Source organism: Tardiphaga sp. 813_E8_N1_3, from assembly GCF_051811025.1.
Lineage (GTDB): Bacteria > Pseudomonadota > Alphaproteobacteria > Rhizobiales > Xanthobacteraceae > Tardiphaga.
Window position 1 is genome coordinate 57,672 of record NZ_JBPWQE010000001.1, and the last position, 114,934, is coordinate 172,605.

The 114,934-nt window shown below is 61.9% G+C and carries 103 protein-coding genes (1 of these 103 running past the window's edge); 71 read left to right on the plus strand and 32 right to left on the minus strand.

Annotated features, from left to right (window positions below; genetic code table 11):
- Positions 1 to 14: 14 nt before the first annotated feature.
- Complete coding sequence (locus AB8A33_RS00270; RefSeq protein ID WP_439090916.1) at positions 15 to 407, plus strand: nitrile hydratase accessory protein; 393 nt, start codon at positions 15 to 17, stop codon at positions 405 to 407.
- Positions 408 to 418: 11 nt separating this feature from the next.
- On the opposite strand, the gene AB8A33_RS00275 is transcribed toward AB8A33_RS00270, so the two are convergent.
- A complete protein-coding gene (locus AB8A33_RS00275) occupies positions 419 to 1,588 on the minus strand; it encodes a serine hydrolase domain-containing protein (protein ID WP_439095815.1) in 1,170 nt (389 codons plus the stop codon).
- 193 nt (positions 1,589 to 1,781) lie between these two features.
- The gene (locus AB8A33_RS00280) at positions 1,782 to 1,979 is read right to left on the minus strand and encodes a hypothetical protein (protein ID WP_149529929.1); all 198 of its coding nucleotides are present in this window, start codon (positions 1,977 to 1,979) and stop codon (positions 1,782 to 1,784) included.
- 1,054 nt (positions 1,980 to 3,033) lie between these two features.
- Between AB8A33_RS00280 and AB8A33_RS00285 the strand changes: the two genes are divergently transcribed.
- Together AB8A33_RS00285 and AB8A33_RS00290 are read left to right on the plus strand one after the other, a co-directional pair.
- Positions 3,034 to 3,537 (plus strand): hypothetical protein, encoded by a 504-nt coding sequence (locus AB8A33_RS00285; RefSeq protein ID WP_439090918.1) that lies wholly within the window; start codon positions 3,034 to 3,036, stop codon positions 3,535 to 3,537.
- Between the two features lie 26 nt (positions 3,538 to 3,563).
- Positions 3,564 to 3,896, plus strand: coding sequence for a GYD domain-containing protein (locus AB8A33_RS00290; protein ID WP_439090919.1), 333 nt, complete (start codon positions 3,564 to 3,566; stop codon positions 3,894 to 3,896).
- 22 nt (positions 3,897 to 3,918) lie between these two features.
- Here AB8A33_RS00290 and recQ read toward each other — a convergent pair whose 3' ends face one another.
- Positions 3,919 to 5,814, minus strand: coding sequence for a DNA helicase RecQ (gene recQ, locus AB8A33_RS00295; protein WP_439090921.1), 1,896 nt, complete (start codon positions 5,812 to 5,814; stop codon positions 3,919 to 3,921).
- 215 nt (positions 5,815 to 6,029) lie between these two features.
- Between recQ and AB8A33_RS00300 the strand changes: the two genes are divergently transcribed.
- The 3 genes from AB8A33_RS00300 (at position 6,030) to AB8A33_RS00310 (ending at position 7,637) form a co-directional block, all read left to right on the plus strand.
- Complete coding sequence (locus AB8A33_RS00300) at positions 6,030 to 6,353, plus strand: hypothetical protein (RefSeq protein ID WP_439090923.1); 324 nt, start codon at positions 6,030 to 6,032, stop codon at positions 6,351 to 6,353.
- 120 nt (positions 6,354 to 6,473) lie between these two features.
- Complete coding sequence (locus tag AB8A33_RS00305; protein WP_089267869.1) at positions 6,474 to 6,818, plus strand: RidA family protein; 345 nt, start codon at positions 6,474 to 6,476, stop codon at positions 6,816 to 6,818.
- A 3-nt stretch (positions 6,819 to 6,821) separates the two neighbouring features.
- Positions 6,822 to 7,637: a 3-keto-5-aminohexanoate cleavage protein gene (locus AB8A33_RS00310; RefSeq protein ID WP_439090925.1), complete on the plus strand. Its 816-nt coding sequence runs from the start codon at positions 6,822 to 6,824 to the stop codon at positions 7,635 to 7,637.
- Here AB8A33_RS00310 and ilvD read toward each other — a convergent pair.
- Together ilvD and AB8A33_RS00320 are read right to left on the minus strand one after the other, a co-directional pair.
- Positions 7,634 to 9,328 (minus strand): dihydroxy-acid dehydratase, encoded by a 1,695-nt coding sequence (gene ilvD / locus AB8A33_RS00315; protein ID WP_439090927.1) that lies wholly within the window; start codon positions 9,326 to 9,328, stop codon positions 7,634 to 7,636. The genes AB8A33_RS00310 and ilvD overlap by 4 nt on opposite strands.
- A gap of 101 nt (positions 9,329 to 9,429) precedes the next feature.
- A complete protein-coding gene (locus tag AB8A33_RS00320; RefSeq protein ID WP_439090928.1) occupies positions 9,430 to 10,416 on the minus strand; it encodes an ABC transporter substrate-binding protein in 987 nt (328 codons plus the stop codon).
- Positions 10,417 to 10,660: 244 nt separating this feature from the next.
- Between AB8A33_RS00320 and AB8A33_RS00325 the strand changes: the two genes are divergently transcribed.
- Genes AB8A33_RS00325 through AB8A33_RS00335 form a run of 3 tightly spaced genes read left to right on the plus strand, consistent with a single transcriptional unit; the run spans position 10,661 to position 13,073 of the window.
- Positions 10,661 to 11,557 carry an NAD(P)-dependent oxidoreductase gene (locus AB8A33_RS00325; protein WP_439090930.1) on the plus strand — a complete coding sequence of 299 codons (897 nt, stop codon included), beginning with the start codon at positions 10,661 to 10,663 and terminating at the stop codon, positions 11,555 to 11,557.
- A gap of 10 nt (positions 11,558 to 11,567) precedes the next feature.
- Complete coding sequence (gene denD / locus AB8A33_RS00330) at positions 11,568 to 12,536, plus strand: D-erythronate dehydrogenase (protein ID WP_439090932.1); 969 nt, start codon at positions 11,568 to 11,570, stop codon at positions 12,534 to 12,536.
- Between the two features lie 15 nt (positions 12,537 to 12,551).
- On the plus strand, positions 12,552 to 13,073 hold the full coding sequence (locus tag AB8A33_RS00335; protein WP_439090934.1) for an NUDIX hydrolase: 522 nt from the start codon (positions 12,552 to 12,554) through the stop codon (positions 13,071 to 13,073).
- A 35-nt stretch (positions 13,074 to 13,108) separates the two neighbouring features.
- Here the strand turns inward: AB8A33_RS00335 and AB8A33_RS00340 are convergent, their stop codons facing one another.
- Together AB8A33_RS00340 and AB8A33_RS00345 are read right to left on the minus strand one after the other, a co-directional pair.
- Complete coding sequence (locus tag AB8A33_RS00340) at positions 13,109 to 13,474, minus strand: glyoxalase superfamily protein (RefSeq protein WP_439090936.1); 366 nt, start codon at positions 13,472 to 13,474, stop codon at positions 13,109 to 13,111.
- A 67-nt stretch (positions 13,475 to 13,541) separates the two neighbouring features.
- On the minus strand, positions 13,542 to 14,612 hold the full coding sequence (locus tag AB8A33_RS00345; protein ID WP_439095816.1) for a methyl-accepting chemotaxis protein: 1,071 nt from the start codon (positions 14,610 to 14,612) through the stop codon (positions 13,542 to 13,544).
- A 327-nt stretch (positions 14,613 to 14,939) separates the two neighbouring features.
- Here AB8A33_RS00345 and AB8A33_RS00350 point away from each other — a divergent pair, with 327 nt between their 5' ends.
- The 6 genes from AB8A33_RS00350 to AB8A33_RS00375 all read left to right on the plus strand — a co-directional run bounded on the left by AB8A33_RS00350 (position 14,940) and on the right by AB8A33_RS00375 (position 19,523).
- Entirely contained in the window at positions 14,940 to 15,254 is a 315-nt protein-coding gene (locus tag AB8A33_RS00350; RefSeq protein WP_439090938.1) for a hypothetical protein, read from the plus strand.
- Between the two features lie 118 nt (positions 15,255 to 15,372).
- Positions 15,373 to 15,573, plus strand: a complete 201-nt coding sequence (locus AB8A33_RS00355) for a hypothetical protein (RefSeq protein WP_092148693.1) — start codon at positions 15,373 to 15,375, stop codon at positions 15,571 to 15,573.
- 32 nt (positions 15,574 to 15,605) lie between these two features.
- Positions 15,606 to 15,902: a DUF3303 family protein gene (locus AB8A33_RS00360; protein ID WP_439090940.1), complete on the plus strand. Its 297-nt coding sequence runs from the start codon at positions 15,606 to 15,608 to the stop codon at positions 15,900 to 15,902.
- Between the two features lie 123 nt (positions 15,903 to 16,025).
- Positions 16,026 to 17,897 carry a molecular chaperone HtpG gene (gene htpG, locus AB8A33_RS00365; protein WP_439090942.1) on the plus strand — a complete coding sequence of 624 codons (1,872 nt, stop codon included), beginning with the start codon at positions 16,026 to 16,028 and terminating at the stop codon, positions 17,895 to 17,897.
- Positions 17,898 to 17,959: 62 nt separating this feature from the next.
- Positions 17,960 to 18,181 (plus strand): hypothetical protein, encoded by a 222-nt coding sequence (locus AB8A33_RS00370; protein ID WP_068729600.1) that lies wholly within the window; start codon positions 17,960 to 17,962, stop codon positions 18,179 to 18,181.
- A 148-nt stretch (positions 18,182 to 18,329) separates the two neighbouring features.
- Entirely contained in the window at positions 18,330 to 19,523 is a 1,194-nt protein-coding gene (locus AB8A33_RS00375) for an ABC transporter substrate-binding protein (protein ID WP_439090944.1), read from the plus strand.
- Between the two features lie 68 nt (positions 19,524 to 19,591).
- On the opposite strand, the gene AB8A33_RS00380 is transcribed toward AB8A33_RS00375, so the two are convergent.
- The 4 genes from AB8A33_RS00380 to AB8A33_RS00395 are packed head-to-tail and all read right to left on the minus strand — an operon-like array spanning position 19,592 to position 25,042.
- Positions 19,592 to 20,677: a lipocalin-like domain-containing protein gene (locus tag AB8A33_RS00380; protein ID WP_439090946.1), complete on the minus strand. Its 1,086-nt coding sequence runs from the start codon at positions 20,675 to 20,677 to the stop codon at positions 19,592 to 19,594.
- Positions 20,667 to 23,129 (minus strand): FtsX-like permease family protein, encoded by a 2,463-nt coding sequence (locus tag AB8A33_RS00385; protein WP_439090948.1) that lies wholly within the window; start codon positions 23,127 to 23,129, stop codon positions 20,667 to 20,669. Before AB8A33_RS00385 ends, AB8A33_RS00380 begins: the two co-directional genes overlap by 11 nt.
- On the minus strand, positions 23,126 to 23,779 hold the full coding sequence (locus tag AB8A33_RS00390; RefSeq protein WP_439090950.1) for an ABC transporter ATP-binding protein: 654 nt from the start codon (positions 23,777 to 23,779) through the stop codon (positions 23,126 to 23,128). The genes AB8A33_RS00385 and AB8A33_RS00390 overlap by 4 nt, the downstream gene beginning before the upstream one ends.
- Before the next feature lie 48 nt (positions 23,780 to 23,827).
- Positions 23,828 to 25,042, minus strand: a complete 1,215-nt coding sequence (locus AB8A33_RS00395) for an MFS transporter (RefSeq protein WP_439090952.1) — start codon at positions 25,040 to 25,042, stop codon at positions 23,828 to 23,830.
- Between the two features lie 175 nt (positions 25,043 to 25,217).
- Between AB8A33_RS00395 and AB8A33_RS00400 the strand changes: the two genes are divergently transcribed.
- From AB8A33_RS00400 to AB8A33_RS00460, 13 genes are all read left to right on the plus strand, one after another.
- The gene (locus AB8A33_RS00400; protein WP_439090954.1) at positions 25,218 to 26,471 is read left to right on the plus strand and encodes a hypothetical protein; all 1,254 of its coding nucleotides are present in this window, start codon (positions 25,218 to 25,220) and stop codon (positions 26,469 to 26,471) included.
- Positions 26,472 to 26,575: 104 nt separating this feature from the next.
- Positions 26,576 to 27,286 (plus strand): Crp/Fnr family transcriptional regulator, encoded by a 711-nt coding sequence (locus tag AB8A33_RS00405; protein WP_439090956.1) that lies wholly within the window; start codon positions 26,576 to 26,578, stop codon positions 27,284 to 27,286.
- Between the two features lie 133 nt (positions 27,287 to 27,419).
- Complete coding sequence (ccoN, locus tag AB8A33_RS00410; protein ID WP_439095817.1) at positions 27,420 to 29,051, plus strand: cytochrome-c oxidase, cbb3-type subunit I; 1,632 nt, start codon at positions 27,420 to 27,422, stop codon at positions 29,049 to 29,051.
- A gap of 9 nt (positions 29,052 to 29,060) precedes the next feature.
- Positions 29,061 to 29,795 carry a cytochrome-c oxidase, cbb3-type subunit II gene (gene ccoO, locus AB8A33_RS00415; RefSeq protein ID WP_439090958.1) on the plus strand — a complete coding sequence of 245 codons (735 nt, stop codon included), beginning with the start codon at positions 29,061 to 29,063 and terminating at the stop codon, positions 29,793 to 29,795.
- Positions 29,796 to 29,807: 12 nt separating this feature from the next.
- Positions 29,808 to 29,972, plus strand: a complete 165-nt coding sequence (locus AB8A33_RS00420) for a cbb3-type cytochrome oxidase subunit 3 (RefSeq protein ID WP_068729582.1) — start codon at positions 29,808 to 29,810, stop codon at positions 29,970 to 29,972.
- Between the two features lie 7 nt (positions 29,973 to 29,979).
- Entirely contained in the window at positions 29,980 to 30,855 is an 876-nt protein-coding gene (ccoP, locus tag AB8A33_RS00425; protein WP_439090960.1) for a cytochrome-c oxidase, cbb3-type subunit III, read from the plus strand.
- 100 nt (positions 30,856 to 30,955) lie between these two features.
- A complete protein-coding gene (gene ccoG / locus AB8A33_RS00430; protein ID WP_439090962.1) occupies positions 30,956 to 32,404 on the plus strand; it encodes a cytochrome c oxidase accessory protein CcoG in 1,449 nt (482 codons plus the stop codon).
- An 11-nt stretch (positions 32,405 to 32,415) separates the two neighbouring features.
- Entirely contained in the window at positions 32,416 to 32,916 is a 501-nt protein-coding gene (locus AB8A33_RS00435; protein ID WP_439090963.1) for a FixH family protein, read from the plus strand.
- 8 nt (positions 32,917 to 32,924) lie between these two features.
- A complete protein-coding gene (ccoS, locus tag AB8A33_RS00440; RefSeq protein ID WP_439090964.1) occupies positions 32,925 to 33,095 on the plus strand; it encodes a cbb3-type cytochrome oxidase assembly protein CcoS in 171 nt (56 codons plus the stop codon).
- A 203-nt stretch (positions 33,096 to 33,298) separates the two neighbouring features.
- Positions 33,299 to 34,882: a GMC family oxidoreductase gene (locus AB8A33_RS00445; RefSeq protein ID WP_439090965.1), complete on the plus strand. Its 1,584-nt coding sequence runs from the start codon at positions 33,299 to 33,301 to the stop codon at positions 34,880 to 34,882.
- Positions 34,883 to 34,926: 44 nt separating this feature from the next.
- Complete coding sequence (locus AB8A33_RS00450; protein WP_439090966.1) at positions 34,927 to 36,090, plus strand: M20 family metallopeptidase; 1,164 nt, start codon at positions 34,927 to 34,929, stop codon at positions 36,088 to 36,090.
- A gap of 83 nt (positions 36,091 to 36,173) precedes the next feature.
- Complete coding sequence (locus tag AB8A33_RS00455) at positions 36,174 to 37,895, plus strand: FAD-binding protein (RefSeq protein ID WP_439090967.1); 1,722 nt, start codon at positions 36,174 to 36,176, stop codon at positions 37,893 to 37,895.
- Positions 37,892 to 38,227, plus strand: coding sequence for a 2Fe-2S iron-sulfur cluster-binding protein (locus AB8A33_RS00460; protein ID WP_439090968.1), 336 nt, complete (start codon positions 37,892 to 37,894; stop codon positions 38,225 to 38,227). The genes AB8A33_RS00455 and AB8A33_RS00460 overlap by 4 nt, the downstream gene beginning before the upstream one ends.
- Positions 38,228 to 38,305: 78 nt before the next feature.
- Here AB8A33_RS00460 and AB8A33_RS00465 read toward each other — a convergent pair whose 3' ends face one another.
- Positions 38,306 to 38,749: a MarR family winged helix-turn-helix transcriptional regulator gene (locus tag AB8A33_RS00465; protein ID WP_439095818.1), complete on the minus strand. Its 444-nt coding sequence runs from the start codon at positions 38,747 to 38,749 to the stop codon at positions 38,306 to 38,308.
- A gap of 210 nt (positions 38,750 to 38,959) precedes the next feature.
- Between AB8A33_RS00465 and AB8A33_RS00470 the strand changes: the two genes are divergently transcribed.
- The 11 genes from AB8A33_RS00470 to AB8A33_RS00520 all read left to right on the plus strand — a co-directional run bounded on the left by AB8A33_RS00470 (position 38,960) and on the right by AB8A33_RS00520 (position 51,127).
- Complete coding sequence (locus AB8A33_RS00470) at positions 38,960 to 40,237, plus strand: amidohydrolase/deacetylase family metallohydrolase (protein ID WP_439090969.1); 1,278 nt, start codon at positions 38,960 to 38,962, stop codon at positions 40,235 to 40,237.
- Between the two features lie 39 nt (positions 40,238 to 40,276).
- The gene (locus tag AB8A33_RS00475; RefSeq protein ID WP_439090970.1) at positions 40,277 to 42,658 is read left to right on the plus strand and encodes a xanthine dehydrogenase family protein molybdopterin-binding subunit; all 2,382 of its coding nucleotides are present in this window, start codon (positions 40,277 to 40,279) and stop codon (positions 42,656 to 42,658) included.
- Entirely contained in the window at positions 42,655 to 43,491 is an 837-nt protein-coding gene (locus tag AB8A33_RS00480) for an FAD binding domain-containing protein (protein ID WP_439090971.1), read from the plus strand. Before AB8A33_RS00475 ends, AB8A33_RS00480 begins: the two co-directional genes overlap by 4 nt.
- On the plus strand, positions 43,488 to 44,690 hold the full coding sequence (locus tag AB8A33_RS00485) for a xanthine dehydrogenase family Fe-S subunit (protein WP_439090972.1): 1,203 nt from the start codon (positions 43,488 to 43,490) through the stop codon (positions 44,688 to 44,690). Before AB8A33_RS00480 ends, AB8A33_RS00485 begins: the two co-directional genes overlap by 4 nt.
- 79 nt (positions 44,691 to 44,769) lie before the next feature.
- Positions 44,770 to 45,924 (plus strand): ABC transporter substrate-binding protein, encoded by a 1,155-nt coding sequence (locus AB8A33_RS00490; protein ID WP_439090973.1) that lies wholly within the window; start codon positions 44,770 to 44,772, stop codon positions 45,922 to 45,924.
- A gap of 72 nt (positions 45,925 to 45,996) precedes the next feature.
- Entirely contained in the window at positions 45,997 to 46,869 is an 873-nt protein-coding gene (locus tag AB8A33_RS00495) for a branched-chain amino acid ABC transporter permease (protein WP_439090974.1), read from the plus strand.
- Positions 46,866 to 47,912, plus strand: a complete 1,047-nt coding sequence (locus AB8A33_RS00500; RefSeq protein WP_439090975.1) for a branched-chain amino acid ABC transporter permease — start codon at positions 46,866 to 46,868, stop codon at positions 47,910 to 47,912. The genes AB8A33_RS00495 and AB8A33_RS00500 overlap by 4 nt, the downstream gene beginning before the upstream one ends.
- Positions 47,912 to 48,724 (plus strand): ABC transporter ATP-binding protein, encoded by an 813-nt coding sequence (locus AB8A33_RS00505; RefSeq protein WP_439090976.1) that lies wholly within the window; start codon positions 47,912 to 47,914, stop codon positions 48,722 to 48,724. The genes AB8A33_RS00500 and AB8A33_RS00505 overlap by 1 nt, the downstream gene beginning before the upstream one ends.
- Entirely contained in the window at positions 48,717 to 49,421 is a 705-nt protein-coding gene (locus tag AB8A33_RS00510) for an ABC transporter ATP-binding protein (RefSeq protein WP_439090977.1), read from the plus strand. The genes AB8A33_RS00505 and AB8A33_RS00510 overlap by 8 nt, the downstream gene beginning before the upstream one ends.
- A complete protein-coding gene (locus AB8A33_RS00515) occupies positions 49,411 to 49,755 on the plus strand; it encodes a Rieske (2Fe-2S) protein (RefSeq protein ID WP_439090978.1) in 345 nt (114 codons plus the stop codon). The genes AB8A33_RS00510 and AB8A33_RS00515 overlap by 11 nt, the downstream gene beginning before the upstream one ends.
- 229 nt (positions 49,756 to 49,984) lie before the next feature.
- Complete coding sequence (locus AB8A33_RS00520; RefSeq protein ID WP_439090979.1) at positions 49,985 to 51,127, plus strand: alpha/beta hydrolase family protein; 1,143 nt, start codon at positions 49,985 to 49,987, stop codon at positions 51,125 to 51,127.
- 44 nt (positions 51,128 to 51,171) lie between these two features.
- Here the strand turns inward: AB8A33_RS00520 and AB8A33_RS00525 are convergent, their stop codons facing one another.
- Positions 51,172 to 51,645: a MarR family winged helix-turn-helix transcriptional regulator gene (locus AB8A33_RS00525; RefSeq protein WP_439090980.1), complete on the minus strand. Its 474-nt coding sequence runs from the start codon at positions 51,643 to 51,645 to the stop codon at positions 51,172 to 51,174.
- Positions 51,646 to 52,065: 420 nt separating this feature from the next.
- Here AB8A33_RS00525 and AB8A33_RS00530 point away from each other — a divergent pair, with 420 nt between their 5' ends.
- The 9 genes from AB8A33_RS00530 to AB8A33_RS00570 all read left to right on the plus strand — a co-directional run bounded on the left by AB8A33_RS00530 (position 52,066) and on the right by AB8A33_RS00570 (position 63,874).
- Positions 52,066 to 53,598, plus strand: coding sequence for a porin (locus tag AB8A33_RS00530; protein ID WP_439090981.1), 1,533 nt, complete (start codon positions 52,066 to 52,068; stop codon positions 53,596 to 53,598).
- Positions 53,599 to 53,789: 191 nt separating this feature from the next.
- Positions 53,790 to 55,787, plus strand: coding sequence for an O-linked N-acetylglucosamine transferase family protein (locus AB8A33_RS00535; RefSeq protein ID WP_439090982.1), 1,998 nt, complete (start codon positions 53,790 to 53,792; stop codon positions 55,785 to 55,787).
- Positions 55,788 to 56,259: 472 nt separating this feature from the next.
- Positions 56,260 to 56,466 carry a hypothetical protein gene (locus AB8A33_RS00540; RefSeq protein ID WP_068729538.1) on the plus strand — a complete coding sequence of 69 codons (207 nt, stop codon included), beginning with the start codon at positions 56,260 to 56,262 and terminating at the stop codon, positions 56,464 to 56,466.
- A gap of 277 nt (positions 56,467 to 56,743) precedes the next feature.
- Positions 56,744 to 57,643, plus strand: a complete 900-nt coding sequence (locus AB8A33_RS00545) for a LysR family transcriptional regulator (RefSeq protein ID WP_149529976.1) — start codon at positions 56,744 to 56,746, stop codon at positions 57,641 to 57,643.
- Positions 57,644 to 57,821: 178 nt separating this feature from the next.
- Positions 57,822 to 58,313 carry a formate dehydrogenase subunit gamma gene (locus AB8A33_RS00550; protein WP_089267785.1) on the plus strand — a complete coding sequence of 164 codons (492 nt, stop codon included), beginning with the start codon at positions 57,822 to 57,824 and terminating at the stop codon, positions 58,311 to 58,313.
- Entirely contained in the window at positions 58,310 to 59,881 is a 1,572-nt protein-coding gene (locus tag AB8A33_RS00555) for a formate dehydrogenase beta subunit (RefSeq protein ID WP_439090983.1), read from the plus strand. Before AB8A33_RS00550 ends, AB8A33_RS00555 begins: the two co-directional genes overlap by 4 nt.
- A gap of 11 nt (positions 59,882 to 59,892) precedes the next feature.
- Positions 59,893 to 62,802 (plus strand): formate dehydrogenase subunit alpha, encoded by a 2,910-nt coding sequence (gene fdhF, locus AB8A33_RS00560; RefSeq protein WP_439090984.1) that lies wholly within the window; start codon positions 59,893 to 59,895, stop codon positions 62,800 to 62,802.
- Positions 62,803 to 62,817: 15 nt separating this feature from the next.
- Positions 62,818 to 63,675: a formate dehydrogenase accessory sulfurtransferase FdhD gene (gene fdhD / locus AB8A33_RS00565; protein ID WP_439090985.1), complete on the plus strand. Its 858-nt coding sequence runs from the start codon at positions 62,818 to 62,820 to the stop codon at positions 63,673 to 63,675.
- Positions 63,647 to 63,874, plus strand: a complete 228-nt coding sequence (locus tag AB8A33_RS00570; RefSeq protein ID WP_068729526.1) for a formate dehydrogenase subunit delta — start codon at positions 63,647 to 63,649, stop codon at positions 63,872 to 63,874. Before fdhD ends, AB8A33_RS00570 begins: the two co-directional genes overlap by 29 nt.
- Before the next feature lie 170 nt (positions 63,875 to 64,044).
- Here AB8A33_RS00570 and AB8A33_RS00575 read toward each other — a convergent pair whose 3' ends face one another.
- Positions 64,045 to 64,317, minus strand: coding sequence for a BolA family protein (locus tag AB8A33_RS00575; RefSeq protein WP_439090986.1), 273 nt, complete (start codon positions 64,315 to 64,317; stop codon positions 64,045 to 64,047).
- A gap of 137 nt (positions 64,318 to 64,454) precedes the next feature.
- Between AB8A33_RS00575 and AB8A33_RS00580 the strand changes: the two genes are divergently transcribed.
- From AB8A33_RS00580 to AB8A33_RS00590, 3 genes are all read left to right on the plus strand, one after another.
- Positions 64,455 to 65,108: a J domain-containing protein gene (locus AB8A33_RS00580; RefSeq protein WP_439090987.1), complete on the plus strand. Its 654-nt coding sequence runs from the start codon at positions 64,455 to 64,457 to the stop codon at positions 65,106 to 65,108.
- Positions 65,109 to 65,521: 413 nt separating this feature from the next.
- Positions 65,522 to 67,021, plus strand: coding sequence for a L,D-transpeptidase family protein (locus AB8A33_RS00585; protein ID WP_439090988.1), 1,500 nt, complete (start codon positions 65,522 to 65,524; stop codon positions 67,019 to 67,021).
- 183 nt (positions 67,022 to 67,204) lie between these two features.
- Positions 67,205 to 67,582: an endonuclease domain-containing protein gene (locus AB8A33_RS00590; RefSeq protein WP_439090989.1), complete on the plus strand. Its 378-nt coding sequence runs from the start codon at positions 67,205 to 67,207 to the stop codon at positions 67,580 to 67,582.
- A 201-nt stretch (positions 67,583 to 67,783) separates the two neighbouring features.
- Here the strand turns inward: AB8A33_RS00590 and secA are convergent, their stop codons facing one another.
- The gene (gene secA / locus AB8A33_RS00595) at positions 67,784 to 70,630 is read right to left on the minus strand and encodes a preprotein translocase subunit SecA (RefSeq protein ID WP_439090990.1); all 2,847 of its coding nucleotides are present in this window, start codon (positions 70,628 to 70,630) and stop codon (positions 67,784 to 67,786) included.
- Positions 70,631 to 70,998: 368 nt separating this feature from the next.
- Here secA and AB8A33_RS00600 point away from each other — a divergent pair, with 368 nt between their 5' ends.
- Entirely contained in the window at positions 70,999 to 71,937 is a 939-nt protein-coding gene (locus tag AB8A33_RS00600; protein ID WP_439090991.1) for a peptidylprolyl isomerase, read from the plus strand.
- A 112-nt stretch (positions 71,938 to 72,049) separates the two neighbouring features.
- Here the strand turns inward: AB8A33_RS00600 and AB8A33_RS00605 are convergent, their stop codons facing one another.
- Entirely contained in the window at positions 72,050 to 72,856 is an 807-nt protein-coding gene (locus AB8A33_RS00605; RefSeq protein ID WP_439090992.1) for an SDR family NAD(P)-dependent oxidoreductase, read from the minus strand.
- Between the two features lie 122 nt (positions 72,857 to 72,978).
- On the opposite strand from AB8A33_RS00605, the gene AB8A33_RS00610 reads away from it, so the two are divergent.
- Positions 72,979 to 73,923 carry a GlxA family transcriptional regulator gene (locus AB8A33_RS00610; RefSeq protein ID WP_439090993.1) on the plus strand — a complete coding sequence of 315 codons (945 nt, stop codon included), beginning with the start codon at positions 72,979 to 72,981 and terminating at the stop codon, positions 73,921 to 73,923.
- Between the two features lie 12 nt (positions 73,924 to 73,935).
- Here AB8A33_RS00610 and AB8A33_RS00615 read toward each other — a convergent pair whose 3' ends face one another.
- Complete coding sequence (locus AB8A33_RS00615) at positions 73,936 to 74,898, minus strand: acetyl-CoA carboxylase carboxyltransferase subunit alpha (protein WP_439090994.1); 963 nt, start codon at positions 74,896 to 74,898, stop codon at positions 73,936 to 73,938.
- Between the two features lie 139 nt (positions 74,899 to 75,037).
- Entirely contained in the window at positions 75,038 to 75,688 is a 651-nt protein-coding gene (locus tag AB8A33_RS00620; RefSeq protein ID WP_439090995.1) for a DedA family protein, read from the minus strand.
- 301 nt (positions 75,689 to 75,989) lie between these two features.
- Between AB8A33_RS00620 and cobS the strand changes: the two genes are divergently transcribed.
- The 4 genes from cobS to AB8A33_RS00640 are packed head-to-tail and all read left to right on the plus strand — an operon-like array spanning position 75,990 to position 80,430.
- The gene (gene cobS / locus AB8A33_RS00625; RefSeq protein WP_439090996.1) at positions 75,990 to 76,997 is read left to right on the plus strand and encodes a cobaltochelatase subunit CobS; all 1,008 of its coding nucleotides are present in this window, start codon (positions 75,990 to 75,992) and stop codon (positions 76,995 to 76,997) included.
- A gap of 4 nt (positions 76,998 to 77,001) precedes the next feature.
- Positions 77,002 to 77,415: a GNAT family N-acetyltransferase gene (locus AB8A33_RS00630; protein WP_439090997.1), complete on the plus strand. Its 414-nt coding sequence runs from the start codon at positions 77,002 to 77,004 to the stop codon at positions 77,413 to 77,415.
- Positions 77,416 to 77,424: 9 nt separating this feature from the next.
- Positions 77,425 to 79,326: a cobaltochelatase subunit CobT gene (gene cobT, locus AB8A33_RS00635; RefSeq protein ID WP_439090998.1), complete on the plus strand. Its 1,902-nt coding sequence runs from the start codon at positions 77,425 to 77,427 to the stop codon at positions 79,324 to 79,326.
- Between the two features lie 51 nt (positions 79,327 to 79,377).
- Complete coding sequence (locus tag AB8A33_RS00640) at positions 79,378 to 80,430, plus strand: esterase-like activity of phytase family protein (RefSeq protein WP_439090999.1); 1,053 nt, start codon at positions 79,378 to 79,380, stop codon at positions 80,428 to 80,430.
- Positions 80,431 to 80,434: 4 nt separating this feature from the next.
- Here the strand turns inward: AB8A33_RS00640 and AB8A33_RS00645 are convergent, their stop codons facing one another.
- The 3 genes from AB8A33_RS00645 to AB8A33_RS00655 all read right to left on the minus strand — a co-directional run bounded on the left by AB8A33_RS00645 (position 80,435) and on the right by AB8A33_RS00655 (position 85,769).
- Positions 80,435 to 83,164: a bifunctional diguanylate cyclase/phosphodiesterase gene (locus AB8A33_RS00645; RefSeq protein ID WP_439091000.1), complete on the minus strand. Its 2,730-nt coding sequence runs from the start codon at positions 83,162 to 83,164 to the stop codon at positions 80,435 to 80,437.
- A gap of 125 nt (positions 83,165 to 83,289) precedes the next feature.
- Entirely contained in the window at positions 83,290 to 84,780 is a 1,491-nt protein-coding gene (locus AB8A33_RS00650; RefSeq protein WP_439091001.1) for a diguanylate cyclase, read from the minus strand.
- 239 nt (positions 84,781 to 85,019) lie between these two features.
- Entirely contained in the window at positions 85,020 to 85,769 is a 750-nt protein-coding gene (locus tag AB8A33_RS00655) for an SDR family NAD(P)-dependent oxidoreductase (protein WP_439091002.1), read from the minus strand.
- 361 nt (positions 85,770 to 86,130) lie between these two features.
- Here AB8A33_RS00655 and AB8A33_RS00660 point away from each other — a divergent pair, with 361 nt between their 5' ends.
- Both AB8A33_RS00660 and AB8A33_RS00665 read left to right on the plus strand, forming a co-directional pair.
- Positions 86,131 to 87,069 carry an AraC family transcriptional regulator gene (locus AB8A33_RS00660; RefSeq protein ID WP_439091003.1) on the plus strand — a complete coding sequence of 313 codons (939 nt, stop codon included), beginning with the start codon at positions 86,131 to 86,133 and terminating at the stop codon, positions 87,067 to 87,069.
- 163 nt (positions 87,070 to 87,232) lie between these two features.
- Positions 87,233 to 87,880 (plus strand): HAD-IA family hydrolase, encoded by a 648-nt coding sequence (locus AB8A33_RS00665; protein WP_439091004.1) that lies wholly within the window; start codon positions 87,233 to 87,235, stop codon positions 87,878 to 87,880.
- Between the two features lie 250 nt (positions 87,881 to 88,130).
- On the opposite strand, the gene AB8A33_RS00670 is transcribed toward AB8A33_RS00665, so the two are convergent.
- The 4 genes from AB8A33_RS00670 to AB8A33_RS00685 all read right to left on the minus strand — a co-directional run bounded on the left by AB8A33_RS00670 (position 88,131) and on the right by AB8A33_RS00685 (position 93,357).
- Positions 88,131 to 88,463 carry a PepSY domain-containing protein gene (locus AB8A33_RS00670; RefSeq protein ID WP_439091005.1) on the minus strand — a complete coding sequence of 111 codons (333 nt, stop codon included), beginning with the start codon at positions 88,461 to 88,463 and terminating at the stop codon, positions 88,131 to 88,133.
- Between the two features lie 113 nt (positions 88,464 to 88,576).
- Positions 88,577 to 92,530 (minus strand): ATP-binding protein, encoded by a 3,954-nt coding sequence (locus AB8A33_RS00675; RefSeq protein ID WP_439091006.1) that lies wholly within the window; start codon positions 92,528 to 92,530, stop codon positions 88,577 to 88,579.
- Between the two features lie 167 nt (positions 92,531 to 92,697).
- Entirely contained in the window at positions 92,698 to 93,000 is a 303-nt protein-coding gene (gene rpmB, locus AB8A33_RS00680) for a 50S ribosomal protein L28 (protein ID WP_089267758.1), read from the minus strand.
- 117 nt (positions 93,001 to 93,117) lie between these two features.
- Positions 93,118 to 93,357, minus strand: a complete 240-nt coding sequence (locus AB8A33_RS00685; RefSeq protein ID WP_439091007.1) for a hypothetical protein — start codon at positions 93,355 to 93,357, stop codon at positions 93,118 to 93,120.
- A gap of 76 nt (positions 93,358 to 93,433) precedes the next feature.
- Here AB8A33_RS00685 and AB8A33_RS00690 point away from each other — a divergent pair, with 76 nt between their 5' ends.
- The 5 genes from AB8A33_RS00690 to AB8A33_RS00710 all read left to right on the plus strand — a co-directional run bounded on the left by AB8A33_RS00690 (position 93,434) and on the right by AB8A33_RS00710 (position 100,352).
- Entirely contained in the window at positions 93,434 to 94,342 is a 909-nt protein-coding gene (locus AB8A33_RS00690; RefSeq protein ID WP_439091008.1) for a DUF3108 domain-containing protein, read from the plus strand.
- A gap of 423 nt (positions 94,343 to 94,765) precedes the next feature.
- Positions 94,766 to 98,221, plus strand: coding sequence for a helicase-related protein (locus AB8A33_RS00695; protein ID WP_439091009.1), 3,456 nt, complete (start codon positions 94,766 to 94,768; stop codon positions 98,219 to 98,221).
- A 48-nt stretch (positions 98,222 to 98,269) separates the two neighbouring features.
- Entirely contained in the window at positions 98,270 to 98,539 is a 270-nt protein-coding gene (locus AB8A33_RS00700; protein ID WP_439091010.1) for an RNA-binding S4 domain-containing protein, read from the plus strand.
- A 151-nt stretch (positions 98,540 to 98,690) separates the two neighbouring features.
- Entirely contained in the window at positions 98,691 to 99,029 is a 339-nt protein-coding gene (gene fdxA, locus AB8A33_RS00705; protein WP_439091011.1) for a ferredoxin FdxA, read from the plus strand.
- Positions 99,030 to 99,224: 195 nt separating this feature from the next.
- Positions 99,225 to 100,352 (plus strand): CarD family transcriptional regulator, encoded by a 1,128-nt coding sequence (locus AB8A33_RS00710; RefSeq protein WP_439091012.1) that lies wholly within the window; start codon positions 99,225 to 99,227, stop codon positions 100,350 to 100,352.
- A gap of 83 nt (positions 100,353 to 100,435) precedes the next feature.
- Here AB8A33_RS00710 and AB8A33_RS00715 read toward each other — a convergent pair whose 3' ends face one another.
- Positions 100,436 to 101,899, minus strand: coding sequence for a M48 family metalloprotease (locus tag AB8A33_RS00715; protein ID WP_439091013.1), 1,464 nt, complete (start codon positions 101,897 to 101,899; stop codon positions 100,436 to 100,438).
- A gap of 101 nt (positions 101,900 to 102,000) precedes the next feature.
- Positions 102,001 to 102,999, minus strand: coding sequence for a thermonuclease family protein (locus tag AB8A33_RS00720; RefSeq protein WP_439091014.1), 999 nt, complete (start codon positions 102,997 to 102,999; stop codon positions 102,001 to 102,003).
- Between AB8A33_RS00720 and AB8A33_RS00725 the strand changes: the two genes are divergently transcribed.
- The 4 genes from AB8A33_RS00725 (at position 102,986) to AB8A33_RS00740 (ending at position 108,032) form a co-directional block, all read left to right on the plus strand.
- Positions 102,986 to 104,191 carry an ABC transporter substrate-binding protein gene (locus tag AB8A33_RS00725; RefSeq protein ID WP_439091015.1) on the plus strand — a complete coding sequence of 402 codons (1,206 nt, stop codon included), beginning with the start codon at positions 102,986 to 102,988 and terminating at the stop codon, positions 104,189 to 104,191. The genes AB8A33_RS00720 and AB8A33_RS00725 overlap by 14 nt on opposite strands.
- A gap of 52 nt (positions 104,192 to 104,243) precedes the next feature.
- On the plus strand, positions 104,244 to 105,032 hold the full coding sequence (locus AB8A33_RS00730; RefSeq protein WP_439091016.1) for an enoyl-CoA hydratase: 789 nt from the start codon (positions 104,244 to 104,246) through the stop codon (positions 105,030 to 105,032).
- The gene (locus tag AB8A33_RS00735) at positions 105,029 to 105,796 is read left to right on the plus strand and encodes a hypothetical protein (RefSeq protein WP_439091017.1); all 768 of its coding nucleotides are present in this window, start codon (positions 105,029 to 105,031) and stop codon (positions 105,794 to 105,796) included. Before AB8A33_RS00730 ends, AB8A33_RS00735 begins: the two co-directional genes overlap by 4 nt.
- A gap of 109 nt (positions 105,797 to 105,905) precedes the next feature.
- Positions 105,906 to 108,032: an acetate--CoA ligase family protein gene (locus tag AB8A33_RS00740; RefSeq protein WP_439091018.1), complete on the plus strand. Its 2,127-nt coding sequence runs from the start codon at positions 105,906 to 105,908 to the stop codon at positions 108,030 to 108,032.
- Between the two features lie 77 nt (positions 108,033 to 108,109).
- On the opposite strand, the gene AB8A33_RS00745 is transcribed toward AB8A33_RS00740, so the two are convergent.
- Genes AB8A33_RS00745 through AB8A33_RS00755 form a run of 3 tightly spaced genes read right to left on the minus strand, consistent with a single transcriptional unit; the run spans position 108,110 to position 111,194 of the window.
- Positions 108,110 to 108,916 carry an enoyl-CoA hydratase/isomerase family protein gene (locus AB8A33_RS00745; protein WP_439091019.1) on the minus strand — a complete coding sequence of 269 codons (807 nt, stop codon included), beginning with the start codon at positions 108,914 to 108,916 and terminating at the stop codon, positions 108,110 to 108,112.
- 25 nt (positions 108,917 to 108,941) lie between these two features.
- Complete coding sequence (locus AB8A33_RS00750; RefSeq protein ID WP_439091020.1) at positions 108,942 to 110,102, minus strand: acyl-CoA dehydrogenase family protein; 1,161 nt, start codon at positions 110,100 to 110,102, stop codon at positions 108,942 to 108,944.
- Between the two features lie 27 nt (positions 110,103 to 110,129).
- A complete protein-coding gene (locus tag AB8A33_RS00755; RefSeq protein WP_439091021.1) occupies positions 110,130 to 111,194 on the minus strand; it encodes an acyl-CoA dehydrogenase family protein in 1,065 nt (354 codons plus the stop codon).
- Between the two features lie 257 nt (positions 111,195 to 111,451).
- Here AB8A33_RS00755 and AB8A33_RS00760 point away from each other — a divergent pair, with 257 nt between their 5' ends.
- Positions 111,452 to 112,237, plus strand: coding sequence for an SDR family NAD(P)-dependent oxidoreductase (locus tag AB8A33_RS00760; protein WP_439091022.1), 786 nt, complete (start codon positions 111,452 to 111,454; stop codon positions 112,235 to 112,237).
- 71 nt (positions 112,238 to 112,308) lie between these two features.
- On the opposite strand, the gene AB8A33_RS00765 is transcribed toward AB8A33_RS00760, so the two are convergent.
- Both AB8A33_RS00765 and AB8A33_RS00770 read right to left on the minus strand, forming a co-directional pair.
- Positions 112,309 to 112,578, minus strand: a complete 270-nt coding sequence (locus AB8A33_RS00765) for a GlsB/YeaQ/YmgE family stress response membrane protein (protein WP_439091023.1) — start codon at positions 112,576 to 112,578, stop codon at positions 112,309 to 112,311.
- 29 nt (positions 112,579 to 112,607) lie between these two features.
- Complete coding sequence (locus AB8A33_RS00770; protein ID WP_439091024.1) at positions 112,608 to 113,237, minus strand: YidB family protein; 630 nt, start codon at positions 113,235 to 113,237, stop codon at positions 112,608 to 112,610.
- Between the two features lie 133 nt (positions 113,238 to 113,370).
- On the opposite strand from AB8A33_RS00770, the gene AB8A33_RS00775 reads away from it, so the two are divergent.
- Both AB8A33_RS00775 and AB8A33_RS00780 read left to right on the plus strand, forming a co-directional pair.
- A complete protein-coding gene (locus AB8A33_RS00775; protein WP_439091025.1) occupies positions 113,371 to 114,372 on the plus strand; it encodes a 2-dehydropantoate 2-reductase in 1,002 nt (333 codons plus the stop codon).
- Between the two features lie 488 nt (positions 114,373 to 114,860).
- Positions 114,861 to 114,934 carry the beginning of a hypothetical protein gene (locus AB8A33_RS00780; protein WP_246664137.1) on the plus strand. Its footprint extends 184 nt past the window's final position, so 74 of the gene's 258 nt are visible here — the first part of the coding sequence; the start codon lies at positions 114,861 to 114,863; the stop codon falls past the right edge of the window.

Sequence of the window (114,934 nt, forward strand, 5' to 3'; positions counted from 1 at the left end):
TGTGAGCGCGCGTGATGACGACCAATACCCAGGCTGCAACCCGTGCGACGGTCGAAATCCCGAGCATCCCCTGTGACGCCGAAGGGCCGGTGTTTCGCGAGCCGTGGGAGGCCCAGGCCTTCGCCATGGCCGTGACGCTGCATGAGCGCGGCGTGTTCACCTGGACGGAATGGGCTGCGGCTCTGGCTGCCGAAATCAAGCGCGCCCAGGCGGGCGGCGATGCCGACACCGGCGAGACCTATTACCGCCACTGGCTGGCGACGCTGGAAAACCTGATCGCCGAGAAGGGTGTGACAACGGCGGATGCGCTGCATCGTTACCGCGATGCCTGGGACCACGCCGCCGATCGCACGCCGCATGGCCAGCCGATCGAACTGACCCCGGCGGATTTCGCGCATCACGACTAGCGCTTACGTGGTCAAGCCAGCGCCTTCACCAGCGCGTTGAAGAATGCATTGTCCGCCACCGCCGGGTTCACCATCGTCGGTGGCTTCGACCGCGCGCTCAGCACCGCACAAATCACGCGGTGCTTGGGATTGATATAGATCAGTTGCCCGAAGATCCCGCGTGCGGTGAAAGCGCCGTCATCGAGCGAGCCGTCCGCGCCCGGCACGATCCACCACATATAGCCGTAGTCGACGCGCTGGCCGTTGATCTCACGCGCGGCGCCGGCCGCGCGCATCCAGCCTTCCGGCAGCACGCGTTCTCCATCAATCACGCCGTCATCGAGAATGAAACGGCCGAAGCGTGCATAGTCGCGCAGGGTGGCAAACATCCCGCTGCCGGCGACTTCCAGTCCGCCCGGCGCTTCCAGCCACCAGCATCCATCGGCTTCCATGCCGAGCTTCGACCAGATCTTCTCCGAGAGATAATCGCTCAGCCATTTGCCGGTGGCCGCCTTCACCAGCGCGCCGACCACATGGGTGTCACCGGTCGAGTAGCACCATTGCGTGCCGGGCGCCGCGGCGCGCGGACGCTCCGCCATGTAGCGCATGATGGCGCCGGGCTCCTGTCCGACCTGCAATTCGAGCATCTTGCGGCGTTCGGACTGTGCGTCGGTCTGATCGTCGCTCCAGCGCACACCTGACGTCATCTGCATCAGCGTCTTCACGCTGACATCCTCATAGGCGGTGCCGGAAAATTCGGGAAGATAAGTCACCAGCGGATCGTCGACGCTTTTGATGTACCCGTCCTGGATGGCAGCGCCGATCAGTGTGGTGCTGAAGGATTTCGCCATCGACATCGACAGCCAGCGTGTCGATGCTTCGATACCGAGATCGTAATGTTCGAGCAGAACCTTGTCGTCCTTCATCACCAGAATTCCGGCGACGCGGTTGCGCGAAACATAGTCGTAGATGTCGTAACTCGCGCCATTGGAGACGATCGGAAAGTCAGGCAGCGTGTGCTTGCTATAGGTCAGCGGGCGCACCGGCGCGCCTGCCTTGATGGTGCGTGTCGCGAAATTCATCTCGGGCGTGATGAAGGTCCGTAGATGGTCGATGGGCATCGACTTGCCGGCATAGGAACGGACAATCGCGTCGGTTGCGATACGGTTGGCTTCGCCCGCACCAGGCGTCACATCTGTCACAGTCAACGATCTGTCCTTCTTCGGGCGCGTCGATGCGCCCGAGGATTTACTATGGCAGGGCAGAGGGGCTGTCGAGGGTGCGAAGGTTGAAACGCGCGGTGCGCCGGGATCACCGGCGCATGCCATTCATCCCGGGATCACCGGCACATCACGCTGATTTAGGTCAAACCGGTCCGGGGTCCTGATGCGACAATCAGCGAACCGCCGTCGTGTTCGAACTTGTGAGCGCGGTCGGCTGGCCGGCCTTGATGACGCGCGCCGTCTGGGTGCTGTCGCTGGTGCCCGTGCGGGCGGCGATGCCGAAACCTGCAACCGCGATGCCGGCAACCAGGGCGACAACGACGATCTTCAGATGCGTGCTGCGGTCTGCGCTGTGGATCGAGTGGTTCATGGCGGCCTCCTGCCGTCTACGCGGCTACTTGTTGCATGGAGGTGTAATCCCGGCCGGTTTCCAGCCGATGGCGTCCGTGTGGAAAATTGTTTCGTGGGTGCAGAGATTTGTTTCGTCGCGTAACCGGATACTTACGGATACAGCGGTTTTTGTTCGTTGGCGGTATTCGCGTCACCCGTATTGTTCGATGCCGGGGGAGCCCGATCCGCGCTCGTCATTCCGGGGCGCGGCCGGCACTTGCCGGACGCGAACCCGGAATCTCGTAGTGTTTTGCGCTGATCAGAGACTCCCATGCTGAGATTTCGGGTTCGCCTGCGCGAAGGCGCGCAGCCGCCCCGGAATGGCAGTGTGGGGCGGCAAGACAGTGCCAAAACATATTTTCCTATCCTCCATTGACAATATCCCTTTCTTGATTATATTCCCCTTCGTCCGGCCCCGATGAGAGGGGCGAGCGCGATCGTCACGTTCGCGGGGCTGGGTGCGGTGGACGCCGGAGATGCGGCGTTACGCGGTTTGGGGGTGACGTCTGTCTTCGGGCAGGACGAATCTGCGCCAGCACTGCCACTGGCAAGGAGACGGCCGACCTTGGGATGGAAAGACTCTCTGGACAGTGTGACGGACGACCAAAGTCAAAACGTGTCCGGCTTATTCGCTTGAGGCTCCCTTCCCATCGCCTTGGGACTTTAATTCGGTGATCGGATCGTTCGCTGAGGCAAAGTGCAAGCAAGCCGACAAAACACCGCAGGCGGAACGCTGGGCAATCGCTCGTGCTTTCCGAAAGTCCTGATGCATTACCCTTGCGGAAGACCGCATCGGCATCAGGCCCAAGGGTGCAACGGGCACCCGGCGTTCCGCACTCCCTCTTTTCGGAGGGGGTCGAAGGAATGCTCATAGCTCGGACGCGCAAGCGCCGCGAGAATGCGAACGCGTGTTTTCGCATCATCACCGAAGCAGGTACCGCCACCCCACTCGATTTAGGTAAGCACTCCTGCTTGTTATTGCGGAGGGCGGACCGCAAAACTCCTCGAAGGGCTCATGGGCAGACGAGGATCATATGATCATCAAGCCCAGCGCATCGTGGCATACTCGCTCGACCCTCAGCAGGTTGGCGCACATTCTTGAACGGACCGGACTCGCTTTGCTTGGCGCTGCCTGCGGGTTGTTCGTTGCCGAGGTCGGCCGCTTCATCGAGGTCATTGGTTCGGGTGAAGTCGTGTTCGCCATGATCATTTACGGGGCTACCGGTTTCTATCTTGGGATCGATCTGCCCCAGGTTCCTGCCGATTACCGCATGCATCTGCCGCTATGGCGCGGGCTGGGCAACAGCGCGGATATGGTGGAGCTGCTCACTGCCGCCGGTACCTTCATCACATCGGTGACCGCGATCACGTCAGTCTCCAGTATCATCCTGGGTGAAACCGTGGGCACCAGGACGGCTTCTATCATCTGCTTGAGCTGGGCAATCGGCGCCACCATGCAGATCGCTGCCGGTATCATCGCGCGAATAGAGTTAGGCCGTGCCGTGAAAATGGCGAAGCTCGCGCTCTTCTCCCGGTGAAAGGTCAGGACTGACGGAGGTCGAACATGCCGCTCTATATGTATCAGGCTGCCTACACGCCGGAATCATGGGCCGCGCAAATCAAGAATCCGCAGAACCGCGTTGAATCCGTTGGACGGCAGACGACGGAGGCCGTCGGAGGACAATTGATCGGTGGCTGGTATTGCCTGGGCGAATATGACGTGATGCTGATCGCCGATGTACCGGATATCGAGAGCATGGCAGCCATCGCCGTCGCGATTGCGGCGGGTGGCGCCATCAAGTCCAGCCAGACGACTGCATTGATGACCGGGGCGGAACTTGTGGCGGCCCTGAAGAAATCGGAGTCCGTCATCAAGGGTTACAAGCCCGCCCGATAGACATCGGTGGCTTCGATCGCCGCTATCGTCCCGGTGTCGCATTCACCAAAGCGAGGATCTCGTCGCCGTAATGCTCCAGCTTCTTGTCGCCGATCCCCGGGATTTCGCGGAGCTGGTCGAGCGTGGTGGGATGTTCGCTGGCGATGCCATCGATGGTGGCGTCGTGCAGCACGACATAGGCCGGGACGTTGCGCTTCTTCGCGACTTCGGAACGCCAGGCGCGCAGTACGGCGAGCAGATCGGGATTGGCGTTGTCGCTGCGCGGCGCCGCAAGGTCGCCGCGGCGGGATTTGCTGCGCGGGGCACGGCCGGTACCGCCGGTTTCCTCGCGGAACATCAGCTCGATCTCGCCCTTGAGCACGCCCCGCGCTTCTTCGGTGAGCTTCAGCGCATTGAAACTGTCTGCATCCGCATAGAGAAAGCCGCGCGCCACGAGCTGTCGCATCACGGCGCGCCATTGTTTCTCGGTGAGCTCACCGCCGATGCCGAACACCGACAGCTTGTCATGGCCGAATTGCTTGACCTTGTCGGTGAGGCGTCCGATCAGCACGTCGACCAGATGCATGGCGCCGAATTTCTGTCCGGTGCGATAGGCGCAGGACAGCAGCTTCTGCGCGGCGACGCTGCCGTTCCAGACTTTCGGCGGGGTTAGGCAATTGTCGCAATTGCCGCAGCGCGTGCCCGAGCCTTCCTTGCCGAAAGTGGCTTCTTCACCGAAATAACCCAGGAGCCGCGTGCGCCGACAATCGACGGTTTCGGCGAGGCCGACCAGCGCATCGAGCTTGCCGATCGAGACGCGCTTGAAAGTCTCCGATCCCGTGGACTCGTCGATCATGCGGCGCTGCTGCACGATGTCCGAGAGACCATAGGCCATCCAGGCATTGGACGGCTTGCCGTCGCGCCCGGCGCGGCCGGTCTCCTGATAATAGGCCTCGACGCTTTTCGGCAGATCGAGATGGCAGACGAAGCGCACGTCGGGCTTGTCGATGCCCATGCCGAAGGCGACGGTGGCGACGATCACCACGCCGTCTTCGTTGATGAAACGGTCCTGGTTGGTCTCACGGGTGCGGGCATCGAGGCCGGCGTGATAGGGCAGCGCGAGGATGCCGGCCTTGTTGAGCGCGGCGGCGGTATCCTCAACCTTGGCGCGCGACAGGCAATAGACCACGCCGGCCTCGCCGGAATGCCGCTCGCTGATAAAGGCCTGCAACTGCTTCTGCGCGTTGGTCTTGTCGACGATCTCGTATTTGATGTTGGGCCGGTCGAAGCTCGCCACGAAATTGGGTGCGTCATCGAGGCCCAGCCGCTGCACGATCTCCTGCCGGGTCAGATCGTCGGCGGTGGCTGTCAGTGCGATGCGCGGAATGTTCGGGAACCGTTCGGCGAGCACCGAGAGGCCGATATATTCGGGCCGGAAATCGTGGCCCCATTGCGCCACGCAATGCGCTTCGTCGATGGCGAAGAGCGCGATCCGGGCACGGCCGAGCATCGACAGGCAGCGCGGCGTCACCAGCCGTTCCGGGGCGATGTAGAGAAGGTCCAACTCGCCGGCGAGCAATTGGCGCTCGACCTCGTTGGCTTCGTCCCACGACAGGGTAGAGTTCAGCACCGCCGCCTTGACGCCCGCCTCGAGCAGGCCGGCGACCTGGTCGCGCATCAGCGCGATCAGGGGCGACACGACGATACCGCAGCCCGGGCGCAGCAAGGATGGCAACTGGTAACACAGCGACTTGCCGCCGCCGGTCGGCATCAGCACCAGGCAATTGCCGCCATCGGTCACGTGCCGAACAATATCTTCCTGTGCACCGCGAAAACCCGGCAGCCCGAACACCGAATGCAGCACGGAAAGTGCGTCCGAGGTCTGGAACGCGTCTGGCTGATTTTTCGATTGACGCGAGGCGCCGGCGGGAACGGACATGGCGCAGGTCTATTCCTGATTCGAGGGTCGCGTATATCCTGGGATACGCGTCGTTCCCCTGGGGAACGCGTCATTCCCGAGAGAATGCTTCATTCTCTATGGCATCGCGACGTTTCGCCTTGATCGCGCCGCTTTACCCCTGTCGATGATCCGTTCTAAGAGAATGAGCGCGCGACCGCGCCAGCGTCGCTGCAACCGGGCAAAAGAAAAGCCGTATGCCATTCATTTTGCGAATCTTTTCTTGGCTTCTGAACCGCCGGCGTGGGCCGCGGATCCGCTGGCAGGCGGCCAATGAGAATGCCGCGCGCAAAGTGCGCCGGAAATTCAGAAAGGGGCCGAAGTCCGCGATCCTGTCCCATGTCATCGCGCATCGGCCATCCGTGACGATGGTGGGGCGGCTGCCCGCGGTCGAAATCTGGAACCTGTCCGATCCGAAGCGTGTCGCGCTGCTCTATCTGCAGCATGGCCGCCGGTTGCGGCTGCCAGCGCCCAAGGCGCTGATGGACGATGCCGTGAAGCGGGCCCGCGCCGCGGAATAGTAAGAGTGGTCCACGCAGGGCCACTTGCGCCGTGTGGCGTCATGGGCTTGACGGGCCAGTTCCGAGCGGGGATGGTCGCCGCCGGGTCACTCCGTTCCACACTCAATGAAAGACTTCTGCATGATCAAGCGTCTCGGTCCCGGCAAGCGTCTCAGCCAGGCTTCCATCCATGGCAACACCGTCTATCTCGCCGGCCAGGTGCCGGATGAATATTCGGGCGACGTCAAGACGCAGACCAAGCAGGTGCTCGACAAGATCGACGCGCTCCTCAAGGAAGCCGGCACCGACAAGAACAACATCCTCAGCGCGACCGTCTGGCTGCCGAATATCAATGACCGCGATGCCATGAATACGGTGTGGGATGCCTGGGTGCCCGACGTTGGCCCGGCGCGCGCCTGCGTCGAGTCGAAGCTCGCTGACCCCGCCATCAAGGTCGAGATCGCCGTCATCGCAGCGATTCCGTAAATCATGCCTCCCGTTGCCATTGCGGTCGCCCCCAACGGCGGCCGCAAGGTCAAGGCCGACCATCCCGCCGTGCCGCTGACGCCGGCGGAGTTGGCGGTGGCGGCCGCGCATTGCCTCGAGGCAGGCGCGGCGATGATCCATGCCCATGTGCGCAATGCCGACGGCAGTCACCTGCTCGATGCGGCGGCCTATCGGGACGCCATTGCGGCGATCCGCAGTGCAGTCGGCGACAGGATCGTGATCCAGATCACCTCCGAGGCGCTCGGCAAATATACGCCGGCGGAGCAGCGTGCGGTGGTGCAGGCGGTGAAGCCTGAAGCGGCGTCGCTGGCGCTGCGCGAACTGGTGCCCGATGCCGGCGAGGAGCAGGCCTTCGCCGATCTGCTCGGCTGGATGAAGCGCGAGCGCGTGACGCCGCAGATCATTCTCTACGATGCGCAGGATGCCACCAGGCTGGTGGAGTTCCGCAAGCGTGGCCTCGTGCCGTTCGAGAAACTGCCGGTGCTGTTCGTGCTCGGCCGTTATACTGCAGGGCAGACATCTAGTCCGGCCGATTTGCTGCCGTTCGTGGATAACGCCGCGCCAAAATTCGAACACTGGAGCGTCTGTGCCTTCGGTGCGCAGGAGACGGCCTGCGTCACCGCGAGTGCATTGCTCGGTGGTCATATCCGCGTCGGCTTCGAGAACAACGAATTGCTGCCGGATGGCTCGCGGGCCAAAGGCAATCAGGATCTGGTTGCAGCCGCGCGACGCGCGATCGAGGCGGTGGGCCTGAAGCACGCGACGGCGGATGAGCTCAGGGCCGCGACGATGGACTAATCAAACCACGGCCATTCCGCGCCGCCATCATGCGTGACGGCGCCGCCGGGGGCCTGCCCGACGAGTTTCGCGTATTTCGCCAGTGCACCGGCGCGGTGACGCGGTGGACGCTGGGTCCACGCCGCCTTGCGCGCCGCAAATTCAGATTCGTCGATCATCAGATCCAGTCGCCGCGCCGGCGCGTCGATGCGGATCTTGTCACCGTCGCGCACCAGTGCCAGCGGGCCGCCGATATAGGCTTCCGGCGAAACATAGCCGATGCACATGCCGCGGGTGGCGCCGGAGAAACGTCCGTCGGTGATCAGCGCGACTTTCTCGCCCATGCCCTGGCCGTAGATGAGCGCGGTGACACCGAGCATCTCGCGCATGCCGGGGCCGCCGACCGGGCCCTCGTTGCGGATGATCAGCACATCGCCCTCCTTGTAGTTCTGGTCCTTCACCGCGGCGACGCAGCTCTCCTCGTCCTCGAATACCCGCGCCGTGCCCTCGAACACTGTCTTCTTCAGGCCGGCGACCTTGATCACCGCGCCATCAGGGGACAGGTTGCCTTTCAGCACCGCGACGCCGCCGTCGGGCTGAATCGGTTTCGCTGAACTAAAGATGATCTCGCCGTCGGCCTTGTTGGCATTGCCGTATTCTTCCGCAATCGTGCGGCCGGTGATGGTGATGCAGGAGCCGTCGATATGGCCGCTCTCGACCAGTGCACGGATCACGACCGCCGTGCCGCCGATGTCATGGACATCCTTGGCGACATATTTGCCGCCCGGGCGTAGATTGCCGATCAGCGGCGTGCGCGCGAAGACTTCGCCGACATCGTCGATGGTGAATTTGATGCCGGCCTCGTTGGCGATCGCGGGCAGATGCAGCGCGGCATTGGTCGATCCGCCGGTCGCGGCGACGATGGCGGCGCCGTTCTCCAGCGATTTTCGGGTGACGATGTCGCGCGGCAGCGGGCCATTCTTGCGCAGCATGTCCATCACCAGGCGGCCAGCGCGCCGGGCGAATTGCGCGCGCTCGGCATAGACACCGGGGATCATCGAGACATTGGGCATGGTGATCCCCAGCGCCTCGGACACCATCGCCATTGTATTGGCGGTGAACTGGCCGGCGCAGGCGCCGATGGTCGGCAGACACGCGCGTTCGATGGCGTCCAGCTCCTGCTTGTCGATGTCGCCGGTCATGAAGGCGCCTACGGCTTCATAGGAATCCAGCGCGGTCAGCGTCTTGCCCTTGTGCAGTCCCGGCAGCGCGCTGCCGCCATAGATGAAGATCGACGGCACGTTGCAGCGGACCATGCCCATGATGACGCCGGGCAACGTCTTGTCGCAGCCGCCGAAGCCGATCAGCGCGTCGTAAGCGAGGCCGTGCATCACGGCTTCGATACTGTCGGCGATGATCTCGCGCGATAGCAGCGAGAACTTCATGCCCTCATGGTTCATGCTGATGGCGTCGGAGACCGAGATGGTCGAGAATTCGCGCGGCGTGCCGCCGGCTTCGGAAATACCGGTCTTGGCAGCGTCGACCTGAAAGTCATGGGTCATGTTGCAGGGCGTCTGTTCGCCCTTCATCGACACGACGCCGATCATGGGTTTTGCGATCGCCTCGTCGTCGAGGCCCATGGCGCGCATGAAAGCGCGGTGCGGGGCACGGTCGAGTCCGTCGGTGGTGACGCGGGATCGCAATTTCTTCATGGGGCGTATCTTTCCGTTTCTTGGTCTTGTCGTCCAATGCATTGAGGCCACGCCGTGGGCGTGGCCTCAGGACATCATACAGTGAGATGTCGCGTCTTGCTCTACTGGATCGGCGCGACGATGGTCGGGTGCTTGAACTGCATCGCGTCCATCTTCGGCAGCATGCCGGCCTCGGTATAGATATCGAGCATCTTCTGCATGGCCGGGAAGTTCGGCGCTGCGCCCGGGTCGCGGGCGAAGTCGTTCTCCTTCAGCAGATAGGTCTCCAGCACCGGGATCGGCGCCTTCATGACTTCGTTGACGACCTTCAGCGTTTCCTCGCGGTTGGCCAGCGCCTTCTTCATGCCAAGGGTGATGTCGGCGACATAGGCCTTGGCGAGGTCGGGGTTCTTGTCGACGAAATCAGCGCGGCAGGCTTCAAGGATATGCACGATGTTCGGCATCGCTTCGTTCAGCGAGAACAGCTTGCGCGTGCCGCCCTTGGCTTCCATGCGCGCGGCAAATGGCTGGTTCATGTTGATCGCGTCGACGCGGCCCTGGCGCAGCGCATCTTCCGAGGCCGCGAAGCCGATCTCGATCAGCTTGACGTCCTTCTCGGGATCGACGCCTGCGCCCTTCAGCAGCATTTTGAACGGCCCGTAGGTGCCACCGCCGATGACGGAAATGCCGACATTCTTGCCCTTGAGGTCGGCGATGGTCTTGATCGGCGAGTCATCCTTCACGGCCCAATAGACCGAGAAGCTGCCGGGCTTTTCCGACACGTGCTGCGCGACGATATAGGCCTTGAGATTACCGCCGTTGACGCCGTTGGCGAGCGACAGCACGCCCTGGGTGGCGCAATCCAGCGCGCCGGCGGCGAGCGCCTGCGTCATAGGCGAGGTACCCTGAAACTGGGTCCATTCGATATTGTAGGTCTTGCCGAGATTGGTGAATTCGGTCGTGCGCTTCATCATCCAGTATTTGGATTCTTCGGCCGGAATGGTCCAGCCGACCTTGATGGTCGGAATCGTCTGCGCGTGCGCCGCACCCGACACCGCTCCCGCCGCGAGAGCCGCCGCCACCAGCCACTTCGAAGAACCCAGCTTCATGCCCGCTCACTCCGTTTGATGATGGCCAGACACGGCCAAAAGAAAAGCCCCGCTGTCTTGAAGCCTTTCATGCTTCAAATATTCTGGCAAGCGAGGTGCGTGCCCAACATTCATTCGTGCTGTGGCGCAACAATTGGCAGTTGCGCAGGCATTGATATCATCGTTGCTGCGGCCGCGGACGCAGCGTAGATAACTCGCAGATGCGAGCAGCGTGGCTCGGCGGCAGAAGGACAACGGCGTCAAAATGGTGGATTCAGCGGGCGGCAAAGAGAAGCTCGGTTACCTCGGCCTCGGCCTGATGGGACTGCCGATGACCAGGCGGCTGCTCGGCGCCGGTTACGATGTGGCCGTCTGGAATCGCTCGCCCGGCAAGGTCAATGCGTTGCTAGAGGCCGGTGCGAAAGCCGCCGCCAGTCCGCGCGATGTCGTCGCTCATGCCAGCATCATCTTCATGTGCCTCACCGATGCATCGGCGGTGGAGGAGGTCGTGTTCGGCGACAACGGACTGTCCGGCAGCGATGGCAAGGGCAAGCTGGTCGTCGATTTCTCCTCGATCCATCCGGACAAGACGAAGTCCATCGCGGCACGGTTGAAGGCCGCAAATGGCATGGGCTGGATCGATGCGCCGGTGTCGGGCGGTACCAAGGGCGCGGAGGAAGCCACGCTCGCGATCATGGCCGGCGGCGACGCCGCCGATGTCGAACGTATCAGGCCCTATATTCTGGCGATGGCGCGCAACTTCACGCATATGGGGCCGACCGGCGCCGGGCAGATGACCAAACTCTGCAACCAGGTGATCGTCGGCTGCGCCATGGCGGTGCTGGCCGAAGCGACGCGACTTGCTGTGAATGCCGGTATCGACGCCAAGCGCCTGCCGGAAGCGCTCGCGGGCGGTTTTGCAGACTCGATCCCGCTGCAACTGTTCGTGCCGCGCATGGCGCAGGGCATTCATTCGCCGCCGCTCGGCCACATCCATACGATGCTGAAGGATCTCGATACGGTCGTCGCCGTGGCGCAGGACACATCAACGCCGGTGCCGATGGCTGCGCTCGCGGCGCAGATCTTCCGCATGGGCAAGGCGGTGCGCGGCGCCGATGCCGACGCGCTGGAGATCTACAAGCTGTCGGCACCCAAAGAGTGAAGATCAAGGAATGAAAGTTCTGGTGATTGGCGCGGCTGGCATGATCGGCCGCAAGCTGTGCGAGCGGTTGCTTAGGGACGGTCATGTCGGCGGTGGGGAAATCGGCGATCTGGCGATGGCCGATGCGATCCCCAGCGATCTGGTCGGCGCGCGCAGCATCATGGTCGATCTCGCAAAATCGGATGCGCCCGCAGCACTGCTGGCGTCAAAGCCCGACCTGATCTTCCATCTTGCTGCGGTCGTCTCCGGCGAAGCCGAGCAGAATTTCGACAAAGGCTACGCGGTCAATCTCGACGGCACGCGCAATCTATTCGAGGCGATCCGCGCGATGGGTGACGGTTATCGCCCTCGCATCGTCTACACCTCGTCAATCGCCACCTTCGGCGCGCCCTATAACGGGCCGATCGCCGACGATTTCTTTCACACGCCGCTGTCGAGCTACGGGACGCAGAAGGCGATCTGTGAATTGCTGCTGGCGGACTATACGCGGCGCGGCTTCTTCGACGGCATCGGAATTCGCCTGCCGAATATCTGCGTACGGCCGGGCAAGCCCAATGCGGCAGCGTCGGGTTTTTTCTCCAATATCATTCGCGAGCCGCTGGCCGGGCGTGAGGCGGTGCTGCCGGTAACCGACGACGTCGGGCAGACACATGCCAGTCCGCGCGCGACGACGGAATTCCTGCTTCATGCTGCGACGCTTGACAGCGCCAAGCTCGGCGCACGCCGCACGGTGATGATGCCCGGCGTGCGGGCATCGGTCGCCGACATGATCGCGGCGCTACGCCGCGTGGCAGGTGACAGTGTTGTGACACGCATCAAGCATGTGCCCGATCCCGCTGTCATGGCGATGGTTGCGGGATGGCCCACGATGTTCGAGACCAAACGTGCACTGGCGCTGGGTTTCCAGGCGGAACAGAGTTTCGATTCCATCATTCATGCTCATATCGAGGATGACCTCGATGGCGTCTTTGTGCGTTAGCGGTTAAGGACAATCATGGCGCGCGATATCATCATGGCGGCGGGAGGCATTGTCGTGCAGCGGGGCGAGACGCCGCTGTTCGCCGTGGTCTGCCTGCGCAAGCGCGGCGACTGGGTGCTTCCGAAAGGCAAGCTCGACAATGGCGAGACGCCGCGCGATGCGGCCGAGCGCGAAGTGTTGGAAGAGACCGGTCATGCTGCGTCGGTGCATGACTATCTCGGCGCGCTGGCCTATCCGCTCGGCGAGCGCACCAAGGTCGTGCATTTCTGGCACATGGAGGCCGCGCCCACGCCATCACGCAAGCTGATGAAAGATATCAGCGAAGTCGCCTGGCTGCCCTTCGACGCCGCGTTGTCGCGGCTGACGCGTAGCCATGAACATGCATTCCTCGCGCAGGTCGGGCCCATGGCGCTGGCGGCAGCAAGGGCGGCGCCGGTTGTGGATGGCGAGCCCGTGCGGCCAATTGCCGTGGGGCCTGTCAGCGTGCGACGTGACACGGGGTTCTTCGCGAAGATCCGGAACTGGTTGAACGGGTAAGTTCTCTCGTTGCAGCGATGGCTGAAGCGGCGGGCTCAGTGCGTGTTGGTCGCGTGATCGAAGCGCAGCACATTGCCGAACGGGTCGGTGATCTTTGGGGCCGTATCGGTCGGACTCGGCCGCGCGAAGCGGGCTCGCTTGTCATGCAGCTCCTTTGCAAAAGCCGCGATATTGCTGCCACGGATATAGACCACGCTACCCGGCGTCCCGTCGCCATAGTGCTCGCTGAGATGCAGTTTCACGCTGCCGCGCGACACTTGCATGTAGAGCGGGGTGTCCGGCTCGTAGCGATGTTCCCAGTCGATCGCAAAACCGAGGAAGTCGACATAGAACTCCTTGGCCTTGGCGATGTCATAGATGCGCAGAACCGGAATTGCCGGTTCGAAAGTAACGTCGGTCATCGCTGTCTCCCACTTGTGAGGTGCGGGAGATTATCGCAGCGAGCCCGCCAAACGCCAGATCGTGCAGCTAGGCGCCGCGCATGATCACGCCGTACCAGCCGAGACCCTTATAAGTTTCATAGCCAGGCGTGGCATGAAAGGCGACGAGGCCGCCGGAACGGTCATGATAGAAGCCGCTGCGGCGGCCGTTCAGGGCCAGTGCGATGCGTTCGGTGAGCAGGCCTTGCCCATCCGACGAGGCGATCACACGCAGGTTTGAGTCCACCAGCAACACACGCGTCTTGTCGTCATCGACGCGAACGCCTTCCACGATGGCGCGCGCCTGGGCTTCCCAGTCGAAATGAATCGCGAGCACGCCGATGGCGCGGCCATTGGCCTTGCCGCCTTCGCGCACGCTGGCGCAATAGGTCGCCACCTGCGCATTGTTCAGGAGCGGTTGGCGCTCGACATCGCCCGCGGTGTAGTCGTCGCCGGAGCGCAGCGTACGGGCATCGCGAAACCAGGCGGTGCCGGCGATGTTCTGGCCCGTAACATTGAAACGATCGCCACGGCCGCTGGCGATGACATTGCCTTGCATGTCGCACAGCCAGAGATCGAGATAGACGGTATAGGCGCCGAGGATCACTGCGAGGCGCTCGGAGACATGAGCGACGGTGGCATCGCTCGGTGCGGCCGCGCAGTCGACGACCGCCGAGTCGGTCGCCCACCAGCGGACGTCGCAGGTGCGCTCATAGAGATTGCGGTCGATCAGCTCGATGGCGTTGAGCGACAGATCGACCATGCGTTCGCCGCGCGAGCGCTCGGTCATCTTTTCGATCGACGACATCAGGCTGCCGGTGCGGGCGGTGAGTTGCGATTCCAGATCGCGCGCGATGGTTTCGACCTGCTGGCCGACATTGCGCACTTCCTGTGCCACGACGGCGAAGCCCGCGCCCTGCGCGCCGGCGCGCGAGCTTTCGATCAGCGCGTTCAGCGCCAGCATCTTCATCTGGTTGGTGATGTGCTGGATCGACCTGGTCTTTTCGCAGGCGATCTCGTTGACCTCGGCGGTCAACCGCCCGATCAGCGCGGAGATATCGGAGCTGTCGTCGGCCTCTTCAGTCGCATTGGCATGCGCAGTATTGCTGCTGCGGTTCATCGCCAAAACCATCGTCGCATCCCCGTTGAGACAGCAATCAGTTACCTTTAGTTTTTATCGCCCAGTCATGGTTAATCGTGGCTTAATTTTCCGTGTGCCGGGTTCCGCCGACTTGCACGAATAAGCGGCAGGAGTGCGCAGTAGGCACTATCTCAATGCGTCTGGTCATGCGCGCGGCCGCATTCGTAGGACCTTCGATGCCCCCTTACGGTGTAAATTAGGGCGTCATTAGTGATGCTTATGCACGCGCTCCCGATTGTTGTGACGAACAACGCGATATCAACCACACTCGTGCAGGCTCAGAGCTTCATAGGCTGAGCCATTGTAATGAGCGTTCTCGAAGACCTCACCGATGCGACCACGTCGGAACTGTCCGACGAACTGATCTTCCAGATCGCCTCGGCTTCCAGCCCCGAGCAGCGCAAATACGCGGCTGACCTTTTCCGGCATTTCGCCAAACAGCTCGAATTCGAGTCCTATCGGCGCGGGCAGCAGAGCATGGCTGTTCCACAGCTTCCGTCGCCGGCCATGATTATCGATGCGACGCCCGGCCAGGGCGAAGCGCCCACGATCCAGCCATCAGATGACCCCGGCGATGACCCGTCCGTCGGTCTGATCCCGCCGGTGCGCTGGCAGGATTGACCGCGGCGCGACAGTTTTACGTCAGATCCGTTGCTTCCTACCGATTGGCTTAACCATTCGCAGGCCAAATGAGTCGCGAGTGATTCGAGCGTTGCAATCGTGAAGAGCGGGCGTCCCAGTGAGTGTAGTAATCCCATTCCCCATGCGCGTAGCGGCCCCCCAGGCCGATGAGTGTGAAATCGATCTGCTGAGCGCCGTCGATCTGGCGATCCGCGATCTCCGCGAAATCTCCCAGACCGCCAACGACATCGCGCAGGCACGTGCGCGTGAATGCCTGGCCATGCTGGAAAGCGCCTATGCCGGTGCCCTGCAGGGCTGACGCGTTCTGAGTGCACCGACAGGAGATCAGCGTTGCTGTTTCTGGTGATCTCGAATCCGCGCGCCGATCGTCCGTCGGATATGGCGGCGACGCGTCAGAGTTTCTGGCCGTGGATGGCCAGGTATCAGGCGTCGGGCATCTGCCAGCATATCTATCCCCGTGTCGGCCGCGGCGCAGTCGCGGTGTTCAAGGTCGATGGCAATGACGTGCTGCATCGCATCCTGAACGAGTGGGCCGACATCATTCCGGCGCAGTTCGAGGTCTATCCGCTGGTCGATCTCGACGCCACGACTAGGCTGCTGGCCGCGCAGGTCGCAGCTTCAAAGTAACGTCAGCAACTACAGTTCCCGGCGAGGTATTTTCACGCGGAATCCATTGGTTTGCACCATGGACTCGGCAAATCCGCGTCGCTATATGCGTCATCTCTCCTTTACCAGTATCGGGCACTTTTCATGACGACCACTGACACCGCTGCACCCGTTTCCCAGCCGTTCCAGGCCGAAGTCGCCGAATTGCTGAACCTGATGGTTCACTCGGTCTATTCCGAGACCGACATCTTTCTGCGTGAGCTGATTTCCAACGCGTCCGACGCTTGCGACAAGCTGCGCTATGAGGCGATCGCCAATCCCCAGCTGATCCCCGACGGCCAGTCGCCCAACATCACCATCATTCCGGACAAGGCGGCCAATACGCTGTCGATCATCGATACCGGCATCGGCATGGACCGCCAGGAGCTGATCGACAATCTCGGCACCATTGCAAAATCCGGTACCAAGTCGTTTCTATCGCGGCTGACCGAAGCCAAGGACGGCTCGAACCTGATCGGCCAGTTTGGTGTCGGCTTCTATGCGGCTTTCATGGTGGCGGAGAAGATCGTGGTCACCAGCCACCGGGCCGGCACCCATGACGCGTTCACCTGGACCTCGACGGGCGGCGCCGGTTTCGAGATCGGCCAGGTCGCTGACGGCATGAGCGTGCCGACCGGCACGTCCATCGTGCTGCATCTGAAGGACGACGCGGAGAAGTATCTCGAAACTTATGAGATCGAGCGCATCGTTGGCGCCTATTCGGACAACATCCAGTTTCCGATCATGCTCAAGGACGGCGACGCCGAGCCGCGGCAGATCAATTCGGCGAGCGCGCTGTGGCAGCGTTCCAAGTCGGAACTGAAGCCGGAAGATTACAGCGCGGCCTACAAGTCCATTGCGCATGCCTATGACGAACCGGCGATGACGCTGCACTATCGCGCCGAGGGCCGTTACTCCTATGCGGTGCTGCTGTTCGCGCCGTCGCAGAAGCCGTTCGATCTGTTCGAGCCGAACCGCAAGGGTCATGTGAAGCTCTATGTCCGCCGCGTGTTCATCACCAACGATGCGGATCTGCTGCCGTCCTATCTGCGCTTCATTCGCGGTGTCATCGATGCCGAGGATCTGCCGCTGAACCTCTCGCGCGAGATGCTGCAGAACAATCCGCAGCTCGCGCAAATCAGGAAGGCCGTGGCGACGCGCGTGATCAGCGAGCTGGAGACGCTGAGCGAGAAGGACGCCGAAACCTTCGCCAGGATCTGGGACGCCTTCGGTCCGGTGATCAAGGAAGGCATCTATGAGGATTTCGAGCGCCGCGAGAAGCTGCTGGCGCTGTCGCGCTTCACCACGACATCAGGCGAGAAGCGTTCGCTGAAGGACTATGTCGCCGACCTGAAGCCGAACCAGACCGAGATCTATTATCTCGCCGGTGACAGCCTTGATCGGCTGAAGTCAAATCCGAAGCTGGAAGCCGCCAAGTCGCGCGGCATCGAAGTGCTGCTGCTGACCGACGCGGTCGACGCGTTCTGGAGCTCGGCGCCGCTGGATTTCGACGGCAAGCCGCTGAAGTCGCTGAGCCAGGGCGAGGTCAATCTCGATCTGATCCCCCGCATCGACGACGAGGCGACCAAGGACGAGCCGAAGACCGAGACCGATGAAGCCGCGACCATCGCCGTCATCAAAGATGCACTCGGCGAGCGCGTCTCCGACGTGAAGGTCTCGACGCGTTTGACCACATCAGCCTCGTGCCTGGTTGCCGGCGGCGCCGGCCCCGATCGCGAACTCGAACGCATGCTGGCGATGCAGAACAGAGGCTCCGTCACCAAGCCAATCCTCGAGATCAATCTGCGCCATCCGCTGGTGGCGAAGATCGCGGGCGCGGACAAAGCGTCGGGCGGCGAGGCGTCCGACATCGCGTTCCTGTTGCTGGAGCAGGCGCAGATCCTCGATGGCGAATTGCCGGAAGATCCTGCGGCCTTTGCAAGCCGTCTTAACCGGTTGGTCCTGCGCGGCCTCTGATCGCCGATCGTTTCACGGCGCGGGGCATCGCCCCCACGCTTTCGACGCCAAGGAATTCCCCCATGAGCACCGTCTTCGAGAAACTCATCGCGAAATACGCCGAGCGTGGCGATTTTGAGCGTTTGAAGGGCTACAAGACCGACCGCATGGCCATCCTGAAAAGCATCCAGGATGGCACCTACGAGAAAATGCACCTCATTTCCGACGCCGATCCGGTATCGATGGTCGCCGAAATCGAGCGGGAACTGGCCTGTATCGAAGCGGCGCTGAAGAAGCAGCAATGACGTGAGTGCGTTGCAACAAGTGCGAGACGGATTGCGCTCCGCGATGACGCAAAGCTGATCTGCAAATTCTGTCTAGGCCGAAAGATTATCTGGTTCGACCTTCGCTTCTAAAATAGCGTGCGCCCAAATTAAAACCTGGGAGGCATTGATGAAGTTCGGACTGTTGTCGACGGCTGCGCTATGCGGTCTTTTCCTGGCCGCGCCGGCCTCGGCGCAAGGCGTCAAGATTGGCATCCTCAACGACCAGTCCGGCGTCTATGCCGACTACGGTGGCAAGTGGTCACTCGAAGCGGCGAAAATGGCCGTCGAGGAAGTCGGCGGCGAGGTGCTCGGCCAGAAGATCGAGGTCGTCTCGGCCGACCATCAGAACAAGCCCGATCTCGCCGTCAGCATCGCGCGCAAATGGTACGACGTCGATGGCGTCGATATGATCACCGAACTGACGACCTCGTCGGTGGCTCTGGCGGTGCAGGAGCTGTCGAAGGAAAAGAAGAAGATCGATATCGTCGTTGGTGCCGCCACCTCGCGCATTACCGGCGACGCTTGTCAGCCCTCCGGCTTCCATTGGGCCTACGACACCCATGCGCTTGCGGTCGGCACCGGCGGCGCGCTGGTGGAAGCGGGCGGCGATACCTGGTTCTTCCTCACCGCCGACTATGCGTTCGGATATGCGCTTGAAAAGGATACCGGCGAGATCGTGATCGCCAAGGGTGGCAAGGTGCTGGGCGCCGTGCGCCACCCGCTCAATTCCTCGGACTTCTCATCCTTCTTGCTGCAGGCGCAGAGTTCGAAAGCCAAGATCGTCGGCCTTGCCAATGCCGGGCTCGACACCGCCAATTCGATTAAGCAGGCGGCGGAGTTCGGCATCGTCGCCGGCGGCCAGAAACTTGCCGGCCTGCTGCTGACGCTGGCCGAGGTGCATGGGCTGGGTCTGCAGGCTGCGCAGGGTCTCGTGCTGACGGAAGCCTATTACTGGGACCGCGATGACAAGTCGCGCGCATTCGCCGAACGTTTCTTCAAGCGTACCCAGCGGATGCCCAACATGATTCAGGCGGGCACGTATTCCGCGACGCTGTCCTATCTCAAGGCGGTGAAGGCTGCTGGCAGCAAGGACACCGAAGCGGTGACGAAAAAGCTGAAGGAGCTGCCGATCGATGACGCCTTCGCGCAGGGTGGCAAGGTACTCGCCAACGGCCGCATGGTTCACGACCTCTATCTGTTCGAGGTCAAGAAGCCCTCGGAATCAAAGAAGCCGTGGGATTACTACAAGATGCTCGCCACGGTCCCCGGCGACAAGGCGTTTCCGACCGCGGCAGAGAGCGGCTGCCCGCTGACGAAGTAAAATCGAAGCGCTGATCTTTCTTAATCTCTCCCCGCGACGAGCGGGGCGAGGTTAAGAAAGCCGGCGTTTCAATACCCCGTCATTTCCAGGTAACCCGTACCGCTGTGGCTGCCGGTGAAGCTCACCGGCCCTTCCCAATACGGGAAGCTCGTCGTCATCCAGCTCTTGGCATTCAGCGGCGAGGTCGCGATCTGTAATCCGCGCGATACGATCGATACCTTCCATGACGTCGGAATCCTGCGGCCGGCGATCTCCGTCATGACTGTCGGCGTCATATCTATGGCGCCTGGGGCAAGCTGTTCGGATTTTCCGTCCGCGGTGATCCAGTTGCCAGCAAAATAATGCGCGCCATCTTTCTGCCTGAGACGAAACAGCATCAGCTTCGCGTTGTCAGACAGATGCAGTGAGAACCAGTCCCAGCCGGTCTGGTCGGAAGCCAGCGGCTGGCTCGAATATTCCCTGTCCATCCAGGCGTGGCCGGTGACGGCAATTTCCTTGCCGTCGATGGTCAGCGCGCCCGATGCGGTGAAATAGGGTTGGCTGTAGTAATACGACGCCTGGCCGCGTTCCGACTTGCGGCTGAAGCCGTTGTCGCCCTGCAGCACCAGCGGCTGCTGTGCATCGAGACGGAGCCGGTAGCTGAAATCCGCCGCCGATGCCGACACGTCGAGCGGCGCAACCGCCCTGTCGTCGAAGTTCTCAAGCCCGCGCATTTCCCACGCATCGATCCATGCACGGAACGGTGTTGTCGTGACACCGGCCTGACGGACGCCGCCGCGGGCAAAACTCTCGGCCGCATGATGCGCGGTCGCCGATGTCACCGCCGCATGGCCCATCCAGATCTGCGGCGTCGCCCAGCCGTCGCCTTGCGCGCCCGCCGCCATTGCCTGACGAAACAGCGTCCACTGTGCGCCATAGGCATTGCCTGATGCGTCCGTGAGATTGGCGGTGAGATACCACCATTCGATGCGATAATCCGGATGCGGGCCGTGATCGGCAGGAAAGGTGAGGGTGCGTCCGGGCACGACGCTGGCAAAGCCCTCGGCGTCGCGGCCGAGACCGGCGAAACCTTGCGCGAGTGCGCGGCGGCCACTGAGGCTGAGCAGGGCGATGGCACTGATGAAGCTGCGACGCGTGATGAGGCTAGCGCTCATTGGCGAACACTTTCACCAGTGTGGCCGGCTGCATGCGCAATAGCTTCAGGATAGGCAGCAGAGCTGCGAGCAGCGAGGCCAGCATGGCAACGCCGAGCAACTGGACCAGTTGCAGCGGAAACACATGGAACGGCAGGCGCCAGCCGAAGGCCTTCACGTTGACGATGGCGATAAGACACCATGCCACCAGCAGGCCGAGCGGCAGCGCCAGCAGTGAGGTAATCAAGGCGACCGACAGCGTCTTCAACAGCTCGATGCCGGCGAGGCGGCGACGCGTGATGCCCATGGCCCAGAGCGGCGCCAGTTGGGGCAGGCGCGAATTGCTCAATGTGAGTAGGCTGGTGAGCAAGGCGACGCCTGCGACGCCGAGCGTGAAGGCATTGAGCGCTGCGGTGACTGCGAATGTGCGGTTGAAGATCGCAAGGGATTCGGTTTTCACGGTCGTCTGGTCGGCCACGTTGCGGCCGTCGAGGCCGAAGCGCGTGCGGATGGCTGCGATCAGCGCGGGCACGGCCGCAGGGGCCACGCGCAAGCCCATGCGGGTCTGCGAGATGTCAGGGAAATGTTTGACCAGCGCATCGATGTTCACGCCGATCTGGCCTTTTGGATTGCCGTAATCCGCATAAACGGCAACGATCTCCATCGGCCATGTACCGGTCGGCGTCGGCACGTCCAGATGGTCGCCGAGTTTGAGCTTCATCCGCAGCGAGAGTTGTTCGCTGACGAGTGCGCCGTCGCCGCTGCGCACGCGATCCCATGCATCGCTGGTGGAATCCAGCAGCGGCCATTGATCGCGATAGGTGGCGTGATCGGCGAAGCCGAGAAGCTCGATCGGCGCACCGTTGAACTGCAGGTCCGTGCGGCTGCCCGGCAGAACTGCCTGCACGTCGGGGCGCGTCTTCAGCCAGGTCTTGATCTCGATCGCCTGCTTCTCGCTGGCCGCGTTCAGATAGATCTCGGACGCCAGCCGCCCGTCGAGCCAGCCCGTAAAGGTGCGGCTGAAACTCTCTACCATGGTGCCGACGCCGACATTGACGGCGAGCGCCAGCAGCAACGCCATCAGCGCCAGCGACAGGCCCGAGAGTTGCAGCCGGCTGTCGGCCCAGAACCATGTGACGAGTGGCCGTCGCGTGCTGCGTTCACCGCCGGCAAGGACGATGCCGAGGATAACCGGCAATGCGAGCGCCGCGCCGAGCAGCAAGGCCGCCAGCACGAAGAAACCGGCAATCAGTGAGTCGCCAAGCCAGAGCGCGAGCCCGGCAGCGATGAACACGAGTGATGCGCCCGTGCCTTGTAGCCGCAGCCAGCGATGCTGTGCCTGTTGCCAGGCATAGGGCTGTGCGGTGGCGAGTAAGGGGAGGCGGACAGCTTTCAGCAGGCTCGATGTCGCCGCCAGCAGCGCGCCGATGATGGAAATCGCGAGACCGGCGAACCACCATTCGGGCTTCAGTGTCAGTTGCCCCGGGATTTGCGCGCCATAGAGTCCGCGCAGGCTGGCCGCAACATCGGGCAGCAGCGATGCGGCAATGAAATAGCCGCAGACGAGACCGATGACACCGGCGATCAGCGCGATGCTGACAAGCTCCAGCACCAGCACGCTGTTGAGCTGCCGTGCCGAGACGCCGCAGGCACGCAAGGTGCGCAGCATCGGCAGGCGCTGTTCGAAGCCGAGGCCGATGGCCGAATTGACGATGAACAGTCCGACGAAGAAGGACAGCAGGCCGAAGGCGGTGAGATTGAGATGGAAACTGTCGGTGAGACGTTCGAGGTCTGTCTCGGCATCGGGCTGCACCAACCGCAACCGATCGCCGGCAACGCTGCCGAGCGGTGCGCGGGGACCCTTGGCGCTACCGATCAGCAGGCGCGAGATCTGATCCGGCATGTTCAGGCGTTTTTGCGCGATGCCGATATCGACCACCAGCACACCGGGCGCGAGCTGCGGCTGCAGCTTCAGCGGTGGCAGCAGCGCTCCGTCATTGAGCGCAGGCGTCGCGCCCTCAGTAAGGCCGAGGCTCGCCAGTGTTTCCGGCGCGATCAGGGCTTGCCCGGGCGGTGTCAGAAACGCCTGCGCGCCGGTTTTGCTAATCTCGGTGGCGGCGCTGGCTTCCACAGGCATGGTCACCGGCTCAATGCCGAGCAGGCGCACCGAGCGGCCGCCGATTTGCACGCGGCCTTCGACGACAGGCGACACCGGCCAGCCCGCGCGGCGGAGATCGACAAAGAGCTGTTGCGAAAACGCGCCGCCATTGGTCGCGACCAGCATCGGTGTGCGTGTCCCGCCAAAAGCTGCGGCGGCGCGGTCATAGCTGGTGCGCGCCTGCTGGTTGAGCGCCTGCACGCCGCTCCACAATGCTGTCGCGGCGATCAGGCCGATCAGGAGCGTCGCGAATTGCATCGGATGTCGTCGCCAGTGGCTGAGCAGTACCGCGAGGATCCAGAGCGCGCGTCTCACGCGATCAATCCGGCATGAAGATGGATGCGGCGATCTAGCGTGGCCGCGAGGCGCTCGCTATGGGTCACCATCAGGAAACCGCAGCCGGTGCGTGCCACGAGATCGCGCGCCAGTTTCAAAACGTCGTCGGTGGTATCCTCGTCGAGATTGCCGGTGGGTTCATCCGCAAGCAGCAGCAGCGGCTTCGAGGCCAGTGCGCGGCCGATGGCGACGCGCTGTTGCTGGCCGCCGGAGAGCTGTTCGGGATAGCGCTTGAGCAGCGCGCCGAGGCCGAGGCGTTCGGTGAGTTCGCGTTGCCAGTCCGCGTCATGCTTTCCGGCGATGCGCGACTGGAACGCCAGATTGTCGGCGACCGACAGCGACGGGATCAGGTTGAATTGCTGGAACACGAGCCCGAGCCGGTCCCGGCGCAGCGCGGCGCGCGCGGAATCATGGAGGCCGGTGACGATGATGTCGCCAAGCTGGATCTCGCCACTGTCGGCCTCATCGAGACCGGCGATCAGATGCAGCAGCGTGCTCTTGCCGCTGCCGGATTCGCCGGTCAACGCCACGCTCTCGCCAGCGGCAACGCTGAGATCGACGCCGCGCAGAACGGCGACCTGTTCCTGGGCTGAACGATAGGATTTGGTGAGATGGCGAACCGTGAGCATGCGACGCCAGCATAGCAGAAGCACATCGCCTGCGCGATGACGCCAGCGTTACCGCTTGCGTTCCGATACCAGGGCCAGCAGCACCGTTGCCGCCATGAAGCAGGCGGAGGCGCCGAACACCCAATGCGGTAAGGCGTGGTCCATGAACCAGCCGAACAGGATCGGGCTGATGATGCCGCCGAAATTGAAGCCGGTGGAGACGATGCCGAAAGCGCGGCCGGCAGCGCCGGGAGGGGCCGCCTCGCGCACCAGCATGTCGCGCGACGGCGTCAGCACGCCGCCGAGGAAGCCGGCGGTGGCCATGGCGGCGACGATTACCGGAGTCGGCAGCGTGAACACCGCGATGGCACAGATGATGGCGGCATTGATCGTGAAACACACCGCGGCGACGCGGCTGTGGTGTCTGGTCCGATCGGCCAGCCAGCCGCCGGCAAGCACGCCGACGGCGCTGGCGGCGAGGAAAGCCGTAAGCGCGATATTCGCCGATGATAGCGATGTGCCGTAGCCATTCATCAGCGCGACGATGCCGAAGCTGTTGATGCCGTTCTGCGACAGCGACAGCAGCGTGAAGAACAGCGTCAGCATCAGGATCGCCGGGGTCATCATGCTGACCTTGGGCGCCTCCGCATTTTTGGCGTCATCGCCATCCGCCATCGCGCCGGCATCGGGAATGCCGACCACGATCAGCATCAGTGCAATCGCCACGCCGATCGCGCCCGCGACGACCAGTGCGCCCTGACCGCCGATACCGACCAGCAGCGCGGCCATCACGGGAGGCGCAACCGCGCCGCCAACGAAGCCTGCGAATGTGTGGATTGAGAACGCGCGGCCCATCTTCGACTCGTCCATATGGGCGGCGAGGATGGCGTAGTCGGCCGGATGATAGACGCTGTTGGCGAGGCCGAGCAGTCCGGCGCAGACGATCAGCGCGGGATAGCTGAGCAACAGGCCGAGGGCGATCAGCGCGCAACCGCCGAGCGTGACGCCGAGGATCAGGATCTTGCGTGCGCCGATGCGGTCGACGAGATAGCCGATCGGCGCCTGGGTGAGGCCGGAGACGACTGCGAACGTAGTGAGTGCGAAGCCGAGCTCGATATAGCCGACGCCGAGCCGGTCCTTCAGGAACGGGAACAGCATTGGCAGTACGAAGATGTGGAAGTGGCTGACCCAATGCGCCGTGGAGATCGCGGTCAGCGTGCGCGTCGCGGAAGGGACGTGATCGCGCGACGCGAGATGCGAGGTCGAGGCCGGAATATCGACCATATGCGTTTCCACCCAAGGCGGCTGACGGCCGCTTGTTGCAGCCTCGAAAAGGTGCGTTATGCCTACGTTCGCAGCAGGTTAATGTCTATGAGCGCTGCGACATGCAGGTGTTGCGGCCCGTGCAGGGCGGCGCTGGGGCGGGCGACGGCGGCACGAAAATGCGACATGATTGAGCATGATGACGAGCCGCCCGTTTTTTAAGCCGCTGCGCATCCTGTTGTCGGAAGGCACCAGCACCTCCGCGCGGGAGGCTGTCACCGTGCTCGGTCTCGCCGGCCATGTGGTGGATGTCTGCGATCCCGCCGCTGCCGGGCTGGCGCGGTTCTCGCGATTTGTCCGCACATATCACCGCGGCCCGGGAATGCGGGAAAATCCCCTGGGCTTCCTGCGGTTCATCGAAGGCCTGCTGGCGACGGGTGACTACGACGTGCTGCTGCCGATTCACGAACAGGGCTTCCTGTTCGCGAAAGTGCAGGAGCGGCTGAGGCCGCTGGTCGGCTTGGCGTTGCCGTCCTTCGAGAGTTACCGGATCGCGCACAGCAAGGCCGGCTTCAGCCGTATGCTGAGCGAGCTTGGATTGGCGCAGCCAGAGACGCAGATCGTCGCCGGCGCTGATGCGCTTCGTGCTGCAGTTCGTTTTCCCTGCGTCATCAAGACGGCCATCGGCACTGCGAGCCGCGGCGTCTGGATGGTGCGCAATGATGCTGACCTTGCGCTCGCAATGAGAGAGCTTGAGGCCGGCAACGGCTTTGCCGGCGAAGTGCTGGTGCAGGTCCGCGTCACGGGTACGACCGAGAAGGCGCAGGGCGTGTTCTGCCGCGGCGAACTGGTCGGCTTTCACGCCTATCGGCAGATCATGGAGGGTGCCGGCGGCGGCGATGCCATCAAACGCAGCGTGCGGCGTGAGCGCGTGCGCGACGATCTCGCCACCATCGGCCGGCATCTCGCCTGGCACGGCGCGCTGTCGATCGACTTTATCATGCCGGACGATGACAGCGGGCCATTCTATATCGACTGCAATCCGCGACTGGTCGAGCCGATGGCGGCTTATCTGGCCGGCGTCGATCTGGTCGATCTGCTGCTACGCATCTCGCTTGGCGAGACGCCCGAAGCGACGCGGACGACACGGGAGGGCGTGGTCACGCATCAGGCCATGCAGGTGCTGCTCGGCAGTGCGCAGCGCGGCGGCGACAGGCGCGATCTGCTACGCATCTGCTGCGATATCAGGTGTCGTCGCGGCGACTATGCCGGCAGCACCGAAGAGCTCACGCCGGTGCGCGTCGACTGGTTCAGCGCCGTGCCATTGGTCATGACCGCACTGTTGCTGCTGGTGTCGCCGAGGCTGTCGCATGTGCTTGCGAAACGCGGCTGGGGCCAACATCTGCTCGATATCAGAAGTGTAGCAATCATCGAAAGCGAGACGTTCTAACATTCGCGGCCGCACGGATTGATGTGTATCAATGTGTGCCGCGCCGACCCGGCTATCGTATGGTGCCTCGCAACTCCGCGAGGCCAACGAAACCCGGGAAGCGCATGACAAAGCTGATGGCTGCATCGTCGTTCGCGGCGCCTTGTGCGAATGTGGCCACACAGCCGGGCGGCTTCCTGTCCCACCTTGGCGCGGCCGATCTGCGCCAGTTGATGGCCCTGGGCGAGCGGGTGCCCTACGCCTCGCAGGATGTCCTGTTCACACAGGGAGCCCCGGCCGGCAAATGCTTCAGCGTGGTCGAGGGTGTGGTCGGCATCTACAGGACCGAATGCGATAATCGTCGCCAGATCATAAGTTTTGCGCTGCCGGGCGACGTCCTCGAGATCGCAACGCAGGGGCATCATGAAGTATCCGCCGCTGCAATCGGTCCCGCAGTGGTGTGGGAAATCCCGCGTGAGAAATTCGCGCAATTCGCCAGTCACCGGCCCTATGTGCTGAACGAGATCGTCGCGCTGATGGCGGCCGAGATCGCCGACGCACATGACAAGATGTTCTCGCTGGGCCGCCGTGCAGCAGAAGAGAAGCTTATCGTGTTCCTGACATGCTGGCGCGACCGGCTGGTACGGATTGGCCGAGATGTCGAACCGTTGCCGGTGCCGATGAGCCGGCGGGATATTGCCGATCATCTCGGCCTCACCGTCGAGACGGTGTGCCGGACGCTGGCCAAGCTCGAACGTCGCGGCGCGATCGAGATTATGCCGGGCCGTATTCGGCTGCTGGACACCGAATCCGTCGCCGCTCCCGCTCTCGCCTGACCCATCGCACTACGCATGCGCGACCCTCTCCCGACTTTGATTTCAATCAATTCGCCGAACGCAGTGTCGTGATTGATGGACGCGTGTTCGGGAAAGAATCATCATGACCAAACAGACTGACAGCGTGAAGTGGATGACGATCGGCGAGGGCGGTCTGACCGTGATCCTGGCGGCCGCCGTGTTTCTCTCCATCATCGCCGCGGCCAAGGCGGAAGATACGGCCTACGCCTTCCACGTGACGCTGGCCGGTTTCGCCAGCCTGGCTGCTATATTCGTCATCCTCAACCGTTACTTCGAACGCGGTGAACTCCCGCCGCAGGAAATTGATGGACGGCCGAATTACAATTTCGGGCCGATCAAGTTCGCCGCTGTAGCCTCCGTGTTCTGGGGCATCGCCGGCTTCACCGTGGGCCTCCTGATCGCCATGCAGCTCGCCTGGCCGGATCTGAATTTCAACCTGCCCTGGACCAGCTTCGGCCGGCTGCGGCCGCTGCATACATCGGCGGTGGTCTTCGCCTTCGGCGGCAACGTGCTGATCGCGACATCCTTCTTTGTGGTGCAGAAGACCTGCCGCACCCGTCTCGCCGGCGATCTCGCGCCGTGGTTCGTGGTGGTCGGCTACAACTTCTTCATCGTCATTGCCGGCACCGGCTATCTGCTCGGCGTCACGCAATCCAAGGAGTATGCCGAACCGGAATGGTATGCCGACCTGTGGCTGACCATCGTCTGGGTGACCTATCTGCTGGTGTTCCTGATGACGCTGGTGAAGCGCAAGGAACCGCATATCTTCGTCGCCAACTGGTTCTATCTCGCCTTCATCATCACCATCGCGGTGCTGCATCTCGGCAATAACCCGGCGCTGCCCGTCTCGATGTTCGGCTCCAAGTCCTATGTCGCCTGGGCAGGCGTGCAGGATGCCATGTTCCAGTGGTGGTATGGCCACAACGCGGTGGGCTTCTTCCTCACCGCTGGCTTCCTCGCGATCATGTATTACTTCATCCCGAAGCGCGCGGAGCGGCCGGTCTATTCCTATCGGCTGTCGATCGTGCATTTCTGGGCGATCATCTTCCTCTATATCTGGGCTGGTCCGCATCACCTGCACTATTCGGCGCTGCCCGACTGGACGCAGACGCTCGGCATGACCTTCTCGATCATGCTGTGGATGCCCTCCTGGGGCGGCATGATCAACGGCCTGATGACGCTGTCCGGCGCATGGGACAAGCTGCGCACCGATCCGGTGCTCCGCATGCTGGTGGTGTCGGTGGCGTTCTACGGCATGGCGACCTTCGAAGGCCCGCTGATGTCGATCAAGGTGGTCAATTCGCTCAGCCACTATACCGACTGGACCATCGGTCACGTGCATTCCGGTGCGCTTGGCTGGGTCGGCTTCGTCTCCTTCGGTGCGCTCTATTGCCTGGTGCCGTGGCTGTGGAATCGCAAGCAGCTCTACAGCCTCAAGCTGGTGGAGTGGCATTTCTGGATCGCGACGCTCGGCATCGTTCTCTACATCTCGGCGATGTGGGTGTCGGGCATCCTGCAGGGTCTGATGTGGCGCGCTTATACGTCGCTGGGCTTCCTCGAATATTCCTTCATCGAAAGCGTCGAAGCGATGCACCCGTTCTACATTATCCGCGCAGCGGGCGGCGGTCTGTTCCTGATCGGTGCGCTGATCATGGCTTGGAATTTGTGGATGACCGTGCGCGTCGGCGAGGCGGAAGAGGGCGCGCTGTCGAGCCCCGGCGCCACGTTGCAGCCGGCTGAGTGAGGATCAATCATGTCTTTCTGGAGCCGGCACCAAATCTTCGAGAAGAACTCGATCGTCCTGATCGTGGGTATCATTCTCGTCATTGCCATCGGCGGTATCGTCGAGATCGCGCCTTTGTTCTATCTCAAGAGCACCATCGAGGCGGTCGAGGGCATGCGGCCTTACACGCCGCTCGAGCTGGCGGGACGCAACGTCTATGTCCGCGAGGGCTGCTATCTCTGTCATTCGCAGATGGTGCGGCCGCTGCGTGACGAGGTCGAACGCTACGGGCACTATTCGCTCGCGGCGGAGAGCATGTACGACCATCCGTTCCAGTGGGGTTCGAAGCGCACCGGGCCGGATCTTGCCCGTGTAGGCGCCAAGTATTCCGATGAATGGCACGTTACGCATCTGAGCAATCCGCGCGCCATCGTGCCGCAATCGGTGATGCCGTCCTACAAGTTCCTGGCCGAGACGCCTGTCAGCACCGAGAATATCGCCGATCATCTGCGCACCAACCGCGCGGTGGGCGTGCCCTATACGGACGATCAGATCGCCAATGCGGTAGCTGATCTGAAGACCCAGGTCGATCCCGACAATGGCGACACGGATGCGCTGCTCAAGCGCTATCCGAAATCGGTGGCTCGTAACTTCGACGGCAAGCCGGGTCTGCCCACCGAGATGGATGCACTGGTCGCCTATCTGCAGATGTTGGGCACGCTGGTGGATTTCAAACTCTACAACGAAAAAGCAAACCTCCGCTGAGGAGATGGAAGCATGCGCGCAATCCTGACCGTCGAGAACTTTGCGTCGAACCTCGTCCTCACATTCTGGACGCCGGTGTTCGTCGGGATCTTCATCGCAATTCTGACCTACGCCCTGTGGCCCCGCAACAAGGCGATGTTTGACGCAGCCGCGCGCCAGCCGTTGCGAGAGGATTGATCAGATCATGAGCGATCACGAAGGCGAATTCGACAAGGCCACTGGCAAGACCACCACAGGTCACTCCTGGGATGGCATCAAGGAACTCAACACGCCGCTGCCGCGCTGGTGGGTGATGACCTTCTATCTCACCATCGTCTGGGCGATAGGCTATTGGGTCGTGTATCCGTCCTGGCCGCTGGTGCAGAGCTACGCGACGGGCGTCATGGGCTATTCGTCACGCGCGGATGTCGCCGTCGATCTCACCAATCTCGAGAAGATCCGCGGAGGCAGGATGGCGGTGCTCGGCGCTGCACCGCTCGCGGACATCGAGAAGGATCCGGCGCTGCTGGCACTTGGGCGCGCCAGAGGCCGTGTGGTGTTCGGCGACAATTGCGCGCCATGTCACGGTACTGGTGCGGCTGGTGCCAAGGGCTTCCCCAACCTGAACGACGACGACTGGCTGTGGGGCGGCACACTGGAGCAGATCGAGAAGACCATCCAGTTCGGCGCGCGTTCCGCCCATGCGGAATCGCGCGAAGGATCGATGCTGGCCTTCGGTCGTGACGGCATCCTGAAGAAGCCGGAGATCGAGACGGTTGCGAACTACGTGCGCTCACTGTCGGGATTGCCGACGGCCAAGGGCTACGACGCTTCTGCCGGCCAGAAGCTGTTCGCCGATAACTGCGCCTCGTGTCACGGCGACGCCGGCAAGGGAAATCCCGACATGGGGGCGCCGAACCTGACTGATAATATCTGGCTTTACGGTTCGGACGAAGCGACCATCGTCGAGACCATCACCAATGGCCGCAACGGCGTGATGCCGGCCTGGATTGGCCGTCTCGATCCGACGACCATCAAGGCACTGACGATCTATGTCCACTCGCTGGGGGGTGGACAATAAGTCATAGCACGCGCGGCCAATCGTGCTGACGCCTTTGACGTACATCAATTGCATCGCACTGGCGAAGTCTAGGGTCATTCCAAAGACGAGAGTGACCGCCATGAACAAGCCTGTTGCGCCAGAGGAATTCGACTACGGCCCGCTCTATGCGGCGCAGAAGAAGGTCTATCCGCAGAAGGTCTCCGGCAGGTATCGCAACGTCAAATGGGCGCTGATGGCGGTCTGCCTTGGCATCTATTATCTGCTGCCCTTCGTGCGTTGGAACCGCGGTCCCGGTGCTCCCGATCAGGCGGTGCTGGTCGACCTGCCGAACAGTCGCTTCTATTTCTTTTTCATCGAGCTGTGGCCGCAGGAAGTTTATTTCTTCACCGGCCTGCTGATCCTTGCTGCCCTTACGCTGTTCCTGATGAATGCCGTCGGTGGCCGCGTCTGGTGTGGCTATCTCTGTCCGCAAACAGTCTGGACTGACCTGTTTTTCGCCGTCGAGCGCCTGATCGAAGGCGATCGCCGCGAGCGGATGAAGAAGGAGGCCGAAGGCCTCACATTGCAGCGTGTCGTCGAGCTGACGATGAAGCATTCGATCTGGCTGTTGATCGCATGGTGGACCGGCGGCGCCTGGGTGCTCTATTTCAACGATGCACCAACACTGGTGCGCGAACTCGTGACGTTCCAGGCGCCGGCGTTGGCTTATATCTGGATCGCGATACTGACCGCGACGACCTACACACTGGCGGGCTGGATGCGCGAGCAGGTCTGTCTCTATATGTGTCCGTGGCCGCGCATCCAGGCGGCGCTGACCGACGAGTGGGCGCTCAACGTCACCTACAAGACCGATCGCGGGGAGCATCGCACCTCGCTGAAGAAGGCGGCCGAGCTGCGCGCGCTCGGCCAACCCGCAGGCGACTGCATCGACTGCTATCAATGCGTGAACGTCTGCCCGGTCGGAATCGATATCCGCGATGGCTTGCAGATGGATTGCATCCAGTGTGGGTTGTGTATCGACGCCTGCGACGGAGTAATGAGCAAGATCGGCCGGCCGACCCGGCTGATCGGCTACGACACCGACATCAATATTGCGAGGCGCAAGGCAGGCAAGTCCGAAATCTATCGCATCATCCGGCCCCGTACGATCGTCTATGCAGGTCTCATCGCCATCGTCGGTGCCATCATGCTCTATGCGCTGCTGACTCGTTCGCTGCTCGACATCAATGTGCTGCATGATCGTAATCCGGTCGCTGTGCGCCTGAGCGACGGTTCGATCCGCAATGCCTATACGGTGCGTCTCTTGAACAAGCGTGGCGCCGGCCGCGTGGTCACGCTCGACGTCAACGGGCCGGCAAATGCCACGGTCCATGTGGTGGGTATGGATGTCGCGTCGTCGGGCCGCCCGGAGATCGTGCTGGGCCGCGACCAGACCACCGAACTGCGTGTGCTGGTGACGGCGCCCGCGGCGGGTAATTCCGAGAAGTCGATCCCGCTTGTGATGCGCGTTACCGATGCCGCCCATGGCGATATGGCGTTGGCGACTGATCATTTCGTTGCACCGTGAAGGAGACCAGCATGAGCGCCGTCGTTGCCGCACCTCGCCCGATCACCGGTCGGTTCGTCCTGATCTGCCTGGTCTTGTTTTTCGGCATGATCATTGGCGTCAATATTGTCATGATGAAATTCGCGCTGGAGACGCTGCCGGGTGTCGAGGTGGATAGTCCCTATACAGCGAGCCTCGCTTACGGCAACGAGATCGAGGCCGCACGCGGCCAGAACAGCCGCGGCTGGAAGGTCAGCGCGCATGTCGAGCGCGATGCTGCAGGTAATGCCGCCGTCCGTGTCGAGGCGCGCGACCGCAACGGCAATCCGATCGCGGGGCTGACCTTCGCCGGTCGGCTGGAGCGGCCGGCCGATCGCCGCGCCGACCGTCCGGTTGAGCTGATCGGGGCCGGGGGTGTGCTGTATCGTGGCAAGGTCGCCGAACTTGCGCCGGGACTGTGGGATCTGGTGCTTGAAGGCGAGGCCGGCGGACAGCGCATGTTCCTGTCGAAGAACCGTCTCGTGCTGAAATAGGTCCGACCATGCAGTCCCTCGTCGTCCTCGTGCCACTGGCGCTCGCGCTCGGGTTGCTTGGCCTGTGGGCCTTCATGTGGTCGCTGAGATCCGGCCAGTTTGACGATCTCGATGGCGCAGGTTGGCGCGCCATTCTCGATGACGATCCGCCTGCGAAGAAGCCTGGCGATCCTGTCTGAGGCGGTTCTTTCCGTTCAATCCATCGCCGCCACAACTTGTGGCCATATCTTTCCGACCGCCATGCCTTTGCCGCGCGCTGCCTCTGCAGCGCGCCTGCTGGCGTCTGCCGCGCACCGGGCGCATAATGGCGGGAACGGATTTTGCACGCATTCGGCCGGTCAAGATCGGCGCAGGGCGCCGCAGCAGAGAGAAATGAAGCACTATGTATGATGTGATCGTCGTCGGTGGTGGATCTGCCGGCGCTGCCGTGGCTGCCAGGCTCTCCGAAAATCCCGCGACGCGTGTGCTGCTGCTGGAAGCCGGGCTCGACTGGCGCGCGGCGGATGCGCCATGGGAGGTGACCACCGCGAACCCGATTCCGATCATTCACCAGCGCGAATTCCAGGAGAAGTGGCAGTGGCCGCAACTGCATTCGCGTCGCGTTGCCGGACAGGACCAGCGCTTCTACTGGCGCGGCAAAGGCCTTGGCGGCTCGTCGATGATGAACGGCCAGATCGCGATCCGCGGTGTCGCCGACGCATTCGACGAATGGGCGTCACTGGGTTGCACCGGCTGGTCGGCCAAGGAGATCATGCCGCTGTTCTCGGTGATCGAGGACGATCTGGAATTCGGCGACAGGCCGGGCCACGGCCGCGGCGGCCCACTGCCGGTCTATCGCGCGCCGCCGGAGACATGGGGGCCGATCGACAAGGGCTTGCGCGATGCAGCGCTGGCCTCAGGTTACGCTTGGTGCGACGACGTCAACGGGCCGGATGGCGAAGGCGTCGCCTGCTATCCAATCAATAGCCGCGATCTGCGCCGTATTTCCACCAATGAGGGCTATCTGGAGCCGGTGCGCGGCCGTGCCAATCTCGAAATCCGCGGTCATGCGCTGGTCGACCGTGTGGTGATCAAGGACGGCCAGGCGACTGGTGTGATCGTGCACTTTGAGGGGCAGGGCACGCAGGAAATCGGCGCGCGCGAGATCGTGCTGTGCGGCGGGTCAATTCACAGCCCGGCGATCCTGCTGCGTTCGGGCGTCGGCCCCGCGGACGAGTTGACGGACATGGGCATCGCTGTCGAGTGCGATCTGCCCGTTGGCCGGAATTTCTTCGATCATCCGCTGTTCCGCACCACGATCAAGCTGCAGGACGCAGTCGCGCCGAAAGACAAGGACACCCGCCATACCAATTGCTGCGTGACCTATTCGTCGGGCCTGGCCGACGGCGGCAAGCGCGACATGATCCTGATCGCGTTTAATCATCGCGGCATCGGCAATCCTGGTGCCATCGGTGCCGGTCTGTTCAACGCCTTCTCGCGCGGCACGCTGAAGCTTGCCTCCACCGATGCGTCGATCGATCCGATCGTCGAGGAGAATATGCTGGCTGACCCCCGCGACATGCTACGGATGGTCGATGCCGTGAAGCGGCTTGCCGTGATCACCACGCAGCCGGCGCTCGCCGGCATCGCCGACTGGATCCGCCTCACCGATACCGACATGACGCTGCCGGAGGCAGCGGCCCTGCCGACGCGTGAGCTCGAAGCCGTGCTGCGCCGTGACACCGGCGATATCCAGCACGCCGCCGGCACCTGCCGCATGACCGGCTTCAAGGACACGGGTGGTGTGGTCAATCCGGACGGGACCGTGAAGGGCCTCAAAGGTCTACGCGTCGCCGACGCGTCCATCATGCCGTCGGATTGCCGTGCCAATACTCACTTCACTACGGTGGTGATCGGGGAAGCCATTGCGAGCATGATGATGCGCAGGCAGGACAGTGCCGCGCCTGTCGTGGCGATGGCCAAATAACAACGCGCAACGCAAGCGCTTCAAGAGTGACTGAAGGATTACGCATGTCGAACACCACCGAAACTCAGATCATCGAATGGCTGGCCTCGCAAAAGCAGCCGATGATCGACCTGCTGCGCGACGTCGTCAACATCGATTCCGGCTCCTTCGACAAGGAAGGCGTTGACGCCGTCGGGACACGCTTCGAGCAGCATTTCGCTGAACACAGCATCGAAACCTGGCGCGAGCCCCATGATGTCTATGGCGATGCCGTGCATGGGCTGATCACCAAACCCGGCAGCAACGAGAAGCCGGTCCTGCTGATGGGCCATCGCGATACCGTGTTTCCGAAAGGCGAAGTCGCCAAGCGTCCCTTCACGATCAAAGGCAATCTTGCCCATGGGCCGGGTGTTGCCGACATGAAAGCCGGCGTCGTCATCAACGTGTTCGTTGCCGCGGCGCTGAAGAAATTCGATGCGGCGCCGTGCCCGATCAAGCTCTTGATCACCGGCGACGAGGAGATCGCGTCGCGCTCGTCGCGGCCGATCATCGAGCGCGAAGGCCGCGCCGCACGCGCTGTCTATAATTCGGAGCCGGGACGTCCGACCGGCAATATCACCACCGGCCGCAAGGGCGGCGTGTTCATGCGCTTCGAGGTGTTCGGCAAGGCCGCGCATTCCGGCAACAATTTCTCCGTAGGCATCAGCGCCATTGGCGAGCTTGCGCAGAAAATCGTCCAGATCCACGCGCTGACCGACATGGACAAGGGCATCACGCTGAATGTCGGTCTCGTTTCGGGCGGGCAGTCGGTCAACACCACGGCGCCCCATGCGGAAGGCGAGATTGATTTCCGCTACATCGAGCCGGCCGACCGTGCGACCATCATGGGCGCGATTGAAAGGATCATTGAGACATCGACCGTGCCGGGCACGACGGCGAAGCTGCACATCAACGGCGAATTCCTGCCGCTGGTGCAGGACGCTGCGGCCAAGACGATGTTCGAAGCCTATCAGGCGGCTGCCATCGACTCGGGCCTCGCCACGCTGACCGGTGAATTTGCCGGTGGTTGCGCAGATTCCGGTTTCACCGCCAGCGTCGGCACGCCGACATTGTGCGGGCTCGGACCGGTCGGCGGCAATGTCCATACTGATCTGGAGTGGCTGGATATCGAGAGCATCGTTCCGCGTGCGCAGACGCTGGCCCGCGCAATTTTGCGAACGGAGATCTGACGACGGGAGATGCCGTGTGGCATGGTTCTGGCACGGCGATGGTTGCTGACAACGCCTTTGTTTGAAGAGACACTCGTCTGACCATGACATCACCTTCTCCCAATATTTCGGTTCCCACCCATCTCGAATCCGATGTCCTCGTGATCGGCGCCGGTGGTGCCGGCATGTATGCGGCACTGGAAGCAGCGAAGGGCGGCGCGTCGGTCATTCTTGCCGATCGCAGCCTGATCGGGCGTGGCGGTGCCACGGTGATGGCCCAGATGACGGTCGCAGCCGCCTTGGGCGAGCAGACGCCGGATCACTGGGAACATCACTTCGCCGATACGCTCGCGGCAGGTCGCGGGCTCTGCGATGAGCGTCTTGCGGCGTTGCTCTGCGAAGATGGCCCGCAACGTTTGCGCGAGATGGATGCATGGAAGGTCGGCTGGGCGCGCGAGGACGGCCATATCAAACAGGCGCAGGCACCGGGACATGACCGGCCGCGCTGCGCCTATGTGGACTTTCTCTCAACGGGCCCCGCGGTGTCGAAGACGTTGCGCACGCAGCTGAATAACGCGAGCGGCATTCGCCGCATAGGCGATCTCACCATTGTCGATATCGCATTGCGTGATGGCGAAGCCTGTGGCGCGACAGCCTTGCATCTGCCGACCGGGCAGGCGGTGACACTCGCGGCGAAGGCCGTGGTGATCGCGACAGGCGGGCTCACCGGGCTCTATCGGCGCAACAGCGCGTCGTCAAATATGGGCGGCGACGGTTATGCGTTGGCCTTGCGCGCGGGCGCCGAACTGATCGACATGGAGTTCGTGCAGTTCTTCCCGATCGGCCATCTCGCGCCGCGGCTCGTCGGCATGGATCCGATCATGTGGGACCCGTTCCGCTACAAGCTTGGCGGTAAGCTGTTGAATTCAGAGATGCGCGAATTCGAAGAGGACTATGCGACGCGGGACAAGCGCAGTGACGGCACCTATGTGCTGACGCGCGATCTGGCGACCTATGCGATCACCAAGGAGGTCGAGGCGGGCCGCGGCAGCCCCGCCGGCGGCGCCTATCTGAGCTTCCAGCATGTGCCCGAAGCTGAAATCCGCAAGGCGTTCGGGCCGGTGGTGGATCGGCTCGCCGAAAACGGCATTGATCTCGCACAGCGTCCTGTCGAGGTTGCCCCGATCGCGCATTATCATATGGGCGGCATCCGCGTGAACGACATGATGCAGACCGGCGTGCCCGGGCTGTTCGCTTGCGGTGAGGCGGTCGGCGGCGCCAATGGCGCCAACCGGCTATCAGGCAATGCGATCACCGAGGCCTTTGTATTCGGCGCGCGCGCAGGCCGCAGTGCTGCAGAGCACGCGAAGCAGAATGCGTCGATGTGGTCAGCCGATGCGGCGACGCCGGCAATCGATCTGCTGCGCAGTGCCAGCAAACGTGATGCGCCAAATCCCGCAGCGGTCATCGTGAAGCTGCAGGCCGTGATGGCCGATGATGTCGGTCCGTTCCGCACAGATGCCAAGCTGCGTGCGGCGATACCCGCCATCGCGCAACTGAAGGCCGATCTCGGCGATACGCCATTTGCATCTGCAGACGCGTTTGATCCTGTACTGGCCGACTGGCTGGATCTCCGCAATATGCTGGCCGTTGCGCAATCCGTCGCCGTCCCCGCACTGGCACGCACCGAAAGCCGCGGCGCGCATCAGCGCGACGATCATCTCGGTCTCAACGACGCGTGGAGTGTCAACCAGATCGTGGCACTGTCGGGCAGCGACATGACCCTGCGCAAGGTCATGCCCACCACCGGAAAGGCTGTCGCATGAAAGCGACACTCAGCATTCAGCGCGGTGCCTTCGGTGAAACGTCGCATCACGACACGTTCGATATTCCTTTCGAACACGGCCAGTCCATCCTTGACGGCCTGCGCGCTATCAGGCGCAGCGCGGATCCCTCGCTGGCGTTTCGCTTCGCCTGCATCAATGCCAATGCGTGCAAGGAATGCATGATGCTGATCGACGGCAAGGTCGATTACGCCTGCACGGTGCGCCTGAAGGAGGGCACGACCACACTCGCGCCGCTGCCGAAGAAAGCGCTGATCCGCGATCTCGTCACCGAAATCGCGCCACCGGACGAGCGGTTGGTGCTGCGATCCTGAATGTTTGTTTGCCTCTAAGGCGATCAGTCTGACTAATTTATAGCCGTTCTAATCTGGCGAAACTGTTGTCCAGCGTTCTTATTCCGCGAGATCGGGCGCGGCATTGCGGGTCGCGTTCTCTGCGACAATGCGCTGCATCAGCGCAATGAAGGTGGCCTGTTCCGGTTTCGACAGGCTGCCAAGGGTTGCGCGATGCGCGTCACGGGCGGCGGCTTCGATCTTGTTCAGCAGCGCCGCGCCGGCGGGCGTCAGTCTGCAAACACGCGCCCGGCGGTCATCGTCACTGACCGGGCGTTCCACCAGTTTGCGCGATTCTAGGCGCTTCAGCGCGCCCGTCGTCGTCGTGCGATCCAGAGCAATATCAGCGGCTAAGGTCGTTTGATCGGCGGTCCCGCGCACCGCCAGCGCCGACAGTAGGCTGTATTGCAGGGGCGTCATCTCGAAGGCGCTGCACGCCTCCTGGAACAGTGCGACATGGATCTGATGCAGCCTGCGGATCAGAAATCCGGGCCGCTGTTCCAGTGGCCATGGCTTGTGGGCGGCTTGATCGCGCCGTGGCTTTGCTTTGGGCAACTCAGTGTCTCCTGGTAGCGACTGCTTCTCGCATGGTGCAGGTGCTCTGAAAATATCGCATTGCAACTCATATGGCACGGACTTTGCTTTTGTAAATTACGAAGTATGCTTCGTATTTTGGTGGGCCTCTAAAGTCCGCTGGAGCGTAAGGAGATCGCCATGTCTGTTACTGCCTCATTCGACCTGCTGCTGCGCGGTGGTCGCGTTATCGATCCCGCAGCCGGCATCGACGGCATCAAGGATGTCGCCATCCGCAACGGCAAGATCGCCGCCGTGCAGGCCGACATTCTGCCAACCAGTGCGAAGGAGGTGATCGACGTCTCAGGCAAGCTGGTGCTGCCGGGCATGATCGATACCCACGCGCATGTCTATCAGTATGTCAGTGGCCGCTTCGGCATGCAGCCCGATATGGTCGGCGTGCAGTCCGGCGTCACCACACTGATCGATCAGGGCGGTCCGTCCTGCATGACGCTGCCCGGCTTTCGTCATTTCATCGCCGAGCCCGCGAAATCACGCGTTTACGCGTTTTTATCGACCTATCTCGTCGGCGGCCTCGAAGGTCACTTCTATCCCAATCTCTACAGCCCGGATGGCGTCGATATCGATGCGACTGTGAAGTCTGCCGTCGCCAATCGCGACCTTGTGCGCGGCATCAAGGCCCATGCCGAAATTGGCGGCTTCGCGCGCTGGGGCATTCGCGTGATGGAAATGGCAGCGGAGATCGGCAAGCGCGCTGAACTGCCGGTCTATGTGCATTTCGGCCAGCTCTGGGGCCTGCCAGAGTCGGGCAACAACGGTGAGGACGTCGATACGATCCTGGAGCGCGTGATTCCGCTGCTGAAGGAGGGCGACGTGCTGGCGCATCCGTTCACGCGGCATCCCGGTGGCTTCGTCAATCGCGAGGGCGAGGTGCATCCGGTGATCCAGGCGGCGATCGATCGCGGTCTCAAGATCGATGTCGGTCATGGCAGCCACTTTTCCTATCGCCTCGCCAAGAAGGCGATTGCGGCCGGCATCGTGCCGAATACGCTCGGCGCCGATATCCATGGCTACAACACCGAAGTGCCCGCGCCGGCCGGCACGCCGGACGAGCACGAGGACGACGAGAATCATCCGTTCAAGGGCCAGGCCAAATTCAGCCTGGTGCAGGCGATGAGTTCGATGATTTCGCTCGGCCTCACGCTGGAGCAGGTCGTGCCGATGGTGACGTCCAATCCGGCGAAGATGATCGGGCTGTCCGACAAGATCGGCTCGCTCAAGGTCGGCATGGATGCCGATGTCTCGGTGCTCGTCGAGAAGTCGGGCCGTTACATCCTGCGCGACAACGAGAATACCGACGTGATTGCGAACGGCCTGCTACAGCCGGCGTTCTGCCTGCGCGAAGGCGTCCGCTTCGATCCAATCGCTCCGATCCTGCCTCAAGCCGTCGCGGCCTGAGGTTTGCAAGCCCGTTGGGAAGACGCCGGGAGTCTGTCGATGCGCAATGAGCGAGATATCTCGCCCGCCGCGCCTGCTTCAAAGCAGGGCGTCGGCGCGCGCGTGCCGCGCAAGGAGGACGATCGCCTCATGCGCGGGCGCGGGCAATTTGTCGGCGATATCAGGCTGGCGGGATTGCAGGACGTCGCTTTTGTCCGCAGTCCGTTGGCCCATGCGCGAATCCGGGCGATCCATGTTCCCGAGCGTTATCGCGATGTGGTGTTCACGTCCGCCGATCTCGTCGGCATCAAGCCGATCCGCGCGATTACGGGGCTGGCTGGATTCAAGCCGTCCGATCAACCCATTCTGGCGATCGACAAGATCCGTCAAGTTGGCGAACTCGTCGCCATGTGCGTTGCGCCCACGCGCGCCGAGGCCGAGGATATCGCGGCTTCCGTCACGCTCGATCTCGAAGAGCTGCCCGCCGTCTACGATATGCTGAAAGCGCGCGAGCCCGGCTCGCCACTGGTGCATGAACACTGGGGCGACAACGTCTTTCTCGAAAGCTTCTTCGAACTCGATATTTCCAGCGCGCTCGATGCGCCGATCAAGGTGACACGCGAGATCTCGACCGCGCGACAATGCATGTCGCCGCTCGAAGGTCGGGGTGTCATCGCCACGTTCGATCATCGTCTCGATCAGCTCACGCTCTATACGGGCAGTCAGATGCCGCACATTGTGCGCAACGGTCTGTCCGACTGCCTTGAGATGGATCAAGGACAGATCAGGATCGTCTCGCCGGATGTCGGTGGCGGCTTCGGCCACAAGGGCATCTTGCTGCCGGAGGAAGTCTGCCTGTCGTGGCTCACCATGAAGCGCGGCTTCCCCGTGCGCTGGATCGAGGATCGCCGCGAGCATCTTACCGCTGCCGCGAACTGCCGCGAGCATCACTACAAGATCACCGTTTATGCGGATCGCGACGGCACGCTGCGCGGAATCGATTGCGAAGCCACGGTCGATTCCGGCGCCTATTCGTCCTATCCGTTCTCGGCCTGCCTCGAAGCGGCGCAGGTGGTCAGCATTTTGCCCGGCCCCTATCAGATGCCGGCCTATCGCTGCCGGACCTATTCGGTTGCCACCAACAAATGTCCAATCCTGCCCTATCGCGGCGTCGCCCGAACCGGCGTGTGTTTCGCGCTGGAATTGATGCTCGATCTGGTCGCCGCTGAAGCGGGGCTTGAGCCCGGCGACGTCCGGCTGCGCAATCTGGTGCGGCCGGAGCAGATGCCGTTCGACAACATCACCAAGAAACATTTCGACAGTGGCGACTATCCCGAGGCGTTGCGCCGTGCCGTCGCGCAGATCGATATCGATGGCATCCGTGCGCGCCAGCGCAAGGGCGAGGACGACGGACGGCTGATCGGTGTCGGTCTCTCGATCTATTGCGAGCAGGCGGCGCATGGCACCTCGGTCTATTCCGGCTGGGGCATTCCCATGGTGCCTGGCCACGAACAGGCTACCGCGCGACTGACGCCGGATGGCGGACTCGAACTCAAGGTCGGCGTGCATTCGCACGGTCAGGGCCTCGAGACGACGCTGTCGCAGGTCGCATTTGAGATGCTCGGCGTCGATGTCGCCAAGATTCGCGTGGTGCATGGCGACACGGCGATGACGCCGTATTCGACCGGCACATGGGGCTCGCGCTGCATGGTGATGGCCGGCGGTGCTGTCGCGACCGCGTGTCACGAACTCGGCGAACGCGCCAAGAAGATCGGCGCCAAGTTGTTGCAGGTCGATGAAGCCAGTGTCGTGCTGGTCGATGGCGAAATCCGCGGGCCCAATGGCAGTGTCACGCTGAAGGAAATCGCGCACACCTGGTACCGCCGCCCGCAGGATCTGCCGGGCGATGTCGATCCCGGTGGCCTGGAGGCGACCTCCGGCTACAAGCCGCAGCGCGACAGCGGCACCTTCAGCTACGCCGCGCATGCGGTGACTGTCGCCGTTGATCCTGATCTGGGCGATGTGGAGATCCTCGACTATGTGATCGTCGAAGACGGCGGCGTGCTGGTCAATCCGATGATCGTCGATGGCCAGATCTATGGCGGTCTCGCGCAGGGCATCGGTACGGCGCTCTACGAGGAAATGCCGTTCGATCGCGCCGGCCAGCCGCTCAATACGACATTGGCCGATTATCTGCTGCCCGGGCCGACCGAAGTGCCGATGCCGTGGCTCGATCACATGGAAACGCCGTCGCCCTACACCAAGTTCGGCGTCAAGGGCATCGGCGAAGGTGGCGCCATCGCGCCGCCAGCGGCCATTGGCAATGCGGTCAACGATGCGCTGCGTGGCCTTGGCGTCGAGATGCTGCAGTCGCCGATCACGCCGCGCCGTGTGCTCGAAAGCATTCTTGCTGCGCGCGATGCGAAGAGGACCGCCGCATGAAACCGGCACCCTTCGCCTATGAGCGGCCGCGCGATGTCGCCTCGGCTCTGGCCGTGATGACCGGTACCGATGGCGTCGTGAAGATCATGGCTGGTGGCCAGTCGCTCGGGCCGATGCTGAACCTACGTCTCGTCGCCCCCGATACCATCGTTGATATTACAGGCCTCGCTGAACTGAAGCATGTGGAAGTCAGCGGTGGTGAGTTGGTGATTGGCGCCTGCGTGACTCATGCCGATATCGAGGACGGCCGCATTCCCGATGTGACGCGCGGCGCGATGCAGCGGGTGGCGTCAGCCATCGCCTATCGCGCGGTGCGTAACCGCGGCACGGTCGGTGGATCGCTCAGCCATGCCGATCCCTCCGCCGATTGGGTTTCCACCTTTGCGGCGCTCGGTGCAACGCTCTCGCTGCGCAGCGCCAAAGGCGCGCGGCATGTGGCGATGAAGGATTTCATGCTGGGTGCGCTGGAAAGCGTGCTGCAGCCCGGCGAGATGCTGGAAGCCGTACGCGTGCCAGTGATGTCTTCCTCCGCGCGCTGGGGTTATGTGAAGAGCTGCCGCAAGACAGGCGAATTCGCCCATGCCATCGGCGCGGTGCTGATCGATCCCGAGGCGAGCAAAGCTCGCATTGTCATTGGCGCCGTCGAAGCTGCGCCTATCATCATCGACAACGCCGAAGAACTATTCGGTGGCCGCATCACCAGCGATTTCAAGAAGAAATTCGATGCGCGAGCCGCCGATAGCCTGCTGTCGAAAGCCGGAATGAGCGATGCCGCCGACCGGCACATCCATGCCACGGTGCTGCGTCGCGCCGTTGCGGAGGCGGCGGCATGAACTCGGTCGAACTCACCGTCAACACCCGCGCCGTGAAGAAGGACGTCGAGCCGCGCACGAGTCTCGCCGACCTGATGCGCGACACGCTCGATCTCACGGGCACGCATCTCGGCTGCGAGCATGGCGTCTGTGGCGCCTGCACGATCCTGGTTGATGGCGTGCCGACGCGCTCCTGCATCACTTATGCGGTGGCGTGCGACGGCGCTGACGTCACCACCATCGAGGGTCTCGATGATGATGAGATCGCTGGCGAATTGCGTGCGGCCTTCACGCGCGAACATGCCTTGCAATGCGGTTACTGCACCCCGGGTATGCTGGTCTCCGCACGCGATCTGGTGAAGCGCCTGCCGGATGCCGATGAGAGGAAAATTCGCATCGGCATGTCAGGCAATCTCTGCCGCTGCACCGGCTATGTCGGTATCGTCCGTGCCGTGCAGTCGGTCATCACCGAGCGCCGCGCGCGCGATATCGCGCCGGAGCCGGATGGCGGCCGCAAGGTGCTTGGGCCGGCGGGTTCGGGGCACAAAGTGTGCGTCAGTTCGCAAAAACTCGCGGCGACGAAACCTGCGGCGCGCGAAGCGGCAGAAGTCGTCACGCCGCTGGAGATTCCTGATTTCACGCCGTCGACCACGCTCGAGCAGCAGTTCACCGTGGCGCATCCTCCGGCGAAAGTGTTCGCGCTGTTCGATGACATCGCGGCCGTCGCCTCGTGCCTGCCCGGGGCGACACTGGTCGGCACACCTAGGCCGGAGCGCGTCGAAGGCGCGATCCGTGTCAAGATCGGTCCCATCTCCGCGAACTTCGACGGTGCCGCGCGGGTCGAACGCGACGAGGCTAATCTCTCCGGCCGCATTCTCGGCGTCGGCAACGACCAGCGCAGCCGCTCCACCACGCAAGGCGAGATTCGTTACCGGCTTGTGCCGCAGGATGACGGCGTGGCCACGCGTGTCGAGCTTTCCATCGGCTACAGCCTCACCGGCATGCTGGCACAGGTCGGTCGCAGCGGGCTGGCGCGCGATCTCGCGGGCCGGCTGGTCGCGGAATTCGCCGGCAATCTCGATCGCCGCCTGTCGGGCGATGTGACATCGGCGCCGTCAGCGGCAGCCGATCTGAATGGTGTTTCGTTGATCCTTGGTCTCCTGCGTGAGCGCGCGATGCATGTCGTTCGCCGCCTCACCGGGCGTGGAGGATCGGCGTGAGAGATCGACGTTCGCTTGGACATGCGAACGGCGAGGTTTGGACTGCGCAAGCTTCATCAGCGTAACACTGGAGGACCACATGATACGGACCATCAAGGCAGCTTCGGCCGCCGCTCTGGCAATTGCTTTCCTGGGCAGCGCTGCGACTGCGCAAACGATCAAGATCGGCGTCAATGAGCCGCTGACGGGCGCCTTCGCCGCATCGGGCACCTATGTCGTCAACGGCGCCAAGATCGCCGCCGACGAGATCAACGCCAAGGGTGGTCTTCTCGGCAAGAAGATCGAGCTCGTTATTGAGGACAACAAGAGCAACCCGACGGAAGCCGCTGCCGTCGCCGAGAAGCTGATCACCCGCGACAAGGTCCCCGTCATGCTGGGCGCCTGGGGCTCCAGCCTCACCCTCGCGGTGATGCCGAAGCTGGTTGAATACGAAACCGCGATGGTCGTCGAGACCTCGTCGGCCAGCAAGATCACCACCTCGGGCAATCCTTACGTGTTCCGCATCTCGCCGCCGTCCTTTGTCGAAGCGGCTGCGTTCAAGAACATCGTCGACAAGCTGGCGCTGAAGAAGGTGGATTTCCTTGTCATTAACAATGACTGGGGCCGCGGCACTGCCGAGGACTTCAGCAAGATGATGAAGGAAAAAGGCATCGCCATCGGTCTGGTCGAGACCATGGACCAATCGGCCCAGGACATGAGCGCGCAGCTCGCCAAGATCAAGGCGACGGACTCCGAGACCGTGATCATCACGGCCGCAGTCGATCAGTTGACGCTGATCTTCAAGCAGGCGGCTGCGCTCGGCCTGAAGAAGCGGATCATCACCACCGGCGGTTCGCAGAACCCTGACCAGATCATCGCGCAGGCCGGTGCCGCTGCCAACGACACCATGCATCTGACCACGTTCCTGCCCTGGATGCCGGAAAAGACTCCGAACCCCGAAGCCACCACCTACTTCATCGGTGAGTGGAAGAAGCGCGGCTTCGATTTCGCGGGCTGCACCGAGAGCTTCCGCGGCTATGACGGCATTCGCACCATTGCGGCCGCTATCGAGAAGGCCGGCAAGGCCGAGCCCGCGGCGATCAAGGACGCGCTCTGGAAAATCGACGTCAAGGGTCTGAACGGCGACATCGTGTTCAAGAAGTCGGGTCCCACAGGTCAGGAGAGCGGCCAGAGCTTCCCGAACGTCTATCTGGTCGAGATTGCCGGCGGCAAGATCGTGATGAAGGATCTCTGATCCAGACACGTCGTTCTGGGATCCGCGCCTTTTGCGCGGGTCCCACTTTCCTCAAAACATTGCGAGTCGCGCGTGGACCAGCTCCTGCAACATGTCGTCAATATGCTCGTGCTCGGCGGCACCTATGCGCTGCTCGGCATCGGGCTGACGCTGATCTTCGGCATCATGAACGTGGTGAACTTCACCCACGGCATCCTCTACACGTTCGGCGCCTATATGATGTTCATCGTCGTGCATCAGCTTGGCCTGAATTTCTTTGTCGCGCTGCCGGTGGCGATCGTTGCCGGCTGGCTGCTGGGCGCCGTCATCGAGATCACGCTGCTGCGACCGCTGCGCGGCGCCGATATCGACACCACCATGCTGGTAATGATCGGCGCCTGGATCGCGATGCAGTCCGGCGCATTGTGGATCTGGGGCGGTGTCGCCAAGTCGATCGACAATCCGTTTCCTGATGCTCCGCTGGTGATCGGGCCGGTGTCCGTGTCCTGGCTGCGGCTGTTCGTGCTGTTCGCGGCGGCGCTGCTGATCGTGCTGGCTTACTCGTTGATCAATCTCACGAAACTCGGCAAGGCGATGCGCGCGACCTTCCAGGATTCCGACACGGCAGCATTGATGGGCGTCAATGTCAGCCTGATCTACACCTCGACCTTCGCAATCGGCTCGAGCTTGGCCGCCGCCGCCGGCGCGCTGCTCGGCCCGGTCTATGTCGTGTTCCCGCAGATGGGCGATCTCGCTGCGGTTAAGGCCTTCGCCATCGTCATCCTTGGCGGCCTCGGCAATATCACCGGCGCTGTCATCGGCGGCTTTATTCTCGCTTTGGCGGAAGAGCTCGGCGCCGGCTACGTCTCGTCGGGCTATCGCGATGCGATGGGCTTCCTGATCATCATCATGGTGCTGATCTTCAAACCGACAGGATTGTTCGCACGGGCGGAGCGCGTCGGATGAAGCAGATCGTCACGCTCCTTTGTCTCGCCTTCTTCGCTTCCGTGCCGATGTGGCTGACGGATCCGTATCTGCTCAATGCGCTGATCACGACCGGTATTTTCATCATCGGCGCCATGAGTCTGAATCTGCTGCTCGGCTTCACCGGGCAGCTCAGCCTTGGCCATATCGCCTTCTTCGGTATCGGCGCCTATGTCAGCGCGCTCATATCGCTGGGATTCGATGTGCCGATCTACGGTGATTTCCATATCGTCCACGTGCCGTGGCCGCCGATTGCAGGCTTCTTTCTGGCGATCGTCATCTCGGGCTTCTGTGGCTATCTGGTCGGACGCCTGTCGTTCAGCGTGCGCGGCGCCTATTTCGTGATCGTCACGATCTCGTTCGCCGAAGTTGTCAGGCTGGTGGCGCTGAACTGGGTCGAGCTCACGCAGGGCCCGTTGGCGCTGACCAATATTCCGTCCATTATGATAGGTCTGCCAGGGCTTGGTTATCTCGCGCTGAAGACCAAGTTTCACAATTACTATCTTGTGCTCGCTGTGGCAGCGATCTCATATTTCCTGATTTCACGCCTCGTTCATTCACATTACGGCCGCGCCATGCGCGGGCTGATGGAGAACGAAACGCTGGCTGTGGCCGTCGGCATCGATGTGACAAAGACGCTGACACTGGCCGCGGTGATCTCTGCCGGTATTGCCGGCGCAGCGGGAAGCCTTTACGCGCATTACATCCGTATCATCGATCCCGACGTCTTCGCTTTTATCTCGACGGTGACCATGGTGATCATGGTGGTGTCGGGCGGCAAGGGATCGCTGGCCGGGCCCGTCGTCGGCGGCGTCATCTTTGGTCTGCTGCCGGTGTTCCTGCGGCCGATCATGCCGCCGGAAGCGCAGTGGATCACCTATGGCGTGGTGCTTATCGTCATCCTGTTCGTGATGCCGCGCGGCATCGTGCCGTCGCTTGCCGCGAAACTCGGCTTGGCCCGTGCCGGCGGAACCAGACGGGCGTCCATCGCCGTTTCCGAACGCACCGCCGAGGAGCACGCGTGATGGCCGAGACTGTACTCAGCATCGAACATGTTGCGGTCCATTTCGGTGGCCTCGTCGCGATCTCGGACATGAACTTCCATGTCAACAAAGGTGAGATCGTCAGCCTGATCGGGCCGAACGGCGCCGGCAAGACCACGGCCTTCAACGTCATGACCGGCTTCCTCACGCCCACCAAGGGCGCGGTGAAATATTACGGCGCGGATCTCAAGGGCAAGAAACCGCATGAAATCGCGGATCTCGGCCTGATCCGCACCTTTCAGCGCACCAGCGTGTTTCCCAATGACACGGTCTACGACAACGTCCTGATCGGCCTGCATCGCCAAGGCGAGCTTAAAGGCAAGCTCGGCCTAGCCGAAGCCATTCTCGGCCTGCCGCGTGCCCGCGCATCGGAGAAGGCGCAGCGTGCACGTGCCGCCGAGTTGGTGCGCTGGATCGGACTCGAGGCGCGCGCCAACGATCTCGCCGGCTCGTTGTCCTATGGTGAGCAGCGGCTCGTCGGTGTGGCATTGGCGCTGGCGGCGCAGCCGAAGATGCTGCTGCTAGACGAGCCGGTGTCCGGCATGAACGCGTCGGAGACGCATACATTCGTGCAGTTGATCCGCAATATCCGGGACTGTGGCGTCACAATCCTTTTGGTCGAGCATGACATGCCAATGGTGATGAGCGTGTCGGATCGCATCGTCGTACTGAATTACGGACGCATCATCGCCGAAGGACCGCCCGATGAAATCCGCAAGAATCCCGCGGTGATCGAGGCCTATCTCGGCCAGAGTGCGAAGGATGTAGTCAAGGAGGTCGCGGTCCATGCTTGAGATTCGTGACATGGTTTGCGCCTATGGCCAGATCTCAGCCCTCAAGGGCATTTCGCTTTCGGTCAAGGCTGGCCAGCTCGTGGCGCTGATCGGCGCCAACGGCGCCGGCAAGAGCACGACGCTGCGGGCGATCTCGGGCCTCGTGCCATCGCGCTCCGGCAGTCTGCATTTCGACGGCGAAGACATCACCGGCATCGGCGCGCAGCGGGTGCTCACCAAAGGCATCGCACATTGTCCGGAAGGGCGTCGCGTCTTTCCGCATATGACGGTGGCCGAAAATCTCGACATGGGTGCCTATCTGCGCTCGGACACGAGCGAAGTCACTGTGGACCGCGACCGCATCTATGGCGAATTCCCGCGCCTCGCCGAACGCCGCAAGCAGGCGGCGGGCACGTTGTCCGGCGGCGAGCAGCAGATGCTGGCGATCGGTCGTGCGCTGATGTCACGGCCGCGCCTGGTGATGTTCGATGAACCGTCGCTCGGTCTCGCGCCCAACATCGTCGAGCGTACCTTTGCGATCATTCGCGCGATCCGCGACGCCGGCACGACTGTTTTGCTCGTTGAGCAGAATGCCTTCGCCGCGCTCGAGATGTGCGATCATGCCTATCTGCTGGAGTCCGGCCGTGTCGTGCTGTCCGGTGCGGGAGCGGAGCTGATCGAGAACGAGCATGTGCGACGGGCCTATCTTGGCGGATGACGAAGATCCTGCCCGATGGGTCGCGGTCTGTTCGCGCGAGCGCCTGACCGAACAGACAATCGTTTGCGTCAAGGTGGCTGGCCTCGGTGTTCTCATCGTGCAGGATGGTGAGACGATTTACGCCTGCGAGCGCGCCTGTCCACATGAGCAGGCCGATCTCAGTCTTGGCCGCGTCGCCGATCGCCGGCTGCACTGTCCGCGTCATCTGGCCTGGTTCGATCTGGCAGACGGCAGTATCTCGCCCGGTTGGCCGAGCAGGGGTTTGCGACGCTATCCGGTGCGCGAAAGCGATGCGCAAATCTGGGTCGACACCCAGGCCATCGTCCCGAAGTAACAAGCCTTCGCAAGAGTTACGCGGCATCGGGCCTGGATGCAGAATTCGTTGGCGCTGCAGCATTCAATTGGTGCAGTTGCGGTATAATAATCATGCTTGCCCCCTCGTAAAGCGCGGATAATACTGCTGAAAAGTCAGACTCCGGCGTGTGTCTGGCCATTACAAAAATGGGCGCAAGACCCATGCTTCTCGTCGATCTTTCAAGCGATCTCCGTCAAGGGCTAGGGATGTGACCATTATCGATTTCGGCAGGGCCATCCCGTTGTCGCAGGCGCGTGGCTGGCAGCAATGGCCTGGCCATGAAGACTTTTCGCTGCAGTTCCTGCGCGTGTTGCGCGCGGCCCAGGAAGGCGGAAGCACGGTTTCTGAGTGTTTTCTGGCGGCGGAGCGCATCAATCCACGCGATGACGAGAGCTGGTATCGCGAATGGCATAACGCGGCTGATATCAACCGTGACCGCGCCGCGGAGGCGCTGGCCAGCGGCCGCATCCCGACGGCGCTGAGTAACTGGCTGCGCGCGGCCAACTACTATCGCACCGCTCAGGTTATGCTCGCTTGCAGCGATCCGCGGCAAGGCGCCGCCATTGCCTTGATGCAGGATTGCGCCCGACTTTACGTGCAGCATGCAACGCCTGCCGGCGAGGTCGTCGAGATCCCGTGGCGGGACGGCGTGTTGCAGGGATACTTCGTTCCTGCGCCGCGCGCGACGCGGCCGCAGCCGGTCGTTCTCTGCGTCGTCGGGCAAGGCCACTACAAGGAAGAGCATCTGCATAGGGTGCCCAGTTACGCGCTGGACCGCGGTCTCTCGCTGTTGCTCGTCGATTTGCCCGGTCAATCCTACAGCCAGGAGATGATCGGGTCGCCTTGTCGGTATGAGGTCGAAACGGCGATCAGTGGCTGGGTCGATTTCCTGGCCGACCGCCGCGATATCGATCAAGAACGAATTGCGATCTTCGGAGACGGCCTGGGAGCTGCCTTTGCGACGCGCGGCGCCAATCTCGACGATCGCTTTGCAGCAGCTGTTTGCGATGCCGGAATCTGGGAGCTTCACGAGCGCGCGTTTATTGCCAGCCGTATTTCAGGCCGCGCAGGTCTGGGCTGTCCGAGTGAAATCGAGGGCTTCAACAGCAGCAGCGTTGCCGCCAATATCAAATGCCCGGTCCTGGTTGCGATGGGCGAACGCGACTGGCTCGATGTCGATCACGTCACGGAATGTTGCCGCGTCATGAAACAAAACGGCCTCGACATCGAACTGAAGATCTTCCGCGCGTCGGAAACGGTGGCTCCGCCCGCCCAGATCGATATTCCGACCGTGGGCAACGAGTTCATTTTCGACTGGATTGTCGATCGTTTGAACTCAAGGACGACGTAGGGGGCGCGGCCCGGTCGATTGACCCGCCGCTCATCCGGCGATGTTCAGCTCTCGACTTCCAGCATCAGTGCAGCCTTTTCGAGGCGATTCTTGAGCCGGGACATGTGCTGTCCGATCTCCTTCAAGGCCTGCTCGTCGAAATCGCTGAGAATGAAATCCCCGAGCGATTCCCTGCGGGTCGATAGGGCGGAGATCTTCTTGCTGGCCTTGTCGGATAGCGACATCAGCACAACGCGGGCATCCTCGCGGGACGCGACGCGCCGCATGAACCCATTCTTTTCGAGCATCTTGGATTGGGTGGTGACAAAGGAGGGGTCGACGTGGAGCATCGCGGAGACATCCTTGACCGGCACGCCGTTGCCGCGATCGAGGTCGCTGACGGCCATCAGGATCATCCACTGCGGTCCGCTGATGCCGAGCTCCTTGGCCCAGAACTGGCGGATTCCCTCAAGATGAACGTTGATCGAAGCGATGTCCCAGATGAACTGTCGGATGACTTCCTGATTCTGGCCGGTCACCCAAATAGAAAGCTCGTTTTCGTTCCAGCCCGCAGATCCCCCACGCATAGTCGCTGTCGCCCCGCCGGCCATTCCCACCGTCTCACAGATTTCAGATTTCTATAATTGTATCAGTGAATTGTGACGTGCAAACCACGATTTCGTGTGTTGCCGGGAAACCACACTGCATCGCGATAAAGTTACCTGAGTTCATAAAGTATTTTGCTTCTAAGAATTGCGCAGGCATTGTTGGTTCCGGCGATGGGGAAACCCTCGATCGTCCCGTTGAAGTAGTTCGCTTGAGTGCCTCGCGTTATGCGGGTGTTTCCGAAAGCGCGAAGTGCTCTAGCGGTTAGTTTGGGGACTTGGGGGACTAAATCTTCGGGCGCTCGCGCCTGGCAGATCCGGAACCTTCCCTTTTGGACAACTTGGAGGTTTAACATGACGATGATTAAGAGCCTTATCCTCGGCTCGGCGGCGGGTCTGATCGCCATCGGCGGAGCTCAGGCAGCCGATCTTCCGGTGAAGGCCAAGGCAGTTGAATACGTGAAGATCTGCTCGCTCTACGGCGCAGGCTTCTACTACATCCCGGGCACCGATACCTGCATCAAGATCGGCGGCGCGATCCGTTTGGACGTTGCGTTCAACGGCAGCACCTACGACGTTCCGTTCTGGCAGGGTGGTGCCGGCGGCAACAATCTCTGGACCAAGAACTATTTCTCGACCCGTGAACGCGTCAACTTGACGACGGACACCCGCACCGCGACCGAATACGGCGTGGTTCGTACCTACGCGAACATTCAGTTCGACTTCCTCCAGGATCGTGAATCGATCGCTGGTGGTTACACCGAAGTCGACTACGCGTTCATCCAGTTCGCCGGCTTCACCTTCGGTAAGGCCGTCTCGCAGTTCGATCCCCAGTGGGCGCTCGCCAAGCCGTACATCTCGTCGGGCTTCAACGCTGGTTCGAACAACGCGACCGGTATCCCGCAGCTCGCTTACACCGCTTCGTTCGGTAACGGCGTGTCGGGCACGATCTCGATCGAAAACGCTTCGCCCTACCGCAACGCCGGTCTCTGGAACACCAACACGTTCATCGTCGGCCCAGGCGCGAGCACCTTCCCGGGTACGTTCTACGGCACGAACTCGAACACCTTCGTGGGCAACGCCTACGGCGGCAACCACATTCCTGACATCGTCGGCAACATCCGCCTCGATCAGGCTTGGGGCACCCTGCACTTCGGCGCTGCAATGCATGCGATCACCCCGGGCCTTTACTCGGGTGCGAACGAGCAGCTCGGTCACGCTGACGACAGCTACGGCTTCGCAGTTACCGGTGCGGTCGAATTCAAGAACCTGCCCACCGGCGCAGGCGACAGCTTGAAGATCGAAGCATCGTACGGCAAGGGCGCTGCCAAGTACGTCTTCGGTGGCACGACCGATACCTCGGGTGGCGGCCGCTACGCGAAGGTTGATGGTAACAGCCTCGGCTTCGGCTACGTGCTCGATGGCGTTTACGCCACCAACGGCCAGATCATCCAGAGCTCCGCTTGGGAAGTTAGCGCTTTCTACGAGCATTACTGGAACCCGGCCTGGCGCACGTCGCTGTTCGGTAACTACAGCCATATCTCCTATGGCTCTGGTAACGACCTGATGATGGCCGCCTTCACCGGCGTCAGCACCGGTGGCCCGGGCTTCAGCTCGTCGGCGGCTGCTGCCGCTCGTGCTGGCACCTTCGCCGGCACGGGTAACTTCGACCTGGGTCTCGCCCAGATCGGCACCCGTACCGCCTGGACCCCGGTTCAGAACCTGACCCTGTCGGCTCAGTTCACCTACAGCCGCCTCGATCAGAACCTGAACGGCACCTACACCACCATTGGTACTGGCATGTCGGGCAAGCCGGCCGGTACGGTCTTCAACACCGCCGACCAGAACCTCTACAACGGCTCGGTGCAGATCCTGCGCTCGTTCTAATATCGACTGCCTCACGGCAATCGCTATCTGAAACAAAGACCCCCGGCAGGAAACTGCCGGGGGTTTTTGCTTGCGCGGGATCGTTTCCATCAAGGCGTGCCGGGCGTTCTCGACGTCGTAGAGGCGGGTGTCTATACCGGCGGGTGTTGTCCTCGGCCGTGCAAGCCGCAAAGCCAGAAGTCCGAAGAACCATGGCGTCTCCAGCTGAACTGTTTCAGAGCGCATTCGCCGCCTTCCAGCAGGGCCGCCTCCAGGAGGCCGAGCGCGGGTTCAGCAAGTTCTTGCGCAAGGATCCGAAACATTTCCCGGCACTGAATATTCTCGCCATCGTGCTGGTCGCGCTGAAGCGCCATGCGGAAGCCGAGCCGCATCTGAAAGCGGCCCTGCGCATCAATGCGACATCGGATGCCACATTCTATAACTACGGTCTGGTGCTGAAGGCGCTGAACCGGCCGGATGAGGCGCTGCAGCGCTTCACCGAAGCGCTGGCGCTCAATCCCGGTAATGCCGAAACGCTGAATAACCGTGGCACGGTTCTGAATGATCTACGCGACTACCCCGCCGCGCTGGCGGACTTCGATCGCGCACTGGCGCTCAATCCGCGCTACGCCGCAGCCTTTTCCAACAAGAGCAAGTCACTCGCGGAGTTGAAGCGCTATGACGAGGCCCTCGCGGCTTGCGAGTCGGCGCTCGCCTTGCAGTCCGATCTGGTGGAAGCGTGGTTTGGCCGCGGCTTCATCTTTGGCCAGATGCGGATGCCGGCTCGAGCAGTGGAGGCCTACGGGCGCGCGCGCCAGCTCAATCCGGACATGCCGCTGCTGAAGGGCAACCTGCTGCATCAGAAGATGCTGGTCTGCGACTGGCGTGACGTGAATGCGCTGATTGCGGAGATCGATGCCGATCTCATAGCCGGCAAACTGGCCGCCGAGCCGTTCGGCTGGCAAGGCGTGGCGACCTCGGAACGCAGTCTGCAACGCTGCGCCGAACTGACCAACGCCTCGCGTTTTCCCATGCAAGCTCCATCGCTGCGTGCTTTTCCGACCGGGCCGAACGCAAAAATCCGCATCGGCTATCTCTCGGGTGAATTTCGACAGCAGGCGACATCGCTGCTGCTGGTCGGTGTGCTGGAGCAGCACGACAAAAGCGCGTTCGAGATTTTCGCCATCGATAACGGCTATGACGACGGCAGCGACATCAGGCGACGCATTGCTGGCGCCGTGGATGGAATCGTCGATATCTCCACACTGAGCGATCCGCAGGCGGTGGATGCCATTCGTACGCAGCGCATCGACATCCTTGTCAATCTCAACGGCTATTTCGGCGAGCAGCGCACCGGCGTATTCGCGCGCAGGGCCGCGCCGGTGCAGGTCAATTATCTCGGCTTTCCCGGCACGCTCGGCGCGGGCTTCATGGACTACATCCTCGCGGATCAACATGTGCTGCCGCCCGAGCACCGGCAGTTCTATAGCGAGAAAGTCGCGTGGTTGCCGAATTGCTATCAGGCCAATGATGATCGCCGGGAGATATCGACGCGTGCATTCACGCGTGCCGAGGTCGGTTTGCCTGCGCAGGGCTTCGTGTTCTGTTGCTTCAACAATGCCTACAAGATCACGCCCGACGTCTTCGATAGCTGGATGCGGGTCCTCTCAGCCGTTGACGGTAGCGTTCTCTGGCTGCTGGAGGACAGCGCTGCGGCTGTGGCGAATCTGCGCCGCGAGGTGGAATTACGGGGCATCGACCCTGCGCGTCTGGTCTTTGCCGCGCGGATGTCGCCGGCCGAGCACCTGGCGCGACATCGTTGTGCGGGTCTATTTCTCGATACGTTGCCGTACAATGCGCATACGACAGCGAGCGATGCATTATGGGCTGGATTGCCTTTGCTGACGTGTCGTGGAGAAACCTTTGCAGGGCGCGTTGCCGCGAGTCTTCTGCAGAATCTGGGTGTGCCGGAGTTGATTGCGGCGAAGCGAGATGACTATGATCGTATGGCGATCGCGCTGGCGGAAAATCCCGAGCGGTTGTCGTCGATCCGGGAGAAATTATCGGCCAATCGTCTAAAGATGCCGGCCTTCGACACCCGGCGTCTGGCGCGTGATATCGAAACCGCATTTCGCAAGATGGCCGAACGGGCCCGGGCAGGGCTGGCGCCAGCCCACATAACGTTTCCCGCTAAGGATAGCGGCCAATAATATATTTGATTGAGCAAATCAGGTATTGCGCTCAACATTCTGGCTCATGTAATATTTTCGTGCGCAGCCGGCAAATTTTTGACGGCCCTAAGTCTTCGAGGAGACTCGCGCACTCTGCTGTAAATCTCCGAAACCACCGGCAATGCCCTGCCGGTGGTTTTTCGGCTTTTTTGGCGCTGATTTCGAGTGGTCCGGCTGGTATTCCATGATTATTGCTAACGCGGAACAGGCGCGGGAACTGTGTCATGGCGGCACGCCCTTGAATCAGCCCAACCCCCTCTGAAAACGACAGAATTGCTGCTGACCGGATCGGCAGCATGAGATGGAATCTGTCGCAGGGGCATCCAAATTATGACCTGTTGCCCATCGTTGCATATCAGGACTGACGAGCTATCTGACCGAAATTGCTAGAGATTTCTTGCTTTTTGAGCAAGTTGTGGCTAAAAGCCGCTCATCGTGGAGAGTATGAATAATGGCGCATAACTACGCAATTAATGAGGACGTTCACCACCAGCTGCAGGGGCCGCAGGGCCGTTCCACCATCAAGGAGCGCAGCATCTACACCATCACCTCTCGCCTTCCGATCGAAGCCGATGGTCGCCCGCGTTACCGGATCAAGAGCAAGTCCGAGAACATCGAGCGCGTCGTGACCGAAGAGCAGATCAGCCGCCTGGGTTGATCTCGGATCAGCCATCTTGCTGATCGTACTTGCCGTTTGCTGTCGTCGCAGGGGCCTTGGACCCCGCGACGAAGCAGACCGCCGCAAAGACCCTAACCAGATTATATCTTGAAGCGGAAAGCTTGGCCGGGGCTGATCTCTGCTTGTCCCGTTGCGATGGTTGCGGCAAAGCGGCTTCGCACCATATGCTTTGCCCCGAGGGCGGGCACCGAAGGCCACACACGCGATCGTCGCGCCGCACCTCGGCAAAAATGATGTGGTCGGAGCGGGGCGTCCCTTGATCGAAAAACTTGAACTGCTGTTGTCGCTGGCGAAGGAACGGCATTTTGGCCGCGCCGCCGAAGCATGCGGTGTCACCCAGCCCACCATGTCCACCAGCCTCAAGCAGCTCGAGGACATGCTCGGCGTGATGCTGGTGCAGCGTGGCTCCCGGTTCCAGGGGTTCACGCCGGAAGGCGAACGCGCCCTCGATTGGGCGCGCCGCATCGTTGGCGATGCCCGCGCAATGAAGCAGGAGATCAACGGTCTCAAGGACAGTCTGTCCGGCGAGATCCGTATCGCCGCAATTCCCACGGTGCTCGGCATGGTCGCCTCGCTGACGACGCCGTTTCGCGCGCGGCATCCCGATGTGCGCTTTCGCATCGTGTCCTGCACCTCGGCGGCGGTGCTCGGTCTGCTTGAAAATCTCGAAGTCGATGCGGGCCTGACCTACATCGAGAACGAACCGCTCGGCAAAGTGCGTTCGATCCCGCTTTATAAAGAAAGCTACCGGCTGCTGACCTCGCCGGACAGCATGTTCGGCGATCGCAAGACGGTCACCTGGTCCGAAGTCGGCCAGGTGCCGCTGTGCCTGCTGACCCCCGATATGCAGAACCGCCGGATTATTGATCGGGCCCTGAAGTCGGTTGGCGCCGAGGCGATGCCGATGCTGACGTCGAATTCGATTATCGTGCTCTATACCCATGTGAAGACCGGCCGCTGGGCCAGCGTGATGCCGGCCAAGCTGGCGGAGACGCTGGGTCTGACCGCCAATGACTCGGTCCGTATGATCCCGATCGTCGATCCCGTGGTGAATTACGGTGTCGGCCTCGTGGTACCCCAGCGCGATCCAATGACCCCGCTGGTGGCGACTCTGGTGCAGATCGCCCGGGAAGTCGCGCCGTCGCTGGAGGCGTAAGACCTTCGTTTAGGGCGCTGTAATTGTTGCATTGCAACCAAGCTAACCATTTCAAATTCATTGGTTTCGCCGGGTGTCGATACCGTTTCCGTATCGCAGCATGAGACAGCTTTATTGATCTTTGGATCGATTCCAATTTTGATTGGCTTTCCAGTCATAAGATCAATCGAGTACCGGGATGAACGCAGCCTACGAGCCCAATGCTTATGAGCCCTGGAGTGCCGACCGAGGCACCGAGATCATCGAGAGCCTGTCCCATGTGGAAGGCGGCGTGATCGTGATCCTGCATGCGATGCAGGAGGCTTTCGGTTATGTGCCAGAGGCGGCAATCCCGATGATCGCGCTGGCGCGTAACTTGTCGCGCGCCGAGGTCCATGGGGTGTTCACTTTCTACCATGACTTCCGCCATGAGCCGGCTGGCAAACATGTGCTGAAGATCTGCCGCGCCGAGGCTTGCCAGGCGGCCGGCGGCGATGCGCTGGCGGCGCGCGCGGAAGCGAAATTGGGTGTAAAGTTTGGAAACACGACGGCGGATCAGCGCGTTACATTGGAGCCGATCTATTGCCTCGGGCTCTGCGCCACAGCGCCATCGGCGATGCTGGATGGCCGTCTGGTTGGCCGCCTCGATGAGAAGCGCATCGATGCGCTGGTCGCGGAGGCACAGCGATGACATCGTCTGACAAGACTCTCAAGATCTACATCCCGCGCGATGCGGCCGCTGTTTCCGTCGGTGCCAATGAACTTGTCTCTGCCTTCGAGGCCCAGGCCGCGACGCGCAAGCTCGCAATCGAGATCATTCGCCCCGGTTCGCGCGGATTGCTGTGGCTGGAGCCGATGGTCGAAGTCGCGACGCCGGAAGGTCGCGTTGCCTTCGGGCCGGTCGAAGAGAAAGACGTTGCGTCGGTGCTCGATGCGATGATCGCAAACGGCCAGCATGCGCTGCGTCTTGGTGTCGCGGAGGAGATTCCGTGGCTCAAGAAGCAGACACGTCTGACCTTTGTGCGCTGCGGCGTGGTCGATCCCCGGTCGGTCGAGGATTACATCGCGCATGGCGGCTACAAGGGCCTCCTCCGCGCGCTGACGCTGGATAGCGCTGGCATCATTGCCGACGTCACCACGTCCGGCCTGCGTGGCCGCGGCGGCGCCGGCTTCCCGACCGGCATCAAGTGGAAGACGGTGGCCGATACCAAGGCCGATCGCAAATTCATCGTCTGCAATGCGGACGAGGGCGACAGCGGCACCTTCGCGGACCGGATGATCATGGAAGGCGATCCCTTCGTGGTGATCGAAGGCATGACCATTGCCGGCATCGCGGTGGGCGCCACCAAGGGCTACATCTATATCCGCTCGGAATATCCGCATGCCGTCGAGGCGATGAATGCGGGTATTGCTGCCGCCAAGCTCGCCGGTTATCTCGGCGACAAGATCCGTGGTTCGGCTAACGCATTCGATCTCGAAGTCCGCGTCGGCGCTGGCGCCTATGTCTGCGGTGAGGAGACCTCGCTGCTGGAGAGTCTCGAAGGTCGCCGTGGCATCGTCCGCGCCAAGCCGCCGCTGCCGGCCCATAAGGGCCTGTTCGGCAAGCCGACGGTCATCAACAACGTCCTCTCGTTTGCGGCGATCCCGTTCATTCTCGACAACGGCGCCAAGGCCTATGCGGACTACGGCATGGGTCGCTCGCGTGGCACGATGCCGATCCAGCTTGCCGGCAACGTCAAGTTCGGCGGGTTGTTCGAAGTCGCTTTCGGCATCACGCTGGGTGAGCTCGTCGATGATATCGGCGGCGGCGCCTTCACCGGCAGACCGGTCCGCGCCGTGCAGGTCGGCGGTCCGCTCGGTGCCTACTTCCCGCGCGAATTGTTCGACACGCCGTTCGACTACGAGGCTTTCGCCAAGCGCGACGGCCTGATCGGCCATGGCGGCATCGTCGTGTTCGACGATACGGTCGACATGTCGAAGCAGGCGCGTTTCGCGATGGAATTCTGCGCCATCGAATCCTGCGGCAAGTGCACGCCGTGTCGCATCGGCTCCACCCGCGGTGTCGAGACCATCGACAAGATCCGCCGCGGCGAACGCGTCGCCGAGAACATCGCCGTGCTGCAGGACCTCAGCAACACCATGAAGTTCGGCTCGCTCTGCGCGCTGGGCGGCTTCACGCCGTATCCGGTGATGAGCGCATTGAAACATTTCCCTGATGATTTCGGCCCGGCGCCCACGCGCCTTCAGGCCGCAGAGTAAAGGAGCAACACATGTCGCTCGTTCACGAAATCGATTTTGGTACACCGCGCTCGAAGTCCGAAAAGATGGTCACGCTGACCATTGACGGGCAGAGCGTCTCGGTGCCCGAGGGCACCTCGATCATGCGCGCCGCCATGGAGATGGGCACGCAGATTCCGAAACTATGCGCCACGGATATGGTGGATGCCTTCGGCTCTTGCCGCCTCTGTCTCGTCGAGATCGAAGGCCGCGCCGGCACGCCGGCCTCCTGTACCACGCCGGCCATGGACGGCCTCGTGGTTCACACCCAGAATGCGCGGCTCGCGGCGCTGCGCAAGGGCGTGATGGAGCTCTATATCTCCGACCATCCGCTCGACTGTCTCACCTGCGCCGCCAATGGCGACTGCGAATTGCAGGATATGGCCGGTGCGGTCGGCCTGCGCGACGTGCGTTACGGCTATGACGGCGAAAACCATGTCTTCGCCAAGTCCGGCCCGAAGCACACCCACAATTCGCCGGAAGCCTGCGAAAACGATCACTGGATGGCGAAGGACGAGTCGAATCCGTACTTCACCTACGATCCGTCCAAGTGCATCGTCTGCTCGCGCTGCGTCCGCGCCTGTGAAGAAGTTCAGGGCACGTTCGCGCTGACGATCTCCGGCCGTGGCTTCGACAGCCGCGTGTCGCCGGGCATGAGCGAGAGCTTCCTGGGCTCCGAATGTGTCTCCTGCGGCGCCTGCGTACAGGCCTGCCCGACCGCGACGCTGACCGAGAAGGCCGTGATCGAGATCGGCCAGCCCGAACATTCGGCCGTCACCACCTGCGCCTATTGCGGCGTCGGCTGCACCTTCAAGGCGGAAATGCGCGGCGAAGAGCTGGTGCGCATGGTGCCGTACAAGGACGGCAAGGCCAATCGCGGCCATTCCTGCGTCAAGGGCCGCTTCGCCTGGGGCTACGCGAACCACAAGGAGCGCATCCTCAATCCGATGATCCGCGAGAAGATCACCGATCCATGGCAGGAAGTGTCATGGGACGAGGCGTTCAATTTCGCGGCCAAGAAGTTTAAGGGCATTCAGGCCAAACATGGCCGGGATTCCATCGGCGGCATCACCTCGTCGCGCTGCACCAATGAAGAAGTTTTCGTGGTGCAGAAGCTGATCCGCGGCGGCTTCGGCAACAACAATGTCGATACCTGCGCCCGCGTCTGCCATTCGCCGACCGGCTACGGCCTGTCTTCGACCTTCGGCACCTCGGCCGGCACCCAGGATTTCGACTCGGTCGAAGACACCGATGTCGTGATGATCATCGGCGCCAACCCGACCGATGGCCACCCGGTGTTTGCGTCGCGCCTCAAGAAGCGTTTGCGCGCCGGCGCCAAGCTGATCGTGGTCGACCCGCGCCAAACCGATATCGTGCGCTCGGCCCATATCGAGGCGCAGCACCATCTGCCGCTGATGCCCGGCACCAATGTCGCCGTGCTCACTGCGCTGGCGCATGTGATCGTCACCGAAGGCCTTGCCGATGAAACTTTCATCCGCGAGCGTTGCGACTGGAGCGAGTTCGAGGACTGGGCGGCGTTCGTCGCGCAACCGAACCATAGCCCGGAAGCCACTGCCATCATGACCGGCGTCGACCCGAAGGAGCTGCGCGCTGCGGCCCGTCTGTTCGCCACGGGCGGCAACGGGGCGATCTATTACGGCCTCGGCGTCACCGAACACAGCCAGGGCTCGACCACGGTCATCGCCATTGCCAACCTCGCTATGGCAACCGGCAATATCGGCCGGCCCGGCGTCGGCGTGAATCCGCTGCGCGGCCAGAACAATGTGCAGGGCTCCTGCGACATGGGCTCGTTCCCGCACGAGCTGCCGGGCTATCGCCACATCTCGGGCGATGCGGTGCGCGAGCAGTTCGAAGCGATGTGGAACGTCAAGCTCAATCCCGAGCCGGGTCTGCGCATCCCGAACATGTTCGACGCCGCCACTGAAGGCACCTTCATGGGCCTCTACGTGCAGGGCGAGGACATCCTGCAGTCCGATCCCAACACCAAGCATGTGGTGTCGGCGCTGTCTTCGATGGAATGCGTCATCGTCCACGACCTGTTCCTGAACGAGACCGCCAACTACGCCCACGTGTTCTTCCCGGGCTCGACCTTCCTGGAGAAGAACGGCACTTTCACCAATGCCGAACGTCGCATTCAGCGTGTCCGCAAGGTGATGTCGCCGAAGAATGGGTTGGAAGATTGGGAAGTGACCTTGGGATTCGCCAAGGCGCTCGGTTACGAGATGAAGTACAACCACCCTTCGGAGATCATGGACGAGATCGCGGCGCTGACGCCGACTTTCGCCGGCGTCTCCTATGCGATGCTCGAGGAAGTTGGTTCGGTGCAGTGGCCGTGTAACGAGAAGCAGCCTCTGGGCACGCCGATCATGCATATGGACGGCTTCGTGCGCGGCAAGGGCAAGTTCATGCTCACCGAATACATCGCCACTGACGAGCGCACTGGGCCGCGCTTCCCGCTGCTGCTCACCACGGGCCGTATTCTCAGCCAGTACAATGTCGGCGCGCAGACACGGCGCACTGAGAATGTGGTCTGGCATGAAGAGGATCGTCTGGAGCTGCATCCGCACGACGCCGAGCTGCGTGGCATCCGCGACGGCGACTGGGTGAAGCTGCAGAGCCGCGCCGGCGAGACGACGCTGCGGGCGCTGATCACCGAGCGCGTGGCGCCGGGCGTAGTCTATACGACCTTCCATCACCCGACGACGCAGGCCAACGTCATCACCACCGAATTCTCGGATTGGGCAACCAACTGTCCGGAATACAAGGTCACTGCGGTGCAGATCTCGCCGTCCAACGGTCCGTCCGAGTGGCAGAAGGAATATGACGAGCAGGCTCGCCAGTCGCGCCGGATTGCCATGCCTGTCGTGGAAGCCGCCGAGTAGGTCTGGAGACCAGACATGCACGATCCGGTTCGCAAAGCCTCGCGAAAAGTCTGGCGCCAAACCGGCGTCAGCGAGGGGCTGCGCGCCGTGCCGGAAGAGACCGCGCTGGCGATCACCTATAATGGCGGCACCTATGCCGTCATGATGGGGACGCCGCAGGACTATCGCGACTTCGCCTATGGTTTCAGCCTGAGCGAAGGCGTGGTCACCTCGATCGACGAGATCGAGAGTTTCGAGGCCGTTGAATTCGATGATGGTGTCGAGCTGCGCATGTGGCTCGCGGGCGAGAAGGCCGAGAGCATCAGCGCCCGGCGCCGGCAGATCGCCGGGCCGACGGGCTGCGGTCTGTGCGGCATCGATTCGATTTCCGAAGCCGTGAAACCAGCGGCGGTGGTCGAGGCGGGCGGCTCGTTCTCCTTCGATCAGATCATGACGGCGATGGACGCGCTCGCGCCATTGCAGAAGATCAATATCGAGACCCGCGCCGTTCACGCAGCGGCCTTCTGGACGCCGGATCACGGCATCGTGGCGCTGCGCGAGGATGTCGGTCGCCACAATGCGCTCGACAAGCTCGTCGGCGCGCTGGCGCAGGCCAAGGTCGACGCAGGGCAGGGCATGGTATTGCTCACCAGCCGCGTCTCCGTCGAGATGGTGCAGAAGACGGCTGCCATCGGCGCGCCGCTCATGGTGTCGGTCTCGGCGCCCACCGCGCTAGCCATCCGCATGGCGGAGGCCGCGGGCATTACGTTGGCCGCGATCGCGCGCAGCGACGGGTTCGAAGTTTTCACACATCAGCACCGCGTGCGTCAGCACGGCGTTACCGCGGATGCATCAGGACAAGAACATGGACACCCACACATCGACGTCGCCTGACCGGCTGATCTACATGGCCAATCAGATTGGCGACTTCTTCAACAGCCAAGGCCACGATCACGCCGTGGCCGGCATTGCCGAGCACATCAAGAAGTTCTGGGATCCGCGCATGCGCAAGAAGATCTTCGAACATCTGGATGCGGGGGGCGCCGGGCTGAAGCCGAACGTCCTCGAGGCGATCGCGTCGTTGAAGAAGTAAGCTCAACCCACACTCGTCATTCCGGGGCACGGGCGCGTCTTCGCGCACGTGAACCCGGAATCTGGATGTGGCTTGGCGCTGTCGGAGACTCTCATGCTGAGATTCCGGGTTCGCGATCGCCAAGTGGCGCTCGCGCCCCGGAATGACGGTGTAGGGCGCCGCGACGAAACCTAGCCCGCTTCCTTCGGCGTCTGCGGTTTCAGCGCCAGCGCATGTACCGTTCCAGCCAGTTCCGCCGCCAGCAGTTCGTTGATCATGCGATGGCGGTCGATCCGGCTCTTCCCTTCGAAGGCTTCCGACACAATATTGACCCTGAAGTGGGTTTCACCCTCCGGGCGGTGGCCCATGTGACCGGCATGCAAATGCGATTCATCGGTCACGGCGAGGCTGAGGGGCGCGAAAGCCTCTGTCAGCTTCTTTGTGATGTTATCTTTCATGGTCATGATGGCCGGCTTAGCGGTTCGCGCGGCTCATGGTCAATCACGATATGGCGACCATATTGGTGCGGCGCAGGGCGCCGAATGAGGTAATCCGAATGTCAAGACTTGAAGCTTTTTGCATTGCGTTGTCATAGTCAGCCATGCCCATCGACTCATCCAAATTCTTCGACAGCATCCGTATCAAGCCGAACAAGCTGAGCGCGAAGCAGCAGGCCGCTGCGCGCGAAGAAGCTATCATGTGCGAATGGCCCGAGTGCAAGAACAAGGGTCCGCACCGCGCGCCCAAGGGCCGTGCGCAGGACAAGGAATACTGGCACTTCTGCCTGAACCACGTCCGCGAATACAATCAGGGATACAACTTCTTCCAGGGCATGGCTCCGGACGCGGTCGCCAAGTACCAGAAAGACGCGCTGACCGGCCATCGCCCGACTTGGAAGATGGGCGCCAACGGCTCTCCGGACAAAGGTAAGGCGCAGCCTGATCTCGACGGCGCGATCGATCCATTCGCCATGTTCAACGAGATGAACGGCATGGGCATGGGCCGCGGCCGGGCGCGCAAGCCGCAGCAGCCGATCAAGGAAGAAACCCGCAAGATCTTCAATGCCGAGCGCAAGGCGCTGCAGGTCATGGGCCTCGGCCCCAGTGCGACGCTGGACGACGTCAAGGCGCAGTACAAGGCTCTGGTGAAGCAACACCACCCCGACGCCAATGGCGGCGACCGCTCCACCGAAGACCGGTTGATCGAAATCATCAAGGCTTACAATTACTTGAAGACCGTAGTCCGGGGCTCGTAAGGCGCTCCGAGACTGTCTGCGCGATTGCCAATGTTCGTTATGCCCGGCCAGCGCGAAGCGATCTTCGCTAGATGTGCCGGGCATCCACGTCTTGGGCGTCGAGTGAACAAAGACGTAGATGGCCGGGACAAGCTTGGCCATGACGGTCGAGAGGTCTGCCAAACCATTAAGCATAATCCTGCCCCCGCTCGCTTAATTTGCTCCCCAGCCAGCTCCCGCCGCAATTCCGCCCGGCCTGAGATCTTCAATCTCTGTTGACCATCGCCAGAAGGGAACCTGCCGCTCACGGCCAGTTGCCTTGCGAGCAGGGGGCCTTAAGGCTAATATTTGCGTACGAATAAGGGCTAATTTGTCTTTATTCTCGGACTTCTGAACTTGGGGTGTCGGCGTCCTGCCGGCTGCGGAGCTTGGCTTTGAAACATCGCTCGCTTGTTCGCGCGCTGCTGACGTCGGTCGTACTTGCGACAGGCGTGGTGCTGGCCGGCTGCAACGGCGAAGACATGTCGCTCGCTAGCAACGCGAAGGCTAACCAGCCCGTTCCTCCCAAGCTCGTCGCCGAGATGACTGAAAAGGACATGGACCTGCAGTCGCCGATGCTGGTTCGTGTGTTCAAGCAGGAGGCCGAACTCGAAGTCTGGAAGCAGAATCGCTCCGGCCAGTTCGCGCTGCTGAAGACCTATCCGATCTGCCGCTGGTCCGGCGATCTCGGTCCGAAGGTCAAGGAAGGCGATCGCCAGGCACCGGAAGGTTTCTATGCGATCACGCCGGCGCAGATGAATCCGCGCTCGTCCTACTATCTCTCCTTCAATACCGGTTTCCCCAACGCCTTCGACAAGTCGCTGGGACGTACTGGCTCGCAGTTGATGGTGCATGGCGATTGTTCGTCGCGCGGCTGTTTCGCCATGACCGACGAACAGATCGCCGAGATCTATTCGCTGGGGCGTGAGTCCTTCTTCGGCGGCCAGCGCTCGTTCCAGTTCGCGGCGTTTCCGTTCAAGATGACACCGGTCAACATGGCCAAGCATCGCAACAACCCGAACATGCCGTTCTGGAAGATGATCAAGCAGGGCTATGATCATTTCGAAGTGACGCGGCAGGAGCCGAAGGTCGAGTTCTGCGAGAACAAGTATGTGTTCGATCCGGCCGCGCCTGCGGGATCGACCAAGCCACTGGCCTTCAACGCTTCGGCCAAGTGCCCCGTCTACCAGATCCCGTCCGAGATCGCGGATGCCGTCAGCGCCAAGCAGGCGCAGGATGACGCGAAGATTGCCGAACTGGTTGCCAAGGGCACGCCGGTCGCGCAGCGACGTCCCGATATCGACGGCGGCATGAACCGCGTCTTCGCCTCCAAGTTGCCCGATGGCGCCACCGGCCTGTCGGATCCGGAGCCGCCGGGCGTGCAGACCGCCGCCTATTCGCGCGCACCCGGCACTATTCCGCCGCACGTCAATCCGCCGAAGGCGACCGCTGCGGCGTCAACCTCCTATTCGGCCTCGCTGTTCGCGGCGTCGGAAGAACCCGTCGTCGCCGCGCCCGCCACGCGCGTTGCTTCGGCCTCGTCGGATGGTGGCTTCTTCAGCAATCTCGCCAAGAAGGTCGGGATGGGCGGTTCAGAAACGACGGCCACCACCGCTTCACCGCCAGCGGCTCCCGTGCCGACACCGGCCGCGAAGCCGAAGGCTGCGACCGCTGCCAAACCCGCCCCGGCGCCCGCCGTCGTCGCTGCACCGAAGCCGGCCGCTGCACCTGCGCCGGTCGTCGCGGCGACCCCACGTCCGCCGCTCAAGCCGACGCTGTCGGCCGAACCATCCGCGCCGGCCTCCGGCGGCGGTGCCGGCACAGCCGCGCTGTCAGGCGCAGCCCCGGTCGTGTCCGCGAATTCGTTCTCGGATCGCTTCTCGGCGATGCGCTAAGCGCGCTCGCTTTCCTCTCCTCGCTTATCCTTAGCTCGTGGAAAGTCGGCGGCTTTGTCGCCGGCTTATTTTCGTGCTGAAATCCCGGAATGTTGTCGTCTCTGCTCCCTTCCCCCTTTGCGGGGAAGGGTCGGGGATGGGGGTGCCACAAGCGAAGGCCTATCGATCAGAAGGCCGATTCCGATGGAAGATCGTCAAAGATACTTCGCGCGCAAATTACGGGCCGAGCCCACCAATGCCGAGTGTGTTCTATGGCCGCGGCTTCGCCACGACATCGAACTCGCAGGTTCGCATTTCAGGCGCCAGGCTTTGATTGGTCCGTTCATCGTCGATTTTGCGAGTCGCAAGGCGAAGCTGGTCATCGAGTTGGATGGCGGTCAGCATGACTGGCAACGCGACGCTGATGCGAAGCGTACGGCGTATATCGAAGCCCGCGGCTATCGCGTGTTGCGCTTCTGGAATCACGATGTGTTGGAGAATATCGACGGCGTGCTTCAGGTCATCCAGAGCGTGGTGACCCCCATCCCCGACCCTTCCCCGCAAGGGGGAAGGGAGCGCTGAGAGCAGCGCTTTTGTCTTAAGTGAAGAAGCAGTCTATCTGAGGCTTAGAGCTTGGCCGTGTGGGCTAAGTGTCGCCGTGTCTTGATAAAACTCCGCCGCCCCTTCTCCCTTCCCCCTTGCGGGGAAGGGTCGGGGATGGGGGGCGCCGCAGGCGATGAACTATCCGTTCAAATCAACAGCAGCCCCGCTCCCCACCTCAGCCTACGCATACCGCCCGTGGCAGTGCTTGAACTTCTTGCCGGAGCCGCATGGGCAGTCCTCGTTGCGGCCGACCTTGCCCCAGGTGTCCTGATTGTTCGGATCGCGGGCGACGGCGGGCTGCTGCTGGCCCATCGGTGCCAGCGCCGCATTGGCGAAGGCCATTTCGTCTTCGCCAGTGTTGTAGTCGAGCTTGTGGGCTTCCATGACAGGCAGTTCGGGCTGCACGTCCGGCGGCACGATTTCGACGCGCATCAATTGTGCGGTGACGGCTTCGCGCAAATTGGAGATCATGGCCTCGAACAGGTTGAAGGCTTCCGCCTTGTATTCCTGCAGCGGATCGCGCTGGCCATAGCCGCGCAGGCCGATCACCTGACGCAGGTGATCCAGCATCACCAGATGCTCGCGCCACAGGTGATCCAGCGTCTGCAGCAGGATCGTCTTCTCGACGTAACGCATCACGTCGGGGCCCCACTGGGCGACCTTCGCAGCCATGTGCTCGTCGGCCTTCTGCTCGATACGGTTGAGCAGCTCTTCGTCGGCGATGCCTTCTTCCTTGGCCCATTCGTCGACAGGAAGATCGAGGTCGAGCACGCGCTTGAGCTCTTCCTTCAGGCCGGCCACGTCCCACTGCTCGGCATACTGGTTTTCCGGCACGTGTTTGGTGACGAGGTCCTCGACGAAAGCGCGGCGCATATCGTTGACGGTCTCGGCGACGCTGTCGTTCTGCATCAGATCGACGCGCTGTTCGAAGATCACCTTGCGTTGGTCGTTCTGCACGTCGTCATATTTCAGCAGGTTCTTGCGGATGTCGAAGTTGCGTGCCTCGACCTTCTGCTGGGCTTTCTCGAGCGCCTTGTTGATCCACGGATGGATGATCGCTTCGCCTTCCTTCAGGCCAAGGCGCGTCAGCATCGTATCCAAACGATCCGAGCCAAAGATGCGCATCAGATCGTCTTCCAGCGACAGGAAGAACTTGGAGCGACCGGGGTCACCCTGACGGCCGGAGCGGCCGCGGAGCTGGTTGTCGATGCGGCGTGACTCGTGGCGCTCGGAGCCCATGATGTAGAGGCCGCCAGGCTTCTCGACGGTCTTGGCCGGCTTGCTGCCCTTGGCGGGCTCGATTTCGACCACTTCCTTGGCGTTCAGCACGATCTCACGGAACCGCTCGATCTCGGCCTTGATCTCGGCGATCTTGGCGGCCTTCTCGGCCTCGTCGGCGATCTCGGCCGTCTCGATCTGCGCGCGCATCTCGACCGAGCCGCCGAGTTTGATGTCGGTGCCGCGGCCGGCCATGTTGGTGGCGATGGTGATGGCGCCGGGGACGCCGGCTTCGGCGACGATATAGGCTTCCTGCTCGTGGAAGCGTGCATTCAGCACCGCGAACAGTTTCGCCGGCTTGCCGGAACGCGCGGCCGCATAGAGCTTGTCCATCGCCTTCGGCTTGGTGAAGTCGATCAGCTTGTAGCCGTTCTTGAGCAGATACTCGCCAAGCACTTCCGATTTTTCGATCGACGCGGTGCCGACCAGCACCGGCTGCATGCGCTTGTTGGCACGCTCGATCTCGGCGAGGATGGCGGCGTGCTTCTCGTCCTGGGTGCGATAGACCTCGTCGTCCTCATCCATGCGGCCGATGCCGACATTGGTGGGCACTTCGACGACTTCGAGCTTGTAGATGTCGAACAGTTCGTCCGCTTCGGTCAGCGCGGTACCGGTCATGCCGGCCAGCTTCTTGTACATGCGGAAATAGTTCTGGAAGGTGATCGAGGCCAGCGTCTGGTTTTCCGGCTGGACCGTGACGTGTTCTTTGGCTTCCAGCGCCTGGTGCAGGCCCTCAGAATAGCGGCGGCCCTGCATCATGCGGCCGGTGAACTCGTCGATGATAATCACCTCGTCGTCGCGGACGATGTAGTCCTTGTCGCGGTTGAACAGCGAGTGGGCGCGCAGCGCCTGATTGATGTGATGCACGACGGAGACGTTCTCGACGTCATACAGCGTCTCGCCCTTGAGCTGGCCGGCATCGCGCAGCAGGGTTTCGATCTTCTCCATGCCGGCTTCGGTCAGCGTCACGGTGCGCTGCTTCTCGTCGACTTCGAAGTCGATGACCTTTTCAAGCTTGGGCAGGAAGGTGTCGATGGTGTTGTAGAATTCCGAGCGATCGTCCAGTGGGCCGGAAATGATCAACGGCGTGCGCGCTTCGTCGATCAGGATCGAATCGACTTCGTCGACGATGGCATAGAAGTGCTTGCGCTGGACCATATCCTCCAGCCGGTACTTCATGTTGTCGCGCAGATAATCGAAGCCGTATTCGTTGTTGGTGCCGTAGGTGATGTCGCAGGCATATGCCGCCTGGCGCTCGGCATCGTCGAGGCCGTGAACGATCACGCCGGTAGTGAGGCCCAGGAACGAGTAGATCTGCCCCATCCAGCCGCTGTCGCGCTTGGCGAGGTAGTCGTTGACGGTCACGACATGCACGCCCTGGCCGGCGAGCGCGTTGAGATAGACGGCGAGGGTGGCGACCAGCGTCTTGCCTTCGCCGGTCTTCATCTCGGCGATGTCGCCCTCATGCAGCACCATGCCGCCGATCAGCTGCACGTCGAAGTGACGCTGGCCGAGGGTGCGCTTGGCGGCTTCGCGGACGGTGGCGAAAGCGGGAACGAGGAGATCGTCGAGGGTCTTACCGGCCTCTAACTGCGCCTTGAACTCGGCGGTGCGCGCTTTGAGCGCATCGTCTGACAGCGCCGCGACCTCAGGTTCCAGCGCGTTGATCGCGGCAACACGCGATTGATATCCCTTGACGCGGCGGTCGTTGGCAGAGCCGAAGAACTTGCGGGCGAGCGCGCCGATCATCACGAAATCCTGTCTTTAGCAATGCGGCCCGAAGGCCGTGGAATGGTGCAGCGGTCGCCCAGCCTCGTCATATCCAAAGTCTGTGGCGGATTGCTGTCTGGACCCCGGTGCGGAGCGCCAAAAAAGCAAGACCCCGGGAGATGAGTGGGAGCAGGGCAATCAGGGGTTCAATGACCACGGCGCGGCCGAAATCGCGCCTTCGCCACCGGCCCGGTCGGGGAGAGATATGGCCCGTATGGGGGGTTGTCAACGGCGCGAACCTCTCAAGGATTTCATCATTTTGACAGAGTTTTCGCGTTGCCAAGACGGTACGTTTGGGAGAGTGTCCGCCGTCCCCAACAGGCTCTTATCCGAGATAAGGATTTTCCATGACCTTCGTATCGCCCGCTCTTAAGCCGGGCCTGCGCCCGGGCCGCACCCTGGCTGCCCTGACTGGCGCCGTTGCGGTAGCCTTCCTGACCAGTTTCCCGGTTTACGCGCAGGACGCCAATCCGGTCCTCGCCAAGGTCAACGGCCAGGAAATCCGCCAGAGCGACGTCACCATTGCTGAGGAAGAACTCGGCCCGAGCCTTGCCCAGATGGATCCCGCGACCCGGAAGGACAATGTGTTGTCGTTCCTTATCGATATGAAGATCGTCGCCAAGGCGGCCGAGGACAAGAAGATCGCCGACCGCGACGACTTCAAGTCCAAGCTGGCCTTCGCCCGTAATCGTCTGCTGATGGACAACCTGCTGGCCGTCGAGGGCAAGGAAGCCCTGACCGACGACAACATGAAGAAGGTCTATGAGGACGCGGCCAAGCAGATCACCGGCGAAGCCGAAGTCCATGCCCGCCACATCCTGGTGGAGAGCGAGGCCGAGGCCAGGACGGTTGCCGACGAGCTGAAGAAGGGCGCCGATTTCGCCGAGCTCGCCAAGAAGAAGTCGAAGGATCCGGGCGCAGCCGACGGCGGCGATCTCGGTTTCTTCACCAAAGACCAGATGGTGCCGGAATTCTCCGCCGTTGCCTTCGCGCTGGAGTCGGGCAAGATTTCGGACCCGGTGAAGTCGCAGTTCGGCTGGCACATCATCAAGGTCGAGGAAAAGCGCAACCGCAAGGCGCCGGAATTCGAGCAGGTGAAGCCGCAGATCGAGCAGTACGTGGTGCGCAAGGCGCAGGCCGACTACGTCACGAAGCTGCGTGAAGGTGCCAAGGTCGAGCGACTGGATCAGGCTGCTGCGAAGCCCGCGGACGCTGCTCCGGCAGCACCCGCCGCCAAAGACGCGCCGAAGCCGGCCGACAGCAAGATGGCCCCGGCCAAGAAGTAATTCGGGAATTGAAAAGCCCGCCCTCTTTCGAGAGGGCGGGCTTTTTGCTGCCTGCAATACATACGCCGTCATGGCCGGGCTTGGCAGACAATCCCCGGCCTAGCCGCAACGCTTATGCTGGCACTTTCACCCGATAGCGCGGCGCCGGCTTCGAATGACCAAACTTCGCCGATAGCGCGCGACGATCCGCCTCAAATCTGGTCCAGTCCTCGCCATTCTGCAGGCCGGGAATGGTAATGAGTTCGCCCTGGTCGAGACCGGCTAGCGCAGCATCCACCATGTCGTTCACATGCATCACGATGGCCTGGTCCATGTTCTGGTGCGGGAAGCCCGCGATATCCCAGAACTCGGTGGCCGTGGCTCCGGGCAACACGGCCTGCACGCGGATGCCCTTATCGGCCAACTCATGCACCAGCGAATGGCTGAAGCTGAGCACATAGGCTTTGCTGGCTCCATACACGCCGTTGAGGATTTCGACGCCGACGCCGACGATCGACGAGATATTGATGATCGTGCCATTGTTGCGCGCAACGAAGCCGGGCACAGCGGCGTAAGTCAGCCGTGTCAGCGCGGTGACGTTCAGCGTGATCATGTCTTCCATTTTGTCGACGTCGGCATTGAGCAACGGTGCCACCGCGCCGACGCCAGCATTGTTGACCAGCATCGTGATGCTCTTGTCGTCGCGCAGTACAGCTTCGACCTTGGCGAGATCGGCCTTGTCGCCGAGGTCGGCGGCGAGCGTGCGGATCGATCGCCCGGTTTCGCCGGTCAGTCGCTTGGCCAAAGCTGCCAGGCGGTCCCGGTTCCGTGCCACCAGAATGAGATCATAGCCGCGCTTGGCCAGCCGATCCGCATAGACGGCGCCAATGCCCGTCGAAGCGCCCGTAATCAGTGCCGTGCCCTGATGTGAAACAGTCATTGTCGTTCTCCTGAATGTTCTCGGCCGCAGCGGCCGTGTCAGGAAACCTAGTCTTGCGTAGCAATGTCTCAAATGTCATATAAGCGGCGTTTTAGGACGCATTGTCCTGCGGGAGCGAGCACATGCAGCGCGTCGGTTTGGTTGTATCGCCCGGCTGTTCGCCGATCAGCTTTGCGGCACTGTCGGTGTTCGAACTGGCCAACGTCTTCATCGATCCGCCGCCCTATGACCTGCGCATTCTGTCGGAGAAGGGCGGTGCGGTCGGCATGTCGCTGGGCATGAGTGTGACCACCGAAGCATTCGATGACGCGGCCTACGATACGCTGATCGTCGGCGGCGGACTCACGGTCGAGACGCCGCCTCCCGGATTGGTCGACTTCATGCGAGAGGCGCCGGAACGCGCGCGTCGGGTTGCCGCGATTTGCGTCGGGGCCTTCGTGCTCGCCGAAGCGAGTGTGCTCGATGGTCGGCGGGCCACCACGCACTGGGCCTATGCCCGCGACATGCAGAAACAGTATCCGAAAGTGAAGGTCGAGGAGGATCGCATCTTCATCTGCGACGATGCGGTGTGGACCTCTGCCGGCATGACAGCGGGCATCGATTTGGCGCTCGCTCTGGTCGAAGCCGATCTCGGCACTGATATGGCGCGCAACATTGCACGCAAAATGGTGATGTATCATCGCCGTGCGGGCGGTCAGTCGCAGTTCTCGGCGTTGCTTGAACTGTCGCCAAAATCGGATCGCATCCAGAATGCACTCGCATTTGCCCGGGATAATCTGCAGAAGCCGCTAACGGTGAATGATCTCGCCGATGCCGCCAGTCTCAGCCCGCGCCAGTTCAGCCGCGCCTTTCATGCCGAGACCGGCCAATCACCCGCCAAGGCGATCGAGCACCTGCGATTGGAGGCCGCGCGGCTGATGATGGAACAGAGCCGGCATCCGATCGATACCGTCGCGCAGCAGACCGGGTTTGCCGATCGTGACCGCATGCGCCGCGCGTTTCTACGCGCCTACGGGCAGCCGCCGCAGGTGATCCGCCGCAATGCGCGATCGCCAATGGATGCGTGAGATAAGTGCCTATCAGCCGATCTTGCGGCCGATATCCAGAAACTTCTGACGGCGCTGTTGGCGGATGGTGGCCGCATCCATGCCGCGCATGTCGTTGAAGGCCTGGGCGATGGCGTCGCCGGTGGTGGCGATCATGGCGGCGGGGTCGCGGTGGGCGCCGCCGGGCGGCTCTTTGAGAATGGAATCGATCACGCCGAAACGCAGCAGATCCTGCGCGGTGATCTTCATGTTGGTCGCGGCTTCCTGTGCTTTCGAGCTGTCGCGCCACAGGATCGACGATGCGGCTTCCGGCGAGATCACGCTGTAGATCGCGTGCTCCAGCATCAGCACCTTGTTGGCGGTGGCAATCGCGATCGCGCCGCCCGAGCCGCCTTCGCCGATGATCACGGCGACATTGGCGACGCCTAGGCCCAAACAGGCATCGGTCGAGCGCGCAATGGCTTCAGCTTGGCCGCGCTCTTCGGCGCCGATGCCCGGATAGGCGCCGGCGGTGTCGACCAGCGACAGCACGGGAATGTTGAAACGGTCGGCCATCTCCATCAAGCGCACCGCCTTGCGGTAGCCCTCGGGGCGGGCCATGCCGAAATTATGCTTGAGCCGGCTTTCGGTGGTGTTGCCCTTTTCCTGGCCGAGCACGCAGACGCTCTCGCCGCGGAAACGGCCGAAGCCGGCCACCAGCGCTTCGTCTTCGCCGAACTTGCGATCGCCGGCGAGCGGCGTGAATTCGGTGATCAGCGCTTCCACGTAATTCATGCAATGCGGGCGCTGCGGATGCCGCGCGACCTGGGTCTTCTGCCACGGCGTCAGGTTCGCATAGAGCTCGTGCAGCGCCGCGACGGCCTTGTCCTCGATGCGCACGATCTCTTCGCCGATGTCGCTGCCGCTGGCAGCCAGCGTGCGCAATTCATCGATCTTGGAATCAAGCTCGGCGACGGGCTTTTCGAAGTCGAGATAGCTGCGCATGGGTTCGGACATTCACTGGATATGGGGAGGACGGTCGGCGGGCGAAACTGCCGGTGCAGGCTTTTCAAGTCAATCGGGGCTGCAAGTCAAGCCGCGACGGCGTCATTTACTCTGAAAAATCAAAGAGATGTTTCAACGTTGAAATGCCTTTTTATGACACTTCCATCGCTGTGTTGCGCTTGCGGCGATGCCACCACCAGATCGCGGCGCCGGCCAGCACGGCCGTCACGATCGCCGCCTGAATCCAGTAGTGCTTGGCCTGGCCCTCGAGGCCGGCAATGCCGCCATAGCGGTCCAGGACCGACACCGCGAGCACGCCGGGCAGCACATGCGCCGGCGCCCAGAGCAATGCTGCGGGGATGTTTACGGCATAGAATTTCGCCGGCGCGGTCCCCAGCGCGCCGGCCGTGACTGGCACGAAAGCGCGGATCGGCGGCACGAAGCGGCCGAGAAAGACGGCCAGCGTCCCGAAGCGGTGGAAGAAGGCCTCGCTCTGCGCCACGACGCCCGGATAATTCGATAGCGGCCACGCATCGAGCAGTTGCCGTTGCCGGACATGACCGATCCAGAAGGCGCCGCCGTCGCCGAGCACGGCGCCCGCCACGGCGGCCACCAGCACCGCCACCAGATCGAGGTCGCCTGCCGGGATCAGGGCACTCAGCGCCAGAATAATGGTGGTGCCGGGAATGAAAGTGCCAAGCACGGGCACCGCCTCCAGCAAGGCGGCGAGGAAGACAGTGAGGTAACCCAGCCAGCCATGCGCGGCGACAAAATGGGTCAGGGAATCAATGAAGGACGTCACGAATATCCGATCCGGCGCTAGGCGCCTCAGCCAACGGTAACCCCAATATACGGATCAAATTGCGCGCCGCCCGGATTGATCCCCTAATAGTCATGCAAATTCATCGGCATCCCAGCCGCGCCCGATTCGCAGGGCAGGCTTTCAAAAACCGTCATCACAACCTATCTCGATGATAACATTCGGGAACTTTGATAGCTCCGTGGGCTTTGTCCAGCCGCGGCTCTCTGCTACGTTCCACAAAGCACCCCATCCGCAGCCGTAACTAGACTGGTTTCGGGATATCCGGGACCACGGAGGATTGATGACCGCCGCCTCGACCAAACTGCAAGAAAAGACCGACGCGTTGACTGGCATTCCCGACAAGATGGTGTCGGTGCGTAAGCTATTTGGCATCGATTCCGATCTCGAAGTGCCTGCCTTCTCCGAATCCGACCCGCATGTGCCGGATACCGATCCCGATTACCGGTTCGATCGCGCCACCACGCTGGCCATTCTCGCCGGCTTCTCGCGCAACCGCCGCGTGATGGTGACGGGCTTTCACGGCACCGGCAAATCGACCCATATCGAACAGGTCGCCGCGCGCCTCAACTGGCCCTGCGTGCGCGTCAACCTCGACAGCCACATCAGCCGTATCGACCTCGTCGGCAAGGACTCCATCGTGGTCCGCGACGGCAAGCAGGTCACCGAATTCCGCGACGGTATTCTGCCTTGGGCGCTGCAGCATAATGTCGCGCTGGTGTTCGACGAATACGACGCCGGCCGCCCGGACGTGATGTTCGTGATCCAGCGCGTGCTGGAAGTCTCCGGCCGCCTGACGCTGCTGGACCAGAACAAGGTGATCAAGCCGCATCCGGCGTTCCGTCTGTTCTCGACAGCGAACACCATCGGTCTCGGCGATACGTCGGGCCTCTATCACGGCACCCAGCAGATCAACCAGGGCCAGATGGACCGCTGGTCGATCGTCACCACGCTGAACTATCTGGCGCATGACGAGGAAGTGCAGATCGTGCTGGCCAAGGCCAAGCACTATCAGAACGCCGAGGGCCGCGACATCGTCAACAAGATGGTGCGCCTCGCCGATCTCACGCGCAACGCTTTCGCCAATGGCGATCTGTCGACGGTGATGAGCCCGCGTACGGTGATCACCTGGGCCGAGAACGCCGACATCTTCAACGATATCGGCTTCGCCTTCCGCGTGACCTTCCTGAACAAGTGCGACGAACTCGAGCGTCCGCTGGTCGCCGAATTCTATCAGCGCTGCTTCAATGCAGAGCTGCCGGAAAGCTCGGTCAACGTGGCGCTGAGCTGATGTAATGGCGAAGGTCACCGTGGAGCGCACGATTGGAGAAACCAAGCGCGCGGTTCAAGGTGGCCTGTTTCGCTACAATGTCGAGAAGATGGAGAAGCAGAAGTACAAGAGCTTCGCCATCTCGTTGCGCGACAAGAAAAAAGAGATCGTCGGCGGCATTGTTGGCGAAGTCTGGATGACCGTGCTGTTCATCCAGTTCTTCTGGATCGATCAGCGGTTTCGCGGCAAGGGTCATGGCAAGGCGCTGATCGAAGCGATCGAGGATCAAGCGCGAAACTTCGGCGCGGTGCGTGCCTATGTTGATACGATGAGTTTTCAGGCGCCAGACTTCTATCGCGCCTGTGACTATGAAGCTTTAGGCACCATCGATGGTTATCCAGGCGGCGTGACGCGCCACTGGTTTACCAAGGCGCTGTAGGGACTGGCGATGAGCACGACGACGACCAATAAATTCCGCCCCGGAGCCAAGGAAGCGCCGACCGAGCCGTTCAAGCGCGCGGTGACGTCGTGTTTGCGCGCGATCGCCAAGGCGCCCGAACTTGAAGTGACCTTCGCGGCCGAGCGTCCTGGCCTGTCGCCGGGCAAGGCCCGTCTTCCTGAACCCGCGCGGAAAATGAGCAAGCGCGACGCCGCCATCGTGCGCGGCCACGCGGATTCGATCGCGCTCAAGCTTGCCTGTCACGATCCCAAGGTTCATCGCAAGCTGATGCCGGGCAATCCACAGGCGCGCGGCGTGTTCGAAGCCGTCGAGCAGGCCCGTGTGGAAGCGCTCGGCTCGCGCCGCATGGCCGGCGTGGCCAAGAACCTCACCGCGATGCTTGACGATCATTTCCATCGCGGCAAGTTCGACGAGATCACCGACCGCGCCGATGCACCGCTGGCCGATGCGCTGGCGATGCTGGTGCGTGAGCGCCTCACCGGCCTCGCGCCGCCGGCCGCTGCGAAGAAAATGGTCGACCTCTGGCGGCCGGTTCTCGAAGACAAGATCAGCGGTCGCCTCGACCAGCTCGATCAGTTCGCGGAGAACCAGGCCAAGTTCGGCGATGCCGTGCATGACCTGTTGTCGGCGCTGGAGCTCGGCGATGACCGCAATGCCGAGGCGGACGACGAGGAGAGCGAGGACGACGAGCGCCAGGGCGAGAACGATCAGGCCGGCGCCGAAGGCTCGCCGGAGAGCGACGCCTCGCAGGAAATGAGCGCCGATCAGGCGCAGCAGTCGTCCGAGGAAATGTCTGACAGTTCGATGGAGAGCGCGCAAGCCTCCGCCTCGGATACGTTCGACGAAGACGGCGAGATGGGCGACGACGAGACGCCTGGCGAAGCCACGCGCCCGAATTCGCGCGGTCAGAACGAACGCCTCGGTCCGGAATATCATGCCTTCGCGCCAAAATTCGACGAAGTCATTGCGGCCGAAGATCTCTGCGATCACGACGAACTCGAGCGGTTGCGCAGCTATCTCGACAAGCAGCTCGCGCATCTGCAGGGCGTCGTTGCGCGCCTTGCCAACCGGCTTCAGCGTAAACTCATGGCGCAGCAGAACCGCGCTTGGGATTTCGACCTCGAGGAAGGCATCCTCGATCCCGCGCGTCTGTCGCGTGTGGTCACCGATCCGTTCTCGCCGCTGTCCTTCATGCATGAGAAGGAAGCGACCTTCCGCGATACGGTCGTGACGCTGCTGCTGGATAATTCCGGCTCCATGCGCGGTCGCCCGATCACCGTCGCTGCGACCTGCGCCGATATTCTGGCGCGGACGCTGGAGCGCTGCGGCGTCAAGGTCGAGATTCTCGGCTTCACGACGCGCGCCTGGAAGGGCGGGCAGTCGCGCGAGGCGTGGCTCGGCGCCGGCAAGCCGGCCAATCCCGGCCGCCTCAACGATCTCCGCCACATCATCTACAAGTCGGCGGATGCGCCGTGGCGTCGGGCGCGCAAGAATCTCGGCCTGATGATGCGCGAAGGTCTGCTCAAGGAGAACATCGACGGTGAGGCGCTCGACTGGGCGCACAAGCGCCTGCTCGGTCGCCCCGAGCAGCGCAAGATCCTGATGATGATCTCCGACGGCGCGCCGGTGGATGACAGCACGTTGTCGGTCAATCCCGGCAACTATCTGGAGCGCCATCTGCGCTACATCATCGAAGAGATCGAGACCCGCTCGCCGGTCGAACTGATCGCCATCGGTATCGGCCATGACGTGACGCGCTACTATCGCCGGGCCGTGACCATCGTCGACGCCGAAGAACTCGGCGGCGCCATCACCGAGAAGCTGGCGGAATTGTTCAGCGAAACGGCAGGGCCGGCACCGACCCATGGTCGGCGACGCAGAACGCATTAGGCTTTACAGGATGGGTTTTGCTTTGCTCTACCCATCCTCCGGGGCCGTCGCTTGACCGCTCATCTCACCCGTCGGCATTTTCTTGCAGTCGCGGCTTCGGCAGCCGCGCTGCCGTCGCTTGCCCGTGCGCAGGCCGTGCCGGTGCCGGCAACGCCATCGGCCCGCGCGCCGGTGTCGATCGAGATCGAAGCGCGACCAATTCCGGCTTTCGATACGCGTGATCGCGCACATACAAGGTTCGGGTCGCTGCAATATCGCAGCGGATTGGTCCTGACGTCGCGATACAAGGACTTCGGCGGTATCTCCGGTCTTCGTCTGGATGACAAGGGTGAGGGTTTCATCGCCATCAGCGACAAGGGCAACTGGTTCACCGGCAAGATCGCCTATAGCGGCGATGCCATGGTCGGCATAGTCGATGTCGAGGCGGCGCCGATGCTGGGCGCCGACGGCAGGCCGATCACCGCGCGGGGCTGGTACGATACCGAGTCCATCGCGGTGGATGGGCCGACGGTCTATATCGGCCTCGAACGCGTGCATCAGATCTTGAAATTCGACTTCGGCCGCGATGGTGTGCGCGCCCGGGGTGAGCCGATCCCGCAGCCGCCGGGCATGCGCAAGCTGCCCAACAATGGCAGTCTCGAAGCGCTGGTGATGGTGCGCAAGGACAGGTTCAAGTCTTCGCCGCTGGCCGGCATGCTGCTGGCGATCTCGGAGCGCGGGCTCGACAGCGCCGGCAATATCTCGGCCTGGATCATCGGCGGCAAGGCGCCGGCGACTTTCTCGGTTCGCCGCACCAAAAATTACGACATCAGCGATGCTGCGCTGCTGCCCTCCGGCGATCTGCTGCTGCTGGAACGCAAGTTCTCGCTGTTCGGCGACACCGGCGTCCGTATCCGCCGCGTTCCCCTCGCAGCGATCGTGCCGGATGCCGTCATCGACGGTCCCACCATCTTCGATGCGGATCTCGGCTATGAGATCGACAATTTCGAAGGGCTCGATGTCCATGTCACGCCGGAGGGCGACACGGTGCTGACACTGATCTCGGACGACAATTTCTCGATGCTGCAGCGAACCCTGCTGATGCAGTTCACGTTGGCGGATTAAACGGTCAGGCTGCCGCCTCGGCCTTGTTGGCCTGATGCGCGATCAACAGATCCCGCAATTCTGCTGCGGGTCTGGCGGGGCTGAACAGATAGCCCTGCATCTCGGTGCAGCCGAGCGCGCGCAGCAGCTCCTTCTGCCGGAGCGTTTCGACGCCTTCGGCCGTTGTCGTCATGTTGCGCGAACTGGCGATATTGACCACGGCCTGCACGATTGAGGACGACCCCTGTGCATCGGCGATATCGGTCACGAAACAACGATCGATCTTGATCTTGTCGAACGGGAAGCGCTGCAGATAGCTCAGGCTCGAATAGCCGGTGCCGAAATCGTCCAGCGCAATGCGCACGCCGATCTCGCGCAGCCCGTGCAGGATTTCCAGTGCGGTCTCGTCGTCGCGGATCAGCACGGCCTCGGTAATTTCGAGCTCGAGCCGACGCGCCGGCAGGCCGGAGGCGGCGAGGGCGGCGGTTACTTTCAGCGCCAGTGATGCGCAGCGGAACTGAACCGGCGAGACATTGACCGCCACCCGGATATCGTCGGGCCAGCTGGCAGCCTCGGCGCAAGCGGTGTTCATCACCCATTCGCCGAGTTCATTGATGATGCCGATATCTTCGGCGACCGGAATGAATTCGGCCGGCGAGATCATGCCGCGTTCGGGATGACGCCAGCGTAACAAAGCTTCGCAGCCCACGACGGTGTCGTCGCGCAGCGTCAGCAGCGGTTGATAATAGACTTCGAAACCGCCTTTGGCGAAGCCGCCATCACCGGCGGCGTGACGCAGTTCAAGCTCCAGCGAGCGACGGGCCTTCACCCGCGCATCCATTTCGGGCTCGAAGAAGCGGAACGTGCGACGGCCATCGGCCTTGGCGCCATACATCGCCAGATCCGCATTCTTCAGCAACGTATCGAGGTCTGCACCGTCGCGCGGCGCCAGCGCGATGCCGATCGACGCGTCGGTGAGCAGGCTGTGGCCGAGACAATCGAATGGCTGGCGGATCGCATCATAGATGCGGCCGACAAGGTCTGTGATGTCGGAATGGCTCTCGACGCCCGTCTGCACGATGGCGAATTCGTCGCCGCCGAGCCGGGCCACCACGTCGGAGCCGCGTACGCAGGCGCGCAGCCGTAGCGCAATGCCCTTGAGCAGTTCGTCGCCAACGGGATGGCCGAGCGAATCGTTGATGCCCTTGAATTCGTCGATGTCGATATAGAGCACAGCGCATTGCGCGCCGCGCGCGACGCGCTTCAATTCGTGTTCGAGTTCGTTGCGGAACAGCGTGCGGTTCGGTAGGTCCGTCAGTGCGTCGTAATGCGCCAGATGCGCGATCTTTTCTTCGGCATTGCGCCGCTCGGTGATGTCTTCGTGGGTCGCAACCCAGCCGCCATCGGCGACCGGCCGCGACGAGATCTGGATCGCGCGGCCATCCGCGGTTTGCATGACATTGATGCTCGAACGTCCGACGTCGCGCATCACCTCTGCGACATAGGCATCCACATCACCCCCAAACGAGCCGGTTTCCTTGCGATGCGCGATCACGTCACGGAACGGCCGGCCGGCTGTGATGACCTCGCGCGACAGCCCGTACATGTCGAGATAACGCTGGTTGCAGACCACCACGCGCGCCTGCGCATCGAACAGCAGCAGGCCCTGCGTCATGTTGTTGATGGCGGTGTCGAGGCGCATTTTCTCCAGCATCGTCTCCAGCTGCGCCGCACGGCTCTGCCGCTGGATGTGACGGATCATCAGATAAAGCAGGCCCGCCAGGATCAGGGCCGACAGCGTCGCGAGGGTCACGAGAAATTTGGTCTGGTCGCGCCAGTTGGCCAGCGTGCCGTCCACCGTCGTGGTTGCGACCAGCGCGATCGGAAAGTTCTGCAGCAGGCGGATCGAGCCAAGGCGATCGATATTGTCGATGGGGCTGATGGTGCGGATGGTCGCGGGCGCGTCGCTGAAGCGCAGGTGCTGCAGCAGCGGGCCGCTATTGAAAACCTTGCCGATCGACGAGGGCGTCTGCGGGTAGCGCGCCAGCAACGTGCCATTGCGGTGGAACATTGCGATGGTCCCGTTTTCGCCGAGCGAGACGGAGGCAAAGAATTTTTCGAATTGATGCGGTTCGACGCTACGCGTCACGATGCCGAAGAATTCGCCCTTGGGCCCTGTAATGCGACGTGCGAACAGCGTCTTCCACCGGCCGGTGATACGGCTCAGGACCGGCTGCACGATCTCGTCGTCCTGGCTGAAGCCCTGCGATTTGAGTTTCTGGAAATATTCACGGTCGGCAAGCGACAGATCCGGTCCGGGCCAGGCTCCTGTCCAGTTGACCAGACGGCCTTCGGCATCGAGAACGGTGATGTCGTTGGCGAATTCATCATCCACCTTCGACTTCAGCATCATGTGGGACTCGTAGCTCGACATGCTGCTGGCAAAGCTGTGGACCGACATCACGCCGTTGGCGAGAAGATGAGCCGTGAGGCTCTTCTGGATGCGGTGGAGATCCTGGAATTGCTGATCGAAATGCCGGCTGAGCAGCAGCACGGTGTTTTCAAGTTCGCGATTGGAGTTGTCGATTGTGCGCTGCCGGAAATTGTTCACGGTCATCGCCGTGCCGGCGGCAATGGTGATGATCAGCACGGCGCCAACGAGCACGAGCCAGCGCACCGGCGCGCGACGGGTCGTCGAGCGTCCATCGCCATGTTCGGCGGAGCCCGGCGCTGAAGCGCACACGTCGTTCGTCATTCGCCTCCCCACTGGCCGCATCAATTCCTACCCCTCGTGGATAGAAATACCCCGGCAAGGGTGGAAAACGCGTTAGGAAGTCAGGTGAACCGCGGGTTAATTACAACCGTACAAGTGGTATCTTGTTACGCGGCAAGGCTTTTTTGCTGCGGTGCGACCGGCCATGTCCGGTTGCGGCCATGCGCCTTGGCCGCATAGAGCGCACTGTCGGCATTGCTGATCAGGTCGTTCGACGTGTTCAGCGATGACGGCACCAGACAGGCTGCGCCGATGCTGACTGTGGTCGTGCCCATGCCGTCGCGCTCGAGATCGCCCACTTCGATGCGGATCCGTTCGCCAAGTTCGATGGCATCGAGAAGAGAGAGGCCCGGCAGGATCAGCGCGAATTCCTCGCCGCCATAGCGCGCGGCGCAATCGCTGGCACGTTGCGCATGCCGCGCGATGCTCCAGGCGATCCCGCACAGAACGAGGTCGCCGGCCTGATGGCCGAAATTGTCGTTGAACGCCTTGAAGTGGTCGGCGTCGATCATCAGCAGCGAGATCGGCGCGCGGGCGCGCTGGGCGCGCTGCCATTCCTTGTCCATCACCACGTCGAAATGACGTCGGTTGGCAAGACCAGTCAGGCCATCGGTCATCGCGAGGCGCGCCATCTTGTCTTCCATCTCGCCGCGCTTGCCCATCTCGCGCGCCAGGATCAGCATCAGCGCGCAGGCGATCAGGCCGAGCGCGCCCATAGCACCGCCGATCTGCAGCGCGTCCTTGCGCCACTGGCCGAAAATCATGTCGGTGGACCGCCCCACCATCACGATCAGCGGATGCGAGCCTTCACGCCAGACATAAAGACGCTGCACGCCGTCCACGGCGGAATTGCCGATAAAGGAGCCTGAGAAATAGGCCAGCGCTCTCTGTACGCCGGGGACCCGACTGAGATCGCGGCCGATGATCTCCATGTCGAACGGGGCGCGCATGATCAACACGCCGTCCTGCCTGACAACGGAAATCAGGTCGTTCGGCTCGAGCTGCAGGCGATCGGCGATCTCGTGGAAATACGTGTAGCGGATGAAGCCGGAGACGATGCCCAGAAAAGTCCCGTCGCGCGCGGCGATGCGACGGCTCAGCACGATACCGTAACTTCCCTGATGCAGCATCGGCTTGGAGATATAGAGGCCGAACAGCGGATCGCGCTTGTGGACCTTGAAGAATTCCTCATCGGCGAAATTCTGCTGCTTCGGATCCAGCGTCGATGAATCCAGCGTCACGTTGCCGGCAACGTCCGTGACCTGGATGGCGCCGAAGTGGCGCGCGGTGGCGGCATGGTCGAACAGGATCAGTTGCCGCATCGGTCGTGAAATCTCGACCAGCTCCGGCTCGGTCATGTTACCGACCACATTTCGTAGCGAGAGGTCGTAGAGTTCGATATTGCGAGCGATATCGGCATCGATGCTGGAAGCGAGATTGCCGAGCGTTTGTTGCGCCAGCTTCTCGTCGCCGCGCCGCATGCTGAGCAGCACGCTGCCGCAGATCGCGGTGAATCCGATAACGACGATCGCCGCGGCGGCCAGCAGCCAGCGCGGGGAAATCCGGCGGGTCGTCTCGGATGCGTTACGGGCCAGCATTGGCTTTCGTCGATCAAAAGAACTGCGTTTCAATCACCGAGCCATAGCATCACAACCGGTAATTCTTTGACAGCTACGCGGTGATCAACAGTTTCGTTTCGCCGTTTTGCGACGGGCGGTTAACGGGATGTGAATAAAATTCGCAATGTTTGGCCACGAATGCGCAAAAAGAAACATGGGCGTGCCGTGCAGGCACGCCCACAATGTCAGTGGGAACCTGGAAAGCCGGTTCCCTGCCGTCACCGCATGGCGCCAGCCACCACGATGTCGCGGCCGGAACGATCAGCGTTGTCGTCGCAGGTCAGCGCCACGGCGATATCGGCGATACTGTCGGGCGCGTGGTTGCGCGCAGCGGGCAAAGCGATGAACTGCCGGTTGCGCACGCTGCCGTCGAGCACATCGATGGCGGCGGGTTCCTCCGGGCCGAGCATGCCGGGCGCGATGGTGCTGACGCGGACATTGCGCGTGCCATAGGCGCGCGACAATCCGCGCGTCATGGCATCGATGGCGGCGTCCGCGCCGGGATCCGGCATTGAGGCGGGCGCTGTCGGAATGCCATCGAGGGCGGTGAGATTGACGATGCTGCCGCCGCCTGAGCCGAACATCCGCACCGCCTCCTGGCACAGCAGCATGGCGCCGAACACCTTGAGTTCGCGCACCTCGCGCTGGTCGTCATCCGGGAGAGCGTCCTGCAGTTCGCTCCGCGCGAAGCCGCCGTTATTGACGAGAATATCGAGCCGGCCGAAGGTCGCCGCGATTTCCTCATACAGCCGCCGCACGTCCGGCCAGCGCGCGATGTCGCCCTGCACGGCGATGGCGCGGCCGCCGCGCCAGACGATTTCGGCGACGACGCGCGCCGCGCCGCGGGGATCATTCGCGTGATGCACGATCACCGCCGCGCCTTCTGCGCCGAAGCGCCGTGCAATGCCCGCGCCGATGCCGTCCGCGGCGCCGGTCACGAGCGCAACTTTTCCTGCCAGTCTTGTCATGGCATGTCCTTGGATCTGGATGATGTCTGTCTTGATCGTCTGTCGTGTGCGTAAGGTCGCGTGTCGGAATCGATCCGGGCGGGATCGCGCTCCCTTACTCTGGGAGCGCAAGGCGGGGATGACGACCCGATTGCCGCGAACTTGGTGCCATATGCCCTGGCAGATCCGAGGCCCGCGGGCGGCTCGCCGATCTGCTCTGCGGCTGGTGCTGTTATCGCAAACGCAACCGCGTCGGCGTTAGCGCGATCCTGCATCTGTTTTGCACGATCCTGCAAAAGTGATCCCGCAGCCATTTCCCCGCCACGGCACTGCACCTAGATACACCTCGGGATAAAAGGCCTGCCGCCTGAGGGGTTTGCGTGTGACCGAGACGATTCGTGAGATTGCCGACATCATTGCCCGTTACGCCGCCAGCGGCAGCGATTATGCCGCGGGCATGAAGAGCCTGTATCTGAAGCGGCAGGCCGAGCCGACCCAGCTCGTGCATAGCGCGCAGTGGCCGTGTTTCGGCCTCGTGGTGCAGGGCGCCAAGCGGCTGCAACTGGGCACCGAGACCTATACTTATGCCGCCGGCGATTATGTGCTGGTGTCGCTCGACCTGCCGATGTCGTCCTGCATCGTCGAGGCCTCCGAGGCGGAGCCGCATCTCGGCATGGGTCTCGCCATCGATCCGCAGCATCTGAAGGACGTGCTCGGCCGTTTCGGCCAGGGGTTGGCTGACAAATCTGCCGATGGCCATGCGCATCCGCAGCTCCCCGAGCGCGGCGTCGTCGTCGCCAAGGCCTCCGCCGATCTGCTCGACGCCACGCTGCGGCTGCTGCGCCTGCTCGACCGGCCGCAGGACATTCCCGTGATGGCGCCGCTCCTGGAGCAGGAAGTGCTGTATCGCCTGCTCGTCGGCCCTTACGGCGCGCGGCTGCGGCAGATCGCGCTGGCCGAGAGCCCGAGCAACAAGGTCGCCAAGGCCATTTCCTGGCTGCGCAGCAACTATGCCAGCCCGCTCCGCATCGAGGATCTCGCCGATCGCGTCGGCATGAGCGAGTCCTCGCTGCATCACAATTTCAAGACCGTCACCGCGATGACGCCGATGCAGTATCAGAAGCAGCTAAGACTGCACGAGGCGCGCCGCCTGATGCTGGTCGAGCGGCTCGATGTCGGCAGCGCCGGATACGCGGTCGGCTATCAGAGCCCGTCGCAATTCTCCCGCGAATATGCCCGGCTCTACGGCCAGCCCCCGATCCGCGATGTCGGCAGCGCGCGCGGCCCGGTACTCGGAGGCGAGGCCCGCGTCGCGGGGTAGCTCTTTCTCCCCTCTCCCCCAGGCGAAGCGAAGCTTCGCTAGGCGGGAGAGGGGGACTTTCCGCACGCTCCGACTTCGCGTAACCCCTCTCCCCGGCCCTCTCCCGCCCAGCGAAGCTCCGCTTCGCCCGGGGGAGAGGGGAAGTAAGGGAGCAAGCGCGTCCATGATCTCTGCGGTGATCTTTGATTTCGGCGGGGTGATCACCTCCTCGCCCTTCGAGGCCTTTGCGCATTACGAGCAGAGCCATGGCCTGCCCCGGGACATCATCCGCCGCACCAATGCGGAAAACCATTTTGAAAACGCCTGGGCGAAATTCGAGCGCGCCGAAATCGATCTCGCCACCTTCGACGCGCTGTTCGCCGCCGAGTCCAAAGCGCTCGGCGCCGAAGTGCCGGGCCGCGATGTGGTCAAGCTGCTGAAGGGCGAGATCCGCCCCGAAATGGTCGAGGCGCTGCGCCGTATCAAGGCGGCGTTCAAGACCGGCTGCATCACCAACAACCTGCCGGCCAATGCCATTGGTTCGAAAGGCCTGGGCTCCGCCGACGGCCGCACGCTCTATGTGGCCGAGGTGATGGTGCTGTTCGATCACGTCATCGAGTCCGCGAAGATCGGCCTGCGCAAGCCCGATCCACGCATCTACACGATGATGACCGACAAGCTCGCGGTCGATCCGAAGACTTGCGTCTATCTCGACGACCTCGGCGTCAACCTCAAGCCCGCGCGCGATCTCGGCATGACCACGATCAAGGTGACATCCGCCGCGCAGGCGCTGGCCGAACTGGAAGCCGCGACGGGATTGAAGCTAACGTAAGGCCGCACGCACCGGCAGTAGTTTCCCCTCCCCCCAGGCGAAGCGAAGCTTCGCTAGGCGGGGAGGGGCAGGGTGGGGGTGCCCCACACTCTGACGTCACGTGGCGCACCCCCACCCCGGCCTATCGGCCGACCCTCCCCCTAGCGAAGCTTCGCTTCGCGCGGAGGGGGAGGGAGTCCACGACCGTCAGTGCACTACACAAAAACAAACGGCGCGCCTTTCAGCGCGCCGCCTGCTCACTTCCCCCCGATCAGATGATCGAACGATCCACGTTCCTGATCTCGCCGGTGCGCGCATCGATGTCGACCTGAATCCACTTGCCGTATTGATCGCGGCCCTCGATCTCCCATTCGTTGTCGTCGTAATGGGTGTTCTGCACCGTCACCACGCCGATTCCCGAAGCGATCGCCAGCGCGTCCTGCAGCGTCAGCGGGCCGGATGGCACCACCACGGCGGCTCGCGGGGCGGGCTGGCGCATATAGACGTCGGCGGCGACAGCCGGCGCAGCCGCACTGAGCGCGCCCGCCAGTGCCAGCGGCAGCAAGGCCCTCGAAAACACGGGCTTTTTCAAAATCTGTTGCATCGAAATCTCCTCAATCTGTCCCACGCGCCGCAGGCGGCGCAACCGGGTTTAGAACGATGCACGCTGCACTGCGTTCCCGGAGGAAATGAGGCGATGTTGTGGGAAGAAGGCGACTATGTATACAGGACGCCAACGATCTTTCGTGCGCGAATAAACTTAGGGGCATCTGCTTCTTCATCGGGCTCTGCCAGAGAGACGATAAGTGATTTTCCTAAGCCGCCGACGCTCTCGAACTGCCATAACTTTCCGTTGCTGCCCGGAACACTTTCTCCGATGCGTTTGAAGACGTTGCTGCCATCATCCAAACCAAGAGCAACGAGCGTTCCCTCCGTTGAATGTAGTTGGTCCCTTTCAACTACCTCTCCGCCGAGCACAATCTGTCCTGGTAGTGCGAGGGGTATGCCACTATCTTCGCGTACTCGATAGGCGGCTCTAATGTTAGCCAAACTTTTCGCTGACTGAATCTCTATCGCTTCACCTCTGCCAAGAGGCGGAGCTGGTTGTTCAGTTAGCATCCCCACGATTCGGTGAAGCGCGATATCTTCGGTCGTAAAAAGAAGAGTTGGTTTCGAGTTCCGAGGGTCGGGAGCCTCTGCCGCTAGCGCGAGCTGATCACTATGCGGTGGTCTGAAAAGGCGCCGAGCGAGCAAGTGCCCCTTCTGGCGCGCTATTACGAGGTTGTGATCTCTTCCATCATAGGAAGTACTCTCGGCGATTGCGATGCAGCCATCAGGGACGGCGAAGCCAAGATTGTCCTTTCTGATCAGGAAAAGCGTTTTATCTGCGAACCAAGTTTCGTCGATCTCCTCTAGAACATCTTCTTGTGTGTCGTGTTGCGACGTTGCTGTGAATGCAGCCAAGTCGGGATAAACGGTGGCTTTGAATTTGGAAACGCTCGCAGGTTTGAATGGGACAACGTTCGTCGGGGAAGTTGCCGGCTGAAGTGGTTCCTGCCAACGCCAATGGCGGAATTCGATGTGCATCTTCTCCATGAGGTTGAGGACCGATTCAAAATCGTTCAAAATGGCATACACGTCGCCAGCACTCAATGAAGTCTTGTTGTGATGCGAAGTGTTTAAAACCCTGAGACATTCGGCGCCTTGAGCAAGGGCTTTGCTTTCGCAGAAATCTCTCACGGTTTTGCTCTTAAAAAGAGCATTAGGGGGAGAGTTTGTTAGGGCGCGTAGGTGGCCCAAGTGATCGACCAGTGTCGGTGCCTTCGATGGCGCCGAGTGTGCGGGATATGCGGGGTCGTCGAAAAGGTCAGACAGCCGAGCTTCGAGAAATGAGCGAACTTCATTTGCAAAGTCTTGCGCCCTCGCGGCATTGTCTTTGTCTACCTCGTAGGCACTGCGCTTGATATCCAATTCTTCCACCGCTGCTGCGGTTTCAAGCCGCTTTCGGCACGGGTTGACCGGATGAACACTGCGATGCTCGATTGAGGCGTATTTACGCCCGGCTGCTACCGCGGCTCGCGCAAAGAAACGATCATACGTAGCTAGCACTATTTGGCCTCCGCCCTTGACGAGTTCAGGCAGAAGTCGTGCCAATTTCTCTTTGTTGTCGTGATCCAGCAATTCTTGCGGGTCGTCGAGCACGAGGAGCGCTATGCCGCCTCTTTCCTTCAGAACGTGTTCCCAGAATGCGAGGAAAAAACCCATCAAACTCGCCCGCAACGCGGAAGAGTTAGAGATGTGCTGTGCGGGGGCAGTTGCAGTCGAGAATCCGACCTGCAGGTCGAGGACTCCTTTTGAGTCCATGGAAGTATCGCGCAGAGCGTGCCCAGCCATGGGGAACGAGTTGTGATAGCATTTGTCCCGCCAATAGATTGTTCTCTTGTGCAGAAGCTTTCGCAACTCCTCGACTTGCTTCTCTGAAAGAGAGCCTAGTTCGATTACACTATCCAATGCAGTGATGGCCCGGGTATAGAGTGAAAGGCGTTGTTCCTTCGTTCGCCTTTTCTGAAGCGCCTCCGACATGCGATGGCATAATTTTAGAGCAACGTTAAGTGGTTCGGTGCCTTTGACGATCGACGCTAAGGCTGAAAGCTTATCTGCAATCGGAGAAGCGTTGGTGACGTCTTTCTCGGTAGAACTCGATCCGCCTACGATGCTCTTTGTGATTTGGGCGACCGTTTGCCCATGGGCCTTGCGCCAATCCGCAAAAGCTTGGGCGCGAGCAAGTCGTTGCGACATAGCTTCGAGAGATGACGTTATATTCCCAAGCTCTTTGGGTAGGGCTTTTATGCTGGGCTCAGTGAATTTTGGAAGTTTCACAAGTTCTTGGTCGCAGAGCAGTTGTACACCTGCTTTCAGCGAAGCGAGAGTTTCCGAGAATGCGTCTGTCAAGAAAAGATCTTCGACCAAAGTCTCGCGAATAAGGTCTCCGGGAGTCGCGGGCAGATCTTTGCTTAGCTCTGGTTGAAGCTCGTTTGGAATATTGGTGGTCAGATATCCCGCCCAGTGTGTCGCCCACTTCTGCTTGGTTTGAGAGAGTAACTGATGATCAGCATCGGTAATCTGAACAATATGGTCGGATACAAGCTGGCTTGTAAGAGGATCTGTTATTCCGGCTAACGATCGGCTGCACACTGCGCATGTCGTGGGGTCGTGATCATTGCCGTCCGATATCCAATTTGCTATGCGCGCATAAAGCTGTTTCCGGCGTTCTAAAGCCGGATTGTTGCTCAATTCCGCTAGGATATTTGCTTCCGCGTGCAGTTTGGTAACGAGCTTATTTACACGCGCCCAATCTGCATCGCTAAGGTCGCCAAGAGCGCGGATGCGGCGGACAGTTGGTAGCTGAGCCATAGCTTTTAACTGGCCTTGAGCAGGGCCTATGCTGGCTTCCAGATTATCGCGCTCCGATTTGTCCGTTGGGTCGAAGTCTGGACCAAGTATGGATTTTGCTGCGGCAAGCGTCTTAGCTTTGAGAGCGTCGAAATGGGCTTCCAGAGCAGCGAGTTTTTGCTCGACGTCTTTTGCTCCAGAGGGTGCCGGAAGCGGGTCTGTAGGCGCCATCTCGGCGAACGAGTCAATTTCAGATTGGAGGTCCGTTCGCGCTTGCTGGAAGCTGCTGTCGTCTCCCTCAATCTCTTTCTCGCGATTCTTCTTGAAATCTCCCTTCAGCTTTTCTTTGACCTTGCCGGCGTGTTTGGCGAGAGCGGAAATCTCGGCCAGTCCTGTTAATCTCGCCGCAGCTAGGCCGAGATCCGAGGTCGATCCGACTCTAAGGAATTGAAGCATTGCGGGCATTGTGGTGCCCAGTTGAAACGCAATCGGGTCAACGCCGAGTGCTTCGAAGCCGCTTGGCGTTTCGGATACTCGACCCCTTGAATTGCGCAGTTGCGTGCGCCGAATAGGGGGCAACTCGTTCCCATCTTGGTCGACGAATACCAGCTCAACCCAACTATCAATCGGTATTGGTTTGTCGACTGGAGGTACGTAAAAATCTGGATTTGGAAGAGGGGTTATCGGCGTCAAAGAATGTGATGTCGTCTCGTCTGAAGCGCCTTCCGATCGAACGAATGAGCTATCAAATTCCTCTAGTCCGCTTTCCGGTTGACGTTGCGGTCGCAGCAAACTTCCTGTCAGACACCAGATGATGCTGTTAAGTATCGAGGTCTTTCCCGCTCCGTTCCAGCCTTCGAATAGAGTTATCGGTTTATCTGGCGAGAACTCAAAATCCGGCGGTGGCTCTTCAGCTGTGCCGTAGGCATGTAGTCCCCCAAATCGGTGCGCTGTGACCTTTACAAGGCGCAGTTTGCGACCGGCTTTGGGTTTTACAATTTCAGGAATTGGAAGAGTCGGAGGGGAGGTAAGTATCGCTGATACTAGGGCCTCCACATCTTGCGTCATTACGTTTCCCGCCCATTTCGCGCGGTTCAGGCGGTACCAATTCAGAATCGCTCGGCTATCTGCATTGGAAAGGCTAAATTCCGTGCCGTCTTCGCCTACGGAAACACTCGCGCCTCCAATTAACTCCGCAAAAAGACTGTCGATGGTCTGTAGGTGCAACGGGCGTGAGTGCGCAGCCATTTTTTGCTCTGCTAATTTGTTGTACTTCAAACATAGTATGCAGAGCTAAATCGAAACAACCAGGGCGTGCTGTTTTTAAAACTTCATGGTGAAGGATGTTCATTGGAGCGCATACTTCTCGGCCTCAAAAACAAGAACGGCCGGATCTCGCGATCCGGCCGTTCTGTATTTGAAAACTTAAAGTCCGATCGAAGGGATCAGGCCGCGACTGCTGCGGTCTCGGCCTTCTTCTTTTCGATGGCGCGCTTGAGCAGCACGGCCTTCTGCGACAGCTCGCTCTCGCGGGCCTTGATCAGATAGGCATCGAAGCCACCGCGGTGGTCGACCGACTTCACGGCATTCGCCGACACGCGCAGGCGCACGCCGCGGCCGAGCACGTCGGACAGGAAGGTCACATTGACCAGGTTCGGCAAAAACCGGCGCTTGGTCTTGATGTTCGAGTGGCTCACCTTGTGGCCCACCTGGGGGCCCTTCAGTGTCAGTTCACAGCGCCGAGACATGGCGAAAATCCTCTGTCATCCCCGCAGCTAAAAGGCGAAGAGCCCAAAGCCGGGCAGGGGTTCAAAATCACGTCCATTTCAGGAGTGGCGGACGTATAGGGGGCTTGGCCACGGCCGTCAAGATATCCGGGCCGTGAAAGTCGCGGCAAAACCGGCAAAAACCGCCATTTGCGGGCGCTGTATAACCCGTCCCGTCGGCGGAAACCACATGGAAATCAACGCGGTTCCCATCATATAAACGACGTATTCGGGCTGGAAACACAGCTTCCAGCCCCGATATGCGATGCGACCCCGCGCCCCGCGCGTGGGATTGCCCGACCAGGTGATGCCCCAAGTGAATTCCCAGGCGAGTTCCACTGTGAGCCCCCGAGTGAGCCCTCAAGCGACCTATTCTGCGCTCCTTCCGGCGATAGCCGCTCGGGCGGCAGGCCGGATGGCGCGCGCGGCCGGACCACGCGCGATTATCGCCGCGGGTCTCTTGCTGGCGCTGCCGGTGGTGATGTCCGGCGCCGCGCGGGCGCAAACGCCGGCTGCGGCTCCGGTGCAGCCCTCCCTTCAGGCGCCTGCGCAGGCGGTGACCCTCGGCGGCAAGCTGGAGGCTAAATATGAAGCCAGCCTCGCCGGCATCGCGGTCGGCAAGGGCCATTGGGCCATCGACATCAATGACGACCAGTATTCCGCGACGGCCAGTGGCGGCACCGCCGGTCTGCTGAAAGCCTTTGCCGGCGGTGCCGGCTCCGGCCAGTCCACCGGCCGCGTGGTCGCGGGCGCGCTGGTGCCGTCGAATTATCAGGCCGTCACCACTTCCGCGAAGAAGTCCGAGACGATCAAGATGCTGATCACGCCGGGCTATGTAAAAGAGTATTCCATCGAGCCGGAGCCGCCGCTCGATCCCGAGAAGATTCCGATCACCGATGCGCATCGGCGGGGTGTGATCGATCCGATGACCGGCTCGCTGCTGCGCGTCGCCGGGTCAGGCGAATTGCTGACGCCGGATTCCTGCCGCACCGGCACGTCGATCTTCGACGGCCGCATGCGCTACGATCTCAAGCTCGACTACAAGCGCATGGAAAATGTGAAGGCCGAAAAGGGCTATCACGGTCCGGCGATTGTCTGCGCCGTCTATTTCACGCCGATCGCCGGCTATGTGCCCGACCGCGCCGCCATCAAATATCTTGCCGCCCAGCGCAATATCGAAGTGACGCTGGTGCCGATCGCCGGAACCCGCGTGCTGGTGCCGTATCGCATGACAGTGCCGACCCCGCTCGGCGTCGCCATGCTGGAAGCGACCGAATTCGTCACCACCCCCGCGCCGGCCAAGGCCGTGGCGAAGACGAACTAGAGGGAACGGGCGCTGCGGAATCGCCGTGGAACGGCGCGTTTGCCGCCGCCGGAGTGCCGCAACATGGCCGCAAGACCGGATGCCAATTGAGGGCCGTTTTCGCCGGTTTTCCTGCGACTTTCCTGCAGCAAAGCTGCAGCATTCTTGCGACAGGGCGCTTGACTCACAGCCGGTTCGGAGTCCGTGCGCTGTTCATAACTTGAGAGATTTATCGGCCCTTGTTGCGCTGTCACAAACTTGATCTAGTCAGTTTTGTTGGACGTCAGCGCGAGATGTTGGGGTGATGCGGCCGGGGAGGTGCCGAGTCACCGATTCGGGCCGCTTTCGTTCCGGACTCGTTCCAAACCATCAAAAAGCGCGGCTCTGAAGCGTCGTAACCTGTCTCCATCTTGACAGTCGGCGACGCGGAAATATCTGAAAAACATGGCCTTTTCGTCTTCTCCGCCCACGCTGTCCAACGGCAGGGCCCCCGGCGCCGGCGTCACCGCGGTGCTCGGCCCCACCAATACCGGCAAGACTCATCTCGCCATCGAGCGCATGCTCGCGCATTCGTCCGGGATTATCGGCCTGCCGCTGCGGCTCTTGGCGCGCGAGGTCTATAACAAGATCGTCGACCGCGTCGGACCACAAGCTGTTGCGCTGATCACCGGCGAAGAGAAAATCAAACCGGCCAAGCCGCGCTACTGGGTCTCCACCGTCGAGGCGATGCCCAGGGATCTCGACGTGTCGTTTCTGGCCGTCGACGAGATCCAGATCGCTGCAGATCTGGAGCGCGGCCATGTTTTCACCGACCGCATCCTGCATCGCCGCGGCCGCGACGAAACGCTGCTTTTGGGCGCCGCCACCATGCGCCCGATCATCGAGCGCCTGCTGCCCGGCGCCAGCATCGTGACGCGGCCACGGCTGTCGCATCTGGAATTTGCCGGCGATCGCAAGATCACGCGGCAGCCGCGCAGGACAGCGATTGTCGCGTTTTCCGCCGATGAAGTTTATGCGATTGCCGAACTCATCAAGCGCCAGCACGGCGGCGCTGCAGTCGTATTGGGCTCGCTGTCCCCGCGCACCCGCAACGCGCAGGTCGCGATGTTCCAGAATGGTGACGTTGACTACCTAGTGGCAACCGACGCGGTCGGAATGGGCCTCAATCTCGACGTCGACCACGTCGCCTTTGCCTCAGACCGTAAATATGACGGCTATCAATTCCGCCGCCTGACGCCATCGGAATTCGCCCAGATCGCGGGCCGCGCCGGCCGCGCCACGCGCAACGGTACCTTCGGCACCACCGGCCGCTGCGAACCATTCGAGCCCGAACTCGTCAATCAGCTGCAGAACCACATCTTCGAACCGGTGAAGGTGCTGCAGTGGCGCAATTCGAAGCTGGATTTCTCCTCGATCGCCTCGCTGCAGGTGTCATTGGCTCAAACGCCGCGCCACGAGGCGCTGACGCGCGCGCCGATCGCCGAGGACCTTCGCGTGCTCGATCATACCGCGCGCGACATCGATGTGCGCGACAGGGCCCAGGGCAAGGATGCGGTGGAGAAGCTGTGGGACGCCTGCCAGATCCCCGATTATCGCCGCATCGCGCCTGCTGCACACGCAGAGCTGGTAGTCACCATTTTCAACTTCCTGATGCAGCGTGGGCGCATTCCAGATGCCTGGTTTGGTGCCCAGATCGCGCAAGCAGACCGAACTGATGGCGATATCGACACATTATCGGGCCGAATCGCGCAAATCCGGACCTGGACATTCCTCGCAAATCGTCCGGATTGGCTCTCAGATCCGGATCATTGGCAGGGAATTTCGCGCGAATTGGAAAATAAACTGTCAGATGCCCTTCATGAGAGGCTCACTGAGCGTTTCGTTGATCGTCGTACCAGTGTATTGATGCGCCGCTTGCGGGAAAACACGATGCTGAATACTGAAATTGGTAAGACGGGCGAAGTGATCGTAGAGGGCCATGTGATTGGCCGTCTCGACGGATTTACATTTTTGCCCGATGCGGCCGAGGCTGGCTCGGATGCGAAGGCGTTGCAGGCCACGGCGCTGAAGGCGCTGGCCGGCGAGATCGACGCGCGCGCCGAGAAACTCGGCAACGCGCCGGACGATCAGTTCGTGCTCGCCTCCGACGGCACCATGCGCTGGACCGGTGACGCGGTGGCCCGTCTGGTCGCAGCCGACGATGCGTTGCATCCCCGTCTCCGTATCATCGCCGACGAGCGCCTCTCCGGCGCGCCGCGCGATGCGGTTCAGGCCCGTCTCGATCTCTGGCTGAAGACGCATATCGAGAAGCTGCTCGGGCCGCTGTTCGATCTCACTAAGGCTGAAGACATCACCGGTATCGCGCGTGGCATCGCGTTCCAGCTCACTGAAGCGCTGGGCGTGCTCGAGCGGCAGAAGATCGCGACCGAGATGAAGGATCTCGATCAGCCGTCGCGCGCCGTGTTGCGCAAATACGGTGTCCGCTTCGGCGCCTATCACATTTATATCCCTGGCCTGCTGAAGCCTGCGGGGCGTTCGCTCGCGGCGCTGCTCTGGGCATTGAAGCAGGACAATGTCGACATGTCGGCGCTGTCGAGCGCACAGCATCTCGCAGGGTCGGGTCGTACATCCTTCCCGGTCGACAAGCTGCTCGATCGCGATGCCTATCGCGTGCTGGGCTATCGCCAGTGCGGCGAGCGCGCCGTGCGTGTCGATATTCTGGAGCGTCTGGCCGATCTGATCCGTCCCGCGCTGGCGTGGCGTGAAGCGTCGCCGGGCGAGAAGCCCGCTGGTGCCTTTGATGGCCGCCACTTCGTGGTGACGCAGGCGATGACCTCGCTCACCGGTTCGGCCGGCGAAGATTTCGCCTCGATCCTGCGTGCCCTGGGCTATCGCATGGAGAAGAAGGCGCCGCTGCCGCCGGCACCGCCGAAGCCGGTTGCTGCGACGACGCCGATCGAGCCCAAAGCTGAAGACAAGGCGAGCGACGAGACGGCTGATCAGCCCGATGCTACGGCCGGGTTCGCCGAGTCCGATACGCCCGGTGAAGACACCGTCGTCGCAGTGGAGTCTGCTGCTGAAGCGGCCGAGACGGCTGATGTCGCACCTGCCGAGGTTGCGACCGAAGCGGCCCCGGCCGAGGAAGCTGCAGCCGTGCCGTCGGCATCGCTGTTGCCCGAAGTGTCGCTGGTGTCTCCGGTCGAGACGGAAGCTGCTCCCGTTGAGGAGGCTGCATCTGAAGCGGCTGCACCTGTCGAAGCGCAGTCAGATTCTGCTACGGCCGTCGCCGAGACCGAGACTGCTGCGGTAGGTGATGCGGCCGTGCCCGCTGAAGGCGAAGCCGCCGCGGCTCCTGCCGTCGCTGCCGAGCCCGAGCTGGTCGAAGTCTGGCGCCCCGGTGGCCGTTCGGAAGAACGCCGTCCGCCGCGTCACGATCGCAACCGTCATCACCGCTCCAACAACGCCGCGCAAGGTGCTGCCCAGGGGGCTCCCGCCGAAGGCGCTGTCGCCGATGGCGAGAAGCGCGAGCGGCAGGACCGTGGCGGCCAGGGCCGCCGCGATCGCAACAACAACGAGTTCCGCCGTCCGCGCAGCGATGCGCCGGCCGCCACGGCTTCCGCCGAAGGCGCCCCGAACCGTGGCAATCGCGGTAACCGCGACAACAAGCCGGGGGAGGGTGGCCGTCCGCCGCGCGAGCGCGAACGCTTCCAGGGCAAGGGCAAAGGCGGTTTCAAGGGCGGCGACAAGGGCCGCGAGGGCCGTGGCAACGACCGCGGCGGTGCAACCCGCCCGTTCGCCACATCGGCCGCACCGCGCGAACGGGACCGTCCGATCGATCCGAACTCCCCCTTCGCGAAACTCGCCGCGCTCAAGGAACAGCTCAGCGGCCGCAAGGATTGATGCAGGTCATGTGAGGCGGCGCCGTGCCGCCATTTGATGGTGTGTCGGTTGGAGCGCCAGCGTCTCGATAAATGGCTGTGGCACGCGCGGGTAGTCAAAGCCCGCACCAGTGCCGCTGCGCTGGTGGAAAGCGGCAAGGTTCGCATCAATGGCACGCGCGAGAAATCGCCTGGCCACGGTGTGAAGATCGGCGACGTGCTCACGGTGGCGCTGGACCGCACCGTGCGGGTGATGAAGGTCGAGGGCTTCTCGGAACGGCGCGGCGATGCCACTGCAGCGCGCGTGCTCTATACCGATTTGCAACACCTTCCGGGGTAACTATCTAGGCCAGACGCCGCGTCCAATGATGGTTTCGTGGCAGGCTTTTCCCTTGGTCGAAATGCCTTGACCCATGCCGGCTGCATCCCTTGCGGCAGCGGGGTTGGTGCGCTACGCAAACACTGAATATCGATCGTTTCCGGAGTTCTGGATGACTTACGTCGTCACCGACAATTGCATCAAATGTAAATACACCGACTGCGTCGAAGTGTGTCCCGTGGACTGCTTCTACGAGGGTGAAAACATGCTGGTCATCCATCCGGACGAATGCATCGATTGTGGTGTCTGCGAGCCAGAATGCCCGGCGGACGCGATTAAGCCTGATACCGAAGGCAACATCGAGAAGTGGCTGCAGGTCAATCTGGAACACGCTAAGAAGTGGCCGAACATCACCCAGAAGATCGACGAGTTGCCTGAAGCCAAGGAATTCGACGGTCAGGAAGGCAAGTACGAGAAGTATTTCTCGGCGGCACCTGGCAAGGGCGACTGAGTTTTCCGGCACGCCGATCAATTAATGATTTGTGTTATCCCGGTACCTGTGACCACGCGAAATTTACCCTAGCCCCGATTATGCTCCGGAAGCGGCCGCCAGGCGGCCGCGATAGGGCATAAATCATTGATTTTTGCGGGAAATGTGCTATAATAGGCACAATTCAAGAGGCTGGACCGTGTGGTGCCGCTCGATATGGCTCTGCCAGGTTCCCGTTTAAACATCAAACAGGGGCGTGGCGGTTTCCACGCGCAGGCTGTGTCACAGAAAACGCGTAAAAAGAGTGTTTCCAAGGCTGCTGTTTCGAAGAAGGCTACTTCTTCGAAGGTTTTGGATCCGAAGGCTTCCAAGAAAACAACTGCGGCGAGCCGCGTTGTGAAGGGTCCTGCTGCGAAGAATTCTGTCACCAAAGGCCGTGCCCGGGCGCCTGTCAAGGACACCCGGACCGCCGCGAAGGCTGCGGCTGAAAAGTCCTCCAAAAATAAAAGAAGTGCAATGCCCAACAAGACTGCCAAACCTGCCCCGAAGGCTGCTGCTTCGAAGACCACTGCTGCCAAGCCTGCTGCGCCGAAACCGGCCGCGAAGGCCCCTGCTGCCGCTCCCGCTGTGAAGGCCGCTGCGCCGAAGGAAGTTGCCAAGGTTGCTGCGAAGCCGGTCGTTGCCAAACCGGTTGCCGCCAAGCTGGCGCCCGCTGCGGCCCCGCGCGCCGAAGAGCCGAAGAAGCCGCTGACCCAGCGTCAGGGCTTCAAGACCAACGAATTCGTGGTCTATCCGGCGCATGGTGTTGGCCAGATCCTCGCCATCGAGGAACAGGAAATTGCAGGCGCCAGGCTTGAACTCTTCGTGATCAATTTCATGAAGGACAAGATGACCCTGCGCGTTCCGACTGCAAAGGTCATGAATGTCGGCATGCGCAAGCTGTCGGAGCCGGCGCTGGTCAAGCGTGCGCTGGAGACACTGAAGGGCCGCGCCCGCATCAAGCGCACCATGTGGTCGCGCCGTGCACAGGAATACGAAGCGAAGATCAATTCGGGCGATATCGTTGCCATCGCCGAAGTGGTCCGCGATCTGTTCCGCTCCGACTCGCAGCCCGAGCAATCCTACAGCGAACGTCAGCTGTATGAAGCTGCCCTCGATCGTCTGTCGCGCGAAATCGCCGTGGTTCAGCACGTCACCGAGACCGAAGCGGTCAAGGAGATCGAAGGCCAGCTCGCCAAGAGCCCGCGCCGTGGCGCGAAGGCTGAGGCAGGCGCCGAAGCCAGTGCTGACGATGCCGACAGCGATGGTGACGATGATGTCGCCGCCGCGGACGAGGCTGCATAAGCAGCATCTCGCAAGTTGAATACGAAAAGCCCGGCCGAGAGGCCGGGCTTTTTTGTTGTCGATGAGCAGTAACTGGATGGATCTCAATCCACCACGATCTTGACGCGGTCGCGGGCTTTCACGCTGGCGTTGTTCTCAAGCCCGTTCAACACGCGGAAGCGCTCCAGCGGACGATCGATGCCGCTCATGCGATGCGACAGTGACTCCACGGTATCTCCGGGCTGCACGGTAATCACCTTGATGCGCAGCGGACGGGCGGCCTGAATCTCGGCCAGCGTCAGGCGGCGGAACGAGTTGACGGTCTCGCGGGCGTTGCGTTCACTCTCGGTGCTCTTCTGCTTGGCAGCGAAGATGAAGCGGTAGACGTCGCTGCCGAAGCGCAACGCGTAAACACGGAATTGCCACTGGTCGCCGCGCGCGATGGCGGACGCTGCGGGGAAGCCGTTGATGGTCAGCTCTTCCGTGGTGGCCTTGTCGACATTCTCCATCCATCCGGAATTGAGATAGTCGCTCAGCGTCTGTTCGGACGGTACGCGTACCACGTCGAAGCGCATGGCCTGATTGCCGCCCTCGCGCACACCGATCACCGCCTGCGCCGTATTGTCGAGGGTGAAGGCCTCTGGCGCCTGGAAGGTGAAGCCGAGCTTGGGATGCAGGAAGCGGCGGCCGCGCACGAAACCTTCGCTCGGATCCTCGCCATAGACGATGCCGTCGATGGCCGTGAGATAGGTCTCGCGATCGCGCTCGCCACCGTCGGGCGAGGAATATTGCCGCGCATTGGCCTGCGCATTCTGCACGCGCTCGGGCGTCGCCGGATGCGACGACAGGAAGTCCTGTGCGCGCGGATCGAGCGGTGTGCGGCTGGCCTTCAGCGCCGCGTTACGCTCCATCGCCGCGAGAAAACGCGACGCGCCATAGGGATCGAACTTTGCGCGGGCCGAGATGCCTACGCCGATGCCATCGGCTTCGAATTCCTGCGCACGCGAGAAGCTCGCCATTGTCAGTTTGGATTTGGCGAGCGCGAGCGCAGTGAGATCGGGATCGCTGCCCATATCGGTGACGACGCGGGTGACGATCGAGGCCTGCCGTGCCTGCTCCTCGCGGATCGACGCGTGCTTGGCGAGCACATGCGCCATCTCGTGCGACAGCACCGATGAAATCTCGGATGTATCGCTGGCCAGCGCGATCAGGCCGCGCGTGACATAGAGCTGTCCGGTCGGTAGGGCGAAGGCGTTGACGGCGCCCGAATTGAGGATCGTGACCTTGTAGGCCAGGTCCGGTCGCTCAGAGGCTGCGACCAGCCGATCGACGGTCTTGGTGATCAGTGCTTCCAGCCGCGGGTCATCATAGGCGCCGCCATAGGATGCGAGGATGCGCTCGTGTTCTTTCTCCGCGGCCGGGGTCTGCACCACGGCAGGCTTCGGCGGCTTGGCCGATACCGTTGGCTTGACCGACGAGGCGGCCTCGAACCGGCTGGCATCGCCGCAGGCCGATAGAGCGAGCGCAGCGCACAGCAGGGCCGGCGCAGCCCAAAGGCAGCGGCTCAAGCTGGTATGCCGTCCCACACCCGTCACGTCGTCCACTTTCTGCCCAAACAGCCCATTCGCCCAAATCATCTTCGCTCAAGCGATCTTGCTGCCCAAGTGGCCTAATTGTCCCCGACCACTTCGATCTGCCGCACCCCGAGCGCCTCGATCCGCGGCCCGCCGCGCCTCTCGATCCATCCCCGAACGCGAATATGTCGCCTTTCTAGGGACTTAAGCGTGATTCCGGCCGTCTCGAAGGCGGCCATCATGCGCCTTGAAACAGTCACCGCAAAGTCCTCAGTCCAGCGACGCCCGAAATTGACGTATGTCACCGTCCCGGCTTGGCGAACCGACAGAACCCGCCCCTCGACCACCCCGAAACGCCCCACATCGGCCAAGATATCGCCGGGACTTTCCGCGTTTTTTATGACGTTGGTTTGAGCCCAGATTCCGCGCTTCAGCCGGCGGGCCGAGCCTTCCGCAGCGGCAAGTTCCGCCGCGCAGGCTTTATCCGAGATCGTACCGGAGGCGAGGGCGGCACCCTGTGCCAGAAGCTGCGCCTGGAGCGAAGGCGCAGCGGGATCCACGAAGACAAAAGCCGGTTGTCGGCCGTAGCGATCCGGCATGTCGCTTTCGCCGTACAAGGTGACATCACGGCCGGAGGCCAATGCGAAAAATTCGTTCGTCGACTTCGATGAGTCAGCGATCGGCTCGATGCCCGCCAGACGGATCACGTTGCCGTCGCTCAAACGCAATGTTCTGACATCGATCACGTCGGTGACACGACCTTCGCCCTGCGCGGCGAACATGCAGGCGGCCGACGCAGATTGCGCACATGTTGAAATGCCGATCACTGCCAGCAACAGCGTTGCGGCATGCGACGCGTCAAACTTTGCAGATGCGGCACGCATCACGCCACCTTGCGAGCTTCGGTCAACCTCTCGTCGATTATAGCAAGCAATCCATTCCGCTTTACGGAAAACCTTGACGTCTTTGCAGCTATTCTTGGCAGCGCCGCCGCTTGCTGCTGTTGTTTCATTGCGGCATGATCGCGATAACAACAAACACCGCGCACAAACAACAACGGCGCGTTTGAGGGAGGGACTTTTGAAGAAGATCATTTCAGGTCTGCTGGCGTCAGCAATGGCATTCGCGGCCACTAGTGCCATGGCGCAGACCAAGCCGCTGAAGCTCGGCGCGATTCTCGATATGTCGGGCCTGTATGCCGATATCACCGGTGTCGGCAGCGAGACCGCTGCGAAGATGGCTGCGGAAGATTTCGGCGGTGAAGTGCTGGGCCGCAAGATCGAGATCATTGCTGCCGACCATCTCAACAAGGCTGATCTGTCCGCCAACATCGCACGCGACATGCTCGACAATCAGGGTGTCGAGGCGATCATCGACGTTGCGGCATCGGCGACCGCGCTGGCTGCGAGCGAAATCGCGCGCGCGCGCAACAAGATCATCATCTTCAACGGCCCGGGCTCGATCCGCCTCAGCAACGAGGCCTGCGGCCCCTATACGGTGCATTATGTGTTCGACACTTACGCGCAAGCCAATGTGACCGGCCTCGCCACGGTGAAGAACGGCCTCGACACCTGGTTCTTCCTGTCGGCCGACTATGCATTTGGCGCGGACCTCGAGAAAGACACCACGGCCGTCGTCACCAAGGCTGGCGGCAAGGTGCTGGGTTCGGTCAAACATCCGCTGAATACGTCGGACTTCTCGTCGTTCCTGCTGCAGGCGCAGAGCTCCAAAGCCAAGGTCGTCGGCCTCGCCAATGCCGGCGGTGACACCATCACCGCGATCAAGCAGGCGGCCGAATTCGGCCTGACCCGCAGCGGTGGCCAGAAGCTGTCGCCGCTGCTGGCCTTCATCTCCGACATCGACAGCGTCGGTCTTGATACTGCACAGGGTTTGATTCTGGCGGAAGCGTTCTACTGGGATCTCAATGACGAGACGCGCGCTTTCACGAAGCGCTTCCAGGAGCGCACTAAGCGCGTACCGACCTCGGCCCAGGCCGGCGTCTATTCATCGGTTCTGCATTATCTGAAAGCGGTAAAGGGCGCCGGCACCACGGACTCGGCGCCAGTCATGAAGCTCATGAAGGAGACGCCGATCAACGACATGTTTGCCAAGAATGGTCGGATTCGCGAGGATGGCCGCATGGTGCATGACATGTACCTGTTCGAGGTGAAGAAGCCGTCGGAATCCAAAGGCCGCTGGGACGACTACAAGCTGCTCGCGACCGTTCCTGCGGAGCAGGCATTCCAGCCGCTGGAAGCCTCGCGCTGCCCGCTGGTGAAGAAGTAATCGTCGGGGCCTGAAGCTTGCCGGACGATCAAGAACAACAAGGAGCGCAATCATGAGCGACATCGTCCTGCAGGACCTCGGTAGTGGTCTTCTGACTATCACCATGAATCGTCCGGATCGGCGCAATGCGCTCAATCCGGAGATGACACAGGGCCTGGTCGCAGCGGCCCGCCGCGCGCAGGAAGACCACGACGTCCGCGCCGTACTCATCAAGGGCGCGGGCGGCACCTTCTGCGTCGGTGGTGACGTCAAGTCGATGGCGGCTGGCCGCGCGCCGCTGCCGTTCGAGGCCAAGCGCGCCAACCTGCGCCGCGGCATGGAAGTGTCGCGGATTCTGCACCAGATGGCGAAGCCGGTGGTGGCGCAGCTCGACGGCGCTGCCGCAGGCGCAGGCCTCTCCATTGCGCTGTCCTGCGATCTCCGCGTCGCTGCAAGCTCGGTGAAGATCACCACGGCCTTTGCCAAGGTCGGCTTCTCCGGCGATTATGGCGGCACCTATTTCCTGACCAAGATGCTCGGCAGCGCCAAGGCACGCGAACTCTATCTGATGTCGCCGGTGCTCTCCGCACAGGAAGCGCTGGCACTGGGCATGGTGACCAAGGTGGTCGATGACGCCGAGGTGGAGAAGGCGGCGCACGACCTCGCGATGTCACTCGCGCAGGGCCCGAGCATCACTTACGGCTACATCAAGACCAACATCAACAATGCCGAGACGATGACGCTCGAAGCTTGTTTCGACGGCGAATCGATCCATCACACCCGCTGCAGCGATACCGAAGATCACAAGGAGGCCGCTAAAGCCTTCGTCGAGAAGCGCAAGCCGGTCTTCAAAGGGCAATGACCATGAGCCAGATGCGGTTGCGGCAAGTTTGTCTGGTCGCTCCGCATCTGGAGCCGGTGGCGAGTGATATCGCGGCCATTCTCGGCCTCGATGTCTGTTACCGCGATCCCCATGTCGGCAAATACGGGCTTGAAAACGCGCTGATGCCGGTCGATGTGACGCTGCTCGAAGTGGTCGCGCCGACGCAGCCGGGCACGGCGGCTGGGCGCTTCTTGGAGAAGTCCGGTGGCCGCGGCGGTTATATGGTGATCCTGTCCTGCGAGGATCCCGACGAGCGCGGGCGTTTTGCCGCCAGCATCGGCGTGCGCACCGCCAATGTGATCGATCATCCGCCCTATCACGGCGTGCAATTGCATCCACGCGATTGCCGGGCTGCTTTTATCGAATTCAATCACACCAAAGACAGCGACGACGATTTCGGGCCGTATCCGCCAGCCGGTCCGGATTGGCAGGAAGCGATCCGCCACGACATCACGCGAGCGCTCATCGAGGTCGAACTGCAGAGCCCGGACCATTACGATCTGGCGCAGCACTGGAGTAATATCATCGGCGTGCCGCTGACCTCGGCCCGCAACGACGATCCGCAGATCGCGTTCACGAACGGCTGTTTGCGCTTCGCCAAGGGAAAGACCGAGGCAATGACCGGGCTCACCTTTCGCGTCAACGACGTCGCGCAGGTGCTCGGCAGTGCACGGGCGCGCGGCTGTCCTTGCGCCGAGGATGCATTTCTGCTGGCCGGGGTCACGTTTCGCGTCGTTGCGTGATCGCGGCAATCGCCGCACGATCAGTTCCTGTTTGACGCGTTTTCTTCGCGCGAACCGGTATCCACTTCGCTCGAAAACGCTATGGCTATAACAATAAACGAGAAACGCCATGACTGTGACACGTCCACATCCGCTGGACTCGTTCTTCAATCCATCCAGCATCGCCATTATCGGCGCCTCCCGCGATGTCACGAAGATTCCGGGCCTGCTTCTCTCCTTTCTGCGCAAAAACCAGTTCTCCGGCGCGATATATCCGGTCAATCCGAACTATCCGGATATCGATGGGCTCGCGTGCTATCCGACCATCGAAGCCATCGGGCAGCCGATCGACCTCGCCATTGTGATCATTCCTGCGCGCGTCGTGCTCGGCGCGCTTGAGGACTGCGCGAAACTCGGCGTCAGGCATGCAATCATCATTTCCTCCGGCTTTGCAGAAGAAGGCGGCGATTCCATCGTCATGCAGGATGCCATTGCGGCGCTGGCCAAGCGCACGGGGATGCGGATCTCTGGACCGAATGCGGAGGGGTACTACAACCAGATTGCCGGCATTGCCGCTACCTTCAGCCCGACCGTCGATGTAAGGCCGGATCAGCTGCCGCTGGTCGCTACCACGAAGCGGATCGGTATCGTCGCCCAATCCGGCGGCATCGGCTTTGCGATCTATAACCGCGCCAAGTCGCTCGGCATTGCCCTGAGCACCGTGATCTCGACCGGCAACGAGTCCGATCTCGGTGCCGGCGAATTCTTCGACTACATGGTACAGGATCCGGCAACCGACGTGATCCTGCTGTTCATCGAGGGCATTCGCGACGTCGATAAATTTCTAGCCGCGGCTCGCAAGGCGGCGGAGCTCGGCAAACCCGTCATCGTTGTAAAGGTCGGCCGCTCCGGTGCCGGCGAGCGCGCAGCAGCCTCGCATACCGCCAGCATGGCGGGCTGGACGGCAGCCTATGATGCGGTGTTCGCGCGCCACGGCTTCATCGTCTCCAACGATCTCGACGAAGCGGTGACCATCGCCGCCGTACTGACCACGTCGCCGCTGCCGAAGGGCGATCGCGTCGCCGTCGTCACCGTCTCAGGCGGCGCAGGTATCTGGGGCGCTGATGCCGTGTCGGCGCAGGGGCTGCAGGTGCCCGAATTGTCGGACGGCGTTCAGGCGACGATTCGCGGGTTGATCCCGTCCTACGGGTCGCCGTGCAATCCGATCGATATCACGGCCCAGGCGGTGCACAGCGGCGGGCTGCAAAAGACCATTGAATTGCTCGACAGGTCTGACGAGGTCGATGCAATCCTGGTGGTCATCTCGCTGTCGAGCGAGACGCGGATGCCGTTCAAGACGCCGGAGCTGAAGCCAGTCATTGCTGCGCAGAACAAACCGATCGTGTTCTGGTCTTATACGCTACCGTCGAACTTCGCGCGCACCGGTCTCGCCGAATCCGGCGTGGTGGTGTTATCCGGGCTGACTCATGTGAGTGTCGCACTGCGGCGGCTGGTCGATCACGCTAGGTTCAGACTGGCAGACCCGGTCGCAACAGCCATTGTTGCGCCGAACGATTTAGTTGAGCATCTGACCGCGCCGACGCTTTCCGAGTATGACAGCAAGACGCTGTTGCAGATTGCCGGTGTTGCGCTGCCAGGCGAGGTTTTTGTCACCGACAGATCGACGCTAGATGCAGCGATTGCCAAGATAGGCTTCCCGTTGGTGATGAAAATCCAGTCGCGCGACATTCCGCACAAGAGCGAGGTTGGCGGCGTCAGGGTCAACATCGTTACGAAGAATGAAGCCGCAGCGACCTATGATGCGCTGACCGCCAGCGCCCGGCAGCACCGACCGCAGGCCGCGCTGCAAGGCGTGCTCGTTTCGCCGATGGCCAGGAAGGGTGTCGAAATCATCGTCGGCACGCTGCTGGACGAGACCTTCGGGCCGATGGTGATGGTCGGCCTTGGCGGAGTGACGGCAGAATTGTTCAAGGACGTGGTCTATCGCCCGGCGCCGGTCAGCGCTGATGAGGCCGCCTCCATGCTGGGCGAACTCAAGGCCGCGCCATTGCTGAATGGCTTCCGCGGAGCACCGAAGGCCGACGTGGGCGCGGCAGCGGAGTTGATCGCGCAGATCTCGCAGCTTGCGGCGCAGCTGCAGAGTGATGTGGCGGAGATCGAGCTCAACCCGGTTCTGGTCCATCCGGTGGGCGAGGGCGTCACCATCGTCGATGCGCTGGTGGTGCGGACAGCCTAGATTGCCCATCACATAAAAATGGCCGGGCGAACCCGGCCATTTCCAAGTGAGGTTTGAAAGACAAACCCGACGGGGACTTATCGCCCCTTGAAATTCGGCATCCGGCGCTCGGCAGTCGCCGCAACGCCTTCCTTGAAGTCTTCAGTGGCACGCAGCCGTGTCTGCTCAGCCAGTTCGTGCTCTGTCGCCTTGGCCACGCGGTCAGCGAGGCCGTTGCGCATGGTGGCACGGGTCGAGAGCAGGCCAAGCGGCGAGCATTCAGCGATTTCTTCCGCAAGCTTGATGGCGGCGTCGCGGACCTCGGCCTGCGGCACCAGCACATTGGCGAGACCCATCTTCAGCGCTTCCTCGCCGCCGACGCGGCGCGACGTGTAGAACATCAACTCCGCATTGTTCTTGCCGACCACTTCGGTGAGCGCGACCGTCAGGCCGAAGCCGGGATGGAAGCCGAGCTTGGTGAAATTGGCTGCGAAGCGGGCTTCCGGGCAGGTGACGCGAAAATCGGCCGACACGGCAAGGCCGAGCCCGCCGCCGATAGCTGCGCCATGAACGGCGGCGACGATGGGCTTCTTGGCGCGGAAGATGCGGACGGCTTCCATATAGAGATGGCCGATGGAACCGAGATTGTCAGCGGGGTCGCCGCTTTTGGCGGCTGCCTCGGTTTCCTTGCGGTTTGGATCGCTGAAATCGGCGCCGGCGCAGAACGCCTTGCCCTGCGCGCACAGAACCGTCGCGCGGATTTCGGGATTGGCATCGATCTCGTCCAGCGCGTTGGCGATCTGCTGGATCAGCAAGATGTCGAAGAAGTTCAGTGGCGGCTTGCGGATCTCGATGATCGCAATGTGGCCGCGGGTCTCGACGCCGATGTCTTTGTAGGTGGTCATGAGAGCTCTCTATTGAATGGATGGATCAGCGTAGACCAAGTCCGCGCGCGATGATGCCGCGCAGGACTTCGGTGGTGCCGCCCTGAATGGTCAATTTTGGCGCTGTCTTGATCGCGAAGCCCAGCATCTCGTCCAGCGTGGCGTGATTGGACGCGCTGTCGTCGACGAAAGCCGCGAGTTCGCGCACGCGATGGGGCAGCTGCTGCTCCCAGATCGTGCCGATATCCTTGACGATAGACGCTTCCACCACCGGCTCCTTGCCGGCCTGCAGCATGCCGGCCACCGACACCGACATGCGTCGCATCGTGTGCAGTTGCGCGACGAGGCGGCCGATGCCTTCGGCGCTGCGGGTGTCCGGCTTCGGTCCGACAGCGCGGACGAGCTCGGTCAGCACGTAGTAGGTCTCAAGGAAGCGTTCGGGGCCGGATCGCTCGTAAGCGAGTTCTGAGGTGGCCTGTTTCCAGGCGCTGTCGATTTCGCCCAGCATATGGTCATCCGGCACGAAGTGATCGGTGAAGACAACTTCGTTGAATTCATACTGGCCGGTGATCTGCGCGATCGGGTTCACCGTGATGCCCGGCTTCTTCATATTGACCAGAAACTGCGTCAATCCGTGGCGGCGATTTTCCTTGGTCGGGGCCGATGTGCGGAAGATCGCGATCATGTAGTCGGCCATATGCGCCGAGGTCGTCCAGATCTTGCTGCCATTGATCAGCCAGCCGCCGTCGGTCTTGGTGGCCTTGGTCTTGGCGGCAAACAGATCGGAACCAGAATTCGGCTCGCTCATGCCGATGGAGAAACAGACTTCGCCGCGGCAGATGCGCGGCAGGATGTCCATCTTGATGTGCTCGGGCGCATATTTCAGCAGCACCGGGCCGCTCTGGCGGTCGGCGACAAAAAAACGGCGCACCGGCGCGTTGGCCACGCGCATCTCCTCGGTAACAACGTAACGTTCGAGGAATGAGCGCTCGTGGCCGCCATATTTCTTGGGCCAGGTCATGCCGAGCCAGCCGCGTTCGCCGACGCGGCGGGAAAATTCGGGGTTGTCGCTATCCTCGCGCTGGGGCTTGTGCGGATCGAAGGTGCCAGCGGCAATTTCCTCGGCGAGGAACGCGCGGACTTCCTTGCGCAACTGCTCGCATTCGGGCGGCAAGCGGATCGGATCGAAACGAAGGGCTGCAGTCATGTGAAAGATCTCGTTTCCTGTATTCGATCAGCGCGAAGCGACCAGAGGCCACAGCTCGTCGGCACCGCGCGCGGCGACCAGTTTGCCGAGTTCGACCGCCCAGTAGCTCTCGCTGCCGAAATCATCGCGCCATGCCAATGCGCGTAGCGTGTAGCGATGCAGGATGTGTTCCTGCGTGAAGCCGATGGCACCAAGAACCTGATGCGCGATGGCGGCGCCCTTTTCGGCTGCCTCGGAGCAACGGATCTTTGCAGCGGCGGCCTCGAGGAAGAGCGCATCGTTGAGGGGGGCGCCGCTGGAGAAGGCGTCGGCCGCGGAGCTGGCAGCGGCGAGGGCCGCGGAGGTCTCGCCCGCGAGCTTCGCCAGATTGTGCTGGACCGCCTGGAATTTCGAGATCTTTTTCTCGAACGCCACGCGCTCGCCGGAATAGTTCACGCCGATGCCGAGCATGGTTTCCAGTGCACCGGCAATTTGCTGGCTGCGCACGAGTGCGCCCATCAGCAACAGCGCGTTCTGATCGAAGCCCGATGGTGCAGATTGAAGGGTGACCGGCTTCACAATGTCGAAATGCACTGTGTCGGAGGGGTCATCGGCCAGACCGAGCCCAGCTTCAATACGGCAGGCGCTGGCGTCCACCAACGCAATAGAGGCGCCGCCGATGCCGGAGGCGACGACGGCGATGTGTTTCGCATCCTTCGCGAACGGCACGCCGCGTGCGCGACCGGTGATTGTACCATCCGCGTTGAGCGTGAGGCGATCGCGCGGGCTTGCCGGCGCGACGGTCATCATGCCTTCGGGCGATTTGATCTGGGCTTGTGCGAGCAGCCAGCCCGCCAGCATGGTCTCGGCGAGCGGCACCGCAACGCCGGCGCGGCCGGCGACGCTGAGGACGCTGAAACCTTCGGCCATGCTGGTGCCGGAGCCGTCGCATTCTTCCGGCACCCATGACAGCGGGAGGCCGGCGTCGGTCAGCGCCTGCCATAGCGGCGCTTTCCAGCTGCCGGTCTTGTCGTGATTGATGGTCTGTGCGTCAGCGAGATCGGCGAAAATACGTTCCGCGGTTTCCGCAACGATATTGTCTGCGTCCGTCAAGGCGTTCCTCGTGTGCTAACGCATCTCATTCGGCAGGAAATGCCGGGCATGGGCGCTGCCACTTTTCTTCCATTCATGATGCGGAAAAGGCGGAGGGAAGACAAGCGGGCTGGCCGCAGAGGGGCCTGCGGTGGCGGCATGATGTGTTGGTGCAGCGCAATTTAATTCCGCAAAGCGAACTTGTGCCGCGTTGTATACCAGCGCGATCGCATTATGGTAGATCGCATCAGCGTTAGAACAAAGCAGAGGAAATGCAGATGGCAAGTGACGATTTGTGCGTCGTGATTACAGGGGCGGCATCGGGGCTTGGTGCTGCGACCGCGGCCATTCTCGCCAAGGACGGCGCCCGTATTGTCATCAACTATTCGTCGAGTCAGAAGGAAGCCGAAGCCACTGCCGAGCTGTGCCGCGATGCGGGTGCAACCGAGGTCATCGTGGTTCAAGGCGACGTATCGAAGGACGACGATTGTAAGAACATCGTCGCGGCCGCCCAGCACTGGGGGCGGATCGATGCGCTGATCAACAATGCCGGCATGACCAAGCATGTGCCGCATCACGATCTCGATGGTCTGTCCGCGGAAGATTTCCAGCGCATCTACGCGGTCAACACGATCGGGCCCTATCAGATGGTACGTGCGGCGCGCGCCTTGCTCGAAGCCGGCGCCAAGGCGTCGGGTCGCGCTTCGGCCGTCGTCAATGTCTCGTCGATGGCCGGTATCACAGGCGGCGGTTCGTCGGTCGCCTATGCCGCCAGCAAGGGCGCGCTGAATTCGATGACGCTGTCGCTTGGCCGTGCATTGGCTCCGTTGATCCGCGTCAATACGGTCTGCCCTGGCTATATCGATACGCCCTGGTTCACCAAAGGTCGTGGTGCGGACGGCGCTGCTAAAGTTCGCGATGCCGTGATCGCGCGAGTTCCGCTGAAAGTGGCCTCGACCGCGGAGGACGTCGCTGCCCTGATCTGCTTCCTCGCCACGCCGCCCTCGAGCAACATGACGGGCGAATTGGTGCGGATGGATGCCGGCATGCATCTGCTGGCCTGATCGGAAGCCTGCGCCAAACAGAAAAAGCCTCGGGTGATGCCCGAGGCTTTTTCGTTCTTGATTGCTGGCAGTCAGCGGTTGCCCGGATCTGAAATCACGTTACGGGCGACCAGCCTGTTCCAGATGAAGAGCACCACCAGCGCGCCGATCGTGGCAGTGATGAAGCCGGCACCCTGGTTCGGGCCGTAATGACCGATCTGCTGGCCGATGAATGTCGCCAAGAATGCGCCGGCAATACCCAGGATAGTGGTCAGGATGAAGCCGCTGGGATTGTTAGGTCCTGGCGACAGAATGCGGGCGATAATGCCAGCGACAAAGCCCACAACGAGAATCCAGATCATCGCAATATCCCCTCTTTTAAAAATGCGCGTTAAACCCAGCTGGACTTAACTTCGTCTTCCGTGGGTAGCCGGCCATGCGGTGTGAACTGATTAACGGCATCGGGCAACTCGTTGCTCAGCTCGGAGAGAAGCTGTTCACGTGACATGCCCGTGCGCGACGTCAGTTGCGCGATCTGATCCGCGCCAAGTGCGGCGCCGAGATCGTTAGGCGAGATCTGCTTGTTCGGGCCCGGACCGACCCAGGAATCGGCCGCTTCGCCGTGGCCGTTCTGCTGGAATTGCTTGAGCAGATCGCCGAGACCGCCGCTGAGCACGCTACCGGCTGCGCCGCCTGCCAGCAGACCGCCAAGCGGGCCTTTCAGAAGGTCGCTCAGGCCACCACCGCCTGCTGCACTGCCAGAATTTCCACCGAGGAGACCGCCGAGCATCCCGCCAAGGCCGCCGCTATCCGGCGCGCTGACCTGTGTCGTATTCGGCGGGATCTGTTGTGGAGTGCCCTGATGCGCCGACTGGTCGCCGGTGAAGTGCTTGTAGCCTTTGTAGGCGAGCAGCGCGAGGATCGCCATCGTCATCGGCGACATGCCGCCGCTCTTGTCGTCGGGATCGCTGGGGCCACGCGGCCCGTTGGCCATGCCATTCAGAATGTCGAGCAAACCCATGATCATCTCCTGTTCTGCCAGCCCGGCGAAAGCATAGCTGCGCGGTATGACGCCTACAAGGCGCGTCGGTTCCGCCGATAGGCAGCGCTGCGGCATTTTGCTAGTAACGGATGCTGGATGAACGGGAGATGACGTGATCGAAACGCGACCCATTTGTATCGCCGGTGCGGGCAGTATCGGCTGTTTCGTGGGTGGCATCCTGGCGGCAGCCGGCCGCGACGTCGCCATACTGGCGCGGCGGCGCATCGTGGACGGCATCGAGGCGCACGGTCTGAGGCTGACGAGCTTCGAGGGTCTCGATCAATGTCTAGCCCCCGGCCAGCTGCGGCTGTCGGATGACCCCGCCATCATGAGCGAGGCGAAGATCATTCTGGTCGCCGTCAAGAGCGGCGACACGGCGGAGATGGCGAGGCTGATCGCGGACCATGCTGCGAAAGACGCGATCGTCGTCAGCCTGCAGAATGGAGTCGGCAATGTTGGGGTCCTGCGCGCAGCTCTGCCCGGGCGCCGTATCCTCGGCGGAATGGTTCCATTTAATGTCATCGCAAAGGGCGATGGCCATGTTCACCGCGCAACGTCCGGAAACATCGTCGTCGAACGCGATGAGGCCGATACTGCTTCGGCGCTATCCGTGCCGCATTTTGCCGTCCTGGCGGGCGATGACATCGTTGGTGTCCAGTGGGGCAAGCTGCTGGTCAATTTGAACAATGCGCTCAACGCGCTGTCGGATATACCGCTGCGGTCGCAGCTTGCACAGCGCGCGTGGCGCTCGTTATTCGCCGATCAAATGGCGGAAGGTCTGGCCGTTCTGAAGGCGGCTGGTATCAAACCCGTTTCGGCGACGCCGATTCCCGCGTGGCTGACGCCGCATTTGCTGCGGCTGCCTGACGGCCTGTTCAATATGCTGCTCGGGCGGACCATGAAGATCGATGCAAATGCGCGCTCGTCCATGTGGGAGGATCTGCAGCGCGATCGCCGCACCGAGATTGATTATTTGCAGGGCGTTGTCGTTGAGCTGGCAGAGAAATATCAGATCACGGCTCCGCTTTCGCTGCGCGTGATGACACTGATCAAGCGCGCAGAGACGTCAGGCAGGGGATCGCCTGCACTCACGCCAGATCAGATTCGCAGTTAGCGTGAAATTGATTGAGCCGAAGGGAGTGTTGGACCGGCTTCGGCGCTATCATTACGAGAATGTTACTAAGCATTTCGGCTACTATCGGCGGACTCAACTATCCGAATGTTCAAATCGCGTCTGCCGGTCAATGCGATGGTACCATTATCCGTTGCATTCGCATCAAGCCGATGATTCTCCGTTAAATATCAATTGCCGATGCGCGTCGGTGAATTCTCAGTAAATGAGATGTAAAGAGTCTTTTAGCCCATCATTTGCGGGCAAGTAGCAGTTCGCGTTGTTAAGAAGCTCGCAGGAGTACGGCTGGTTCAATACTAGACATCATGATGTGACATCAGGGGCTATGTCATTCGCGACATCTTTAGTATAGAAGGCCGCGTGATTTGACGGTGGTTTGCGCTTCACGCGCTGGACCGGGCGTTTGATCCTTTCATATCATCGGCAAAGCGTGTGTCGGTCGAATTATTCAACTAACAATCGGAGCTACAATGGCCAAGAAAGCGAAAAAGAAACTCGTCCGTCGCGAGTACACCAAGGAAGACGTGAAGATCCTGAAGGCGCA

Excerpts from the sequence above, each read along its gene's own strand:
- AB8A33_RS00500 (WP_439090975.1), top strand. The coding sequence starts at position 46,866 with ATGAAGCAGATCGTCACGCTCCTTTGTCTCGCCTTCTTCGCTTCCGTG.
- cobS (WP_439090996.1), top strand. The coding sequence starts at position 75,990 with ATGACCGCCGCCTCGACCAAACTGCAAGAAAAGACCGACGCGTTGACT.
- fdhF (WP_439090984.1), top strand. The coding sequence starts at position 59,893 with ATGTCGCTCGTTCACGAAATCGATTTTGGTACACCGCGCTCGAAGTCC.
- AB8A33_RS00630 (WP_439090997.1), top strand. The coding sequence starts at position 77,002 with ATGGCGAAGGTCACCGTGGAGCGCACGATTGGAGAAACCAAGCGCGCG.
- AB8A33_RS00765 (WP_439091023.1), bottom strand. The coding sequence starts at position 112,578 with ATGATCTGGATTCTCGTTGTGGGCTTTGTCGCTGGCATTATCGCCCGC.
- AB8A33_RS00555 (WP_439090983.1), top strand. The coding sequence starts at position 58,310 with ATGACATCGTCTGACAAGACTCTCAAGATCTACATCCCGCGCGATGCG.
- ccoG (WP_439090962.1), top strand. The coding sequence starts at position 30,956 with ATGAACAAGCCTGTTGCGCCAGAGGAATTCGACTACGGCCCGCTCTAT.
- AB8A33_RS00530 (WP_439090981.1), top strand. The coding sequence starts at position 52,066 with ATGACGATGATTAAGAGCCTTATCCTCGGCTCGGCGGCGGGTCTGATC.
- AB8A33_RS00740 (WP_439091018.1), top strand. The coding sequence starts at position 105,906 with ATGACTGTGACACGTCCACATCCGCTGGACTCGTTCTTCAATCCATCC.
- AB8A33_RS00310 (WP_439090925.1), top strand. The coding sequence starts at position 6,822 with ATGCCTCCCGTTGCCATTGCGGTCGCCCCCAACGGCGGCCGCAAGGTC.
- AB8A33_RS00290 (WP_439090919.1), top strand. The coding sequence starts at position 3,564 with ATGCCGCTCTATATGTATCAGGCTGCCTACACGCCGGAATCATGGGCC.
- AB8A33_RS00730 (WP_439091016.1), top strand. The coding sequence starts at position 104,244 with ATGAGCGACATCGTCCTGCAGGACCTCGGTAGTGGTCTTCTGACTATC.
- AB8A33_RS00645 (WP_439091000.1), bottom strand. The coding sequence starts at position 83,164 with ATGACGAACGACGTGTGCGCTTCAGCGCCGGGCTCCGCCGAACATGGC.
- AB8A33_RS00605 (WP_439090992.1), bottom strand. The coding sequence starts at position 72,856 with ATGACTGTTTCACATCAGGGCACGGCACTGATTACGGGCGCTTCGACG.
- AB8A33_RS00350 (WP_439090938.1), top strand. The coding sequence starts at position 14,940 with ATGAGCGTTCTCGAAGACCTCACCGATGCGACCACGTCGGAACTGTCC.
- AB8A33_RS00380 (WP_439090946.1), bottom strand. The coding sequence starts at position 20,677 with ATGAGCGCTAGCCTCATCACGCGTCGCAGCTTCATCAGTGCCATCGCC.
- AB8A33_RS00615 (WP_439090994.1), bottom strand. The coding sequence starts at position 74,898 with ATGTCCGAACCCATGCGCAGCTATCTCGACTTCGAAAAGCCCGTCGCC.
- ccoN (WP_439095817.1), top strand. The coding sequence starts at position 27,420 with ATGACGATCGGCGAGGGCGGTCTGACCGTGATCCTGGCGGCCGCCGTG.
- AB8A33_RS00670 (WP_439091005.1), bottom strand. The coding sequence starts at position 88,463 with ATGCAACAGATTTTGAAAAAGCCCGTGTTTTCGAGGGCCTTGCTGCCG.
- AB8A33_RS00490 (WP_439090973.1), top strand. The coding sequence starts at position 44,770 with ATGATACGGACCATCAAGGCAGCTTCGGCCGCCGCTCTGGCAATTGCT.
- AB8A33_RS00580 (WP_439090987.1), top strand. The coding sequence starts at position 64,455 with ATGCCCATCGACTCATCCAAATTCTTCGACAGCATCCGTATCAAGCCG.
- htpG (WP_439090942.1), top strand. The coding sequence starts at position 16,026 with ATGACGACCACTGACACCGCTGCACCCGTTTCCCAGCCGTTCCAGGCC.
- AB8A33_RS00460 (WP_439090968.1), top strand. The coding sequence starts at position 37,892 with ATGAAAGCGACACTCAGCATTCAGCGCGGTGCCTTCGGTGAAACGTCG.
- secA (WP_439090990.1), bottom strand. The coding sequence starts at position 70,630 with ATGATCGGCGCGCTCGCCCGCAAGTTCTTCGGCTCTGCCAACGACCGC.
- AB8A33_RS00280 (WP_149529929.1), bottom strand. The coding sequence starts at position 1,979 with ATGAACCACTCGATCCACAGCGCAGACCGCAGCACGCATCTGAAGATC.
- AB8A33_RS00760 (WP_439091022.1), top strand. The coding sequence starts at position 111,452 with ATGGCAAGTGACGATTTGTGCGTCGTGATTACAGGGGCGGCATCGGGG.
- AB8A33_RS00750 (WP_439091020.1), bottom strand. The coding sequence starts at position 110,102 with ATGACTGCAGCCCTTCGTTTCGATCCGATCCGCTTGCCGCCCGAATGC.
- AB8A33_RS00485 (WP_439090972.1), top strand. The coding sequence starts at position 43,488 with ATGAACTCGGTCGAACTCACCGTCAACACCCGCGCCGTGAAGAAGGAC.
- AB8A33_RS00400 (WP_439090954.1), top strand. The coding sequence starts at position 25,218 with ATGATGACGAGCCGCCCGTTTTTTAAGCCGCTGCGCATCCTGTTGTCG.
- AB8A33_RS00270 (WP_439090916.1), top strand. The coding sequence starts at position 15 with ATGACGACCAATACCCAGGCTGCAACCCGTGCGACGGTCGAAATCCCG.
- AB8A33_RS00540 (WP_068729538.1), top strand. The coding sequence starts at position 56,260 with ATGGCGCATAACTACGCAATTAATGAGGACGTTCACCACCAGCTGCAG.
- cobT (WP_439090998.1), top strand. The coding sequence starts at position 77,425 with ATGAGCACGACGACGACCAATAAATTCCGCCCCGGAGCCAAGGAAGCG.
- AB8A33_RS00510 (WP_439090977.1), top strand. The coding sequence starts at position 48,717 with ATGCTTGAGATTCGTGACATGGTTTGCGCCTATGGCCAGATCTCAGCC.
- AB8A33_RS00610 (WP_439090993.1), top strand. The coding sequence starts at position 72,979 with ATGCAGCGCGTCGGTTTGGTTGTATCGCCCGGCTGTTCGCCGATCAGC.
- denD (WP_439090932.1), top strand. The coding sequence starts at position 11,568 with ATGAAAGTTCTGGTGATTGGCGCGGCTGGCATGATCGGCCGCAAGCTG.
- AB8A33_RS00340 (WP_439090936.1), bottom strand. The coding sequence starts at position 13,474 with ATGACCGACGTTACTTTCGAACCGGCAATTCCGGTTCTGCGCATCTAT.
- fdhD (WP_439090985.1), top strand. The coding sequence starts at position 62,818 with ATGCACGATCCGGTTCGCAAAGCCTCGCGAAAAGTCTGGCGCCAAACC.
- ccoS (WP_439090964.1), top strand. The coding sequence starts at position 32,925 with ATGCAGTCCCTCGTCGTCCTCGTGCCACTGGCGCTCGCGCTCGGGTTG.
- AB8A33_RS00370 (WP_068729600.1), top strand. The coding sequence starts at position 17,960 with ATGAGCACCGTCTTCGAGAAACTCATCGCGAAATACGCCGAGCGTGGC.
- AB8A33_RS00300 (WP_439090923.1), top strand. The coding sequence starts at position 6,030 with ATGCCATTCATTTTGCGAATCTTTTCTTGGCTTCTGAACCGCCGGCGT.
- AB8A33_RS00420 (WP_068729582.1), top strand. The coding sequence starts at position 29,808 with ATGCGCGCAATCCTGACCGTCGAGAACTTTGCGTCGAACCTCGTCCTC.
- AB8A33_RS00770 (WP_439091024.1), bottom strand. The coding sequence starts at position 113,237 with ATGGGTTTGCTCGACATTCTGAATGGCATGGCCAACGGGCCGCGTGGC.
- AB8A33_RS00505 (WP_439090976.1), top strand. The coding sequence starts at position 47,912 with ATGGCCGAGACTGTACTCAGCATCGAACATGTTGCGGTCCATTTCGGT.
- AB8A33_RS00655 (WP_439091002.1), bottom strand. The coding sequence starts at position 85,769 with ATGACAAGACTGGCAGGAAAAGTTGCGCTCGTGACCGGCGCCGCGGAC.
- fdxA (WP_439091011.1), top strand. The coding sequence starts at position 98,691 with ATGACTTACGTCGTCACCGACAATTGCATCAAATGTAAATACACCGAC.
- AB8A33_RS00305 (WP_089267869.1), top strand. The coding sequence starts at position 6,474 with ATGATCAAGCGTCTCGGTCCCGGCAAGCGTCTCAGCCAGGCTTCCATC.
- AB8A33_RS00745 (WP_439091019.1), bottom strand. The coding sequence starts at position 108,916 with ATGACCACCTACAAAGACATCGGCGTCGAGACCCGCGGCCACATTGCG.
- AB8A33_RS00395 (WP_439090952.1), bottom strand. The coding sequence starts at position 25,042 with ATGGTCGATATTCCGGCCTCGACCTCGCATCTCGCGTCGCGCGATCAC.
- AB8A33_RS00335 (WP_439090934.1), top strand. The coding sequence starts at position 12,552 with ATGGCGCGCGATATCATCATGGCGGCGGGAGGCATTGTCGTGCAGCGG.
- AB8A33_RS00735 (WP_439091017.1), top strand. The coding sequence starts at position 105,029 with ATGACCATGAGCCAGATGCGGTTGCGGCAAGTTTGTCTGGTCGCTCCG.
- AB8A33_RS00320 (WP_439090928.1), bottom strand. The coding sequence starts at position 10,416 with ATGAAGCTGGGTTCTTCGAAGTGGCTGGTGGCGGCGGCTCTCGCGGCG.
- AB8A33_RS00600 (WP_439090991.1), top strand. The coding sequence starts at position 70,999 with ATGACCTTCGTATCGCCCGCTCTTAAGCCGGGCCTGCGCCCGGGCCGC.
- AB8A33_RS00450 (WP_439090966.1), top strand. The coding sequence starts at position 34,927 with ATGTCGAACACCACCGAAACTCAGATCATCGAATGGCTGGCCTCGCAA.
- AB8A33_RS00550 (WP_089267785.1), top strand. The coding sequence starts at position 57,822 with ATGAACGCAGCCTACGAGCCCAATGCTTATGAGCCCTGGAGTGCCGAC.
- AB8A33_RS00285 (WP_439090918.1), top strand. The coding sequence starts at position 3,034 with ATGATCATCAAGCCCAGCGCATCGTGGCATACTCGCTCGACCCTCAGC.
- AB8A33_RS00475 (WP_439090970.1), top strand. The coding sequence starts at position 40,277 with ATGCGCAATGAGCGAGATATCTCGCCCGCCGCGCCTGCTTCAAAGCAG.
- ccoP (WP_439090960.1), top strand. The coding sequence starts at position 29,980 with ATGAGCGATCACGAAGGCGAATTCGACAAGGCCACTGGCAAGACCACC.
- AB8A33_RS00575 (WP_439090986.1), bottom strand. The coding sequence starts at position 64,317 with ATGACCATGAAAGATAACATCACAAAGAAGCTGACAGAGGCTTTCGCG.
- AB8A33_RS00445 (WP_439090965.1), top strand. The coding sequence starts at position 33,299 with ATGTATGATGTGATCGTCGTCGGTGGTGGATCTGCCGGCGCTGCCGTG.
- AB8A33_RS00455 (WP_439090967.1), top strand. The coding sequence starts at position 36,174 with ATGACATCACCTTCTCCCAATATTTCGGTTCCCACCCATCTCGAATCC.
- recQ (WP_439090921.1), bottom strand. The coding sequence starts at position 5,814 with ATGTCCGTTCCCGCCGGCGCCTCGCGTCAATCGAAAAATCAGCCAGAC.
- AB8A33_RS00570 (WP_068729526.1), top strand. The coding sequence starts at position 63,647 with ATGGACACCCACACATCGACGTCGCCTGACCGGCTGATCTACATGGCC.
- AB8A33_RS00470 (WP_439090969.1), top strand. The coding sequence starts at position 38,960 with ATGTCTGTTACTGCCTCATTCGACCTGCTGCTGCGCGGTGGTCGCGTT.
- AB8A33_RS00710 (WP_439091012.1), top strand. The coding sequence starts at position 99,225 with ATGGCTCTGCCAGGTTCCCGTTTAAACATCAAACAGGGGCGTGGCGGT.
- AB8A33_RS00480 (WP_439090971.1), top strand. The coding sequence starts at position 42,655 with ATGAAACCGGCACCCTTCGCCTATGAGCGGCCGCGCGATGTCGCCTCG.
- AB8A33_RS00325 (WP_439090930.1), top strand. The coding sequence starts at position 10,661 with ATGGTGGATTCAGCGGGCGGCAAAGAGAAGCTCGGTTACCTCGGCCTC.
- AB8A33_RS00375 (WP_439090944.1), top strand. The coding sequence starts at position 18,330 with ATGAAGTTCGGACTGTTGTCGACGGCTGCGCTATGCGGTCTTTTCCTG.
- AB8A33_RS00405 (WP_439090956.1), top strand. The coding sequence starts at position 26,576 with ATGACAAAGCTGATGGCTGCATCGTCGTTCGCGGCGCCTTGTGCGAAT.
- AB8A33_RS00695 (WP_439091009.1), top strand. The coding sequence starts at position 94,766 with ATGGCCTTTTCGTCTTCTCCGCCCACGCTGTCCAACGGCAGGGCCCCC.
- ilvD (WP_439090927.1), bottom strand. The coding sequence starts at position 9,328 with ATGAAGAAATTGCGATCCCGCGTCACCACCGACGGACTCGACCGTGCC.
- AB8A33_RS00590 (WP_439090989.1), top strand. The coding sequence starts at position 67,205 with ATGGAAGATCGTCAAAGATACTTCGCGCGCAAATTACGGGCCGAGCCC.
- ccoO (WP_439090958.1), top strand. The coding sequence starts at position 29,061 with ATGTCTTTCTGGAGCCGGCACCAAATCTTCGAGAAGAACTCGATCGTC.
- AB8A33_RS00650 (WP_439091001.1), bottom strand. The coding sequence starts at position 84,780 with ATGCTGGCCCGTAACGCATCCGAGACGACCCGCCGGATTTCCCCGCGC.
- AB8A33_RS00720 (WP_439091014.1), bottom strand. The coding sequence starts at position 102,999 with ATGATCTTCTTCAAAAGTCCCTCCCTCAAACGCGCCGTTGTTGTTTGT.
- AB8A33_RS00345 (WP_439095816.1), bottom strand. The coding sequence starts at position 14,612 with ATGAACCGCAGCAGCAATACTGCGCATGCCAATGCGACTGAAGAGGCC.
- AB8A33_RS00535 (WP_439090982.1), top strand. The coding sequence starts at position 53,790 with ATGGCGTCTCCAGCTGAACTGTTTCAGAGCGCATTCGCCGCCTTCCAG.
- AB8A33_RS00435 (WP_439090963.1), top strand. The coding sequence starts at position 32,416 with ATGAGCGCCGTCGTTGCCGCACCTCGCCCGATCACCGGTCGGTTCGTC.
- AB8A33_RS00390 (WP_439090950.1), bottom strand. The coding sequence starts at position 23,779 with ATGCTCACGGTTCGCCATCTCACCAAATCCTATCGTTCAGCCCAGGAA.
- AB8A33_RS00690 (WP_439091008.1), top strand. The coding sequence starts at position 93,434 with ATGGCGCGCGCGGCCGGACCACGCGCGATTATCGCCGCGGGTCTCTTG.
- AB8A33_RS00665 (WP_439091004.1), top strand. The coding sequence starts at position 87,233 with ATGATCTCTGCGGTGATCTTTGATTTCGGCGGGGTGATCACCTCCTCG.
- rpmB (WP_089267758.1), bottom strand. The coding sequence starts at position 93,000 with ATGTCTCGGCGCTGTGAACTGACACTGAAGGGCCCCCAGGTGGGCCAC.